111 protein-coding genes and 1 riboswitch (2 of these 112 cut by a window edge) are annotated in these 113,391 nt (G+C 74.8%); of the genes, 43 read left to right on the top strand and 68 right to left on the bottom strand.

Translation table 11 applies throughout. From position 1 onward, the window contains the following. The 4 genes in view from V5D56_RS14220 to V5D56_RS14205 are tightly spaced (at most 31 nt apart) and all read left to right on the top strand, a layout consistent with a single transcriptional unit that may run on beyond the window. Positions 1–93 carry the end of a lysine N(6)-hydroxylase/L-ornithine N(5)-oxygenase family protein gene (locus tag V5D56_RS14220; RefSeq protein ID WP_435735948.1) on the top strand. It extends 1,389 nt beyond the left edge of the window, so only the last 93 of its 1,482 coding nucleotides appear in the window; the start codon falls outside the window, past its left edge; it ends in the stop codon at positions 91–93. Continuing rightward, on the top strand, positions 90–2,588 hold the full coding sequence (locus V5D56_RS14215; RefSeq protein WP_435735947.1) for a GNAT family N-acetyltransferase: 2,499 nt from the start codon (positions 90–92) through the stop codon (positions 2,586–2,588). Before V5D56_RS14220 ends, V5D56_RS14215 begins: the two co-directional genes overlap by 4 nt. Before the next feature lie 31 nt (positions 2,589–2,619). Continuing rightward, positions 2,620–4,920 (top strand): penicillin acylase family protein, encoded by a 2,301-nt coding sequence (locus V5D56_RS14210; RefSeq protein WP_435735946.1) that lies wholly within the window; start codon positions 2,620–2,622, stop codon positions 4,918–4,920. After that, positions 4,917–5,513: a GNAT family N-acetyltransferase gene (locus V5D56_RS14205; protein ID WP_435735945.1), complete on the top strand. Its 597-nt coding sequence runs from the start codon at positions 4,917–4,919 to the stop codon at positions 5,511–5,513. Before V5D56_RS14210 ends, V5D56_RS14205 begins: the two co-directional genes overlap by 4 nt. Before the next feature lie 16 nt (positions 5,514–5,529). Here the strand turns inward: V5D56_RS14205 and V5D56_RS14200 are convergent, their stop codons facing one another. From V5D56_RS14200 to V5D56_RS14190, 3 genes are all read right to left on the bottom strand, one after another. Further along, a complete protein-coding gene (locus tag V5D56_RS14200; RefSeq protein WP_435735944.1) occupies positions 5,530–5,892 on the bottom strand; it encodes an ACT domain-containing protein in 363 nt (120 codons plus the stop codon). Between the two features lie 61 nt (positions 5,893–5,953). Beyond that, positions 5,954–6,208 carry a DUF6480 family protein gene (locus V5D56_RS14195; RefSeq protein ID WP_435735943.1) on the bottom strand — a complete coding sequence of 85 codons (255 nt, stop codon included), beginning with the start codon at positions 6,206–6,208 and terminating at the stop codon, positions 5,954–5,956. Positions 6,209–6,349: 141 nt separating this feature from the next. Then, positions 6,350–7,207 (bottom strand): SDR family oxidoreductase, encoded by an 858-nt coding sequence (locus V5D56_RS14190; RefSeq protein WP_435735942.1) that lies wholly within the window; start codon positions 7,205–7,207, stop codon positions 6,350–6,352. Between the two features lie 219 nt (positions 7,208–7,426). Between V5D56_RS14190 and V5D56_RS14185 the strand changes: the two genes are divergently transcribed. Then, positions 7,427–7,780, top strand: a complete 354-nt coding sequence (locus V5D56_RS14185) for a hypothetical protein (protein ID WP_435735941.1) — start codon at positions 7,427–7,429, stop codon at positions 7,778–7,780. Between the two features lie 88 nt (positions 7,781–7,868). Here V5D56_RS14185 and V5D56_RS14180 read toward each other — a convergent pair whose 3' ends face one another. From V5D56_RS14180 to V5D56_RS14170, 3 genes are read right to left on the bottom strand one after another with little or no spacing between them, the layout of a single operon-like run. Continuing rightward, positions 7,869–8,999: an NAD(P)/FAD-dependent oxidoreductase gene (locus V5D56_RS14180; protein ID WP_435735940.1), complete on the bottom strand. Its 1,131-nt coding sequence runs from the start codon at positions 8,997–8,999 to the stop codon at positions 7,869–7,871. Continuing rightward, on the bottom strand, positions 8,996–9,547 hold the full coding sequence (locus V5D56_RS14175) for an isoprenylcysteine carboxyl methyltransferase family protein (protein WP_435735939.1): 552 nt from the start codon (positions 9,545–9,547) through the stop codon (positions 8,996–8,998). The genes V5D56_RS14180 and V5D56_RS14175 overlap by 4 nt, the downstream gene beginning before the upstream one ends. Further along, the gene (locus V5D56_RS14170) at positions 9,544–10,710 is read right to left on the bottom strand and encodes a type III polyketide synthase (protein WP_435735938.1); all 1,167 of its coding nucleotides are present in this window, start codon (positions 10,708–10,710) and stop codon (positions 9,544–9,546) included. Before V5D56_RS14170 ends, V5D56_RS14175 begins: the two co-directional genes overlap by 4 nt. A 106-nt stretch (positions 10,711–10,816) precedes the next feature. Here V5D56_RS14170 and V5D56_RS14165 point away from each other — a divergent pair, with 106 nt between their 5' ends. From V5D56_RS14165 to V5D56_RS14155, 3 genes are all read left to right on the top strand, one after another. Next, entirely contained in the window at positions 10,817–11,704 is an 888-nt protein-coding gene (locus V5D56_RS14165; protein ID WP_435735937.1) for a UbiA family prenyltransferase, read from the top strand. Between the two features lie 362 nt (positions 11,705–12,066). Next, complete coding sequence (locus V5D56_RS14160) at positions 12,067–13,821, top strand: ABC transporter ATP-binding protein (RefSeq protein WP_435739045.1); 1,755 nt, start codon at positions 12,067–12,069, stop codon at positions 13,819–13,821. Then, positions 13,818–15,650, top strand: a complete 1,833-nt coding sequence (locus V5D56_RS14155; protein WP_435735936.1) for an ABC transporter ATP-binding protein — start codon at positions 13,818–13,820, stop codon at positions 15,648–15,650. Before V5D56_RS14160 ends, V5D56_RS14155 begins: the two co-directional genes overlap by 4 nt. An 85-nt stretch (positions 15,651–15,735) precedes the next feature. Here the strand turns inward: V5D56_RS14155 and V5D56_RS14150 are convergent, their stop codons facing one another. Next, positions 15,736–16,671, bottom strand: a complete 936-nt coding sequence (locus V5D56_RS14150) for a LysR family transcriptional regulator (protein ID WP_435735935.1) — start codon at positions 16,669–16,671, stop codon at positions 15,736–15,738. A gap of 163 nt (positions 16,672–16,834) precedes the next feature. Between V5D56_RS14150 and V5D56_RS14145 the strand changes: the two genes are divergently transcribed. Further along, the gene (locus V5D56_RS14145) at positions 16,835–17,860 is read left to right on the top strand and encodes a threonine ammonia-lyase (RefSeq protein WP_435735934.1); all 1,026 of its coding nucleotides are present in this window, start codon (positions 16,835–16,837) and stop codon (positions 17,858–17,860) included. A 10-nt stretch (positions 17,861–17,870) separates the two neighbouring features. Next, positions 17,871–18,491, top strand: coding sequence for an L-threonylcarbamoyladenylate synthase (locus tag V5D56_RS14140; RefSeq protein WP_435735933.1), 621 nt, complete (start codon positions 17,871–17,873; stop codon positions 18,489–18,491). 106 nt (positions 18,492–18,597) lie between these two features. On the opposite strand, the gene V5D56_RS14135 is transcribed toward V5D56_RS14140, so the two are convergent. Then, positions 18,598–20,133: a lipase maturation factor family protein gene (locus tag V5D56_RS14135; protein WP_435735932.1), complete on the bottom strand. Its 1,536-nt coding sequence runs from the start codon at positions 20,131–20,133 to the stop codon at positions 18,598–18,600. A gap of 79 nt (positions 20,134–20,212) precedes the next feature. On the opposite strand from V5D56_RS14135, the gene V5D56_RS14130 reads away from it, so the two are divergent. Continuing rightward, positions 20,213–21,649, top strand: coding sequence for a UTP--glucose-1-phosphate uridylyltransferase (locus V5D56_RS14130; RefSeq protein WP_435735931.1), 1,437 nt, complete (start codon positions 20,213–20,215; stop codon positions 21,647–21,649). 23 nt (positions 21,650–21,672) lie between these two features. Here V5D56_RS14130 and V5D56_RS14125 read toward each other — a convergent pair whose 3' ends face one another. The 10 genes from V5D56_RS14125 to V5D56_RS14080 all read right to left on the bottom strand — a co-directional run bounded on the left by V5D56_RS14125 (position 21,673) and on the right by V5D56_RS14080 (position 31,283). Further along, a complete protein-coding gene (locus V5D56_RS14125) occupies positions 21,673–22,335 on the bottom strand; it encodes an IMPACT family protein (RefSeq protein ID WP_435735930.1) in 663 nt (220 codons plus the stop codon). Positions 22,336–22,357: 22 nt separating this feature from the next. Continuing rightward, the gene (gene argG, locus V5D56_RS14120; RefSeq protein ID WP_435735929.1) at positions 22,358–23,803 is read right to left on the bottom strand and encodes an argininosuccinate synthase; all 1,446 of its coding nucleotides are present in this window, start codon (positions 23,801–23,803) and stop codon (positions 22,358–22,360) included. A gap of 742 nt (positions 23,804–24,545) precedes the next feature. Continuing rightward, positions 24,546–25,028 (bottom strand): VOC family protein, encoded by a 483-nt coding sequence (locus V5D56_RS14115; RefSeq protein ID WP_435735928.1) that lies wholly within the window; start codon positions 25,026–25,028, stop codon positions 24,546–24,548. Positions 25,029–25,190: 162 nt separating this feature from the next. After that, positions 25,191–25,769 carry a Dps family protein gene (locus V5D56_RS14110; protein ID WP_435735927.1) on the bottom strand — a complete coding sequence of 193 codons (579 nt, stop codon included), beginning with the start codon at positions 25,767–25,769 and terminating at the stop codon, positions 25,191–25,193. A gap of 104 nt (positions 25,770–25,873) precedes the next feature. After that, a complete protein-coding gene (locus V5D56_RS14105) occupies positions 25,874–26,425 on the bottom strand; it encodes a hypothetical protein (protein ID WP_435735926.1) in 552 nt (183 codons plus the stop codon). Next, positions 26,422–27,792, bottom strand: coding sequence for a DUF58 domain-containing protein (locus V5D56_RS14100; protein ID WP_435735925.1), 1,371 nt, complete (start codon positions 27,790–27,792; stop codon positions 26,422–26,424). Before V5D56_RS14100 ends, V5D56_RS14105 begins: the two co-directional genes overlap by 4 nt. Further along, the gene (locus V5D56_RS14095; RefSeq protein WP_435735924.1) at positions 27,789–28,811 is read right to left on the bottom strand and encodes an AAA family ATPase; all 1,023 of its coding nucleotides are present in this window, start codon (positions 28,809–28,811) and stop codon (positions 27,789–27,791) included. Before V5D56_RS14095 ends, V5D56_RS14100 begins: the two co-directional genes overlap by 4 nt. Further along, positions 28,808–29,326: a hypothetical protein gene (locus tag V5D56_RS14090; protein WP_435735923.1), complete on the bottom strand. Its 519-nt coding sequence runs from the start codon at positions 29,324–29,326 to the stop codon at positions 28,808–28,810. The genes V5D56_RS14095 and V5D56_RS14090 overlap by 4 nt, the downstream gene beginning before the upstream one ends. After that, positions 29,323–30,117: a DUF4129 domain-containing protein gene (locus V5D56_RS14085; RefSeq protein ID WP_435735922.1), complete on the bottom strand. Its 795-nt coding sequence runs from the start codon at positions 30,115–30,117 to the stop codon at positions 29,323–29,325. The genes V5D56_RS14090 and V5D56_RS14085 overlap by 4 nt, the downstream gene beginning before the upstream one ends. Then, entirely contained in the window at positions 30,114–31,283 is a 1,170-nt protein-coding gene (locus V5D56_RS14080) for a DUF3866 family protein (RefSeq protein ID WP_435735921.1), read from the bottom strand. The genes V5D56_RS14085 and V5D56_RS14080 overlap by 4 nt, the downstream gene beginning before the upstream one ends. Positions 31,284–31,318: 35 nt before the next feature. Between V5D56_RS14080 and V5D56_RS14075 the strand changes: the two genes are divergently transcribed. From V5D56_RS14075 to V5D56_RS14030, 10 genes are all read left to right on the top strand, one after another. Further along, positions 31,319–32,404, top strand: a complete 1,086-nt coding sequence (locus tag V5D56_RS14075; protein WP_435735920.1) for a helix-turn-helix transcriptional regulator — start codon at positions 31,319–31,321, stop codon at positions 32,402–32,404. After that, complete coding sequence (locus V5D56_RS14070; RefSeq protein WP_435735919.1) at positions 32,397–33,371, top strand: helix-turn-helix transcriptional regulator; 975 nt, start codon at positions 32,397–32,399, stop codon at positions 33,369–33,371. The genes V5D56_RS14075 and V5D56_RS14070 overlap by 8 nt, the downstream gene beginning before the upstream one ends. Before the next feature lie 10 nt (positions 33,372–33,381). Further along, positions 33,382–33,708, top strand: coding sequence for a hypothetical protein (locus V5D56_RS14065; protein WP_435735918.1), 327 nt, complete (start codon positions 33,382–33,384; stop codon positions 33,706–33,708). 150 nt (positions 33,709–33,858) lie between these two features. Then, positions 33,859–34,143, top strand: a complete 285-nt coding sequence (gene tatA / locus V5D56_RS14060) for a Sec-independent protein translocase subunit TatA (RefSeq protein ID WP_435735917.1) — start codon at positions 33,859–33,861, stop codon at positions 34,141–34,143. 36 nt (positions 34,144–34,179) lie between these two features. After that, complete coding sequence (gene tatC, locus V5D56_RS14055) at positions 34,180–34,923, top strand: twin-arginine translocase subunit TatC (protein WP_435739044.1); 744 nt, start codon at positions 34,180–34,182, stop codon at positions 34,921–34,923. 43 nt (positions 34,924–34,966) lie between these two features. After that, positions 34,967–36,100 (top strand): diacylglycerol/lipid kinase family protein, encoded by a 1,134-nt coding sequence (locus V5D56_RS14050; protein WP_435735916.1) that lies wholly within the window; start codon positions 34,967–34,969, stop codon positions 36,098–36,100. 48 nt (positions 36,101–36,148) lie between these two features. After that, on the top strand, positions 36,149–39,136 hold the full coding sequence (locus V5D56_RS14045; protein WP_435735915.1) for a DEAD/DEAH box helicase: 2,988 nt from the start codon (positions 36,149–36,151) through the stop codon (positions 39,134–39,136). 49 nt (positions 39,137–39,185) lie between these two features. Beyond that, complete coding sequence (locus V5D56_RS14040) at positions 39,186–40,826, top strand: amidohydrolase (protein ID WP_435735914.1); 1,641 nt, start codon at positions 39,186–39,188, stop codon at positions 40,824–40,826. A gap of 324 nt (positions 40,827–41,150) precedes the next feature. Continuing rightward, positions 41,151–42,920: an apolipoprotein N-acyltransferase gene (lnt, locus tag V5D56_RS14035; RefSeq protein ID WP_435735913.1), complete on the top strand. Its 1,770-nt coding sequence runs from the start codon at positions 41,151–41,153 to the stop codon at positions 42,918–42,920. Further along, positions 42,917–43,732, top strand: a complete 816-nt coding sequence (locus V5D56_RS14030; protein ID WP_435735912.1) for a polyprenol monophosphomannose synthase — start codon at positions 42,917–42,919, stop codon at positions 43,730–43,732. The genes lnt and V5D56_RS14030 overlap by 4 nt, the downstream gene beginning before the upstream one ends. Positions 43,733–43,809: 77 nt before the next feature. Here the strand turns inward: V5D56_RS14030 and V5D56_RS14025 are convergent, their stop codons facing one another. Further along, positions 43,810–44,154 carry an RNA polymerase-binding protein RbpA gene (locus tag V5D56_RS14025; protein WP_069387551.1) on the bottom strand — a complete coding sequence of 115 codons (345 nt, stop codon included), beginning with the start codon at positions 44,152–44,154 and terminating at the stop codon, positions 43,810–43,812. 357 nt (positions 44,155–44,511) lie between these two features. Here V5D56_RS14025 and V5D56_RS14020 point away from each other — a divergent pair, with 357 nt between their 5' ends. From V5D56_RS14020 to putP, 4 genes are all read left to right on the top strand, one after another. Beyond that, positions 44,512–45,729: an LLM class flavin-dependent oxidoreductase gene (locus tag V5D56_RS14020; RefSeq protein WP_435735911.1), complete on the top strand. Its 1,218-nt coding sequence runs from the start codon at positions 44,512–44,514 to the stop codon at positions 45,727–45,729. A gap of 150 nt (positions 45,730–45,879) precedes the next feature. Next, entirely contained in the window at positions 45,880–46,524 is a 645-nt protein-coding gene (locus V5D56_RS14015) for an FMN reductase (protein ID WP_435735910.1), read from the top strand. 126 nt (positions 46,525–46,650) lie between these two features. Further along, complete coding sequence (locus V5D56_RS14010) at positions 46,651–47,307, top strand: hypothetical protein (RefSeq protein WP_435735909.1); 657 nt, start codon at positions 46,651–46,653, stop codon at positions 47,305–47,307. Between the two features lie 124 nt (positions 47,308–47,431). Next, positions 47,432–48,931 carry a sodium/proline symporter PutP gene (gene putP, locus V5D56_RS14005; protein ID WP_435735908.1) on the top strand — a complete coding sequence of 500 codons (1,500 nt, stop codon included), beginning with the start codon at positions 47,432–47,434 and terminating at the stop codon, positions 48,929–48,931. Positions 48,932–48,958: 27 nt separating this feature from the next. Here the strand turns inward: putP and V5D56_RS14000 are convergent, their stop codons facing one another. After that, a complete protein-coding gene (locus V5D56_RS14000; RefSeq protein WP_435735907.1) occupies positions 48,959–49,381 on the bottom strand; it encodes a pyridoxamine 5'-phosphate oxidase family protein in 423 nt (140 codons plus the stop codon). Positions 49,382–49,438: 57 nt separating this feature from the next. Here V5D56_RS14000 and V5D56_RS13995 point away from each other — a divergent pair, with 57 nt between their 5' ends. The 6 genes from V5D56_RS13995 (at position 49,439) to V5D56_RS13970 (ending at position 54,560) form a co-directional block, all read left to right on the top strand. Then, positions 49,439–49,891, top strand: a complete 453-nt coding sequence (locus tag V5D56_RS13995; protein WP_435735906.1) for a helix-turn-helix transcriptional regulator — start codon at positions 49,439–49,441, stop codon at positions 49,889–49,891. Positions 49,892–49,896: 5 nt separating this feature from the next. Continuing rightward, the gene (locus tag V5D56_RS13990) at positions 49,897–50,307 is read left to right on the top strand and encodes a VOC family protein (RefSeq protein ID WP_435735905.1); all 411 of its coding nucleotides are present in this window, start codon (positions 49,897–49,899) and stop codon (positions 50,305–50,307) included. Positions 50,308–50,434: 127 nt separating this feature from the next. Continuing rightward, positions 50,435–50,587: a hypothetical protein gene (locus V5D56_RS13985; RefSeq protein WP_435735904.1), complete on the top strand. Its 153-nt coding sequence runs from the start codon at positions 50,435–50,437 to the stop codon at positions 50,585–50,587. Positions 50,588–50,646: 59 nt separating this feature from the next. Further along, a complete protein-coding gene (locus V5D56_RS13980) occupies positions 50,647–53,055 on the top strand; it encodes an ATP-binding cassette domain-containing protein (RefSeq protein ID WP_435735903.1) in 2,409 nt (802 codons plus the stop codon). A 69-nt stretch (positions 53,056–53,124) separates the two neighbouring features. Further along, positions 53,125–53,925 (top strand): alpha/beta fold hydrolase, encoded by an 801-nt coding sequence (locus V5D56_RS13975; RefSeq protein ID WP_435735902.1) that lies wholly within the window; start codon positions 53,125–53,127, stop codon positions 53,923–53,925. Between the two features lie 113 nt (positions 53,926–54,038). Continuing rightward, entirely contained in the window at positions 54,039–54,560 is a 522-nt protein-coding gene (locus V5D56_RS13970) for a putative immunity protein (RefSeq protein WP_435735901.1), read from the top strand. A 53-nt stretch (positions 54,561–54,613) separates the two neighbouring features. On the opposite strand, the gene V5D56_RS13965 is transcribed toward V5D56_RS13970, so the two are convergent. Together V5D56_RS13965 and V5D56_RS13960 are read right to left on the bottom strand one after the other, a co-directional pair. Then, complete coding sequence (locus V5D56_RS13965) at positions 54,614–55,606, bottom strand: phosphotransferase (RefSeq protein ID WP_435735900.1); 993 nt, start codon at positions 55,604–55,606, stop codon at positions 54,614–54,616. 43 nt (positions 55,607–55,649) lie between these two features. Beyond that, positions 55,650–56,207 (bottom strand): dihydrofolate reductase family protein, encoded by a 558-nt coding sequence (locus V5D56_RS13960; RefSeq protein ID WP_435735899.1) that lies wholly within the window; start codon positions 56,205–56,207, stop codon positions 55,650–55,652. 187 nt (positions 56,208–56,394) lie between these two features. Here V5D56_RS13960 and V5D56_RS13955 point away from each other — a divergent pair, with 187 nt between their 5' ends. The 8 genes from V5D56_RS13955 (at position 56,395) to V5D56_RS13920 (ending at position 63,320) form a co-directional block, all read left to right on the top strand. Continuing rightward, positions 56,395–56,910 (top strand): GNAT family N-acetyltransferase, encoded by a 516-nt coding sequence (locus V5D56_RS13955; RefSeq protein WP_435735898.1) that lies wholly within the window; start codon positions 56,395–56,397, stop codon positions 56,908–56,910. Positions 56,911–57,010: 100 nt separating this feature from the next. Next, a complete protein-coding gene (locus V5D56_RS13950) occupies positions 57,011–57,376 on the top strand; it encodes a nuclear transport factor 2 family protein (protein WP_435735897.1) in 366 nt (121 codons plus the stop codon). A gap of 106 nt (positions 57,377–57,482) precedes the next feature. Beyond that, positions 57,483–57,944, top strand: coding sequence for a hypothetical protein (locus tag V5D56_RS13945; protein ID WP_435735896.1), 462 nt, complete (start codon positions 57,483–57,485; stop codon positions 57,942–57,944). A gap of 296 nt (positions 57,945–58,240) precedes the next feature. Continuing rightward, positions 58,241–58,933 (top strand): histidine phosphatase family protein, encoded by a 693-nt coding sequence (locus tag V5D56_RS13940; protein WP_435735895.1) that lies wholly within the window; start codon positions 58,241–58,243, stop codon positions 58,931–58,933. A 71-nt stretch (positions 58,934–59,004) separates the two neighbouring features. Further along, entirely contained in the window at positions 59,005–60,087 is a 1,083-nt protein-coding gene (locus tag V5D56_RS13935) for a tyrosine-type recombinase/integrase (protein WP_435735894.1), read from the top strand. Positions 60,088–60,097: 10 nt separating this feature from the next. After that, positions 60,098–61,561, top strand: coding sequence for a PQQ-binding-like beta-propeller repeat protein (locus V5D56_RS13930; protein WP_435735893.1), 1,464 nt, complete (start codon positions 60,098–60,100; stop codon positions 61,559–61,561). A gap of 113 nt (positions 61,562–61,674) precedes the next feature. After that, positions 61,675–61,944, top strand: coding sequence for a DUF7218 family protein (locus V5D56_RS13925; protein WP_435735892.1), 270 nt, complete (start codon positions 61,675–61,677; stop codon positions 61,942–61,944). Positions 61,945–62,066: 122 nt separating this feature from the next. Further along, positions 62,067–63,320 carry a phospholipase D-like domain-containing protein gene (locus V5D56_RS13920; protein WP_435735891.1) on the top strand — a complete coding sequence of 418 codons (1,254 nt, stop codon included), beginning with the start codon at positions 62,067–62,069 and terminating at the stop codon, positions 63,318–63,320. A gap of 9 nt (positions 63,321–63,329) precedes the next feature. Here V5D56_RS13920 and V5D56_RS13915 read toward each other — a convergent pair whose 3' ends face one another. The 10 genes from V5D56_RS13915 to V5D56_RS13870 all read right to left on the bottom strand — a co-directional run bounded on the left by V5D56_RS13915 (position 63,330) and on the right by V5D56_RS13870 (position 73,865). Continuing rightward, positions 63,330–64,172 carry an MBL fold metallo-hydrolase gene (locus V5D56_RS13915; protein WP_435735890.1) on the bottom strand — a complete coding sequence of 281 codons (843 nt, stop codon included), beginning with the start codon at positions 64,170–64,172 and terminating at the stop codon, positions 63,330–63,332. 23 nt (positions 64,173–64,195) lie between these two features. Next, complete coding sequence (locus tag V5D56_RS13910; protein ID WP_435735889.1) at positions 64,196–67,594, bottom strand: pyruvate carboxylase; 3,399 nt, start codon at positions 67,592–67,594, stop codon at positions 64,196–64,198. A 147-nt stretch (positions 67,595–67,741) separates the two neighbouring features. Then, positions 67,742–68,332 carry a MerR family transcriptional regulator gene (locus tag V5D56_RS13905; protein WP_251150964.1) on the bottom strand — a complete coding sequence of 197 codons (591 nt, stop codon included), beginning with the start codon at positions 68,330–68,332 and terminating at the stop codon, positions 67,742–67,744. A gap of 187 nt (positions 68,333–68,519) precedes the next feature. After that, positions 68,520–68,993: a bifunctional nuclease family protein gene (locus tag V5D56_RS13900; protein ID WP_435739043.1), complete on the bottom strand. Its 474-nt coding sequence runs from the start codon at positions 68,991–68,993 to the stop codon at positions 68,520–68,522. Positions 68,994–69,071: 78 nt separating this feature from the next. Beyond that, positions 69,072–69,833 carry a transcriptional regulator FtsR gene (gene ftsR / locus V5D56_RS13895; protein WP_435735888.1) on the bottom strand — a complete coding sequence of 254 codons (762 nt, stop codon included), beginning with the start codon at positions 69,831–69,833 and terminating at the stop codon, positions 69,072–69,074. After that, the gene (locus V5D56_RS13890; protein WP_435735887.1) at positions 69,830–70,312 is read right to left on the bottom strand and encodes an FHA domain-containing protein; all 483 of its coding nucleotides are present in this window, start codon (positions 70,310–70,312) and stop codon (positions 69,830–69,832) included. The genes ftsR and V5D56_RS13890 overlap by 4 nt, the downstream gene beginning before the upstream one ends. Before the next feature lie 187 nt (positions 70,313–70,499). Further along, positions 70,500–71,975 (bottom strand): DUF881 domain-containing protein, encoded by a 1,476-nt coding sequence (locus tag V5D56_RS13885; protein ID WP_435735886.1) that lies wholly within the window; start codon positions 71,973–71,975, stop codon positions 70,500–70,502. Positions 71,976–71,977: 2 nt separating this feature from the next. Beyond that, positions 71,978–72,310 carry a small basic family protein gene (locus V5D56_RS13880; RefSeq protein ID WP_435735885.1) on the bottom strand — a complete coding sequence of 111 codons (333 nt, stop codon included), beginning with the start codon at positions 72,308–72,310 and terminating at the stop codon, positions 71,978–71,980. Further along, positions 72,307–73,260 (bottom strand): DUF881 domain-containing protein, encoded by a 954-nt coding sequence (locus V5D56_RS13875; RefSeq protein ID WP_435735884.1) that lies wholly within the window; start codon positions 73,258–73,260, stop codon positions 72,307–72,309. The genes V5D56_RS13880 and V5D56_RS13875 overlap by 4 nt, the downstream gene beginning before the upstream one ends. After that, positions 73,257–73,865 (bottom strand): CDP-alcohol phosphatidyltransferase family protein, encoded by a 609-nt coding sequence (locus tag V5D56_RS13870; RefSeq protein ID WP_435739042.1) that lies wholly within the window; start codon positions 73,863–73,865, stop codon positions 73,257–73,259. Before V5D56_RS13870 ends, V5D56_RS13875 begins: the two co-directional genes overlap by 4 nt. A 399-nt stretch (positions 73,866–74,264) precedes the next feature. Here V5D56_RS13870 and V5D56_RS13865 point away from each other — a divergent pair, with 399 nt between their 5' ends. Further along, complete coding sequence (locus V5D56_RS13865) at positions 74,265–76,190, top strand: DEAD/DEAH box helicase (RefSeq protein WP_435735883.1); 1,926 nt, start codon at positions 74,265–74,267, stop codon at positions 76,188–76,190. A gap of 155 nt (positions 76,191–76,345) precedes the next feature. On the opposite strand, the gene V5D56_RS13860 is transcribed toward V5D56_RS13865, so the two are convergent. The 8 genes from V5D56_RS13860 to rpe all read right to left on the bottom strand — a co-directional run bounded on the left by V5D56_RS13860 (position 76,346) and on the right by rpe (position 83,101). After that, positions 76,346–76,843, bottom strand: coding sequence for a PH domain-containing protein (locus V5D56_RS13860; protein WP_435735882.1), 498 nt, complete (start codon positions 76,841–76,843; stop codon positions 76,346–76,348). Between the two features lie 57 nt (positions 76,844–76,900). Then, positions 76,901–77,755 carry an ATP phosphoribosyltransferase gene (gene hisG, locus V5D56_RS13855; RefSeq protein WP_435735881.1) on the bottom strand — a complete coding sequence of 285 codons (855 nt, stop codon included), beginning with the start codon at positions 77,753–77,755 and terminating at the stop codon, positions 76,901–76,903. A gap of 103 nt (positions 77,756–77,858) precedes the next feature. Next, a complete protein-coding gene (locus tag V5D56_RS13850; protein WP_191613435.1) occupies positions 77,859–78,122 on the bottom strand; it encodes a phosphoribosyl-ATP diphosphatase in 264 nt (87 codons plus the stop codon). Between the two features lie 61 nt (positions 78,123–78,183). Beyond that, on the bottom strand, positions 78,184–78,651 hold the full coding sequence (gene ribH / locus V5D56_RS13845; RefSeq protein ID WP_435735880.1) for a 6,7-dimethyl-8-ribityllumazine synthase: 468 nt from the start codon (positions 78,649–78,651) through the stop codon (positions 78,184–78,186). Continuing rightward, entirely contained in the window at positions 78,648–80,030 is a 1,383-nt protein-coding gene (ribB, locus tag V5D56_RS13840; protein WP_435739041.1) for a 3,4-dihydroxy-2-butanone-4-phosphate synthase, read from the bottom strand. The genes ribH and ribB overlap by 4 nt, the downstream gene beginning before the upstream one ends. A 95-nt stretch (positions 80,031–80,125) precedes the next feature. Beyond that, entirely contained in the window at positions 80,126–80,737 is a 612-nt protein-coding gene (locus V5D56_RS13835; protein WP_435735879.1) for a riboflavin synthase, read from the bottom strand. Between the two features lie 17 nt (positions 80,738–80,754). After that, the gene (ribD, locus tag V5D56_RS13830) at positions 80,755–81,852 is read right to left on the bottom strand and encodes a bifunctional diaminohydroxyphosphoribosylaminopyrimidine deaminase/5-amino-6-(5-phosphoribosylamino)uracil reductase RibD (protein ID WP_435735878.1); all 1,098 of its coding nucleotides are present in this window, start codon (positions 81,850–81,852) and stop codon (positions 80,755–80,757) included. Between the two features lie 186 nt (positions 81,853–82,038). After that, positions 82,039–82,165, bottom strand: a riboswitch (FMN riboswitch). Between the two features lie 270 nt (positions 82,166–82,435). Continuing rightward, positions 82,436–83,101 (bottom strand): ribulose-phosphate 3-epimerase, encoded by a 666-nt coding sequence (rpe, locus tag V5D56_RS13825; RefSeq protein WP_435735877.1) that lies wholly within the window; start codon positions 83,099–83,101, stop codon positions 82,436–82,438. Between the two features lie 52 nt (positions 83,102–83,153). Between rpe and V5D56_RS13820 the strand changes: the two genes are divergently transcribed. After that, positions 83,154–83,717, top strand: a complete 564-nt coding sequence (locus V5D56_RS13820; protein ID WP_435735876.1) for an N-acetyltransferase family protein — start codon at positions 83,154–83,156, stop codon at positions 83,715–83,717. On the opposite strand, the gene V5D56_RS13815 is transcribed toward V5D56_RS13820, so the two are convergent. The 24 genes from V5D56_RS13815 to V5D56_RS13700 form a co-directional block, all read right to left on the bottom strand. Continuing rightward, positions 83,714–84,979 (bottom strand): type II toxin-antitoxin system HipA family toxin, encoded by a 1,266-nt coding sequence (locus V5D56_RS13815; protein WP_435735875.1) that lies wholly within the window; start codon positions 84,977–84,979, stop codon positions 83,714–83,716. The two genes, V5D56_RS13820 and V5D56_RS13815, sit on opposite strands and share 4 nt — an antisense overlap. After that, entirely contained in the window at positions 84,976–85,215 is a 240-nt protein-coding gene (locus tag V5D56_RS13810) for a helix-turn-helix domain-containing protein (RefSeq protein ID WP_435735874.1), read from the bottom strand. The genes V5D56_RS13815 and V5D56_RS13810 overlap by 4 nt, the downstream gene beginning before the upstream one ends. A gap of 175 nt (positions 85,216–85,390) precedes the next feature. Continuing rightward, positions 85,391–87,121, bottom strand: a complete 1,731-nt coding sequence (locus tag V5D56_RS13805; RefSeq protein ID WP_435735873.1) for an RsmB/NOP family class I SAM-dependent RNA methyltransferase — start codon at positions 87,119–87,121, stop codon at positions 85,391–85,393. Next, positions 87,118–88,074, bottom strand: a complete 957-nt coding sequence (fmt, locus tag V5D56_RS13800; protein ID WP_435735872.1) for a methionyl-tRNA formyltransferase — start codon at positions 88,072–88,074, stop codon at positions 87,118–87,120. Before fmt ends, V5D56_RS13805 begins: the two co-directional genes overlap by 4 nt. Positions 88,075–88,165: 91 nt before the next feature. After that, the gene (locus V5D56_RS13795; protein ID WP_435735871.1) at positions 88,166–88,822 is read right to left on the bottom strand and encodes an HAD family hydrolase; all 657 of its coding nucleotides are present in this window, start codon (positions 88,820–88,822) and stop codon (positions 88,166–88,168) included. Then, the gene (locus tag V5D56_RS13790) at positions 88,819–91,104 is read right to left on the bottom strand and encodes a primosomal protein N' (protein ID WP_435735870.1); all 2,286 of its coding nucleotides are present in this window, start codon (positions 91,102–91,104) and stop codon (positions 88,819–88,821) included. The genes V5D56_RS13795 and V5D56_RS13790 overlap by 4 nt, the downstream gene beginning before the upstream one ends. 72 nt (positions 91,105–91,176) lie before the next feature. Then, positions 91,177–92,376, bottom strand: coding sequence for a methionine adenosyltransferase (gene metK / locus V5D56_RS13785; RefSeq protein WP_435735869.1), 1,200 nt, complete (start codon positions 92,374–92,376; stop codon positions 91,177–91,179). Positions 92,377–92,436: 60 nt separating this feature from the next. Then, a complete protein-coding gene (coaBC, locus tag V5D56_RS13780; protein WP_435735868.1) occupies positions 92,437–93,729 on the bottom strand; it encodes a bifunctional phosphopantothenoylcysteine decarboxylase/phosphopantothenate--cysteine ligase CoaBC in 1,293 nt (430 codons plus the stop codon). Between the two features lie 58 nt (positions 93,730–93,787). Next, positions 93,788–94,069: a DNA-directed RNA polymerase subunit omega gene (rpoZ, locus tag V5D56_RS13775; RefSeq protein WP_251150943.1), complete on the bottom strand. Its 282-nt coding sequence runs from the start codon at positions 94,067–94,069 to the stop codon at positions 93,788–93,790. 191 nt (positions 94,070–94,260) lie between these two features. Next, positions 94,261–94,926, bottom strand: coding sequence for a guanylate kinase (gene gmk, locus V5D56_RS13770; RefSeq protein ID WP_435735867.1), 666 nt, complete (start codon positions 94,924–94,926; stop codon positions 94,261–94,263). Then, a complete protein-coding gene (gene mihF, locus V5D56_RS13765) occupies positions 94,919–95,230 on the bottom strand; it encodes an integration host factor, actinobacterial type (RefSeq protein WP_435735866.1) in 312 nt (103 codons plus the stop codon). Before mihF ends, gmk begins: the two co-directional genes overlap by 8 nt. Positions 95,231–95,395: 165 nt before the next feature. Continuing rightward, the gene (locus tag V5D56_RS13760; RefSeq protein ID WP_435735865.1) at positions 95,396–96,286 is read right to left on the bottom strand and encodes a tyrosine-protein phosphatase; all 891 of its coding nucleotides are present in this window, start codon (positions 96,284–96,286) and stop codon (positions 95,396–95,398) included. A 51-nt stretch (positions 96,287–96,337) separates the two neighbouring features. Continuing rightward, positions 96,338–97,207 (bottom strand): orotidine-5'-phosphate decarboxylase, encoded by an 870-nt coding sequence (pyrF, locus tag V5D56_RS13755; RefSeq protein ID WP_435735864.1) that lies wholly within the window; start codon positions 97,205–97,207, stop codon positions 96,338–96,340. Continuing rightward, on the bottom strand, positions 97,204–100,590 hold the full coding sequence (carB, locus tag V5D56_RS13750; protein ID WP_435735863.1) for a carbamoyl-phosphate synthase large subunit: 3,387 nt from the start codon (positions 100,588–100,590) through the stop codon (positions 97,204–97,206). The genes pyrF and carB overlap by 4 nt, the downstream gene beginning before the upstream one ends. A gap of 2 nt (positions 100,591–100,592) precedes the next feature. Then, complete coding sequence (gene carA, locus V5D56_RS13745) at positions 100,593–101,837, bottom strand: glutamine-hydrolyzing carbamoyl-phosphate synthase small subunit (RefSeq protein WP_435735862.1); 1,245 nt, start codon at positions 101,835–101,837, stop codon at positions 100,593–100,595. Beyond that, positions 101,834–102,460: a hypothetical protein gene (locus V5D56_RS13740; protein ID WP_435735861.1), complete on the bottom strand. Its 627-nt coding sequence runs from the start codon at positions 102,458–102,460 to the stop codon at positions 101,834–101,836. The genes carA and V5D56_RS13740 overlap by 4 nt, the downstream gene beginning before the upstream one ends. Then, positions 102,457–103,809: a dihydroorotase gene (locus V5D56_RS13735; protein WP_435735860.1), complete on the bottom strand. Its 1,353-nt coding sequence runs from the start codon at positions 103,807–103,809 to the stop codon at positions 102,457–102,459. Before V5D56_RS13735 ends, V5D56_RS13740 begins: the two co-directional genes overlap by 4 nt. Further along, the gene (locus V5D56_RS13730; RefSeq protein WP_435735859.1) at positions 103,806–104,906 is read right to left on the bottom strand and encodes an aspartate carbamoyltransferase catalytic subunit; all 1,101 of its coding nucleotides are present in this window, start codon (positions 104,904–104,906) and stop codon (positions 103,806–103,808) included. The genes V5D56_RS13735 and V5D56_RS13730 overlap by 4 nt, the downstream gene beginning before the upstream one ends. Further along, positions 104,903–105,544, bottom strand: coding sequence for a bifunctional pyr operon transcriptional regulator/uracil phosphoribosyltransferase PyrR (pyrR, locus tag V5D56_RS13725; RefSeq protein WP_435735858.1), 642 nt, complete (start codon positions 105,542–105,544; stop codon positions 104,903–104,905). Before pyrR ends, V5D56_RS13730 begins: the two co-directional genes overlap by 4 nt. A gap of 169 nt (positions 105,545–105,713) precedes the next feature. Continuing rightward, entirely contained in the window at positions 105,714–106,133 is a 420-nt protein-coding gene (gene nusB / locus V5D56_RS13720) for a transcription antitermination factor NusB (RefSeq protein ID WP_435735857.1), read from the bottom strand. 17 nt (positions 106,134–106,150) lie between these two features. Further along, positions 106,151–106,714, bottom strand: coding sequence for an elongation factor P (gene efp, locus V5D56_RS13715; protein ID WP_435735856.1), 564 nt, complete (start codon positions 106,712–106,714; stop codon positions 106,151–106,153). Positions 106,715–106,863: 149 nt separating this feature from the next. Further along, positions 106,864–107,322 carry a hypothetical protein gene (locus V5D56_RS13710; RefSeq protein ID WP_435735855.1) on the bottom strand — a complete coding sequence of 153 codons (459 nt, stop codon included), beginning with the start codon at positions 107,320–107,322 and terminating at the stop codon, positions 106,864–106,866. Further along, complete coding sequence (locus V5D56_RS13705) at positions 107,319–107,924, bottom strand: hypothetical protein (protein ID WP_435735854.1); 606 nt, start codon at positions 107,922–107,924, stop codon at positions 107,319–107,321. Before V5D56_RS13705 ends, V5D56_RS13710 begins: the two co-directional genes overlap by 4 nt. 60 nt (positions 107,925–107,984) lie before the next feature. After that, positions 107,985–108,446 (bottom strand): type II 3-dehydroquinate dehydratase, encoded by a 462-nt coding sequence (locus V5D56_RS13700; RefSeq protein ID WP_435735853.1) that lies wholly within the window; start codon positions 108,444–108,446, stop codon positions 107,985–107,987. Positions 108,447–108,606: 160 nt separating this feature from the next. Here V5D56_RS13700 and V5D56_RS13695 point away from each other — a divergent pair, with 160 nt between their 5' ends. Further along, positions 108,607–109,395, top strand: coding sequence for a glycerophosphodiester phosphodiesterase (locus tag V5D56_RS13695; RefSeq protein WP_435735852.1), 789 nt, complete (start codon positions 108,607–108,609; stop codon positions 109,393–109,395). Between the two features lie 43 nt (positions 109,396–109,438). On the opposite strand, the gene V5D56_RS13690 is transcribed toward V5D56_RS13695, so the two are convergent. The 4 genes from V5D56_RS13690 to aroC are packed head-to-tail and all read right to left on the bottom strand — an operon-like array spanning position 109,439 to position 113,025. After that, positions 109,439–110,038, bottom strand: a complete 600-nt coding sequence (locus tag V5D56_RS13690; RefSeq protein WP_435735851.1) for a hypothetical protein — start codon at positions 110,036–110,038, stop codon at positions 109,439–109,441. Positions 110,039–110,042: 4 nt separating this feature from the next. Further along, entirely contained in the window at positions 110,043–111,209 is a 1,167-nt protein-coding gene (aroB, locus tag V5D56_RS13685) for a 3-dehydroquinate synthase (protein WP_435735850.1), read from the bottom strand. Beyond that, positions 111,206–111,808 (bottom strand): shikimate kinase, encoded by a 603-nt coding sequence (locus V5D56_RS13680; protein ID WP_435735849.1) that lies wholly within the window; start codon positions 111,806–111,808, stop codon positions 111,206–111,208. Before V5D56_RS13680 ends, aroB begins: the two co-directional genes overlap by 4 nt. After that, positions 111,808–113,025, bottom strand: a complete 1,218-nt coding sequence (gene aroC / locus V5D56_RS13675) for a chorismate synthase (RefSeq protein WP_435739040.1) — start codon at positions 113,023–113,025, stop codon at positions 111,808–111,810. The genes V5D56_RS13680 and aroC overlap by 1 nt, the downstream gene beginning before the upstream one ends. Positions 113,026–113,149: 124 nt before the next feature. Here aroC and V5D56_RS13670 point away from each other — a divergent pair, with 124 nt between their 5' ends. Further along, on the top strand, positions 113,150–113,391 hold the 5' portion of the coding sequence (locus V5D56_RS13670) for a prepilin peptidase (protein WP_435735848.1). The gene runs 466 nt beyond the window's last position; the window shows 242 of its 708 coding nt (coding positions 1–242); the start codon lies at positions 113,150–113,152; its stop codon lies beyond the right edge, outside the window.

The raw sequence follows: 113,391 nt of genomic DNA, 5'->3' as shown, positions 1-113,391 counted from the left end.
GGCCTGCCCGACGACGAGCACACCCGCCCCGTCCCGACGCCACCGGGCGCGTCCGTCGACGGGACGGCCACCGCGAAGGAGGGGGCCCGATGACCACGACGGCCGAGACGACGACCGGGACCAGCACCGGGACGGCCATCGGGACGGCCACGGACCCGACGACGGGCGTGACGACGGGCGTGGCGCCCGTCGCCTCCTTCACCGTGCGGGTGCGCTGCGGCGAGGGTCGCGCGGACGTGCGCGTCGATCCCGTCGACCCCGCGCGCGACGCCGCGCTCGTGCAGGGCTGGCTCGCCGACCCGCGGTCCGCGTTCTGGCAGCTCGGCCACCTGGACGTCGACGGGGTGCGCGAGTACCTCGCCGGTGTCGCGGCGGACCCGCACGAGGACGCGTGGCTCGGCTACGTGGACGGCGCGCCCACGTTCCTCGTCGAGACGTACGACCCGACGCGCGTGACGCTCGCCGGCGTGCCGGAGGCCGTCGAGCTGCTCGAGCCGGGCGACGTCGGGATGCACCTGCTCGTCGCGCCGCCGGCCTCGGCGGCGGTGCGGCACGGGCTGACGTCCGCGGTCATGGCCGCCGTCGTGCGGTTCTGCCTGGCGCCGGACGGGCGGGGCGCGCGCCGCGTCGTCGTCGAGCCGGACGTGCGCAACGCCGCGATCGCGGCGAAGAACGCCGCCGCGGGCTTCCGCGTGCTGCGCGAGGTCGACCTGCCCGGCAAGCGCGCGCACCTCGCGGTGGCCACGCGCGCGGACCTCGACGCGAGCCCTCTCGGCGACGGCGTCGACCCCGCACCGCACCTGCGCCCCGACCTCGCCGACCGCGCGCACCGGCACCTCGTCGCGAAGACGATCGCCGAGCTGACGCACGAGCGGCTGCTCGCGCCGCGCACCCTCGTCGAGCCGGTCACGTCGAACGGGCCGGGGGAGTACGTCCTGGCCGTCGCGGGCGGCGCGGTCGAGTACCGCTTCACCGCCCGGCGCTACGCCCTCGAGCACTGGGTGATCGAGGAGCCGTCCCTGCGGCGCACGGTGCACGACGGCGCACGTGGTGCCACCCCGACCGACGCGCCGGTCGACGTGCTGGACCTCGTCGTCGAGCTCCAGCCGGACCTGCGCATCCCCGACGACCTGCTCGCGACGTACCTCGAGGAGGTGTCCTCGACGCTCGCGAGCGCGACCGCGAAGCTCGAGCGCGCGCGGTCCGCGGGCGGCCCGAGCGCTGCGGACCTGCTGGGTGCGTCCTTCCAGGAGATCGAGGCGGCGATGACCGAGGGGCACCCGGCGTTCGTCGCGAACAACGGGCGCATCGGCTTCGGGCTCGCCGAGTACCGCGCCTACGCGCCCGAGAACGCGGGCCGCGTGCGCCTCGTGTGGCTCGCCGCCCGCCGGGAGCACACGCACCTCGCGCTGGGCGCCGGGCTGGACGAGGGCGCGCACTACGGCGCGGAGCTGACGGCCGACGAGCGTGCGGCCTTCGCGGAGCGCCTCGCCGACCGGGGCCTCGACCCGGCCGACTACCTCTACCTGCCGGTGCACCCGTGGCAGTGGGAGCACCGCGTGCCCATCACGTTCGCGGCCGACGTCGCGCGCGGCGACCTCGTCCCCGTCGGCCTCGGCGTGGACGAGTACCAGCCGCAGCAGTCCATCCGCACGCTGTTCAACCTCACGCGGCCGGAGCGGCACTACGTCAAGGTCGCGCTCGCGATCCAGAACATGGGCTTCCTGCGCGGCCTGTCGCCCGCCTACATGCGCGCGACGCCCGCGATCAACGACTGGGTCGCGGACCTCGTCGCAGGCGACGCCGAGCTCCGCGGCAGCGGCTTCACGGTGCTGCGCGAGCTCGCCTCGATCGGGTACACGGGCGACGTCTACCACCGCACCGCGACCCCCTCGGCGCACCGCAAGATGCTCGCGGCGCTGTGGCGCGAGAGCCCCGTGCCGCGTCTCGCCCCCGGCGAGCGCCTCGTGACCATGGCGTCCCTGCTGCACCGTGACGCCCACGGCGCCGCGTACGCGACGGCCCTCGTCCGCGCGTCGGGCCTCGACCCGGCCGACTGGGTCCGGTCGTACCTGCGCGCCTACCTGCGCCCGCTCGCGCATGCGCTCCTCGCGCACGACCTCGCGTTCATGCCGCACGGGGAGAACCTCATCCTCGTCGTGCGCGACCATGTGGTGGTGCGCGCGGTCATGAAGGACATCGGCGAGGAGGTCGCCGTGCTCGGCGAGCGCGCGCTCCCGTCCGGTGTCGAGCGCGTGCGCGCCGTCGTCGACGACGCGGAGAAGGCGCTCGCGATCTTCACCGACGTGTTCGACGGCGTGCTGCGCCACCTCGCCGCGATCCTCGCCGGGGACGGGGCGCTGGCGGAGGACCGGTTCTGGTCGCTCGTCGGCGAGTGCTTGGACGACCACCGCGCCGCCCACCCGGACCTGGAGACCGGCGTCGACCTGCGCGCCCAGCGGTTCGCGCACTCGTGCCTCAACCGGCTCCAGCTGCGCAACACCCTGCAGATGGTGGACCTCGCCGACCAGTCCGCGTCGCTGCTCTACGCGGGCACGCTCGCCAACCCCGCCGCGCGGGGGCGCTGACGTGGCCTGCGACGCGACCAAGGGCTCGCCCGTGAGCGGCGACGCGACGGGTGGGTTCGAGCTCTTCCGCGACACGTGGGGCGTGCCGCACGTGCGCGCCGCCGACGAGCTCGCGCTGGCGCGGGGCCAGGGCTACGTGACCGCGCTCGACCGCGGGTGGCAGGTCGAGGTGGACCGGTGGCGCGCGGAGGGCCGCCTCGCCGAGCGCCTCGGCGAGCCGGGGCTCGTCTGGGACCGGTTCGCGCACCGCGTGCGCCTGGCCGACACCGCCCGGCGCGTGTACGCGGCGCTCGCGGACGACGACCGCGCGTGGGTCGACGCGTACACCGCCGGGGTGAACGCCGGGCTCGAGCGTGGGCGCGACCTGCCCGAGATGCACGCGCTCGCCGACCCGGGGTGGCCGGGCGGTGGCGAGGCGCCGCCCCACGAGCCGTGGCCCGCGTGGGCGCCGCTCGGCGTCTTCCTCGTCGCGCACGTGCTGTTCTCCGGCTTCCCGCACGTGCTGTGGCGCGACCACGTCGCCCGCACGCTCGGCCGGTCCGTCGCCGCGGCGGCTCCCGGGGACCCGGACGCCGTCGGCCGCGTGCTGGACCTGCTCGCCGTCGACGGCGGGCCCTCCTCCGGCTCGAACGCCTGGGCGCTCGCGGGGTCGCGCACGACGAGCGGCGCGCCCCTGCTCGCGGGCGACCCGCACCGGCTGCTCGAGCTGCCGGGCGTCTACCAGCAGGTCCGGCTCGCGTGCCCGGAGTACGACGTCGTCGGTCTCGCGTTCCCGGGCGTGCCCGGCGTGCTGCACTTCGGGCACGCCGGGGACGCGGCGTGGGGCATCACCAACGCGATGGCGCACCACGTCGACGTCTTCGCGGAGCGGCTGCGGCGCACGCCCGACGGCGCCGTGCACGCGTCGGGTCCGGACGGACCCGAGCCGGTGGACACGCTGACGGCGACCGTGCGGGTCCGCGCTGCCGGCGGCCCCGTGGAGCACGCTGTCGAGACGTGGGAGACCGCGCGCGGCGTCGTCGTGACGGGCGGGCCGGACGAGGGCGGGCCGGACGCGGGCGAGGCGGGACGCGCGTTCGCGGTCCGCCTCGCCGCGCGGGTGGACGCCGACCTCGGCGTGCGCTCGTGGCGACGGATGCTGCGGGCCCGTTCCGCGCGCGACGTCGCCGACGCGTTCGCCGGGTGGGTCGACCCCGTCAACCGGGTCCTCGCGGCCGACCGGGACACCGTGCTGAGCCTCACCGCCGGGCGCGTGCCGCACCGCGCGCCGCACGAGCGCGCGCTGCCCGTGCAGGCGTCGTCGGACGCCGCCCGGCCGCGGCCCTGGGTCGACCTGCCCGCCGCCGTGGTGGTCGAGGACGTCGCGGTCGACGCGAACGAACGACCCGACCGGCCCGGGATCGCCCTCGGGCGCACGTACGCACCGCCGCACCGCGCGCGACGGATCCGCGCGCTGCTGGAGTCAGCCGACGGGCCTCTCGGGCCGACAGACCTGGTGCGTGTGCACGGCGACACCCGGCTCGGCAGCGCCGACGCGCTCCTGGCCTTCCTCGACGGCTCGCCCGACGGCTCGCGCAGCGTGGCGGACGCACGGGACGTGGGTGACGCGCACGCCCGGGATCCCGAGGGAGCAGGGAGCCCGCCGACGCGTGCTGCGGCCAGTGCCGCAGCGGCGCGGCTGCTCGCGTGGGACCGGCACATGGACGCGGACAGCCCGGACGCGGCCCTCTACGCCGCGTGGAGGTCCGCCCTCGCGCGGCGCGTCGCCGCGCACCCGGCGCTCGCGCCCCTGCACGCACCGCACGGCCTCGACCCGGTCCTCGCGCCGTGGCTGTCGGTCACGTCGCGCGTCGCCGACGCCCTGCCGGCGCTGCTCGGCGCGTCGTGGCTCGGGATCGACGGCCGGGCCGAGGCGTGGTCGGCGCTCGCGGACGTCGCCGGCACGGGAGGCACGACGGCGCCTGGTCGGTCGTCCTCGCACCCGGTGACGACGTGGGGCGACACGCACCGGGTCCTCGGTCTCCACGCGCTGCTCGACGTCCCCGGTGCCGACGTGCCGCGGGTCGAGGGGGTGCCGCTGTCGGGGGACACCGACACGGTCCGCTGCACCGCGAGCGCGCCCGGCGTCACGGACATGTGCGTGCGGGGATCGGTCGCCCGGTGGGTCTGGGACCTCGCCGACCGCGACGCGAGCCGCTGGGGGGTGCCGTTCGGCGCGAGCGGCGACCCACGATCCCGGCACTTCGCGGACCAGCACCCCGCGTGGGCGGACGCCACCACCGTCCCGGTCGTCACCGACTGGACCTTGCTCGACCTCGAGGAGACCCGATGACCGCGACCGGACGCCTGGCGACGGGCGCGCCCGGCGAGCTGCTGCTGGCGCGGGACGTGCCGGGTGCGGGGCGCCTCACGGTGCGCGTGCTCGACCCGGACGCCGATCTCGACGTGTTGCACTCCTGGGTCACGCGACCTTGGGCCCGCTTCTGGGGACTCGGCGACCTCACCCCGGTCGAGCTGCGCGACCTGTACGCCTACGTGGGGTCGCTGCCCACCCACCACGCGTTCCTCGTGCGCTGGGACGAGAGGCCGGTCGCGCTCCTGCAGACGTACGAGCCCGAGCACGACCCGGTCGGCGAGTGCTACGACGTGCTGCCGGGCGACGTCGGCGTGCACTTCTTCCTCGGCGGTCGCGGCCCGCGGGGGACCGACCTGTGGGCCGCGCTGGGCACCGTGCTCGCCGAGTTCCTGTTCGCCGACCCGGGTGCGCGGCGCGTCGTCGTCGAGCCGGACGTCGCGAACGCCCGCGCGCACGCCCGCATGCGTGCTCTCGGGTTCGAGCTCGGCGACCCGGTGCGGGTGGGCGACAAGGAAGCCCTCCTGGCCTTCCTGCCGCGCGACCGCGCGACGGCGCTCGCGGCGCTGTGACGAGGGGCGCTCGGTGTCAGGGCACCGTGACGGCGTGCCCGGCCTCGCGCAGCGCGTCGACGGCTCCCTCGAGACGGTCCTGCGGCACCAGCACGAGGTCCGCGTGGAACGTCGAGGCGACGAACACCGGGACCGACGCGTCGGCGAGCGGGCCGACGACGGATGCCAGCACACCTGGCACGTCGAGCCCGTGCGGCTCGGCGTAGAACCCGGCCCAGCGCTCGCCGTCGCCGCCCCACGGGGACGCGTGCCGCAGCACCGTCAGTCCCTCGGGCGCGCGCACGAGCGCGACCCACTCGTCGTCCTCGGGGAACGTCGCCCCGGGGTCGTGGGCGAGGACGAACCGGTCGGGCAGGACGCGCAGTCGCAGGGTGTGCACGCCGGGACGATAGCGGCCGTCGCCCACGCGCACCGGGGACGGCCGCGGCGACGGAAGGCTGTCAGCCGAGCAGACCCGCGGCGTAGCCGACGAAGAACAGCGCGGTCAGCACCGCGACACCGCCGATCACGCCGATCCAGACCCACGGCACCGCGCGGTGCGGTCCGTGCTCCTCGTGGCCCTGCGGCGCGCTCACCTGGTCCTCGGCGGGCGGCGTCTCGCCGGGCTGCACGTCACCGCTCGCGGAGAAGTCCGCGGCGGGGGAGCGGCCGGTCGAGTCCGTGGGGTCGGGGTCGGCCGGGGTGCTGTGCGTCATGGGTGGTCTCCTCGGACGGGTCGGTGCATGTCGTGCGCAGCGGCCGGCGTGGCCGCGTCGGGTGGTGTGGAGGCCGGGCCGCGTCGGCGTGCGACGGCTCGGGGCGGGTCAGGGGCGGGTCAGGGGCGGGTCAGGGGCGGGTCACGGGCGGCGCCAGTCGTCGGAGGTCAGGTGCGAGCCGGCCATGGGGCCCATGGTCAGCATGCCGCCGTCGACGGCCCACGACGCGCCGGTGACGTACGAGGCCGACGGCCCGCACAGGAACGCGACGACGGCCGCGACCTCGCGCGCGTCTCCGGGCCGGCCGAGCGGCACGCCGGGCCGGTGCGTGGTGTGGGGATCCTCGTCCTCCTGCCCGGTCATCGGCGTCGCGATCTCTCCGGGCGCCACGGCGTTCACGGTGATGCCGTGCTCGGCGAGCTCGAGCGCGGCCACCTGCGTGAGGAGGCCGAGCCCGCCCTTGGCCGCGCAGTAGGGGCCGGCGCCGACGCGCGGCGCGTGCTCGTGGACGCTCGTGACGTTGACGACCCGGCCGCCTCGCCCGCCCGCGATCATGTGGCGCGCCGCTGCCTGCAGCAGGACGAACGGGCCGTCGAGGTCCGTCTCCAGGACGCGGCGCCACGTCGCGAGGTCCAGGTCGAGGAGCAGCGTCGAGGTGCCGGTGCCCGCGACGTTGACGAGCGCGTCGAGACGGCCGGTCTCGCCCACGATCTCGTCGAGCGCCGGGGCGATCCCGTCCAGGTCCGTGACGTCGAGCCGGCGCAGCACCGTCCGCGCGCCCGCGTCGCGCACCTCGCGCTCCGTGCGCTGCGGGTCGTGCTCCTCGGCGTACCAGGTGAGGACGAGGTCGAACCCCGCCTCGGCGAGCGCGACGGCGGTCGCGCGACCGATGCCGGACTCCGAGCCGGTCACCAGCGCGACGGGGCGGCCGGTGCCGGCGTCCGGCCCGGTCGAGGACCGCGGGTCCAGGTCGGGTGCGGCGGACGCGTCGTGGCTCATCGGGTCAGCCTGGCCGTGGCGCACCCTGCCCGCACGCGGAGCGGCACGGTGGCACGGGTCCGAGGCGAGCGGGGGTCCGGCGCGGCCGCGGTGCGAGCGGGGGTGCGAGACGGGGTGCGCGACGCGTGCACGACAGGGTCTCGGGCGGGGTGCGGGTGCGGGGGCCCGTGCCTACGGTCGCGAGGAGCGCCGCACGGCGCACGGACCGAGGGAGGACGCATGACCGACCAGCCCGCACCCGCCCACGACGACCTGCCGCTGCCCGACTACGACCACCTGTCGCTCGGCACCGTCACGCACCGCATCCGCAGCCTGGACCGCGCCGGGCTCGAGCAGGTGCTCGCCTACGAGCGCGCCCACGGCGACCGGCTGCCCGTGCGCACCGTCATCGAGGAGCGCCTCGAGGAGCTCGACGGCGGCGCCCAGCCGTCCGGCGGCGACCCGGCGGCCGCCGTGCCCCAGCGGGCGCCGGCGCCGGACGCCGGGAGCCCCGTCGATCCGGCGACGCAGGGCCCGGTGCAGAACCCGCCGTCCCAGGGCGTCCCGACCAACCCCGCCCAGCCGCGGCGCTGACCGCCGCTCGCGACCCGCTCGCGAGAGGCTGCTGATCGGCCGCTCACGACGCGTGCTCGACCGGCGGGACGACGGCGTCCGTCGCGCCTCAGCGCGCCAGGCGCTCCACGACGGCCGCGTACAGCCACGGGGCGGCGCTCGCGGCGGGGACGATCGCCCCGCGGACGGGGCTCGCGGCCCAGGCGAGCAGGCCCGTGGTCAGCACGCGGTAGTCCCGCGTGGCCCGCACCCACGCCCGCTCGTACGCCGCGGCGTCGTCCAGGTGACGGACCGCCGCCTGCGCCTGGGCGAGACCCACGCGCACGCCTTCGCCCGTCAGCGCGTCGACGTAGCCCGACGCGTCCCCGACGAGGCGCACCCGGCCGGCCGTGCGGCGTCGGGCCCGACGGCGCAGCGGCCCGGCCCCGAGGACGCGCCCCACGACCTCCGCGCCGTCCAGGCGCTCCGCGAGCTCGCCGAAGGGCGCGAGGCGCGGTGCGACCCCGGCGCGAGCGGCGTCCTGCGGACCGTCGTGGTCCGCGTCGCCACCGCGAGGTCCGAGGACGGCGACGCCGACGAGGTCCGGGCCGACCGGCGTGACGTAGGCCTCCTGGTGCGCGGCCCAGTGCACCTCCACGAGATCGGTCCAGGGCGCGACGCGGTAGTGCGTGCGCAAGCCGTATCGGGAGGCGGCGAGCCGGTAGGGCGCGCCCTCGAGGCCCGCGAGGCGGCGCACGGTCGAGTGCAGGCCGTCGCACCCGAGGACGTACCGGGCGCGGACCTGCTCGTGCTCGTCCGAGGGGCCCGGCCCGGGACCGGCGAGCAGGACGTCGACGCCGTCGTCGTCCTGGTGCAGGTCACGCACCGTCGCGTGCCGCACCTGCGAGTCGAGCGCGACGGCGCGCGCGTGCAGGGCGGCGTGCAGCGCCGTGCGGCGCACCCCGCGCCCGGGACCGGCGGCGAACGGGTGGTCGGCGTGCCGGACGCGCCCCCGGCGGTCCACGTCGCGGTAGCTGATCCCGGCGAGCGTATGGCCCGGCGGGTCCACGCCCAGGGCCCGCACGGCGGCGAGCGCGCCGGGGAGCAACCCTTCCCCGCACGCCTTGTCGAGCGCGCCGTCGACGACAGCGCCGCGACGGTCCACGACGAGGACGTCCAGGCCGGCGCGCCGCGCGTGCACGGCCGCGGCGAGGCCCACGGGCCCGCCGCCGACGACGAGCACGTCGACGCGTCCGGTCACGAGCGGGCCGGGCCCTGTCCGGCGGGCGCGTGCGGCAGCAGGGCGAGGGCGCGCTCCTCGGCGGGGATCCGGAACCGCGCGAGCAGCACGGCGTTGAGCACGGTGAACACGAGCGCCGTGACCCACGACGTGTGCACGAGCGGCAGCGCGAAGCCCTCGACGACGACGGCGACGTAGTTCGGGTGGCGCAGCCACCGGTAGGGCCCGCGGTTCACGAGCGGCAGTCCCGGGACGACGATCACGCGTGTGTTCCAGCGGGGACCGAGCGTCGCGATGCACCACCACCGCAGCCCCTGGCTCGCGAGGACGAGCGCGAGCATCGGCCACCCGAGCCACGGCAGGAACGGACGGTCCGCGAGCCACGCCTCGGCGACGCACGCGACCAGGAGCCCGGTGTGCAGCGCGACCATCGCGGGGAAGTGGCCCCGGCCCGTCTCGATCCCGCCGCGCGCGAACGACCAGCGCGCGTTGCGTGCCGAGACGACGAGCTCGGCGAGCCGTTCCAGGGCCGTGGCGCCGACGAGCGCGACGTACCAGGCGAGGCTCACGCGGAGGTCCGACCCGTCGCGGCGGCGCGCGCCCGCACCGGTCCCGACCGCGGCGGGCCGTCGAGGCGCAGGAGCACGAGCTCGGTGCTCACCCCGGGGCCGAACGCGACGAGGACGGCGGGGGACCCCGCGGGTGCGGTGGAGGCCGCGAGCGTCGCGTCGAGCACGTGCAGCACCGACGCGGACGACAGGTTGCCCGCCTCGCGCAGGCTCGCCCGGCTGTGGCGCAGGTCCTGCTCGTCGAGGCCGAGCGTGTCGCGCACCGCGTCGAGGATGCGGGGCCCGCCGGCGTGCACGACCCACGTCGGCACCTGCGAGGGCTCCAGGTCGTGCTCGACGAGCAGCGCCTTGACGTCCCCGAGGAGGTGGGCCCCGACGAGCTCGGGCAGGCGTGCGGACAGCACCACCTGGAACCCCGTGTCGCGCACGCGCCACCCGAGGTCGCCGGTCGTGCCCGCGTGCAGCGTCGAGCGGGAGTCGACGACGCGCGCGGTGCGGTGCGCGTCGGACTCCCGGCCCGCGTACCCGGCGGCGAACCGCGGACGCGCGAGCGGGTGCTCGTCGCCGACGAGCACGACCGCCGCAGCGCCGTCGCCGAACAGGCCGGAGGCCGCGAGGTTCGCCGTGGAGTCGTCGCCGTGCTGCAGCGTCAGCGAGCACAGCTCGACGGCGATCAGGAGGGCGACGTCGCGCGGGCGCCCGCGCAGCAGGTCGTCGGTGCGCGCGAGACCGGCCGCCCCGCCCGCGCAACCCCATCCGAACGACGGCGTGCGGCGCACGTCGCTGCGCAGCCCCAGGCGCTCGGCGACGAGCACGTCCACCGACGGCGCGCCGATGCCCGTGACCGACGTCATCACCACGTGGTCCACCTCGTGCGCCGTCAGCCCGGCCTCCTCGAGCGCACGGGCCGCGGCCTCGGCGGTAAGGTCCGTGGCGACCTCGAGGAACGCGTCGTTCGACGCCCCGAACGTGCGCAGCCCCGCGTACGCGTCCAGCGGCAGCGCGAGGTGCCGGGTGTCGACGCCCGCGTGGGCGTGCAGGCGTCGCGCCACCGCGGCACGGACGGGGTCGTCCGTCAGGAGCGGGGCGATGACGTCGGAGATCTCGGACTGGGTGTGGCGGCGGTCCGGCAGCGCGGTCCATACCGCGGCGACGCGCGACATGTCCGCATCGTCCCACCGGGGTCACGGGTTCGCGCGGTGAGCGCGGTCCGGGCGAGCACCGGGGCTCGGGGGGTCGGGTCGGACCGCCCGCTGCTAGCGTTCCCGCATGGCGCACCCGACCCGACCGGGCGGCGCCCGCACGGGCACGCCCGCGCGGGCGGTCACGCTGCGCGGCCTCGTCGTCGCCGCGCACGCCGCCCCCGCCGCGCTCGTCACCGCGCTCGCGTGCGCGCTGTCGCTCGGCATCGGCTCGGGCTCCGGGACGACGGCGCTCGTCACCGGCGCCGTGCTCTGCGGGCAGCTCTCCGTCGGCTGGTCGAACGACTGGATCGACGCGCCCCGCGACCTCGCCGTGGGCCGCGTCGACAAGCCCGTCGTCGCGGGACTCGTCACGCCGGCCGGGCTGCGCGGCGCGGCGCTCGTGGCGCTCGCGGCCTGCGTCGTGCTGTCCCTCGCGACCGGGCTCGTGCCCGGCCTCGTGCACCTCGTGGCGGTCGGCGGCGCATGGGCGTACAACGCGGGCCTCAAGGCGACGGCGTGGTCCTGGGCGCCGTACGCGGTCTCGTTCGCGCTCCTCGCCGTGTTCGTCGTGCTCGCGGCGCCCGGGGACGCCGTGCCCGCGCCGTGGGCGCTCGTGGCGGCGGCGCTGCTCGGCAGCGGCGCGCACGTCGCGAACACGCTGCCCGACCTCGAGGACGACGCCGCCACGGGGGTGCGCGGCCTGCCGCACCGGCTCGGCCGCCGCACGGCGAGCGTGCTCGCCCCCGTCCTGCTGGGCACGGCCGTCGTGGTCGTGGTCCTGGCTCCGTCGGGACCGCCGGAAGCGGCCGCGTGGGTGGGCGGCGCGCTCGCGCTCGGCGGGGCCGGCACCGCGGGGGTCGTCGGTGCCGTCCGACCGACCTCCCGGGCACCGTTCGCCCTGTCGATGGCGGTCGCAGCGCTGTGCGTCGTGCTGCTCGTCCTGGCCGCCCCGGAGGTCGCGGTCGCCGGTTGAGCGATCGCCGGTCGAGCGGGCCCGGCGCCGTGTATCGGCAGGCGAGACGGGCCAGTCGGGTCGTGAGGAGCGTCGGCGGCTGGTGGCAGGATGTCGGGCAACCCCTTCCCCGCGCTCCGAGAGGTCGCTGCCGACCCGTGCCCGCACAGCCCGCCCGCGCCGTCCCCCCTACCGCCCCCGCTGCTCCTGCCGCTCCTGCCGCACCGTCGGCGCGCGGGTCCGGGCCCGTCGTCGGCTCGGCCCCCGGAGCGGCCCCCGGGTCGGCCGCCGGCCCGGTGACCTCCCGGCCGACGTCGACCGTCGCGTCGCTGCGCCGCCTGTACCCGTTCGTCCGGCCCGCGCTGCCCCGGCTCGTGGGCGGGATGCTCGCCGCGCTCGGGGCGAGCCTCGCGGCGCTCGCCATCCCGCGCGTGCTGGAGCGCGTGGTCAACGGTCCGCTCGCCGCCGGGGCGCGCGAGCACGACACGGGCGCCCTCGCCGGCGCGGTCGCGCTCGTCGCCGGCCTGGGGCTGCTGGAGGCGGCGTTCATCCTCGCGCGGCGCAGCTTCGTCATGCTGCCGGGCACGCACGTCGAGGCGCGCATGCGGGTCGCCCTGTACCGGCACCTGCAGGACCTGCCGGTCGCGTTCCACGACCGCTGGGCGGGCGGACAGCTCCTGTCGCGGTCGATGAGCGACCTCGGGCTGCTGCGCCGGTGGCTCGTCTTCGGCATGCCGACCCTGGTCGTCTCGGCGACCACGATCGTCGTCGGGGTCACGATCCTCATCGTGACCGGCGGGGTGCTCGGGCTCGTGTACCTCGCGGGCGCCGTCCCCGTGACGATCCTCGCGTTCCGCTTCTCACGCCGGTACCGGGCGATCTCGCGCCTGTCGCAGGACCAGTCCGGCGACCTCGCCACGACCGTCGAGGAGTCCGTGCACGGCATCCGCGTCCTCAAGGCGTTCGGCCGCGGGCGGGACGCCCTGGACGCGTTCACCGAGCAGGCCGACCGCCTGCGGCGCACCGAGATGGCGAAGGCGTCGACGCAGTCGACCGTCACGGCGGCGCTCACCGCGATCCCGGAGCTCACGCTCGGCGTCGCGCTCGTCGTCGGGGTGCTCCAGGCCGCGGACGGGCAGATCAGCGTGGGCGCGCTCGTCGCGTTCTTCGCCACGGCCGCCGTCGTCAACACGCCCGTCGTCGACCTCGGCATGACGCTGTCGATGACGCTCAACGCCCGCACCGCCGTCGACCGGTACTTCGAGGTCCTCGACACGGAGAACGACCTCACCGACCCGGACGCGCCGGTCGACCTGCGCGAGCCGCGCGGTGACGTCGCCCTGCGCGGCGTGACGTTCCGGTACGACGACGCGGCCGAACCCGTCCTGCGCGACGTCGACCTCGAGCTGCCCGCCGGGACGACGACCGCCCTGGTCGGCCTCACCGGCTCCGGCAAGAGCACCCTCGCGATGCTCGTCCCGCGCCTGTACGACGTCACCGACGGCTCCGTGCGCCTCGACGACGTCGACGTGCGCCACCTGGCCCGCACGACGCTGCGCACCCACGTCGCCGTCGCGTTCGAGGACTCGACGCTGTTCTCCGCGTCCGTGCGCGACAACGTCCTGCTCGGCGCGCCGGGCGATCTCGACGACGCGGCGCGCGACGCGCTGCTCGCCGAGGCGCTCGACGTCGCGCAGGCCGGGTTCGTGCACGACCTGCCGGACGGCGTCGGCACGACGATCGGGGAAGAAGGGCTGAGCCTGTCCGGCGGGCAGCGCCAGCGCCTCGCGCTCGCGCGCGCCATCGCCGCCCGACCCCGCGTGCTCGTCCTCGACGACCCGCTCTCGGCGCTCGACGTCGCCACCGAGGAAGCCATCGAGACGCGGCTGCGCACCGTCCTCGCAGGCACCACGACGCTCGTCGTCGCCCACCGGCCCTCGACCGTCGCTCTCGCCGACCGGGTCGCCGTGCTCCAGGGCGGGCGCATCACCGCCGTCGGGACGCACGCCGACCTGCTCGCCCACGACGCGCACTACCGGCACGTCATCTCCAGCCTCGAGTCCGACGCCGCCGCGCACGGCATCGGCCAGCACGACGACGAGCACGAACCCGGCACCGGACGGACGGAGGACGCATGAGCACGCGCCGTGAGACCGAGCCGACACCGCGCGGCGTCGCGGGGGAGGAGGACTCCCACCTCGACCGCGCGCGCAGCCGCGCCGTCAGCGCACGCTCGCGCGCCCTCCTCGCGGACCTGCTCCGAGCGCGCCGCGGCGCGCTCGCCGGCGCCGCCGTCCTCGTCGTCGTCGCCACCGCAGGCCAGGTCGCCGGGCCGGCGCTCATCGCCGTCGGGATCGACCGCGCGCTGCCCGCGCTGCGCGACGGCGACCCCGCACCCCTCGCCGTCGTCGGCGCGGTGTACGTCCTGGCCGCCCTCGCGGCCGGCTTCGCGATCGGCGCGTACGTGCGGGCTGCCGCGCGCATCGCGCAGGCCGTCCTGCTCGACCTGCGCCGCCGCGTGTTCCGCCAGACGCAGCGCCTCTCGCTCGAGTTCCACGAGTCGTACACGTCCGGGCGGATCATCTCCCGCCAGACGTCCGACCTCGAGGCACTGCGCGAGCTCCTCGACGGCGGCCTCACGGGCGTCGTGTCGAGCGTGCTGTTCATGGTGTTCACCGGGATCGGCCTCTTCCTGCTCGACCCCGTCAGCGGCCTCGTCCTCGCCGTCGCCGTCGTGCCCGCCGCGCTGCTCACGCGCTGGTTCCAGAAGCGCTCACAGCGGTTCTACCGCGCCTCGCGCGTCGCGTCGGCACGCCTCATCGTGCACTTCGTGGAGACCATGACCGGGATCCGCGCCGTCCAGGCCTTCCGCCGCGAGGCCGCCGACGCGCGCACCTATGCGGAGCTCGCCGAGGACTACCGCGCCGCCAACGCCCGGTCCTTCGGGCTCAACGGCCGCTACGACCCCGGCCTCGTCGTCATCGGCAACGCGACCGTCGTCGTGGCGCTCGCGGTCGGCGGGTGGCGCGTGCTCGACGGCGCGATGGACGTCGGCGTGCTGGCCGCGGTCCTGCTGTACACGAAGCGGTTCTTCGGGCCGATCCAGCAGCTCGGGATGTTCTACAACTCGTTCCAGTCGGCCTCGGCGGCGCTGGAGAAGATCTCGGGGCTGCTCGAGGAGGAGCCGACCGTCGCCGAGCCGCGCCACCCGGTGCCGCTCCCGGCGGCGCGCGGCGAGCTGCGCCTCGAGCACGTGCGGTTCGGCTACGGCGCCGGGCGGACCGTGCTGCCCGACCTGGACCTCACGATCCCGGCCGGCCAGACGGTCGCGCTCGTCGGGACCACGGGGGCGGGCAAGTCGACCCTCGCGAAGCTCGTGACGCGGTTCTACGACGCCACCGACGGCACCGTGCGGCTCGACGGCGTCGACGTGCGCGACCTGGCCTCGCGCGACCTGCGGCGCGCCGTCGTCATGGTCACGCAGGAGGCGTACCTGTTCAGCGGGTCGGTGCGCGAGAACATCGCCCTCGGGCGCCCGGACGCGACCCAGGCCGAGATCGAGGCCGCCGCGCGCGCGGTGGGCGCGCACGAGTTCGTGCTGAGCCTGCCCGACGGCTACGACACCGACGTCAACAAGCGCGGCGGACGCGTGTCCGCCGGGCAGCGCCAGCTCCTGTCGTTCGCGCGCGCGTTCCTCGCCGACCCGGCGGTCCTCGTCCTCGACGAGGCGACGAGCTCGCTCGACCTGCCGGGGGAGCGGCTCGTCCAGGAGGGGCTGCGGACCCTGCTCGCCGACCGGACGGCGATCATCATCGCCCACCGGTTGTCGACGGTCGCGATCGCCGACCGCGTCCTCGTCATGGCCGACGGCCGCGTCGTCGAGGACGGGACGCCCGCCGAGCTCGTCGCGACGCAGGGCGGGCGCTTCGCCGCGCTCGACGCCGCGTGGCGGGCCTCGCTGGTCTGAGCCGCCACACCCTCCGACCGCCGAGCACGGGATCGTCCACCGGATTCCCCAGGATCCGGTGGACGATCCCGTGCTCGACGGTGGATCACCCCGTGGTCGTCGGGGCCGCCGACGCGGCCACGAGCCCGTCGACGACGGCGCGCGCACCCGGAGGCGGACGGTCCCCGTACGTGACCGCCAGCACGCGCCGCGCGGCGCCGGGCAGCGCACGGGTCACGACGCGCGGGTTTCGGTGCGCGCGCAGCGCCAGCGCGGGGAGCACCGAGACCCCCACGCCCGCCGCGACGAGCGACTGGACCGCGACGTAGTCGTCCGTCTCGAACGCGATCCGCGGCGTGAAGCCCGCACGTTCGCACCGGCCCACGAGGTCGGCCCGGCACCGCTCGCACCCCGCGATCCACGGCGCGTCGGCGAACCGCGCCAGGTCGGACGCTGCCGCCACCGTGGGTCGCGCGGGGTCCACGGGAGCGTCGCCGCCAGCAGCTCCGGGCACCGTCCGGGACGTCACGACCGACAGCTCCTCCTCGAGCACCGGCACCGGCACGAGCCCGTCGAGGTCCGCGGGCGAGCGGTCGTGCTCGAACACCAGCGCCACGTCCACCGTGCCGCGGCGCAAGGCTGCCAGCGCCTCGGGGGGCTCCGCCTCCACCAGACCCACCACCAGGCCGGGGTGGTCCACCGCGAGGCGCGCGACGACGTCGGGCACGAGCGTCGCGAGCGCCGACGGGAAGGCCGCCAGCCGGACCCGGCCGGCCGCGAGCCCCGCGAGAGCCTCCACCTCCTCACGCGCCGCACCGACGCGGCCCAGGATCTCCTCCGCGCGCGCCGCCAACAGACGGCCCGCGTCCGTCAGACGGATGCCTCGCCCGACCCGCTCCACGAGCGGCACCCCCACCTCCGCCTCGAGACGCGCCAGGTGGTGGCTCACCGACGGCTGCGCGTAGTGCAGCGCGCGCGCAGCGCCCGTGACCGACCCCTCGCGCGCCACAGCGGCCAGCACGCGCAGCCTCGTCAGGTCCATCGTCGCTCCCTCCGCCCCAGCACGAGCCCCGGTCCCAGCCCGTGGCCGCACGACGCCTGTGGGACGACTCGGCGACCACCCTGGGCCAAACCATAGAACGTATCGATCGATAGCGAGAGAACAGGCATTGGACCTATGCGTCGTCCGGGGTCACCGTGGACCCATGACCGACACCGACCCCGCGCCGTCGACCGCAGCGCTCCGCACGGCTGCGCCGTCGGACCTCGTCCCGCCCACCCTGCGCGACGTCCTCGACGCGCGACGCACCCTCGCCGCCCACCTCGAGCCCACGCCCGTGCGCTCCTACGAGCCCCTCGACACCGCCACCGGCGCACACGTCGTCGTCAAGCACGAGAACCTCCAGCCCACCGGTGCGTTCAAGGTCCGCGGAGCCCTCAACCTCCTCCTGCGCACCACCCCCGACGAGCGCGCCCGCGGCGTCGTCGCGTTCTCCACGGGCAACCACGCCCAGGCCGTCGCCCACGCCGCCCGGGCCACCGGCACGTCCTGCACGATCGTCATGCCCACGGACCCGAACCCCACCAAGGCGCACGCCGTACGCACCCTCGGCGCGCGCCTCGTGCTGCACGGAGCGACGTTCGACGACGCCCGGGAGCGCGCCGCGGCGCTCGCGGCGGAGACCGGCGCGCGCCTGGTCAGCGCCGCGAACGAGCCGCTGCTCGTGGCCGGCGTCGCGACGGCGTACCTCGAGCTCCTGGAGCAGGCGCCGGACCTCGACGTGCTCGTCGTCCCGGTCGGCGGGGGCAGCGGCGCCGCGGCCGCGTGCCTCGTGGCCCGCGCGCTCGCGCCCGACATCGAGGTCGTCGCGGTGCAGTCGTCCGCGTCGCCCGCCGCCCACGACTCGTGGCGCTCGGGCACGCTGCGGACGGCGGTCAACGCCAGTCGTGCGGAGGGCCTCGCGACGGGCTGCGGGTTCGCCCTCACCCAGGAGATCCTGCGCGCCCAGCTCGACGACTTCGTCCTCGTGGACGACGACGCGCTCGACCGCGCGGCCGGCCTCTTCCTCACGGGGGCGCGCACGGTCGCCGAGACCGCCGGGGCGGCGGGGCTCGCCGCGGTCCTCGCCGACCCGGACCGGTTCGCCGGCCGCCGCGTGGGCGTCGTGTGCACGGGCGGGAACTCGAGCCCGGCCGAGCTGCGCCGGGTGCTCGCCGCGGTCCCGGCCTAGGCTCGGGCGCATGGCCCGCTACCTCGACGTGCACCCCGACAACCCGCAGCCGCGCGTGATCGCGCAGGTCGTCGCGCTGCTCGGCGACGGCGGTCTCGTCGCCTACCCGACCGACTCCGGCTACGCGCTCGGGTGCCGCATGGACGACCGCGAGGGCACGGAGCGCATCCGGCGCATCCGCCACCTCGACGACAAGCACCACTTCACGCTCGTGTGCGCGGACTTCGCGCAGCTCGGGCACTTCGTCATGGTCGACAACTCCGCGTTCCGCGCGATCAAGGCCGCCACCCCGGGCCCGTACACGTTCATCATGCGGGCGACGTCGGAGGTGCCGCGCCGCCTCGCGCACCCGAAGAAGCGGACCGTGGGCGTCCGGATCCCGGACGACACAGTCGCCCAGGCGATCGTCGCGGCGCTGGGCGAGCCCATCCTGTCGAGCTCGCTCATCCTCCCGGGCTCGGACGAGGCGCTCACCGACGGATGGGCGATCAAGGAGGAGCTCGACCACGTGATCGACGCCGTCGTCGACGGGGGCGAGCGCGGCAGCGCACCCACCACGGTCGTCGACGTGTCCGACGGCGTGCCCGAGGTCGTGCGCGTCGGCGCGGGCGACCCGTCGCGCTTCGAGTGAGCGGCAGGCGGCGACCTCGTCGCCGCGAGACCGGCAGATCGGCGCGAGATCCGTTCTCCGGAGTGCCGATCTGACGCCGGAGTGCCGATCTCGGCTCGTGCCGGAGCTAGGCGTCCGGGCCGAGGAGGCGTCGCATCCGGGCGAGGTCGACGGGGTCGACGAGGACCGCGAGCTCGTGCCGCACCCACCACGCGCCGGTGCGCCGGCGTTCCTCGCGCGTCGAGAACCGGTACCGGAAGAGTCGCGCGCGGACCCAGCGCGGCGCGGGCCCCGCGGGATCCGCGCCGAACGGGTCGGCGCGCAGCAGGCGCAGCGTCGCGGGATCGGCCTCGAGGAGCCGCAGGAGCAGCACCTCGAACCACCGCACGCCCGGTGAGCCCAGCGCGAGGAACCACATCTGCCAGTCGAGCCGCAGGTGGTACGGCGCGACCTGCGGCGGACGACGGCGCACGTCGCCCGGTTTGCCGCGGAACGCGTACTCGACCCAGTCGTCCGGCCCGGGGGAGCGCGCCGTCGTCCCCTCCAGCACGACCTCGTCGCGCCGCCGCGTCACCGACCCGAAAGCGCCGTACGCGTTGACCAGCCGCAACGGGTCGAAGCTCGCGTTCATGAGCTGGCGCCGCGCCACGAGGTTGCGCGCCGGGCGGTAGCTGAGCACGAGCAGCAGCGCGCTCACCACGACGACCACCACGACCTGGGCGACGGGCCCGCCGAGGCCGCCCGCGCCGTCGGGCACGGCGGTCCCCGAGGGCGACGCGCCGAGCCAGCCGCCCACGGCCGCCCACGACCCGTCGCTCACGAGCGACAGCCCCAGCACGACCGTCAGCCAGTTCAGCCACGCGAAGTTCCCCGTCACCACGAGCCACAGCTGCGTGAGCACGACCACGGCGCCCGCCCAGGACGCCACCGGCTGCGGCGCGAAGAACAGGAACGGGACCACGAGCTGCGTCACGTGGTTCCCCGCCACCTCCACCCGGTGCCACCACCGCGGCGCGTGGTGCGCGTGCCACGAGAACGGCCCGGGCAGCGGCTGCGTCTCGTGGTGATAGTCCAGCGCCGTGAGATCGCGCCATGCCCGGTCGCCACGGATCTTGATCAGGCCCGCACCGAGCTCGACGCGGAACAGGCACCACCGCGCCAGCAGGATCACCAGCAGGGGAGGCGCCACGTGCTCGCCCGACGAGCCCAGCCACGCGACGAGGAACGTCACCTCGCACAGCAGCGACTCCCACCCGAACCCGTAGAACCGCCCCCCGGCGTTCACCACCGACAGGTAGACCACCCACAGGAGGAGGAACGCGAGCGTCGTGACCCACCACGGCCCGAGCTGCGGGACGCCCGCCACGAGCAGCGCGCCCACCGCGACGCCGCCCCAGCCCAGGCCCACCACGAACCCGTCCGTGCACCGCCACCGCAGCACGCTCGGAGCGTCCCGCCACCGCGTGCGGTCGAGCACCCGCACCGCCGGCGTCAGCCCGCGCGCGCCCAGCAGAGGCCGCCACTGCCGCACGACCGCCCAGAACGCGACGACCAGGATCGCCGCCGTGCCGCGCTGCAGCACCTCGCGTGCGACGTCGTAGTCCCCGGCCCAGAACCACGAGCCCAGCCAGTCGGCCGATCCGGCCACCGACGCGTCGTCCATCACCCCACGGTAGGCATGTGACCCGCGTCTCACCCGCCCGCCCGAGCCGGGAAGCAGCACCCGCCCCTAGCATCGGGACATGAGCAGCCCGACGGACGCCCCCGGTCTCGAGCAGTCACAGCAGCGCATGCGCGACGCCGGGGTCGCCACCGCCGCCGTCGACGTCTTCACGCGGTTCTACCGCCTCCTCGAGTCCGGCGAGACCGGGATGATCCCCGAGGCCGACGTCGAACCCCTCACCGACGTCGCGCACCGCGACGCGATCGACGTCCCCGCCGACGACGCCCGCACCGCCCTTGAACGCACCGCGATCATCAAGCTCAACGGCGGCCTCGGCACCTCCATGGGCATGGACCGTGCCAAGTCTCTCCTCACAGTCCGCGACGCCGACCCGCACCAGGGCACGGAGGCCGGACCCCTGACCTTCCTCGACGTCATCGTCGCCCAGGTCCGCGCCGCCCGGCGCGCCACCGGTGCCACCCTGCCGCTGCTCCTCATGAACAGCTTCCGCACCCGGGCCGACACCCTCGCCGCCCTCGCCCCCCACGACGACCTCCCTGTCGAGGGCCTGCCGCTCGACTTCCTCCAGAACCGCGAGCCCAAGCTCCTCGCCACCGACCTCACGCCCGTCGACTGGCCCGCCGACCCCGAGCTCGAGTGGTGCCCGCCCGGCCACGGCGACCTCTACACCGCCCTCCACGCCTCCGGAGCGCTCCGCGCCCTCCTCGACGCCGGCTACCGCTACGCGAGCGTCTCCAACTCCGACAACCTCGGCGCCGCGCCCGACGCCGCCATGGCCGGCTGGTTCGCCGCGTCCGGCGCCCCCTTCGCCGCCGAGGTCGCCCGCCGCACGCCCGCCGACCGCAAGGGCGGCCACCTCGTGGTCCGCCGCTCCGACGGCCGCATCGTCCTGCGCGAGACCGCCCAGACGCCCGACGCCGACGCGGACGCCGCCGCCGACATCTCCCGCCACCGGTACTTCAACACGAACAACCTCTGGTTCGACCTCGAGGCGCTCGCGGGCGAGCTCGAGCGGACCGGCGGGGTGCTCGAGCTGCCGCTCATCCGGAACACGAAGACGGTCGACCCGACCGACCCGTCGTCGCCCGAGGTGATCCAGATCGAGTCGGCGATGGGCGCGGCCGTCGAGGTGTTCGACGGCGCGGTGGCGATCGAGGTCGGCCGCGACCGGTTCCTGCCCGTGAAGACGACGAACGACCTCCTCGTCCTGCGGTCGGACGTCTACGACCTCGACGACGCGTACCGCTTCGTCGCGCGGACCGACGCGCCGCTCGTCGACCTCGACACCGCGCACTACAAGACCATCGCGGGGTTCGACGCGCGCTTCGACGACGGCACGCCGTCACTGCGGGGCGCCCGGTCGCTCACCGTCCGGGGGGACTGGTCGTTCGGCGGGGGAGTGACCGTGGTCGACGACGCCCGGCTCGACGACGCGGGCGGGGCGTCGCGCGTGCCCGACGGCGCCGTCGTGGGCCCGGACGGCGTGAGCGACTGACGGATCGTGTCCCCTGACAGGTCTCAGCGGTCCAGGTCGACCACGCGTCGCTCGCCACGAGCGGCGGCCAGTGTGCCTGCCGACGCGGCGGCCAGGTCGGCGTCGAACCGGTCGAGGTCTGCGGGCGCGACGAGCAGCGTGAAGCGCGCGACCTGCTCGTACGCCACCCCCGCGAGGACCGCGTCGTGCGCGCCCGCCCAGTCCTGCAGCACGCCGTGCAGGCGACCGGCCGCGGCGTGCGGGACGTCCACGGTGACGACCGTGCGCACGGCGCGGCGCACGACGCGCGCGACGTCCAGGGCCTCGCTCACCGCCGACGAGTAGGCACGGACCAGCCCGCCCGCCCCGAGCAGCACCCCGCCGAAGTACCGCGTGACGACCGCGACGACGTCGGTGAGCCCGCGGTGCCGCAGCACCTCGAGCATGGGGACGCCCGCGGTGCCGGAGGGTTCTCCGTCGTCCGTCGAGCGCTGCTGGTCCGCGTGCGGCCCGACGACGAGCGCGACGCAGTGGTGACGTGCGTCCCAGTGCTCCTTGCGCACGCGCGCTACCACGGCGTCGGCCGCCTCGACGCTCGCCACGGGCGCGAGGTGAGCGAGGAACCGTGACCTCTTGACGACGAGCTCGTGGTCGACGGGCCGGGCGATCGTGCCCGGCAGGTCACCGGCGCTCGTGCTCGTCACCACGTGCCGACCCTACCGACGACGGTCAGTCGGTGCCGCTCTCCATCGCGGCGCGGTCGAGCAGCTCGTCGTCGGCGTCGACCGTGCCGCGCGACGCGATGACCTCGGCGCCGCCCTCGGCCATCGCGCCGATGAGCGCCGTCTGCCCCTGGTCGGCGCCGACGAGCGTCGCGTGCGCGCTCCCGACGATGCCCAGCTGGGCGTACTGCTCGAGCTTCGCGCGCGAGTCGGCGATGTCGAGGTTGCGCATGGTGAGCTGGCCGATGCGGTCCATGGGACCGAACGCCGAGTCCTCGGTGCGCTCCATGGAGAGCTTGTCCGGGTGGTAGCTGAACGCGGGTCCTGAGGTGTCCATCACCGAGTAGTCCTCGCCACGACGCAGCCGCAGCGTGACCTGGCCGGTGACCGCCGTGCTCACCCAGCGCTGCAGGGACTCGCGGATCATGAGCGCCTGCGGGTCGAGCCAGCGGCCCTCGTACATGAGGCGCCCGAGGCGCCGGCCCTCGTTGTGGTACTGCGCGAGGGTGTCCTCGTTGTGGATCGCGTTGACGAGGCGCTCGTACGCGGCGTGCAGGAGCGCCATGCCCGGCGCCTCGTAGATCCCGCGGCTCTTGGCCTCGATGATCCGGTTCTCGATCTGGTCGGACATGCCGAGACCGTGGCGCCCGCCGATGGCGTTCGCCGCCATCACCAGGTCGACGGGGGTGTCGAACTCCTGGCCGTCGATCGTCACGGGGCGGCCCTCGTGGAAGCCGATCGTCACGTCCTCCGTGGCGATCTCGACCTCGGGGTCCCAGAAGCGCACGCCCATGATCGGCTCGACGGTCTCGACGCCGGTGTCGAGGTGCTCGAGCGTCTTCGCCTCGTGCGTCGCGCCCCAGATGTTCGCGTCGGTCGAGTACGCCTTCTCGGTGCTGTCGCGGTAGGGGAGCCCGTGCGCCAGCAGCCACTGCGACATCTCGGTGCGCCCGCCGAGCTCGGTGACGAAGTCCGCGTCGAGCCACGGCTTGTAGATGCGCAGGTGGGGGTTCGCCAGGAGCCCGTAGCGGTAGAAGCGCTCGATGTCGTTGCCCTTGAACGTCGAGCCGTCGCCCCAGATCTGCACGTCGTCCTCGCGCATGGCGCGGACGAGGAGCGTTCCCGTGACCGCGCGGCCCAGGGGAGTGGTGTTGAAGTACGAGCGCCCGCCCGAGCGGATGTGGAACGCGCCGGTGGCGAGCGCGGCGAGACCCTCCTCGACCAGTGCGGCGCGGCAGTCGACGAGCCGCGCCACCTCGGCGCCGTAGGCCGTCGCGCGGCTCGGCACCGAGGCGATGTCCGGCTCGTCGTACTGGCCGATGTCGGCGGTGTAGGTGCAGGGCACGGCGCCCTTGTCGCGCATCCAGGCGACAGCGACGGACGTGTCGAGACCACCGGAGAACGCGATGCCGACGCGCTCGCCGACGGGCAGGGAGGTGAGGACCTTGGACATGGAGAAGAGTATGCGCCATCTCGCATAGGTATGCAAAGAGCGGTCAGCGGGAGGGCGCACCGGGCGCTCGACGCGCCGTCGCGACGGGGTGAGCCGGCGTGTTCTCGCCTAAAAAGTGTGCCAAGCGCCTACCCTCGCGACCATGGACCATCCCGCACCGGGCACCGAGCCCGGAACCCCGCCCGTCGGCACGACGGCGGCCCGGTACCCCCGCCCGACCGTCTCCCTCGCGGAGGCGGAGTGGGTGTGGCGCCTCCTGGCGACGGAGGCGATGGTCGAGGCGGCGAAGCCCGAGACCGTGCGCCTCGCCGTCATCACCGGCCTGACGCGGGCGACCGGCGCGCGCTACTCCGACCTGCTGCGCTGCACCGCCGACGCGATCGACCTGGGTCCTGTCGGGGCGCGCACGGGGGAGGGGCGCGTCGTGCTCACGCACGGCAAGCACCGCACCGTGCGCGAGCACGTGCTCAGCGCGAGCGTCGTCGTCGTGCTGCGGCTGTGGATGGCGGTGCGCGACGAGCTCGCCGCGGAGCTCGAGGGCTCGGTGCCGCGCGCGCTGCTGCTCACCGTGCACCACACGCACGACAACGGGGTGACGATCTCGAGCGGCCTGCCCATCACGAAGCAGGGCCTCGTGCTCTCGTGGCGTCGCTTCGTGCACCGGACCAACGCCCGGTACGGCGGCGTGCGCGCTCCGCTGCCCACGCGGTTCGAGCAGGTGCGGCGCGCCTGGGTCGAGGCGTCAGGACCTGTCGGGCCGGACGGCTCCCTCGTCGGCCCGGGTCTCGGTGCGGACGCCGGGCGGGACGCCCTCCTCGCTGCCGAGCTCCTGGAAGAGCGTCACGTGGAGCCCGGCGGGGGCGTCGAGCCGTGAGTTGAGCGAGTTCCACGGCGTGCGGGTCGGGGGAGCGACGAGCTCTGCGCCGGCGTCGACGAGGCGCGAGGTGACGGCCGCGGTGTCGTCCACCTCGAACGCCACGCGGAGGTGGCCGGCGACCTGTCGCCCCACCTCGAGATCGTCGATCGCGCGCTTGTGCGCGGGGTTCGCGATCTCGAGCGTCGCGTGCCCGACGTCGAGGATCGCGACCCGTTCGTCGTCACCCTCGGCGTAGGCGACGCGCTGGGGGAGGCCCAGGACGTCGCGGTAGAAGGCGAGCGCGGCGTCGTAGTCCTCCGCCTCGACGACGAGGCGCAGCTGGCGGACGGGTCGTGCGGTCGGCGGCATGAGACCACCGTAGTCGACTCTCGATATAAATAGTGTGCCAAGCGCAACGACAGCCCGCACCACCACCCGAAACACCTCACCGCCCAGCACGGACGAACCGACGCACGAGAAGGGCGCGCCTCCCGCTGGGGGGAGGCGCGCCCTTCGTCCGTACGGTGCCGGTCAGGGCTGGCCGACGGCACCTTCCTCGGCCTTCGAGGCCGCTCCGGACTCGGTGCGCGCACCCGCGGTGGAGAGGTCGCCGCCGGTCGACTCGAGGTGCGCCCGGACGAACCAGTGGAAGAGCTCGAGCTCGTGGAGGTGACCGATGAGCAGGTCGTTGGTCACGTCGTCGAGGCCCTCGGTCGCCGTCGCGGCCTCGCGGTGCGCGGTGATGACGCCGACGTACACCTCGTCGAGCGCGCCGAGGTGGGCGATCGTCGAGGCACGTCCGAGGGAGTAGTCCTCCCACGTGCGCCCGGCGACGAGCGCCCCGGGCGTGCCCTGGGGCGAGACACCGAGCGTCGCGATGCGCTCGGCGATCGCGTCGACCATCGCCCGGACGGCGTCGACCTGCGGGTCGATCATCTCGTGGACCGCGATGAAGTGCGGTCCGACGACGTTCCAGTGGATGTGCTTGAGCGTGAGCTGGAGGTCGTTGAGAGCGTGCAGGCGCTCCTGGAGGATCGCCGCAGCCTTCCCACCCTCCTCCGGTGTGAGAGACGGGACGGTGTACTTCGGCAGGTCCTTCTGAGCGGCCATGGGGCGCCTCCTCGGGTCGGTGCGCACGCCGCCGACGCGGCGGACGGGTGGACGTTCGGTCCTGCCCATCCTGGTGCGGTACCGGGCGGCACGCAGGTCGAGCGTCAGTCCCGCGGCAGGACGAGCACCGTCAGCCCGAGGAGGGCCAGCCCGCCGAGCGCGACACCGACCGGCACGGCGGACGCCCCGGCCACGAGCAGGAGCACGAGGCCGACGAGCTGGAGCGCCACCTGGATCACGACGAGGCGCCGCGCGTCCGGCAGGAGCGCGCGCAGCTCGACGGCGGCGGACGGCGCGACGTGCGCGCACCACCAGGAGAGGCGGAGCACGAGGTGCGCGAGCGGCAGGAGCGCGAGGACGACGGGGTCGAAAGGGCCGGGCCCGCCCGCGAGCGCCAGCCCGCCGAGGACGACGAGGACGTGCGGGACGGGCGGCCGGCAGAGCCCTGCGACGACCGCTCCGAGAAGGACGGCGACGCTCCACCGGAGGGCGGGGTCGCCGACGACGGGCAGGAGCGCGATCCCCGTGTACGCGGCGGCGACGAGCAGGAGCGCGAGGCGCAGCACGAGCCCGCCGACGGTCGCGCCGGTCTCGACGTCGACGCGGGGCGGCGCCATCGACTCCGAGGCGTCGTGCGAGGTGCGGCTCCCGGTCATCGCGCACCCCCCTGGCCGGCTCGCGGGGCACGTGCCAGCCGACGTTCGTGGCGACGAGCAGCCATCTCGAGCGCGCCACGGGGGTCGGGCTCCGTCCGGCCGGCGTCCGTCCGGAGGTCGGGCAGCCACCGCACGACGTCGACCCCGGACGCGCGCAGGACGTCGACGCGGTCCTCGCGCTCCCGGCGGGTGATCTGCCAGGCGAGCACGACCCTGCGGTCCGCGTCGGCGACCGCGACGGGCGGCAGGGTGTCGACGACCACGACGACGTGCCCGGCGTCGTGCCACTGTCGCGCGAGGCGCGGCGCCTCGTCGTCGAGCAGGGTGGAGAAGAGGTAGACGGCGGCACCGGCGGGGACCTGTGGCGGGCGCAGCCTCGTGGACGGATCACCGACCGGGCGCGCCAGCGCGAGCCCGTGCAGGACGCGCCGCAGGTGACGACGCCCGCCGCCGGGGCGCACCGGTCGTCGGAGCTGGCCGAGGTCGTCGAGCGCGACCCGGTCGCCGGCGTCGAGGACGACCTGCGCGACGGACGCCGCGGCGTGGCGCGCGAGGTCGAGCGACGTGGCCTCGTCGGGACGCCGGAACCCGACGCCGCCCCAGGTGGTGAGGTCGGGACCGACCTCGTCGCGCGAGTCGAGCACGAGCACCACGGTGGCCTCCGCGGTGCCGAACGTGCGACGCACGTACAGCGTCTCGAGCGTCGGGGACCGTCTGGCGGTCGCGCGCCAGTCGACGCGTCGTGCGGTGTCCCCGGGCCGGAACGCGTCGACGTCGCGCAGCTCCGAGCCCTCGCCGGGCCGTCGTGACGTGTGCGGACCGGCGAGCCCGCGCAGGCGGGAGGCGAGCGGCACCCGGCCGAGCGCCACGGGGCGCGGCAGGACCAGCAGCGGCGGGCCGACCGTGGTCGACGGCACCTGCTCCTCGACGCCCTCGGGGCCGTAGGCGGCGTGGTCCACGCGGTACGACGGCTGCGGCCCGGTGCGGACGGAGCGCGTGCTCACGGCGACCTCGCGCTCCGGCGTGCCCGTGACGGCGAGCGTGCGCTCGGCGGTGAGGTTCGCCGGGCCCACGACCCGGACGCTGACCGTCTCCACGCCGGGCGGGGAGGTGATCCGCAGCCGGGCGCCGAGGGTCCCGGCGGGGGCTTCGGGGTCCGGGACGACGGCGACCGTCACGAGCCCGGCCGGTCGGCGCGTCTGTCCCCACGTCGCGCTGAGCAGCGCCGGCAGCCCCAGGAGCGCGACGTCCGCGCGGCGTGTCACGAGCCCGACGGCGAGCAGGACGACTCCGACGGTCGTCCCGGCCGCGAGCGCCGTCGTGGTGCGCCACACGGGTGGCGTGCCGGGTCGTGGGGGCGTGCTCACCCCCGTCCGCCGGCGACGGTGGTGGGGCCGGGGACGGTGGTGAGGAGGGAGCGCACGAGGGCTTCGGGGTGGCGGTCGGCGGCCCAGGCGGCGGGGGTGAGGGTGAGGCGGTGGGCGAGGACGGGGACGGCGACGCGCTTGACGTCCTCGGGCAGGACGTAGTCGCGGCCGTCGAGGACGGCGACGGCGCGGGCGAGGAGGGCGAGGTTCTGGGAGCCGCGGGGGGAGGCGCCGACCTCGAGGGCGTCGTGGGTGCGGGTGGCGGCGGCGAGGTCGACGCAGTAGCCGAGGACGTCGGGGTCGATGTCGACGGTCTCGACGCCGGCCTGCATGGCGCGGACGGTGGTGTGGTCGACGACCTGGGTGACGGTGGGGTCGTCGTGGCGGCGGGCGACGCGGCGGGCGAGGACCTCGCGCTCTTCGTCGCGGGCGGGGTAGCCGACGGCGAGGCGGACCATGAAGCGGTCGAGCTGGGCTTCGGGGAGGGGGTAGGTGCCTTCGTACTCGACGGGGTTGGACGTGGCGACGACGTGGAAGGGGCGGGGCAGGGGGTGGGTGGTGCCGTCGACGGTGACCTGGCGCTCGGCCATGGCCTCGAGGAGCGCGGACTGGGTCTTGGGGGCGGTCCGGTTGATCTCGTCGGCGAGGAAGAGACCGGTGAAGACGGGGCCGGGGCGGAAGTCGAAGGTGCGGGTCGCGGGGTCGTAGACGGCGGACCCGGTGATGTCGGAGGGCAGGAGGTCGGGCGTGCACTGGAGCCGGGCGAAGTCGAGGCCGAGGGCGCGGGCGAGGCTGCGTGCGGCGAGGGTCTTGCCGAGGCCGGGGACGTCCTCGAAGAGCACGTGCCCGCCGGCGAGGACGGTGGCGAGGGCGAGGGTGAGGGTCTCGCGCATGCCGACGACGGCGGTGGCGACCTCGTCGAGGATGCGTCGGGAGTGCTCGGCGACCTCGGTGACGGTCAGGGGTGAGACGTCGGCGGTGGCGCTCCGGTCGTCGGGCCGGGCGGTCCAGGAGGTCAACGGGGTGTCCCTTCGTCGGGGGGTGGTGTGGTGGCGAGTCGTTCGACGGCGTCGAGCCAGGTCTGGAGCTGCCGGGGGGTGGGCAGCGTGCCGTGGGTGGCGTGGTCGTGGAGGCCGTGCGCGGTCGGGGTGCCGAGGAGCGGCTCGGCGAGGGCGGCGAGGTGGGGGTCGGCGAGGTCGCCGCGGAGGCCGTGCCGGGTGAGCTGGTGGTCGGCGAGGGTGCGGACGCGCCGGGCGGCGCGGTCGGTGACGCGTCCGTCCTTGCCGAGGATGGCCCAGCCGAGGTCGGAGACGTCGCGTCGGGCGCCGTCGCGGTGCGTGGGTGGTAGCGGGGGCCAGGTCCCGTCGCCGGTGTACTCGGCGCTGTGCCACAGCAGGAGGGCGCTGAGGGCGGCGGCGGCGAGCATGAGGGCGTGCGCGGCGGACGAGCCGAGGACGACGAGGACGATCGCGGTGAGGACGACGAGCGTCGCGGGCACCGCGGCGCGGCGCAGGATCGCGGGGAGGTGGTTCATGCGTCGGTCGCCCGGTGCGGGGTGTCGGTCGGGGGCGTGGTCGTCTCGTCGATCGCGAGGTCGTCGGCGAGGCGGTGCAGGGCCTCGCGGGCGGTCTGGACGTCGCTGGTGTCGATGTCCGCGTCGCGGAACCGGGCGCGGTGGTAGAGGGCCCGCAGGGTGGCGACGGCGTCGGGGTCCGCGGGAGTGCGGTCGAGCACGGCGACGGTGAACTCGGTGGGGGTCTGGGCGGGGTCGCGGTGCGCGCCCGCGAGCGCCGCGGCGTCCTCGAGTGCGACCCAGGCGGCGACGACGGCGTCGCGCGGGGGGACGGTGGCGGTGAGGTGCTGCTCGGCGGTGCTCAGCCCGTGGCGCAGGTGGGGGACGACGTCGTCCTCGGGGGTGCCGAGGAGGATGTGCCCGGGGGGCGCGGTGACGAGCGGGGCCGGTGCGCCGCCGCGGCGGATCCGTGCGAGGACGTTGCGCAGGACGAGGAGGGCGACGACGAGCAGGACGATCCCGGCGACGGCGAGGAGGTAGTCGCCGAGGCCGAACCCGCCCTCGTCCAGCGGCACCGGCGGCGGTTCGACGGGTGGGGTGGTCGCCGTGGGCACCGGTTCGGGGGGCGGTTCCTGGGCTCCGGAGAGGGTGGAGAGCCAGGCGGGGACGTTCCAGCTCCAGGGCGTGCCGGTCGCGGCGGCGGCGAGCACGACGGTGGCGAGCGTGGCGACGAGCGCGAGGTGTCGCGGGCCCGGCCGGTGCGCTGGTGCGGGCGGTGTCGGGGTGGGGCGCGCTCGCGCGGGTGCGGTCATGCCCGGGCGAGGTTCTCGGCGTGGACGCCGGCGACGGCGGCGGTGAGGAACGCGGCGGGGTCCTGGTCGAGGCCGCGGCCCATGGTGGACAGGCGCACAGGGGCGTCGCGCAGCGCGTCGAGCAGCGGGGTGTCGACGGTGACGTCGACGCGGCGGTGGCGCCCGGTGGGCTCGGTGAGGGTGGTGGCCTGCTCGGTGAGGCGCGCGGTGAGGGACTGTCCCCACCCGGGGAGGGCCTCGACGTCGGGCTCGGGGACGGGGACGACGACGTCGCACGCGGTGAGCGCGACGCGCCCGTAGGCGGTGAGGGAGTGGTGGGAGACGCCGAGGTGGCGATCGCGGGGGTCGGCGCCCGAGACGCGCAGGGACGCGACCGCGTGCCCGCCGAGCGCGGTGGTGGCGTTGAGGGCCTCCCCGGCGGCGACGCCGGAGTAGCCCCAGCGGGTGCCGGTGCCGAGGTTGCCGGGGCCCTGGGCGACGACGACGAGGTCGGCGCCGACGACGTGGCGGGCCGCGAGGAGGCCGGTGTGGACGGTCACGGCCTCGAGGTCGCCGCCGAACGCCTGCCCGACGGTGACGCAGGCCTCGAGCCAGCCGGTCTCGCGCAGGGTCGCGACGGTGCGGGAGAACGCGGCGGGCAGCGCACCGCCGTCGGTCATGACGTACGCGACGCGGGGCGCCGGGCGGCCCGCGAGCGCCGCGGCGTGGCGGGCGCCGGCGACGACGGCGGGCAGGGCGGAGTGCAGGTCGGCGACGACGACGGGGGTCGCGTCGAGGTCGTCGGCGTCCCGCAGGGTGTCGTGGTGGGGGGACTCCTGCTCGTCGACGCCGAGGACGAGGGCCTGCAGGGGCGTGTAGCGGGCCTTGACGAGGTGGCCGGGGCCGGGGGCGGGGTCGGGCGGCACGGGCGTCCCGCGGGCGGCGGGTCCGACGACGAGGGCGTACCCGCCGGTGCCGAGCCCTCGGGCGAGCGCGGAGACGTTGAGGAGGAGGCCGTCGCCGTCGCGGGGGGTGCCGACGAGGTCGGTGTAGGCGAGGGCGCGGACGGTCGTGCGGGGTGTGTCGTCGGCCCCGGGGAGGGGGTCGTGGAGCTCGACGGTGAGCTCCTGCGCGCCGGGCCAGGCCCGTCCGCGCGACACCACGGTCCCGGTTCGCCACGTGATCACGTCGCTCACCCTATCGACCGATAGCGTGGTGCCCGATGCCCGAGCCCACCACACCCTGGTCCTCGCCCGACGCGGCGCCCGCGCCGGCCGCGCCGTCGAACCCTGCCGCCCGTCTGCTGAACCTCGTCATCGCGCTGGTGAACACGAACGCGTCGATGACGAAGCAGCAGATCCGCACGAGCGTCGCGGGGTACGGGGACGCGCCGTCGCCGGACGCGTTCGAGCGCATGTTCGAGCGGGACAAGGACACGCTGCGGGACCTGGGCATCCCGATCGTCACGGTCGACGCGGGCGGCCACGCCGACGAGGTGGGGTACCGCATCGACCAGGACGCGTACGCGCTGCCCGCGGTGGACCTGACGCCGGCGGAGCTGGGGGTCCTGGCGCTGGCGGCGCAGTTCTGGCAGGACAAGTCGCTGCGCACCGACATCTCGCGCGCGCTGACGAAGCTGCGGGCCGCGGGCGCGGGGGAGACGGCGATGGACGCCGTCGCGGGCCTCGTCCCGCGCGTGCGGGCCGTGGGCGACGCGTACACGACCCTGCTGGACGCGATCTCCCAGCGTCGGGCGGTGTCGTTCACCTACCGGGCGGCGAGCACGGGCGAGGTGCGGCCCCGGCGCGTGCAGCCGTGGCGGATCGCGGCACGGCGCGGCGGCTGGTACCTCGTCGGGTTCGACGTCGACCGGGACGCGCCGCGGTCGTACCGGCTGAGCCGGGTCGAGGGCCGGGTCCGGGCGACCGGGCCGCGCGACGCGTTCGAGGTCCCCGAGCACGTGGACGTGGACGCCTTCCTCGGCGGGCGCGGCGCGGGCGGGGTCGCGCGGCTCGCCGTCGTGCCGGAGCGCGCGGCCGCGCTGCGTGCGCGCGGCAAGGTCGTCGGGTCGCTCCCCGGCGCCGGCGCGCCCGGGCCGGGGCGCGACGTCCTGGAGGTGCCGTTCGACGTGCGCACCGCCCTGGCCGACGAGGTCGTGGGCTACGGCGACGCGGTGCTGGTGCTGGAACCGCCGGAGCTGCGCGACGTCGTCGTGCGCCGGCTGCAGGAGGCAGCCGGGCTCGGTGGGGCGACCGGCGGCCCGAACGGCGGGACGGGCGACGACGCGGGGGAGGGGCACCGTGGCTGAGCGCGCGGACGACCGGCTGGTGCGCCTGCTGGGCATCGTCGCCTACCTCGACGGTGCGGGCCCGGTGCCCGTGGGCGAGCTCGCCCGCCACTTCGGCGTCAGCGAGCGCCAGGTGCTGGAGGACGTCGACGCCCTGTGGGTCTCGGGCACGCCCGGCTACTGGCCCGACGACCTCATCGACTTCGACGCCGACTCGATCGAGCGCGGCGTCGTGCGCCTCACCGAGGCGCGCGGCATGACCCGGCCGCTGCGGCTGGGCACGCGCGAGGCCGTCGCGCTGGTCGCGGCGCTGCGGGCCATGCGTGAGACGGGCGCCGTGCAGGCCGACCCGCAGCGAGCGGGCGTCGTCGAGTCCGTCCTGAGGAAGCTCACCGACGCCACGGGCGAGGCGGCCGCGGCGCTCGACGTGCGGCTCGCGCCCGAGGGCGACCCGCAGGTCGTGTCGACCATCGCGAGCGCCCTCGCCGCCGGGCACCGGCTGCGCATCCGCTACGTCACCGCCGCCGACGAGGCGTCGGACCGCGAGATCGACCCCGTGAGCCTGCACACCCAGGACGAGCACGCCTACCTGCTCGCGTGGTGCCACCGCGCGCAGGGGCGCCGCACGTTCCGCGTCGACCGGATCCTCGGCGCCGTCGAGCTCGACACCCCCGTGGAGGCGCACGACGTCGACCCGGACGTCGACTTCACCCCGTCGGGCGACGCGCCGCTGGCGACGCTCGTGCTGGCGAGCCAGGCACGGACCGTGGCCGAGCAGGTGCCGGTCGAGTCGGTGCGCGACCTGCCCGACGGCGCGTTCGAGGTGCGCCTGCGCGTCACCAACCCGGTGTGGCTGCGCCAGCTCCTCCTCGCGCGCGCCCGGCACGTGCGCTCCGTCGAGCCGGCGTCCGTCGCCGACGACGTGCGCGAGACCGCGCGCGCCGCCCTCGCCGCGTATGCGCGCCTCGACGACGCTCCCGCTGGTTAGGGTGAGCGGCATGTGGTTCTGGGTGTGGACGCTGCTCGTCGTGGGCACGCTCGTCGGCGCGTTCTTCCTCGCCCGGCGCCTGTGGCGCTCGGTGAAGGGGCTGGGTCGCGAGCTCTCGCGCGCGTCGCAGGTCGCGAGCGAGATGGGTGCGCGGGCCGACGAGCTCGCCCGTCGTCTCGAGGCGGAGCAGCCGTCCACGGCGCCGACGCTGGACGACGACCCCGTCGTGCTGCGCGAGCGTGTCGACGCGCTGCGGGCGGAGAGGGCCGAGCGGCGGGTCCTGCGTCGCCAGCGCGACGAACGGGTGTGGGCCCGGTGGCGGCGGTTCAACGCCTGAGCCGGACGGCCAGGAGCGTGCACCGCGGCGGAGCACCGCGGCGGGGGCGTGACCTATGATGGCGGGACGAGCAGGTCTCGTCGTTCGTCCGTCGTTCGCCAGCCGTCACTGTCCGTCGTCACTGTCGCCAACGAGTAGTAGGTTCCCCCCGTGAACATCCTCCGTCACCCCGCGACGATCGTCGTGCTGATCCTCCTCGTCGTCCTGCTCTTCGGGTCACGACGACTGCCGGACCTGGCGCGCAGCGTCGGGCAGTCGCTGAAGATCTTCAAGAAGGAGGTCAAGGACCTCCGTGAGGACGACGACGCGCAGCCCGAGTCGAGCCCTCCGACCGTTGACACCACGACCACCAGCACCACGGTCCCCCGCGGCACCACGAACGTGACGGGGAGCACGGCGTCGTCCACGCAGGACGGCACCAGCCCGAAGGTCTAGTCGGTGCCACGCAACTCCCGTGATCCCGACGGGCGCATGCCCCTGCGCGAGCACCTCGTCGAGATCCGCAAGCGCCTCGTCCTGTCCGCCCTCGGCATCCTGGTCGGCGCGGTCGTGGGCTGGATGGTCTACGACACGGTCTTCCAGCTGCTCCAGGAACCCCTGCTCGCGGCGGCCGAGCGCCGTGACGCGCTGATCGGCCTCAACTTCGACGGCGTCGCCACGGCCATCGACATGAAGGTCAAGGTCTCCGTCTTCCTCGGCGTCCTGCTGTCGAGCCCGTGGTGGCTCTACCAGCTCTTCGCGTTCATCACGCCGGGCCTGACGAGCGTGGAGAAGCGGTACTCGTTCGCGTTCATCGCGGTCGCCGTCCCGCTGTTCCTCGCCGGCATCGCGCTCGCCTGGTACATGCTGCCCCGCGCGGTCGCGCTGCTCAACGAGTTCGTCCCGCCGGACACGTCGAACCTCATCGGCGCGCAGATGTACCTCGGGTTCGTCATGCGCCTCATGCTCGCGTTCGGCATCGCGTTCCTCGTGCCCGTCGTCATGGTGGCGCTGAACATGATGGGCGTCGTGCGGGCCTCGACGTGGCTCGCGGGCTGGCGCTGGGCCGTGCTCGTGTCGTTCCTGTTCGCCGCGATCATGACGCCCACCCCGGACGTCCTGACGATGTTCTCCGTCGCCCTGCCGATCTGCGCGCTCTACTTCGTCGCCTACGGCGTCTCGGTCCTGCACGACCGTCGCGTCGACAAGCGCGACGCCGCCCGGCTCGCCCTGTGAACCCAGCGCACGGACCGCGCCGCGTGCGGCGCGCAGAGCACCCGTGAGCACGGTCGGGCTCGTCGTCAACCCCACCGCCGGTCGCGGCCGGGGCCGCACCGGCGGGGAGCGCACCGCCGCGGCGCTGCGCTCCGCCGGTCACGACGTCGTCGACCTCAGCGCCCCCAGCCTCGCGCTCGCGCAGGAGTCCGCCGACGCCGCGGTGCGCGGCCACCAGGGCCGCCACGGGGTGGACGCGCTCGTCGTCGTCGGCGGCGACGGCATGGTGCACCTCGGCGTCAACGCCGTCGCCGGGACCCGGACCCCGCTCGGCATCGTCGCCGTCGGGACCGGCAACGACTTCGCGCACGCCCTCGCGATCCCGACCGGGCGCGTCCAGGAGTGCGTCGACGCCCTGCTCCGGTCCCTCACCGACGGGACCGTGCGCGCGGTCGACGCCGCGCGCGTCACCGCCCCGCACGCCGACCCCGTCGCCACGTCCACGCTCTCCGCGCCGCCGCACACCGCGACGCCAGGCACCGCCGCCCCTCCCGGCGAAGGACCCCGCGCCGTCGTGCACCCGATGCCGACGCGCTGGTACGCGGGCGTCCTGTCCGCCGGGGTCGACGCCGCCGTCAACGCGCACGCCAACGCCGCCACGTGGCCCCGCGGCCGCGCCCGCTACGCGCGCTCCGCCCTGCGCGAGATCGCCCGCTACCGCCCCTACGGGTACCGGGTCACGCTCACCGGCGTCCCCGCGGCACCGGGCCACGACCAGTGGCCCGAGGTCCTCGCCGGTGCCCCCCTGCTCCCCGGGGACGGACCCGACGGCCCCACCCTCGTCTGGGAGTCCCCGGGCGCGCTCGTCTCCGTCGCCAACGGGCCCCGCGTCGGCGGCGGGATCCGCATCGCGCCCGACGCGGTCGTCGACGACGGGCTCCTCGACGTCCTGCTCGCCGGACCCTTCACCCGCCGCGGCGCGGCCGCGATCTTCCCCGGCATGTACGCCGGCCGGCACCTGGCGAACCCGGGCGTCGGTGCGGTCCGCGCCCGCGTCGTGACGATCGAGCCCACCGCCGCCGGCGCAGCACCCCCGCACGCGTTCGCCGACGGCGAGCACGTGGGCCCGCTGCCCCTGCGCGTCGAGATCGTCCCCGGGGCGCTGCGCGTCCTCACGTCCACGCCTCCCGCGGCCTGACCGATCGGGTCGGGCGGCGAGGTGCGCGCCGGACCGTAGGCTGAGGCCATGACGGCAGCTGACACGTCCGCCGACTCACCCGCCGCCCGGTACGCCGCCGCTCGCGCCCGCCAGTCCGCGTCCCGCACGCGGCTCGCCGAGTTCCGCCGCGTCCTCGACTTCCCGCTCGACGACTTCCAGGAGCGCGCGTGCGAGGCCCTGGAGGAGGGTCGCGGCGTCCTCGTCGCCGCCCCCACCGGCGCAGGCAAGACCGTGGTCGGCGAGTTCGCCGTCCACCTCGCGCTCGCCACGGGCCGCAAGGCGTTCTACACCACGCCCATCAAGGCGCTGTCGAACCAGAAGTACGCCGACCTCGCGCGCCGCCACGGCGCCGACAACGTGGGCCTGCTCACCGGGGACACCACCCTCAACGGGGACGCCCCCGTCGTCGTCATGACGACCGAGGTGCTGCGCAACATGCTCTACGCCGGGTCCACCGCGCTCGACGGCCTCGGCTACGTCGTCATGGACGAGGTCCACTACCTCGCCGACCGGTTCCGCGGCCCCGTCTGGGAAGAGGTGATCATCCACCTGTCCGACGACGTCCAGCTCGTCTCGCTGTCCGCGACCGTGTCCAACGCGGAGGAGTTCGGCGACTGGCTCGAGATGGTGCGCGGCGACACGACCGTCGTCGTCAGCGAGCGCCGCCCCGTGCCGCTGTGGCAGCACGTGCTCGTCGCCTCGGCCAACCCCACGGGCGCGGACCGTCACGCCGCCCGCCCCGGGTTCGGGGCCGACCTGCTCGACCTGTACGCGGGGCACGTCGACCCGACCGACCCCGGGGTGAACCCGCCCATCAACCCCGACCTGCTCGCGGCGTTCCGGGCGGCGCCGCGCTCGGGGCCCGACGGTCGCCGGGGCGCGGGCGACCGCGGGTACCGCGGTCGTGGCGGGCGCCGGCCGGGCCCGGACCGGTCCGGGTTCACCCGTCGCACCCCCTCGCGCTTCTCGGTCGTGGACGCGCTCGACGAGGACGCGCTGCTGCCCGCGATCTACTTCATCTTCTCCCGCGCCGGGTGCGAGGGCGCGGTCACGCAGTGCCTGACCGCCGGGCTGCGCCTCACCTCGGCCGAGGAGGAGGCGGAGATCCGGCGGGTCGCGGAGGAGCGCACCGCGACGATCCCGACCGAGGACCTCGACGTGCTGGGGTACTGGACGTGGAGCGAGTCCCTCGCGCGCGGGGTCGCCGCCCACCACGCGGGGATGCTGCCGGTGTTCAAGGAGACGGTCGAGGAGCTGTTCAGCCGCGGCCTCATCAAGGTCGTGTTCGCCACGGAGACCCTCGCGCTCGGCATCAACATGCCCGCCCGCTCCGTCGTGCTCGAGCGGCTCGTGAAGTGGGACGGGTCCGCGCACGTGGACGTCACGCCGGGGGAGTACACGCAGCTCACCGGGCGCGCGGGTCGGCGCGGGATCGACGTCGAGGGTCACGCCGTCGTCGTGGACCACGCCGGGCTGGACCCCGTGCAGCTCGCGGGCCTGGCGTCCAAGCGCCTGTACCCGCTGCGCTCGAGCTTTCGGCCCACGTACAACATGGCGGTCAACCTCGTCGCGCAGGTGGGCCGGGACCGTGCCCGCGACGTCCTGGAGACGTCGTTCGCGCAGTTCCAGGCCGACCGCGGCGTCGTGGGGCTCGCCAAGCAGGCGCAGGCGCACGCCGAAGCGCTCGACGGGTACGCGCAGGCGATGACGTGCGACCGGGGCGACTTCGCGCAGTACGCGGCGCTGCGGCGGCGCATCACCCAGCGCGAGAGCGACCTGTCGCGCGCGGCGAGCCGGTCGCGGCGCGCCGAGGTGGTCGCGGCGTTCGAGCGGCTGCGCCCCGGCGACGTGGTCGAGGTGCCGTCCGGGCGCCGGGCCGGGTACGTCGTCGTGCTCGACCCCGGGGACGGCGCCGGGTTCGACGGGCCGCGCCCGACGGTGCTCACGCAGGACCGGGCCGTGAAGAAGCTCACGGTCGCGGACGCGCCCGGCGGGGTCCGCGTCGTCACGAGGGTCAAGGTCCCCAAGGCGTTCAACCCCCGCGTCCCGGCACAGCGCCGCGACCTCGCGTCGAGCCTGCGCAACGCGCTCGGCGCGCTCGACGAGCCCGGCAGCCGCCCGGGCCGGGCGGCGCGCGGGCGGTCGGGCGCCGCGGACGACGCCGAGCTCGCACGCCTGCGCGCGCAGCTGCGCGCCCACCCGTGCCACGGGTGCCCCGACCGGGAGGACCACGCCCGGTGGGCCGAGCGGTGGGCCCGGCTGAAGAAGGAGCACGACCAGCTCGTGCGCCGCGTGGAGGGCCGCACCGGGTCGATCGCGAAGCTGTTCGACCGCACGTGCGACGTCCTGCTCGAGCTCGGGTACCTCGAACGCGCCGACGCGCGGGGCACCGCAGGCCCTGCGAGCCTCGCGATCGCCGTCGACGGCGACGGCGACACGGCCGACGAGGCACCCGACACCGGTGGCGACGCGACCGACGGCCTGGTGCACGCGGGCGGGCTGCGCGTCACGGCCGACGGCCGGTGGCTGCGACGCCTGTACGCCGAGAACGACCTGCTGCTCGCCGAGTGCCTGCGGCGCGGCGTCTGGGAGGACCTCGACGCTCCCGCCCTGGCAGCGGTGGTCTCCACGTGCGTCTACTCCGGTCGGCGGGACGAGCCCACCGACCCGAACGTGCCGGGCGGCCCGCACGGCCCGCTCGCGCGCGCCCTCGACGCGACGGTGCGCGTGTGGTCGGAGGTGGAGGACCTGGAGAGCGCGCACCGCCTGGAGGCGACCGGCCAGCTTGACGACGGACTCGTCGTCGCGGTGCACCGGTGGGCCGTGGGGCGCAGCCTCGACGCGGTGCTGCGCGGGTCGGAGATCGCGGCGGGCGACTTCGTACGCTGGTGCAAGCAGGTCATCGACGTCCTCGACCAGCTCGCGGGCGCCGCCCCGACACCGGCGCTGCGGCGCACCGCGGTGCAGGCGATCGACCGGCTGCGCCGCGGCGTGGTCGCGTACTCGAGCGTGTGACGAGGCCACCGGCACGAACACCGCGAATGTGGCGGTATGGTGAAGGATTGTGGCCTCAACCTTGTACCGCGGTGGCGTGATCCACTCCTCGGCCGACCCGTTCGCCGAGGCCCTGCTGGTCGACGACGGCGTGATCGCCTGGATCGGTGCCGACGACACCGCCGACGGGCTCGCCGCCCGGGCCGACCGGGTGGTCGAGCTCGACGGCGCGCTCGTCGCCCCCGGCTTCGTCGACGCGCACGTGCACCTGTTCGAGATCGGCCTCGCCCTCGCCGGGGTGGACCTGTCCGCGAGCGCCGGCGTGACGTCGCTGGGAGCCGCGCTGGACGCGGTGGCGAAGGCGGCGGCCCTCGTGGCGGACGGCGAGGTCGTGCTGGCCTTCGGGTGGGACGAGCGGTCGTGGCCGGAGGGGCGTCCCCCGACGGCCGCGGAGCTGGACGCCGCGGCGGGCGGCCGGGCGGTGTACGCGGCACGCGTGGACGTGCACTCCGCGGTGGTCTCGACGGCGCTGGCGCGGCAGGCGGGCCTGGAGGCGCGCCCCGGGTGGGACGCGTCGGGCTGGGTGACGGGCGAGGCGCACCACGTGGCGCGTGACGTGGCGCGCGAGGTGTCTCCGGCGCGCCGCACGGACCTGTACCGGGCGGCGCTGCGGGCCGCGGCGGAGCAGGGCATCGTGTCGGTGCACGAGATGAGCGCCCCGCACATCGACACCCGCGCCGGGCTGCGCGAGGTGCTGGACCTGACGCGCGACCCGGCGGGCGGCCTGGCGCACGTGGTGGGGTACCGGGGCGAGCTGTGCGCGACGGCCGACGACGCGCGCGCGGTCCTGGCGGACGTCCCTGGTCTGGCGGGGGTCGCGGGCGACCTCAACGTCGACGGGTCGATCGGGTCGCGCACGGCGGCGATGCGGCAGCCGTACCGGGACGCGCCGGTGCCGGGGGAGCGGGGCACGTTGTACCTGTCGGCGGAGCAGATCGCGAACCACCTGTCCGCGACCGCGGCGGCGGGCACGCAGGGCGGGTTCCACGTCATCGGCGACCGCGCGATGGACGAGCTCGTGCTGGGGCTCAAGGCGGCGGCGGACGTGCACGGCGCGGGATCGGTGCGCGCGGCGCGGCACCGCGTCGAGCACGCGCTGTTCGTCGACGCGACGGCGCTGGCGACGCTCCTGCTGTTCGGGGTGTCCCTGAGCGTCCAGCCGGCGTTCGACGCCGCGTGGGGCGGCCCGGACGGCATGTACGCCGCGCGGGTGGGCGCGACGCGCGCGGAGGGCCTGAGCCCGTTCGCCGACCTCGCGGGAGCCGGCGTGCCCGTCGCGTTCGGGTCGGACGCCCCGGTGACGCGCCTCGACCCGTGGGCCGGGGTCCTGGCTGCGATGTCGCACGTCGACCTGGACCAGCGGGTCTCGGCGCGTGCGGCGTTCCAGGCGCACACGCGCGGCGGCTGGCGCATCGCGGGCCTGGACCACACGGGCGCGGGGCAGCTGCGCGTCGGCGCCCCCGCGCACCTCGCGGTGTGGCGTGCGGAGCACCTCGTGGTGCAGGGCACCCTGGGCCGCCCCGCCTCGTCGTGGAGCACGGACGCCCGCTCGGGCACGCCGCTGCTGCCCGAGCTCGGCGGGGACGCGCCGCGGCCCACGTGCCTGCAGACCGTGCGGGACGGCGTCGTGCTGTTCGACACGTTCGGGTGATACGTCCCCGCCGCGGGGAGCAGGTTCCGGTTGACAGCCTCCGGAGCGGGAGTAGTTTCGACAGGGTGTTCCGGCCCCCGCGGCCGCCAGGGGATCAGCCACCGACGACGATCCCCGGGCATGCCGTGACGGGTGTCTGGCCGGGCCCGCGCGCTCAGTAGAAAACGTGCACCGCCGGTGGCGGCGGGGCACGGGCCGAAGGGCGTGCGGGCTCGCCGCACCCGCGCGGGCGGGCGAGCCCGCGCCGTCGGTGCGCGTCGTGCGCTCGTCACCCGGGCCGCCGTCCACCGTGGGCGTGCAGGCGCGTGGCGTATCCTGCACCCCGTGCCAGCCCCTGCGTCCGCGTCCGACCCGAGCCTCGGTCGGTCCGTCCCGAGCCCACGACGCGCCGCGGGCGGACCGGTCTCACGACCGCTGGCCCTGCTCCTCGCGCTCGCCGGCGGCCTGCTCACGGACGCCGCGTTCCCCGACCGGGGCTGGTGGCCCGCCGCGTTCGTCGGCGTGGGCCTGCTGTTCTGGGCGCTGCGTCGCGACGACGCCCGGTGGGGCGCCCTGGTCGGCCTCGTGTGGGGGCTGTCGTTCTTCCTGCCGCACCTGTGGTGGGCGAACGAGGCGACGGAGACGCTGCCGTGGATCGCGCTGTCCGTCATGGAGGCCTGCTTCGTCGCGGTCCTGGGCGCCGCGTGGGTGTGGGCGCGGCGCTGGTCCTGGCTGCGGGACCGGCCCGGCCGGCAGGCGGTCGCGTTCGCGGTCCTGTTCGTCGGCGTCGAGCAGGCCCGCACCGAGGTCCCGTTCGGCGGCTTCCCCTGGGGGCGGCTCGCGTTCTCCCAGGTCGACTCCCCGCTCGGGCGTGCGGCATGGCTCGGCGGCGAGGTGCTCGTGTCCCTGCTCGTCGCCCTCGTCGGCTCTCTGCTCGCCGCCGCCGTCCTCGTCCTGGTGCGCCACCGCGCCGTCCAGGCGCCCGGAGAGGACCGGCAGGGCGGGCAGGACCGTGCGCGGGAGGCGCTCCTGGTCGGCGTGCCGCTGCTCGCCGCCGCGGCGCTGGTCGCCGCTCCGCTGCTCGTGCCGCTCGACGCGCGAGCGCAGGCGGGACATCTCGAGGTCGGGGCCGTGCAGGGCAACGTGGGCGAGCCGGGCCTCGGGTCGTTCGCGAACCGCGCGGAGGTGCTGAACAACCACCTCGACGGCACCGTCGCGCTGCTGGACCAGGTCGATCCGGGCGACCTCGACGTCGTGCTGTGGCCGGAGAACGGCTCCGACCTCGACCCGCAGGAGGCTCCCGAGGTCGCCGCGGCGATCGACGACGCCGCGCGCGAGGTCGACGCGCCGATCCTCGTCGGCGCCCAGGAGTACCCGGAGACGGGCGGGCGGTACAACGTGTCGCTGCTCGTCGAGCCGGGCGTCGGCGTCGTCGACCGGTACGCCAAGCAGCACCCCGCACCGTTCGGCGAGTACATGCCGCTGCGGCCGCTGCTGCGGGTGTTCTCCGACCAGGTCGACCGCGTCACCATCGACATGATCCCCGGCGGCGAGACCGGGGTGGTCGACCTCGCGTCGGAGCGTCTGGGCCGCACCGTGCCCCTCGGGGTCGTCATCTGCTTCGAGGTCGCCTACGACGTACTCGTGCGCGACGCTGTGCTCGCGGGTGCCGAGGTGCTCGTCGTCCCGACGAACAACGCGTCGTTCGGCTACACGGCCGAGTCGACCCAGCAGCTCGCGATGTCACGGCTGCGCGCGGTCTCGACCGGGCGCGCGACCGTCCAGGTGTCGACGGTCGGTGTCAGCGGCGTGATCGCGCCCGACGGCACGCTGCTGCAGAGCACGGAGCTGTTCACCGCCGACCAGCTCGTCGCCTCCTTGCCGCTGCGCACCGACCTGACGCCGGCCGTGCGCGCCGGCGGCCTGCCCGGGCTGGCCGTGGGCCTGCTCGCGGCCGGGCTCGTCGTCGCCGGGGTCGTCGGGTCGGTCCGCGAGCGCCGGCGTGGACGGCTCGCCGGCGGCACCGGGGAACCCACCGGCACGCCCGACGCCGACGGGGTCCCCGGGTCCGGCACCTCGGTGGCGGCGTCGGACGGCCTGGAGAGCGCCCGGTGACCGACGCACCCGGGCGCGTGCTCGTCGTCGTGCCCACGTACGACGAGGCGCTGACCCTGCCGGGCACGCTCGCGCGCCTGCGCGCCGCGGTCCCGGGTGCGCACGTCCTCGTGGTCGACGACGCGTCGCCCGACGGGACGGGCGACCTCGCGGACGCGGTCGCGGCGCACGACGCGGCGGTGCACGTGCTGCACCGCGCGGGCAAGGACGGGCTGGGGGCCGCGTACGTCGCGGGCTTCGGGTGGGCGCTGGAGCGCGGGTACGACGTCGTGGTGGAGATGGACGCCGACGGGTCGCACCGGCCGGAGGAGCTGCCGCGGCTCCTCGACGCCCTGGCCGCGGTCCCGACCGGCGCCCGGGGTGCGACCGAGGGCGCGCACCGGCCCGGGCCTGTGGACCTGGTCATCGGGTCGCGCTGGGTGCCGGGCGGCGAGGTCGAGAACTGGCCGTGGCACCGCGAGGCGCTGTCGCGGGGCGGCAACGCGTACGTGCGGCTGGCGCTCGGGCTGCGGCTGAGGGACGCGACGGCCGGGTTCCGCGCGTACCGGGCGGACGCGCTGCGGGCGATGGACCTCGCGGCCGTGGAGTCGCACGGGTACTGCTTCCAGGTCGACATGGCCTGGCGCGTCGCCCGGGCCGGGGGACGCGTCGTGGAGGTCCCGATCACGTTCGTCGAGCGCACCGCGGGGCGGTCGAAGATGAGCCGCGCCATCGTCGCCGAGGCGCTGTGGAAGGTCACCCTCTGGGGTGCGCGACGGCGCGCGGAGCAGCTCGGGTCGCTGGTGCGGCGGGGACGCTCCCCGAGGACGTAGCCGGCTCCGGACGCAGGAAAGGCCCGGTCCGAGGGACCGGGCCTTCGTGCAGGGAGCGGCCGTGCCTCCCGCGGGTGTCAGGCGGAGCGGCGGAGCTTGCCGGCGCGCAGCAGGTCGAGACGCTCGTCGAGGAGCTCCTCGAGCTCGGAGATCGTGCGGCGCTCGAGCAGCATGTCCCAGTGGGTGCGCGCGGGCTTGCCGGCCTTGGGCTCGGGGCGCTCGGCGTCACGCAGGAGCGCCTCGGCGCCGCAGCGGCACTCCCACACGGGCGGGACCTCGGCGTCGGTCGAGAACGGCAGGATGATGGTGTGGCCGTTGGGGCAGTCGTAGTGCGCCTGGAAACGGGGCGCGAAGTCGACGCCCTCGTCCGACTCCATGCTCTTCGCACCGATGCTCATGCCACGCAGCGAACGGTCGGCCATGGTGTCCTCCAGAGGATCGTCGGGGGTGTACGGGCGGGCCCGTGGGTGCGAGCGTGCCCGGTCTACGAGTACGCAACGCCGTGTCGTGGTGGGGTGTTCCGACGCGGGGTGAAGGTCCGGTGAACGTCGCGGTCGCGGCCCGCCAGGCGGGCCGCGCGACGTCGGGGCCGGGTCCGCCACGGCGCGTCGCCGTCCCAGGCTCCCGGGTTTCGATGCCCCGCGCAACTCGCGGGGCGTGAGATCCGCCGCTCCGCCCCGGCCGCGGTCTCGGGAACAAACGCGGGGGACGCCCGGTTGAGCGCCATGTACATGCAAACGCATGGACCATCGATCGTCAGAGGACCCTGGGAGCGCACCATGCAGTTCGGCATCTTCACCGTCGGCGACGTGACGACGGACCCCACGACGGGCCGGACCCCGGACGACACCGAGCGGGTGCGCGCGATGCTCACCATCGCGAAGCACGCCGACGAGGCCGGGCTGGACGTCTTCGCGACGGGCGAGCACCACAACCCGCCGTTCGTGCCGTCGTCGCCCACGACCATGCTCGGCTACCTCGCGGGCGTGACGAAGGACATCGTCCTGTCGACGTCGACGACGCTCATCACCACCAACGACCCGGTGCGCCTCGCCGAGGAGTACGCGATGCTCCAGGTCATCACCGACGGGCGCATGGACCTCATGATGGGCCGCGGCAACACCGGGCCCGTCTACCCCTGGTTCGGGCAGGACATCCGCAACGGCATCCCGCTCGCGATCGAGAACTACGCGCTGCTGCGCCGGCTCTGGACCGAGGACGTCGTCGACTGGGAGGGGAAGTTCCGCACGCCGCTGCAGGGCTTCACCTCGACGCCGCGCCCGCTCGACGGCGTGCCGCCGTTCGTGTGGCACGGGTCGATCCGCAGCCCCGAGATCGCGGAGCAGGCCGCCTACTACGGCGACGGGTTCTTCCACAACAACATCTTCTGGCCCATGAGCCACACCCGGCAGATGGTGCAGTTCTACCGTCAGCGCTGGGAGCACCACGGTCACGGGCCCGCGGACACCGCGATCGTCGGCCTCGGCGGGCAGGTGTTCCTGCGCAAGGACTCGCAGAAGGCGTGGGACGAGTTCCGCCCCTACTTCGACAACGCTCCCGTGTACGGGCACGGGCCGTCGATGGAGGACTTCACGCGCGAGACCCCGCTCACCGTGGGCTCACCGCAGCAGGTGATCGACCGCTACGGGGCGATGCGCGAGGACGTGGGGGACTACCAGCGCCAGCTGTTCCTCATGGACCACGCCGGGTTGCCCCTCAAGACGGTCCTCGAGCAGATCGACCTGCTCGCGGGCGAGGTCGTGCCGGTCCTGCGCCGCGAGGCGGAGGCCGCGCGCCCCGCGCACGTCCCGTCCGGCCCGCCGACGCACGTCGAGCGCGTCGCCGCCGCCCGCGCCGCGGGCGAGACCCACGCCGCGCACGTCGGCGCCACCGAGGACCGCTGGACCGGGCGCACCGCCGAGGACGACGACGCGGACGACGCCGCAGGCGTCTCCACGCAGCAGCCCGCCCGCGCGGGCACCGCCTTCGGCCTCTGAGCCTCGCCGCGGGCCACCGCCCGACGGCGTACGGTCACCAGGTGCGGTCATCGCACCAGGGGACCGGCGCCGTCGGGCAGCCCGGGTCACCGGCCCGCACCAGCAGCACACGCACGCATCACGCACGCACAGCAGCACCAGGAGCACCGCATGACCCAGCAGACCACCCCCGGCGGCACCGACCGGCGCCTCGTCGTCGTCTCCGCCGGCCTGTCCAAGCCCTCCTCGACCCGGCTGCTCGCCGACCGTCTCGGTGAGGCCGCCGTCCGCGAGCTCGGCGCGCTCGGGGTCACCGCCGAGGTCGAGACCGTCGAGCTGCGCGACCACGCGCACGCCGTCGTGGACACCCTGCTCACCGGCTTCCCCACCGGGGACCTCGCCGGCGTCCTCGACCGGCTCTACGCCGCCGACGGGATCGTGGTGACCACGCCGCTGTTCACCACGACGTACTCCGGGCTCCTCAAGTCGTTCGTCGACGTCCTCGACAAGGACGCCCTGACCGGCACGCCCGTCCTGCTCGGCGCGACGGGCGGCACCGCCCGGCACTCCCTGGCGCTCGAGTACTCGCTGCGCCCCTTGTTCACGTACCTGCGCGCCGACGTCGCCACCACCTCGGTGTTCGCGGCGACCGACGACTGGGCGGCGGGCGAGTCCGACTCCGGCGGGGGGCTTCCGCGGCGCATCGCGCGCGCCGGGCGCGAGCTCGCGGAGAAGGTCGCGCTGCGCACGAGCAGCGGCCCCGCGGACCCGTTCGCCGGCACGCCCGACTTCACCGCGCTCCTCGGTGGCCTCTGACCGGGCCTGTGACCCGCCCCGACCTGCGCGAGCGCGTCCCGGCGACGTGACGAGCGCCTTGCGTCCGCGCGTCCCGTCGGGGACGATCGGCACGACGGGGGCACCGGCACGACGGGGAGCGGATCCATGACGGCAGCGCACGACGAGCCCAGCACCGACGCCCCCGCCCGCCCGGCGCGCCGCAGCGTCGGCGTCAGCGCCCGCCGGTCCGGCCCCGGCCGCGCCACGACCCCGCGCTTCGTCCCGGACACGCGCTACCCCGCGATGTTCCACGTCGCCGGCGGGCGCCTCGTGTGGGACGGCGCCCGCCTCCACCTGCTCGGCCCCGACGGCACCCGCGCGCGCACCGACCTGCCGTCGGGCCGCGTCACCGTCACGATCGCCGAGAGCGTCGTCGTCCACCTCCACGCGGCGCGCACCGCGCACGGCGGACCAGCCGCGAGCGCCCCCGGCACCACACGGGCCGTCGTGCTCGACCGGTCCGCGGAACGCTTCGTCCGGTTCGCCCACGCCCTGCGCGACGCCCACCCCGGCGCGGTCACGATCGACGACCGCACCACGCCGTCCCCGCGCACCCCCCGCCTGCGCACGGGGGCACGGGGCTCCGCGGACCGTCCCGGCGTCTTCGCGCGCACCGTGTGGCACGTGCGGGCCCCGAGGGCCTCGGGCGCCGACGGGGGAGCGGAGCTCGTGGAGCGGCTCGAGCGGCTCGCCGCCCTGCACCGCGCCGGCGACCTGACCGACGTCGAGTACTCGCGCGCGAAGGAGCGCCTGCTCGGCTGAGCACCGCCCACGACGCCTCGTCCCGCGTCGGGGCGCGCCGACGCCCCCGCACGCCGTGGCGCCCGGCGCGGCGTAGCGTGCGAGGAACGCACACTGCCGTCGACGACGCCTGCAGGAGGCCGCCATGTCGGACCGGGACTACCAGCTCGCCGCGATCGTGCTCTACCTGCTCGTCATGCTGGGCATCGGGTACTACGCGTACCGCCGCACCCAGAACCTCGACGGGTACATGCTCGCGAACCGCGGGCTCAGACCGTCGGTCGCCGCGCTGTCCGCCAACGCCTCCGACATGTCGGGCTGGCTCCTGCTCGGCCTGCCCGGCGCGATCTACGCCGCCGGGCTCGTCGAGGCGTGGATCGCGATCGGCCTCATCATCGGCGCGTGGCTCAACTGGCGGTTCGTCGCACCCCGGCTGCGCGCCTACTCCGAGATCTCCGACAACGCGATCACCATCCCGAGCTTCTTCTCCAAGCGCCTCAAGGGCGACAGCCGCCCCCTGCGCATCGCCGCCGCCCTCGTGATCCTCGTGTTCTTCACGTTCTACGTCTCCAGCGGCATGGTCGCCGCCGGCAAGTTCTTCGAGTCGTCCTTCGGCTGGCCGTACCTCACCGGGCTCGTCGTCGTCGCCGTCGTCACGCTCGGCTACACGCTCTTCGGCGGGTTCCTCGGCGCCACGCTCACCGACGTCGCCCAGGGTCTGCTCATGCTCGCCGCCCTCATCGCCGTCCCCGTCGTCGCCGTGACCCAGATGGGCGGCATCACCGCGGTCGTCGACGAGGCCCGGGCCGTCAACCCCGACGCGTTCAACCTGTTCTCCGGGCTCAGCAACGAGGGCGCGTTCCTCGGGATCGTCGCCATCGTCTCCACCGCCGCCTGGGGCCTGGGCTACTTCGGCCAGCCCCACATCATCGTGCGCTTCATGGCCCTGCGGTCCGTCAAGGAGGCGACCGTCGCCCGCCGCGTCAGCCTCACGTGGATGCTCCTCACCACCGGTGGCGCCGTCGCCACCGCCCTCATCGGCATCGCGTACTTCGCCGACGACCCCGCGCTGCCGCTCGACGACCCCGAGACCGTGTTCCTCGTCCTCAGCCAGATCCTGTTCCACCCGTTCGTCGCCGGGCTCGTGCTCGCCGCCGTCCTCGCCGCGATCATGTCCACCATGTCGAGCCAGCTCGTCGTGTGCTCCTCCGCGCTCGTCGAGGACCTCTACAACCTCGCCGGCCGACGCTCCTCGGAGAAGACCGAGCTCCTCCTCGGCCGCGGCGCCGTCCTCGCCGTCGCGGTGGTCGCCGCCGTCCTGGCGCTCGACGACGACTCCGCCATCCTCGACCTCGTCGCGTTCGCCTGGGCCGGGTTCGGCGCCGCCTTCGGCCCGATCGTGCTGCTCAGCCTGTACTGGCGCAAGCTCACCCCCGCGGGGGCGCTCGCCGGGCTCGTCACCGGCGCGGTCGTCGTGCTCGTGTGGGGCAACGTCGACGCCCTGAGCGACACGATGTACGAGATCGTGCCCGGGTTCCTGCTCAACCTGCTCGTCGCCGTCCTCGTCAGCCGGGCGACCGCGCGTCCCGACGCGGCGGTCGACGCCGAGTTCGACGCGATGGAGGCCGAGGTCGCCCGGAGCTGACGCCGCGCCGACCGGTGGTGTCCCGCGTCAGCGGGGCAGCGCGACGTCGGTCATCACGGCCGCTGCGCCCCGGAAGTCCCCGTGCCGCGCCCAGGTGAGGGTCACGCGGGCCACGACAATGCCGTCGTCCGCGAGCGAGGCCGCGAACTGCGGGAACGCGGCGGCGTACGCGGCCGCGCACCGGTCCCGCTCCGCGCCGCCGGGAAGGTCCGCCACGCCCTCGGCCTGCAGCGTCGTGCCGTCCGCGCCGCCGACGACGACCGCCACCCGGGGGTCGCGCCGCACGTTCGCCACCTTGCGCGACGTCGCGCGCGCGTCGAGCACGAGCTCGCCACGGTCCGTCGCCGTCAGCGCGAGGTACGCGGCCTGCGGTGCCCCGTCCGGACCGAGCGTCGACACCACACCGTCCCCGTGGGCGCGCACGTACGCCACCAGCTGCTGGACATCCACGGGCGCATCGTACGGGCACGGTGTCCGCGCGGGGGAGGGCGAACTACGATCGGGACCGTGACCAGCACCGGCGACGACGACGCGCACCTGCGCACGCTGGCCCTGCTGCGCCGCGTCCGCGACCGGATCGACCGCGAGTACGCCCAGCCGCTCGACGTCGAGGCCCTCGCGCGCGGCGTGCACGTGTCCGCCGGGCACCTCAGCCGCCAGTTCAAGGCCGCCTACGGCGAGTCGCCGTACTCCTACCTCATGACGCGCCGGGTCGAGCGCGCGATGACGCTCCTGCGCCGCGGGGACCTCAGCGTCACGGAGGTCTGCTTCGCCGTCGGCAGCTCGTCCCTCGGCACGTTCAGCACCCGCTTCACCGAGCTCGTGGGCATGGCACCGAGCGAGTACGCGCGCCGGGCCCTCACCGCGGGCGTGGGCGAGCTGCCGTCGTGCGTGACCAAGCAGGCCACCCGACCGGTCAGGAATCGAGAAGCGCCCGCCGTGGACGTGCATCTAGCGTGAGAGCCATGGACATCACCCTGCACACCACGTTCCTCCCGCACACCGACCCCGAGGCCTCCCTGGCCTTCTACCGCGACCTCCTCGGCTTCGAGCTCACCATGGACGTCGGCGAGGGCGCCATGCGCTGGCTCACGTTCGTCGCACCGTCCCAGCCCGACGTCCGCCTCGTCCTCACCCCGCCCGCCGCCGACCCCGGCGTCACCGACGCCGAGCGCCGCACCATCGTCGAGCTCATGGCCAAGGGCGCCTACCAGTCGATCATCCTCGCCACGAAGGACCTCGACGAGACCTTCGAGCGGCTCCAGGCCGCCGACGCCGAGGTCGTGTCCGAGCCGACCGAGCAGCCGTGGGGCGTGCGCGACTGCGCGTTCCGCGACCCCGCCGGCAACATGGTCCGCATCGACGAGGTCCGGTGACGACCGTGGCGGCGCTCGCGGCCGCCGCCCTGGCCGCACCGACCGGCCGACACTGAGGGCGGCCGTCGTGTGCGTCCCCGGGCTGCCGCACCACATCGACCACATCGACCGCGGCGACGGTGCGACGATGAGTTCCGGCGCCGCGGTCGGTCTTCCCCGGAGCGTCGAGAGCACCGTGGTCCGGACCGCCCGGCACGAAGCCGATGTCGAGGTCGCCGGGCCGCCGTCCTCGACGTCGTCGCAGCGGTCCGACGGGCTCCTCGTCGGGCTGCACGCCTGACCCGACACCGCCCCGAGCACCGCCCCGCCCCCCGCACCACCAGCCGAAGGAGCCCCAGCGTGACCGCCACGCAGACCTCGACCCCCGCCACGACGTCGCCGGCGACCGCGCCGCACGCCGCCGACACGCACGACGTGATCCGCGTGCAGGGCGCGCGCGAGAACAACCTCAAGGACGTCAGCCTGGAGATCCCCAAGCGGCGGCTCACCGTGTTCACCGGGGTGTCGGGGTCGGGCAAGAGCTCGCTCGTTTTCGCGACGATCGCCGCCGAGTCGCGGCGCCTCATCGACGAGACCTACTCGACGTTCGTGCAGGGCTTCATGCCGTCGCTGCCGCGCCCGGACGTCGACGTGCTCGAGGGCATCACCACCGCGATCCTCGTCGACCAGGAACGCATGGGCGCCAACGTCCGGTCGACCGTCGGCACCGTGACCGACGCCAACGCGATGCTGCGCAACCTCTTCAGCCGCATCGGCGACCCGTACGTCGGGCCACCGACCGCGTTCTCGTTCAACGTCCCGACCTCGACGGCGAGCGGCGTGTTCAGCACCGGCAAGGCGGACGGCACGACCGAGAAGAAGGTCGTGCGCAACCAGGTGTACCTGGGCGGCATGTGCCCGCAGTGCGAGGGACGCGGCACGGTCTCCGACCTGGACCTGTCCGTCATCGTCGACGAGTCCCGGTCCCTCAACGACGGCGCGATCCTCGTCCCCGGCTACAAGGCGGACGGCTGGATGGTCAAGGGCTTCGCCGAGTCCGGGTTCGTCGACGGCGACAAGCCGGTCCGCGACTACACCGAGACCGAGCGGCACGACTTCCTCTACCGCGAGAAGGGCAAGGTCAAGGCGCTCGGGATGAACATGACCTACCAGGGCCTCATCCCCAAGCTGCGGGAGTCGGTGTTCAGCAAGGCCCCCGAGTCGCTCCAGCCGCACATCCGGGCGTTCGTCGAACGGGCCGCCGTCTTCGTCCCCTGCCCGGCCTGCGACGGGACGCGGCTCAACGAGTCCGCCCGGTCGGCGAAGGTCAACGGCGCCGGCATCGCGGACGTGTGCCGCATGCAGATCTCCGACGCCGCCGACTGGGCGCGCGGCATCGACAACCCCGGCGTCGCCCCCCTCGTCACGAGCCTGCTGCACCTGTTCGACAAGTTCGTCGAGATCGGCCTCGGCTACCTCTCGCTCGACCGGCCCGCGGGCACGCTGTCCGGGGGAGAGGCGCAGCGCACCAAGATGATCCGCCACCTCGGCTCCGCGCTGACCGACGTCACCTACGTCTTCGACGAACCCACCATCGGGCTGCACCCCCACGACATCCAGCGCATGAACTCCCTGCTGCTCGACCTGCGCGACAAGGGCAACACCGTGCTCGTCGTCGAGCACAAGCCGGAGGCCATCGCCATCGCCGACCACGTGGTCGACCTCGGCCCGGGCGCCGGCACCGACGGCGGCACGATCTGCTTCCAGGGAACCGTCGACCAGCTGCGGGCCAGCGACACCCTCACCGGCCGCCACCTCGACGACCGCGCCACCGTCAAGGAGTCCGTGCGCACGCCCACCGGCGCGCTGGAGATCCGGGGAGCGGACCAGAACAACCTCCAGGGCGTGGACGTCGACGTGCCCACCGGCGTCCTCACCGTCGTCACCGGTGTCGCAGGCTCGGGCAAGAGCTCCTTGATCCACGGCAACCTCGCCGGGCGCGAGGGCGTCGTCGTCGTCGACCAGGGCGCGATCAAGGGCTCCCGCCGCTCCAACCCCGCCACCTACACCGGCCTGCTCGAACCGATCCGCAAGGCGTTCGCCAAGGCCAACGGCGTCAAGCCCGCCCTGTTCAGCGCCAACTCCGAGGGCGCCTGCCCGACGTGCAAGGGCAACGGACGCATCTACACCGAGCTCGGCTTCATGGAGACCGTCGAGACACCGTGCGAGGACTGCGGCGGCAAGCGCTTCATGGCGTCCGTGCTCGAGTACACGCTGGGCGGCCTCAACATCGCCGAGGTGCTCGACCTGTCCGTGGCTCACGCCCACGCGTTCTTCCGCGAGGGCGACGCCAAGATCCCGGCCGCGCACAAGATCCTCGCGCACCTCGAGGACGTCGGCCTCGGCTACATCAAGCTCGGCCAGCCGCTCAACACGCTCTCCGGCGGCGAGCGCCAGCGGCTCAAGCTCGCGATGCACCTCGGGGACTCCGGCGGGGTGATCGTCCTCGACGAACCCACCACCGGGCTGCACCTCGCAGACGTCGAGAACCTGCTGCGCCTGCTCGACCACATCGTCGACTCCGGCAAGTCCGTCATCGTCATCGAGCACCACCAGGCCGTCATGGCCCACGCCGACCGGATCATCGACCTCGGACCCGGGGCCGGGCACGACGGCGGCCGCATCGTCTTCGAGGGCACGCCCGCCGACCTCGTGGCGCAGCGGACGACGCTCACGGGGGAGCACCTCGCGGCCTACGTGGGCGCCTGAGGCGCCCTGCGCGACCCCGCGCCCGCCCCGGCCGTTGCTCCGACGGCCCGACAGGTCGAGGATCGAGGCATGCGCGTCGAGGTCGGCGGGCTGAGCATCGCCTACGAACGCGCCGGGGCCGGGCCCGCGGTGCTGCTCGCCCACGGCTTCGTCGGCGACGGCCCCGCCACCTGGGGCGCACAGGTCGAGGCTCTCTCCGACGAGTTCACCGTGATCGCCTGGGACGCACCCGGCGCCGGCCGGTCGGACGACCCGCCCGACGGGTTCGGCATGGACGACTACGCCGACGCCCTCGCTGCCGTCCTCGCGGCGCAGGGGATCGGACGGGCCCACCTCGTCGGGCTCTCCTTCGGGGCGGCCCTGGCGCTCGCCGTCACTCATCGCCACCACCGAGCCGTCCGGTCACTCGCCCTCGTGAGCGGGTACGCGGGATGGGTCGGCTCCCTCGGCCCGGAGGAGGCCGACCGGAGGCTCGCGCGCTCGCTGCAGGCATCGACCCTGGCACCTGACGACCTCGTCGCCGCGCTGGCGCCGTCCCTCTTCTCACCCTCCGCCGGCGGGGAACGCGTCGACGCGTTCCTCGTCAGCGTCCGCGAGACCCGCCCCTCGGGCTTCCGGGCAATGGCCCGCGCGAGCCACCCGGACCAGAACCATGTCCTGCCGCGCATCGACGTACCCACCCTGCTGCTGTACGCCGACCACGACGTCCGCGCACCCGTCGCGGTCGGCGAAGCCCTGCACCACGCGATACCGGGATCCGAGCTCGTCGTCCTCACCGGACCCGGCCACGCCAGCCCTGTCGAGACACCCGACGACGTCACGCGCGAGCTCCGCCGCTTCCTGCGCACCGCCGAGCACCGCTCACGGTGACCGGAGGCACGCCCCGACGCGCCGACACCACGACCGGTGGAGCCAGGCTCACCCGCCCTCCACGGACCTCAGGCACCGTTGCCCGTGCCTCGAGCCCTCGGCAGAATCGCCGCATGCCGATCCTCCCCACCGACCGCGACCCCCGACTGATCACCGTGCGCCGCGGCGGGACGCTGAGCGACGAGCACCACCGCCTGCTCGCCGAGTGGGCGGTCCTCTGCGCCGACCACGTCCTGCCGCTCTTCGAGCAGACCCAGCCGGACGACACCCGCCCCCGCGACGCCCTCGAGACCGCACGTGGCTGGATACGCGGCGACGTGCCCATGCGCGACGCCCACCGCGCCGCCTTCCCCGCGAACGCCGCCGGGCGCGACCAGCCGGCACCTGCGAAGTACGCGGCGCTCGCGGCCGGGCAGGCGGTCGCCGTGGCGCACGTCGCGGCGCACGACCTCGGAGCCGCGGCGTACGCGATCAGGGCTGCGGCGGCGCACGCCGCGGCGAGAGGGGAGCCCGAGGTGGCGCGCCAGGCCGAGCGTGACTGGCAGCGCGCGCGGATCCCGGCCGCGGTGCGCGACCTCGTGCTCGACGACCAACGGCTGAGGAGCCCGATCTGCTGGAACGTCTTCGACGACTGAGCCGAGCCGGTCGCCGTCCCACGGCGTGACGCCGACGGCCGCACGGCCGCGTCTCACCGCGTGCGAGCGAGGTCCTCCAGGTGCTCGTGCGCAGCACGACCCCATCCGGTGGGGTCGTCGCCGGGCGGCACGAGCGCCCAGGCGTGCCAGAGGACCAGGGCGTCCCACCAGCCGGACTCGGCCGGTGTCAGGGGTCGAACCGACTCGTAGCCCGCCAGGAGCGTCGCACGGACCTCGGACGAGACGGGACCCCACTGCCGGAAGCGCGTCCCGAGCATGACGGCCGAGCGAGCCAGCTCGACGACGCAGTGGTCGAGCCTGGCGTCCTCGAGGTCGATCACGGCGGCGACCTCGGGTCCGGCGCACAGGACGTTCGACGAGCGGTAGTCACCGTGCACCAGCTGTGTCGGCAGCCGGTCGTGCGGTGCGCCGTCGACCAGCTGCCGGAGGGCGGCCCGAGCCGTCGCCGGGACCTGGTCGGGGGCGCCGTCCAGCCAGTCCGCCACGCGGGACGCCACAGGAGCCGGGGGACCGGCCGGGGCGACGACCCGAGCGGCGTCGGGGTAGGTCGCGAGCGCGAGATGCAACCGAGCCAGGACTGCGCCGGCGTCCCGGACCTGGTCGGCATCGCCGACGTCGAGCAGGTCGCCGCGGACGACGCGCTGCAGGCACATCGAGACGTCGCCGATCTCGACCTGGAGGCCGCCGTGCCGCGACGGCAACGGCGCGGACACCGGCAGCCCGGCGCGCTCGAGCCAGTGCGTGAGCCGCGCGACCTGCGCGAGACGTGCGTGCCGCTCGGGTGCCACCGACCACTTGGCGAGCAGGCGGCCGGACGGCGTCGTGACCCAGGACAACGCGTTGTGGTCGCTGATCACGATCCGCTCGCACCGGTCGACCTGCACACCCCAGCTCTCGTCCAGCGCCGTGGTGACCCACCGCGCTGCGGACTCGGCGTCCTCGAGCCCGAACCTCTCCTGGATCACGACGTGGGGGTCGTGCGACTCCCACAGCATCTCCAGCAGGGGCGGGGGCGCGTCGGACATGGGTCCATCTCAGCACGCCGCGGAACCGGGGGAGCGGTCCGTCTCAGCGGGTCCGGTACCTGGCGTAGACCAGCCCGCTGTCGAACGCACGCTGGTCGACGAGCTCGAGGTCGAGCCGCACGCCGTCGGGGAAGAACCGCTTGCCGCCGCCGACCACGCTGGTGGTGACGAACAGGTGGTACTCGTCCACGAGACCCGCCGCGATCGCCTGGCCCGCGAGGTTCGGACCGTCGACGGAGAGGTCGTGGTCGGTCTCGGCCTTCAGCCGGCGCACCGCGTCGGGGTCGAAGGTGCGCTCGACCCTGGTCCGCTCGCTGGACACCGACTCCAGCGTCGTCGAGTACACGATCTTGTCCGCGGCCTGCCAGTCGCGCGCGTACTGCACGATGTGCGGGGGAGCGTCGGGGTCCTCGTGAGCGGTCTCCCAGAACACCATCGTCTCGTACATCCGCCGGCCGTAGAGGAACGTGCGGACGGGCCGGAAGAGGTCCCCGATGAACGTGTGCACCTCCTCCACCTCGGCGCCGGTGCCGAGGTCGCCCTCCGCCGCCTCGGCATAACCGTCGAGCGAGGTGATCATCGAGTAGATGAGCTTGCCCATGTCGTCTCCTTCGGGGTGACCCCGTCGATCTGCCGGCGTCGTGGAGGCTGTGACCCGTGCACGACCTCGGACTCATCGGGCGGCCGCCCGGATCACCCGACGAGAGGCAGGGTGCACGGTGCTCAGGCGGCGGTCGGCGCCCTGTCTCATCAGCGTCCGATCGAGCGGACCGGGTTAGCATCTCGCCGTGTCAGCCCTCACCGTCGTTCGTCGCGAGGTCGCTCTCGATCTCGTGGTCGACGCCCTCCGCAGCGTTCACCTTCACGACGGGTACCCGACGGTCTGGCCCCAGGACCCGGTGGCCTGGCTCGAGCCGGAGGGCACTCTTGACGCCTGGCTCGCGATCGACGACGACGACCTCCTGGGGCACGCGCTGCTCGTCCGTGGCGAGCAGGTCGAACATGCTGCCGAGATCGAACGTGCGGCAGGTGTGCCGATCACCGCGATCGGCGGGCTGAGCCGTCTCTTCGTCGTCCCAACAGCGCGTGGAACCGGCGTCGCGGCTTCACTCCTCGACCAGGTCGAGGCAGCCGCAGCCGAGCGGGGGATCCGACTCGCGCTCGACGTCGTCGACGATGGCGGTCCGGCCGTCCGCCTCTACGAGCGGCGTGGCTGGACCCGTGTCGCGGCCGGACCGGCCTCGTGGGTTCGCCCTGACGGTGTTCGGCCCCGGTCAGCGGCCTATCTTCTGCCTGTGGACTGATCTGCGCGATACACATCGGAGGGTGGGGCAGTGGCGGGTTGGGCGCAGGCGCACTGACAAGTGCCCGCCCGAGACAGGTCTCCGTGCGTAGACTCCGGCGATGAGTCTTCTTGCTGCGGAGAACGCGCTCCAAGCCGCCCAGCGTGCCGGCGACGTCAACGCGCTGGAGGCACTGCTGCATCCGCGGTGCGTCGGCGCCGGCCCGGACGGGTCCGTCTTCTCCAAGGAGGACGACCTCGAGAGCTACCGCTCGGGTTCGCTGCAGATCACGCGCCTGGAGCAGGAGTCGCTCGACGTCCAGGAGGACGCGACGAGCGGAGTCACCAGGCTGGTCGCCGCCGTGGAGGCGATCCAGGGCGGCAGCGCGGTGTCCGCGCGGTTGGTCTACACGCGCCTCTGGGTGCGCGCAGACGAGGGTTGGCAGGTACTGGCTGCGACGCTCGCACCAGCCGCCGACCCTGCCTAGGCTCGCGAACGTCGATGTCGGCGCGAGGTCCTGGAAAGATCGTGCATCAGATGCAACCCGCACTGGTCACAACTGGTAGGGGTGGCTAACGGAGCTCTTACGTCCGATGCACTCGCACTACTTCGACGCCGATAATGTACATTATGTCAGTTCGTTGTCGAGAGAGGCGCCGCCGTGCATCAGCGGACGTTCCCCCAACCTCCCCTCGATCATGACGACGTCGACGGCACCGGGCACGGCCGGACCGGCCCGCGACGTCGTCGTGCACGCGATACCCGACGCCGAGCCGCGACGATCTGGCGAGCTTCCTGCGCGTCGTGACCAGTGGCCCGGCGCGCGGTCCAGCGAACCGCTGAGCGCCTCACAGCTCCTGGGCGCACTGGTCGCCGTCCTGGTCGTCGTGGCCTCGTTCCTCGCGTTCCTGCTCGCGGCCGTCGCCGTCGGCGTCGCGACGGCCTGCGTCTGGACCTGGCGCACGCTGTCCCCTGCGCCCACCGCTCCACCGGGCATGATCACCGCGCGCACACCAGACCGGCGCGACGGTCTCCACGGGCACTCACCGTCCTGATCTGCCGAATGACCCCTTGTGAGCCCGACCGTCGTCGCACTCTGGCCCGTGCTGGATCCGTCGGCTACGATGCATAATCGGACATAGCAGTTAAACCAGTGTGTTTAGGTCAACACCATGCTGTCGACACCTGACCCGCCGCTGGACGTCACCACCCTCCGCTCACCGTCGGAGCGCCCCTGGCCGCCGCAGGCACCGGCCGACCCGCGTCTCTGCGGCGATCTCGACGTACCCGGCGTCGGTGGCGCGACGACCGTCGCGCCACCGGGCACGTCCCTCGTGTCAGGGTGGGTGCCATGAGCCTGCCTAGCCCCGCGACAGCTCCCCCGCCACCCGTACCCGGCGAGGTCCCGCCCCGCCCGCGGACCGTGCACCTCGTCACCCACCCGGAGGCCACCCACCACGTGGAGCGACTCGTCGGGGGTCAGCACGACTCCGACCTGACCCCGGCGGGTGCGCTCGCAGCCGACCGGCTCGGCTCCGCACTGCGCGACCGGAGTGCCGGGGCCGCCGGCACGAGCATCGTGGCCTCGGACCTGCGGCGCACCCGGCAGACCGCGGACGCGATCGGCCGTGCGCTCGCCGTCGTGCCGACCTTCGACCCGCGCTTGCGCGAGAAGTCGTACGGGGTCGCCGAGGGCCGCCCTCAGGAGTGGCTGGACGCCCGCTTCGTGCCGCCGCCGCGGGTCGGTGACCGGCTCCGGCACGACGAGGGCGTCGACGGCGCCGAGACGCGCCTCGACCTCGCGGTCCGCGTCTACGAGGCGACGACGCACGCCTTGGCCGCTCATGAGGGCGATCACCTGGTCGTCGTCACGCACGGTTTCGCGGCGACCTTCGTCGTGGCGGCGTGGATCGGCATGCCGATCGAGTCCGCGGGCCACGTGACCTTCCCGGTGCCGTCCGGCAGCATCACCACGCTGCGGGAGGACACGTTCTTCGGCAACCGCGCGGTGGTGTCGGTGGGCGAGGTGCCGTACCGCCTCTGACCTGCTGTGTCGGTGCCTGGGCCTAGGCTCGCCGCGTCCGGTCAGCCCAGGTCGAAGGGAGCCCCTGAGGGATGGTCGCACCACCGCGCCTCGAGCTCGTCACCGTCCAGGAGGCCGCCGACCGCTACCTCGCGAGCGTCGCGTCACAGACCGTGCGGGGCGTGCTCTCAGCCACGACGCAGCGCAGCTACGTCCGCGACGTGCGCGAGTTCACGCGACTCGCGGGGCCAGGGCGGGTGCTCGACGACGTCACCGGTGACGACGTCGACGACGTGCTCCTGCGCTACCAGACGACGCCGGACCTCCGCTTCCAGGACGCGAGCCGCAAGCCCGGCGGGACAGGCCGCTCGCCGGCGACCGTCAACCGGTTCCGCCAGTCCCTGACGCGCTTCTTCGCGCACGCGTCGCGGGAGGGCTGGGTACAGGCCGACCCGATGCAGTGGGCCGCTCCCCCGGCCCGTCTGCGCGACGGCCTGCGGGTCGCCCGCACGGCCCTGTCAGCCGGTTCCGCGGCCGCCCTTCTCACGGTGACCACGGACGACGCGCCGGTCGGCCCGGCGCGCCACGACCACGACCTGCGCCTGCGGGACCGCCTCGTCGTCGCGCTGCTGCTCGTCCTCGGGCCGCGCGTCTCGGAGCTCGTGCGCGCCGACGTCGACGACTTCTCGCGCGAGCCAAGCAGGACGCGATGGCGCATCCAGGGGAAGGGCGGGAACGTGCGGACGGTGGAGCTGTCCCCGCCCCTGTCCGACGCGCTCGAGGAGTACCTCGCGCGCCTGCGACCGGTGCTGCTCGCCCGGCGGCCGGACGACGCCGACGCCCAGCGCGCGCTGCTGCTCTCGTGGCGAGGGCGCAGGATCGACGCCCAGGCCGTCCGCGCCCTGCTGCGTCGGTGCATCGACCGCATGCCCGACCAGTACCGACGCGAGGCCACCCCCCACGCGCTGCGGCACACGACCGCGACCCTGCTCGCGGCCGACGGCTGGGACGTGAAGGTCGTGGCGGAGCTCCTCGGGCACGCGTCCATCGCCACGACCGGGGTCTACCTGGACCGCATCGAGGGTGAGCTCGCCGCGGCGATCCGGTCCCATCCCCTCAGCGGGGCGCTCGCCGGCGTCCAGGAGGCGGGCCTGCGCCCCCACGGCGCGGAGTAGTGTGCGCTGCATGGTCGCGAACCGGCGCGAGGACGCGCTCCGGCGGCTCGAGCTCGTCGAGGCGGACGAGCTCGCACTGGACGACGCCGTCCGGCCCGATCCCTCCGTCGGACGGGAGGCGACCCCGGACGAGCGGTCTCTCCCGGTCCGGTCCCCCACCGGCACGGCCGCGTCGGCACGACGACGCGTCGCGACGGCGGTCCTGGCCGTCGCCGCTGTCGCCGCGCTCTTCGTCGCGAGCAGCCTCTGGCAGTCGAGGGCCGGTCGCCTCGCCCTGCTCGACGCGCACGGCGGGGTCTCGTCGCTCGCGACCCCGCCGGTCGCGCGGTGGACGACCGCCACGACCGGCGTCGACGCGTGGGCTCTCGGCGACGCGCTCGTCGTCGTGCAGGCGCACGAAGCCACCGGGCTCGACCCGTCCGACGGGGAGGAGCGCTGGTCGGTGGAGCTCGAAGGGCCGCCGCGCTGCGGACCTCCGCCCGGCGACCTCTCGAGCGCGCCGCTGGACGAGCTCGTGTGCCTCACCGGACCGGAGGACGACCCACGGGCCTGGGTCCTGGGCGCCGACGGGACCGTCAGCTCTCGCACCGACCTCGGCGACGGGCTCGGGCGGGCGCTCGCTGTCCCGGACGGCCACGTCGTGCGGTGGCAGCGCACCGGCGGGGTTCTGGAGGTCGCCGTGCAGGACGCCGCAGACGCGTCGGTGCGCTGGCGGTCCACCGTCACCCCGGACGATCTCGCGCGCACGGACCTGTGCCGCCCGCAGGTGTCGGCCTACGCGACGGCCCGCGTCGAGCACGGCCTGATCGTGCTGCGGGGATGCCGCCTCAGCGCCGCGTTCACCCTCGAGGGAGTGCGCGTCGACGACCGCGGCGATCCCGTGACGTCGCAGGTGCTCGGGTCCCGCGCGGGCACCTTCCTGCGCACCACGAGCGGCTCCGCGACGGGCGAGGTGGAGATCACCGAGCTCGTCCGGACGGACGGGACGGTCGAGCGCATCGTGCCGGGCCGCCCCCTCGTCCCCCTCGCGTCGGACGGCACGGCCGACCCGACGCGGCTCCTGCTCGTGCCGAGCGGCGTGCAGGCGGTCGACCTCAGCGGCAACGAGCGCTGGACGCTCAGCGGCACCGTGTCCCAGGTCGTCGCGGTCGCCGACGGCATCGCGGCGCTCGACCTCGGGTACGTCGTCCTCGGCGTGGACCTCGCCTCCGGTCGCGAGCTCTGGGCGTGGGAGCGTGAGAGCCTCGGTACCACCGACGCGATCGTGGGCGCCTTCACGGACGGCGACGTCGCAGCGCTCGTCATCACCTCCCTCGACGGCTCCGGCGGGACCCGGGTCGTGGCGCTCGACCTCGAGCGGGGCGGCGTGGTCTGGGACGAGGAGTACCCCCTGAGCCCGAACGGCTTCCGTGCGGTCGGCGGGCGGCTGGTGCACCTGGACTCGACGCTCGGCCAGGTCGTCGTGCACGAGTGACGAACGGGGCGCGACGCCTGACCCGACGTGCGAGGACGGCACCCGGCGGCGAGTCTGGGTGGAACGGGCGGCCTGCACGCCACGTCGCCCTGTCCGTCGACGAGGAGGCGATCATGCCGAAGCGTGACCCCGGTCCGAGCGTCAAGGACCCGGAGCTGTACGAGAAGCTGCGTGACGAGGGCGACTCGAAGGAGAAGGCGGCGCGCATCGCGAACGCCGCCGCCGGATCATCCCGGAAGTCGGTCGGCAGCAGAGGCGGCACGAGCGGCGACTACGACGACTGGACCGTCGACAAGCTCCGCAAGCGTGCGGCGGAGATCGGCATCGAGGGCCGCAGCTCGATGCGCAAGTCCGAGCTGATCAAGGCGCTGCGCTCGCACTGAGGTCGCAGCGGGACGACACCGCCCTGCCGACGTGCCGGCTGCGCTCCGGCCCGGCGCAAGATCACCCCGTGCGTCGTCGCCGCTGCGCTCGCGGTCCGGTCCGCGGCGACTACGGTGAGCACGTGCGCATCCTTCCCGACACCTCGTGGCACCTGGCTCGGCGCGTCCTGGCACGCGCGCTCGTCATGACGGTCGCCGTCCCGGTGACGGTCGCGGGTGCGCTCGTCGTCGCGGACGCCGTCCGCAAGCGGCGCAACACGACCGAGGCGTCGTTCCCCCGCTCGGCGCCGGCCGAGGCCGAGGTGGCCGGGACGACCGCCACCGTCTACACGTTCGGCGACGACCTCTACCAGGAGATGCTCGCCGCGATCCGCGGGGCCGAGCGCTGCATCCTGCTGGAGACGTACATCTGGAAGGCCGACGCGGTCGGCGCGGAGTTCAAGCAGGCGCTGGTCGAGGCGAGCGAGCGAGGAGTCCAGGTCTTCGTCATCTACGACGGCTTCGCGAACCTCGTCGTCCCCCGCGACTTCTACGACCTCCCCGAGTCGATCCACGTCATCCGGTACCCGGTCTTCCGGCCGGGCGTCCTGCTGCTCAACGTCCGCAAGTCGGGTCGTGACCACCGCAAGATCCTCGTCGTCGACGACGAGATCGGGTTCGTCGGGGGCTACAACATCGGGGCCCTGTACGCGACGCAGTGGCGCGACACGCACGTCCGGCTCGAAGGGCCGAGCACCTGGGAGCTGCGCAACGCGTTCGTCGACTTCTGGAACGCGAACCGTGCGGAGGGCCAGCCGATGCTCGCCGACCCGGGGTCGGCGCACTGGGAGCCGCGCCTGCGCGCCGCGCGCAACGCGCCCGCGCACCTCGTCTTCCCCATCCGCGGCATCTACCTGGACGCGATCGACCGGGCGAGCTCGCACGTCTACATCACGCAGGCCTACTTCATCCCCGACCGCGAGATCCTCGCGACGCTTCTCACCGCGGCAGCGCGCGGGGTCGACGTGCGGGTGCTGGTCCCGGAACGCTCGAACCACGTCGTCGCGGACTGGCTGTCGCGCGGCCTGTACACGACCTTGCTCAAGGGCGGCGTGCGCATCCACCTGTACCAGGACGCGATGGTGCACGCGAAGACCGCGACGATCGACGGCCGGTGGACCACCATCGGGACCGCCAACATCGACCGCCTCTCCCTCACGGGCAACTACGAGGTGAACCTCGAGATCACGGACGAGGGCGTGGCGGAGCAGATGGAGAAGATCTTCGCGGTCGACCTGTCGAACACGCGCGAGCTGACGCTCGCCGAGTGGGAGACCCGGTCGCTCGTCGCCAAGCTCGGCGAGGTCGTGCTCACCCCGCTGCGTCCGCTGCTGTAGCGGGCAGGCTCAGGTCCGCTCGCGCGCGGCGTCGGCCGCCTCTTCCTCCGGTCGGGGCGGGACCGTCTCGTCGTCCTCGAGCAGCGCCACCTCGGCGTACTCGGGGTGCTCGTGCAGCACCGCGTCCGCCACGGTGCGCGCGTCGACGCCCACGGCGTGCGACTCCCCCACGCGCAGCCGCCGGTACTCGTACGTCCCGCCCGTGCGCCCTCGCCCGAGGAGACGGTCGACGAGCGTGTGACCGGCGTCGGAGAGCAGGGCGTCGTGGACCGGGACGACGACGCGCGGGTCGAGCGCCCGCACGAGGTCGATCGTCTCCCCCAGCTTCAGCCACGGCCCGGACACCGGCGCGAGCAGCACGTCGAGCCGCGCGTCCCGCAGGACGTCGGCCCGGTCGTTCCCGGGCCGCGTCCCCGGGAGGTCGACGGAGTCCCCGGGGTGGAAGACGGCGACGCCGCCGCCACGGACGAGGTACGTGACGTTGGAGATCCGCGGGGCGTCGCGGTGGACCTGCGCGTGCAGCCCGCCGCCGACCACGACCTCGAGACCGCCCAGCTCGATCCCGTCGCCCGGCGAGACGGCGTGCACGCGGCGCGCCGCGTCGTCGGGCAGGGCGGCGCGCAGGCTCGCCACGACCGCCTCGGGCGCCCAGACCCCGAGGTCCTGGCGCGCCCCGAGGGCGGTGCCGAGCACCTCCGCGTCGACGTGGTCCGCGTGCTCGTGCGTGACCAGGACGACGTCCGCGCCTCGCAGGGCGCCGGCTGCGTCCGAGAAGGACCCCGGGTCGATGACGACGGTGGTCCCGCCATGACCCAGGGCGACGCACGCGTGCCCGTGGAACGTGATCTGCATGAGCTCCTCCGTCCTGTCCGACCTCAGACGACGACCAGGACCAGGTCGCCGCCCTCGAGCTGCTGCACCGCGCCGATCGCGACGCGCTGCACCGTGCCCGCGACCGGCGACGTGATCGCCGCCTCCATCTTCATCGCCTCGACCGTCGCGACCGTCTGCCCGGCCTCGACGACGTCGCCCGCCACCACGACCGGCGTCACCGCGCCCGCGAACGGCGCCGCGACCTGGCCCGGCTGCGTCGGGTCGGCCTTCTCCGCGGCCCGCACGTCGGCGTCCACCGCGCGGTCCCGGACCTGGATCGGTCGCAGCTGACCGTTGAGCGTGAACATCACGGTCCGCATGCCGCGCTCGTCCGGCGACCCGATCGCCTCGAGCCCGACGAGGAGCCGGACGCCCCGCTCGAGACCCACCGCAGCCTCCTGACCGGCCTCCAGCCCGTACAGGTACGTCGGGGTGTCCAGCACCGACACGTCGCCGAACGTCGAGCGCACCAGCTCGAACTCCTTCGTGGGCCCCGCGAACAGCAGGTGGTTCAGCCGACGACGGCGCACCGCGCCGGGCTGCGCGAGCTCCGCCTCGTCCTCGTCGCTCAGCGGGGTCACGCCGGCCCGCGCCGCGCGCCCCTCCAGGGCGCGCGAGCGGAACGGCTCGGGCCACCCGCCCGGCGGGTCGCCCAGCTCCCCGCCGAGGAACCCCACGACCGAGTCCGGGATGTCGAACGCCTGCGGGTTCGCGGCGAACTCCGCCGGGTCTGCCCCGACGCCGACGAGGTGCAGCGCGAGGTCGCCGACGACCTTCGACGACGGCGTGACCTTGACGAGCCGCCCCAGGATGCGGTCGGCGGCCGCGTACATCGCCTCGATCTGCTCGAACTTCTCCCCCAGCCCCAGCGCGATCGCCTGCTGCCGCAGGTTCGACAGCTGCCCGCCCGGGATCTCGTGCTCGTACACGCGCCCCGTCGGGCCCGGCAGCCCGGACTCGAACGGCGCGTACGCGCGCCGCACGCCCTCCCAGTACGGCTCCAGGTCCGCGACCGCGCGCAGCGACAGTCCCGTGTCGCGCTCCGTGTGCTCCAGCGCCGCGACGAGCGCCGACAGCGACGGCTGGCTCGTGGTCCCGGCCATCGCGGCGCTCGCGGCGTCGACGGCGTCGACACCGGCGGCCGCGGCGGCGAGGAGCGTGGCGGTCTGACCGCCGGCGGTGTCGTGGGTGTGCAAGTGCACGGGCAGGTCGAAGCGTTCGCGCAGCGCGCCGACGAGGCGGGCCGCGGCGGCGGGCCGCAGGAGCCCGGCCATGTCCTTGATGGCGAGGACGTGCGCGCCCGCGTCGACGATGCGCTCGGCGAGGCGCAGGTAGTAGTCGAGCGTGTACAGGTCCTCGGCCGGGTCCAGGAGGTTGCCGGTGTAGCACAGGGCGACCTCGGCGACGGTGGTCCCCGTGCCGCGGACGGCGTCGATCGCGGGCCGCATCTGGTCGACGTCGTTGAGGGCGTCGAAGATGCGGAAGACGTCGATCCCGGTCTGCGCCGCCTCCGCGACGAACGCCTCGGTGACGCGGGTGGGGTACGGCGTGTAGCCGACCGTGTTGCGCCCGCGCAGGAGCATCTGGATCGCGAGGTTCGGCATCGCCTCGCGGAGTGTCGCGAGCCGCTCCCACGGGTCCTCGCCGAGGAAGCGCAGCGCGACGTCGTACGTCGCCCCGCCCCACGCCTCGACGGACCACAGCCCGGGCGTGGCGCGCGCGACGTGCGGCGCGACCGCGGCGAGGTCGTGGGTGCGTACCCGCGTCGCGAGGAGGGACTGGTGCGCGTCGCGGAAGGTCGTGTCGGTGACGCGCAGACGCTGCTCGGCCCGCAGCGCGCGGGCGAAGGCCTCCGGGCCGAGCTCGAGGAGCTCCTGGCGTGTCCCGGGCGGCGGGGCGATCCCGAGGTCGAGGGACGGCAGCTTGAGCGCCGGGTCCGCGACGGCGCGCGGCGGACCGTTCGGGCGGTTGACGGTGACGTCGCCGACGTAGGCGAGGAGCCGGGTGCCGCGGTCTGCGCTCTCGCGGGCGGAGAGCAGCTCGGGCCGCTCGTCGATGAACGACGTCGCGACGTTCCCGGCGACGAACTCGGGGTCAGCGAGCACCGCCTGGAGGAACGGGATGTTGGTCCGGATGCCGCGGATGCGGAACTCGGCGAGCGCGCGCCGGGCGCGGCGGACGGCCGTCGGGAAGTCGCGTCCCCGGCACGTGAGCTTGACGAGCATGGAGTCGAAGTGGCCGGACACGACGGAGCCGGCGGTCGCGGTCGCGCCGTCGAGCCGCACGCCGGCGCCGCCCGGCGAGCGGTAGGCGATGATGCGGCCCGTGTCGGGGCGGAACCCGTTCGCGGGGTCCTCGGTGGTGATGCGGGTCTGCAGGGCGGCGCCGTTGACGCGCACCTCGTCCTGGCGGATCCCGAGGTCCTCGAGCGTCTCCCCCGCGGCGATGCGCATCTGCGCGGACACCAGGTCGACGTCGGTGACCTCCTCGGTCACGGTGTGCTCGACCTGGATGCGGGGGTTCATCTCGATGAAGACGTGCTGACCGGCGCGCTCACCGACGGTGTCGACGAGGAACTCGACGGTCCCGGCGTTCTGGTAGCCGATGTGGCGCGCGAACCGCACGGCGTCCGCACACAGCGCGTCACGGATCGCGGGGTCGAGGTTCGGGGCCGGTGCGATCTCGACGACCTTCTGGTGGCGGCGCTGGAGCGAGCAGTCGCGCTCGTAGAGGTGCACGACGTTCCCGGCGCCGTCGGCGAGGATCTGCACCTCGATGTGGCGCGGCCGCAGGACGGCCCGCTCGAGGAACACGGTCGGGTCGCCGAACGCGCCGTCGGCCTCGCGCATCGCGGCGGCGAGGGCCTCGGGCAGCTCCTCGCGCGTGTCGACGCGCCGCATGCCGCGCCCGCCGCCGCCCGCGACGGCCTTGACGAAGACCGGGAAGCCCACGGTGTCGGCAGCGGCGACGAGCTCGTCGACGTCGGCGGACGGCTCCGACGACGCGAGGACGGGCAGTCCCGCCTCGCGCGCGGCCTTGAGCGCACGCACCTTGTTGCCCGCGAGCTCGAGGACCTCGGCAGGCGGGCCGACGAAGGTCAGCCCCGCGTCGGCGCACGCCCGCGCCAGGTCGGGGTTCTCGGAGAGGAAGCCGTAGCCGGGGTAGACGGCGTCGGCACCCGACTCGCGGGCGACGCGCACGATCTCGTCGATGTCGAGGTAGGCCCGCACCGGGTGGCCGGGCTCACCGATGGCGTAGGCCTCGTCCGCCTTGAGGCGGTGCTCGGAGTTGCGGTCCTCCTGCGGGAAGACGGCCACCGTCCGGGCGCCGAGCTCGTACGCGGCGCGGAACGCGCGGACGGCGATCTCGGCGCGGTTGGCGACAAGGACCTTCGAGAACACGGCACTCCATCCGACGGACCGTCCGGCACGGGGCGGCGCTGGCGACCCCGACCGGCTTCCGGCCGATCCTCCCACGCACCCTGGGACAGGAGCCTCGGAGAGGGTGTGACGTGCTCCACAGGCAGGCCGGCGGCCCACCTCGCCCAGTCAGCCGGCGGAGCGTGCCCGACGGCGCGCGGCGAGCTCGTCCTGCTCGCTCACCTCGGGCTCGGCCACGTCCTCGAGCGACTCGGTCGGCAGCTCCGCGAGCGTTCCCTCGACCTCGCGCCACACGCGTCCGACCGCGATGCCGAAGACGCCCTGGCCGCCCTGGACGAGATCGACGACCTCGTCGGGCGACGTGCACTCGTACACGCTCGCGCCGTCGCTCATGAGCGTGATCTGCGCGAGGTCGTCGACGCCGCGCTCGCGCAGGTGCTCGACGGCGGTGCGGATCTGCTGGAGCGAGACGCCCGTGTCGAGCAGGCGCTTGACGACCTTGAGGACGAGGATGTCGCGGAAGCTGTAGAGCCGGTGCGAGCCCGACCCGGCGGCGGGCCGCACGGTGGGCTCGACGAGCCCGGTGCGGGCCCAGTAGTCGAGCTGTCGGTACGTGATGCCGGCGGCCCGGCACGCGGTGGGGCCGCGGTAGCCGGTGGTGGTGTCCTGCTCGGTGATGTCCTCCCCGAAGAGGAGACCCTGTGCACCGTGCGGAACCGTCGCGCCGGACCCGACGCTCGCCTCACCGCTGCTCTTCACTGTCGCCTCCTGGGGTGTCCTCGTCCACGCTATGGGCGCCGCAGGGGGCCGTCAACGACCGACGAGCCGACGCGTCGGGCGTGTCGCCCACCTCACCCCCTGCGCGGTGGTCCTTCACCCTCGACCTGAGGTCGAAGGTCCTTTCTGTCCGGTTGATCCGTGTGCTGCGGTGGCCATGAGGGGACGCTCACTCCTCGGAGGTGAAGTCCTCCGGGGTGACGTGCTCGAGGAAGTCGCGGAACCGCTCGACCTCTTCCTGCTGGGTGACGTCGACCACCTCGACCCCGGCGGCCGCGACCACCTCGGCCGAGCAGAGCACAGGGCTGCCGGTGCGCACCGCGACGGCGATGGCGTCGGACGCCCGGGAGTCGAGCCGTGCACCGTTGCTCAGGACGAGCTCCGCGAAGAAGATCCCGCCGTCGAGCGCGACGATCTCGGCGCGCTCGAGCCGGACGTCGACGGCCTCGAGGAGGTCCCGCAGCAGGTCGTGGGTCATCGGTCGTGGCGTGGGCAGGCCGGCCTGCGCCATCGCGATGGCGCTCGCCTCGCGCGGTCCGATGACGATGGGCACGACGAGGTCGGAGGCGCTGTCGAGCAGCAGCACCACGATCTCCTGGTCCCGCTGCTGCTGACGGACGCCGAGGACCTCCACGGGGACCATCGGCACGTCATCGCTCACCCGTCCACGGTACGACGGTCGCGGGTATCCGGCAGGTCTGGACGACCCCTGTCGCGGCGGTCAGCGCGTCAGGTCGTCGATGCCCTGGCGCAGGAACACCGTGTGCAGCCGCGCGCACATCTCGCCGACCTCGCCCGCGACGGTGCCCGCGTGCGCACGGGCCGACGCCGTCTGCTGGCTGCGCCACGGGGCGACGACCTGGTGCACCAGGCTCACGTGCCGGTCCGCGGCCGTGCGCAGCGACCTCAGGTGCCGGGGCTCGATGCCGTACTCCGCGAGGCCGGCCGCGAGCACGACGACGTCGAGGGCGTGCGCGTCGAGCTGCCCTCCGGGCGCCTGGGTCAGCACGCCCACCTCGATGAGCCCCTCGACGAGCGCCCGGTCGACCCCGGCGGCGGACACGAGCGCGTCCACCGTGTACCGCTGGCGGACCGCGGCGGAGCCCGGGTCGCCGTCGGCCGTGGCGAGGCGCGGCACGATGCCCTCCGCCGACGTGCCGGCGTCGAGAGCCGCGAGGTTCTCCTTGATGACCTTCAGCGGCAGGTACCGGTCGCGCTGCTCCACGAGGACGTACCGCAGGCGCTCGACGTCGGCCGGGCTGTACTGGCGGTAGCCCGACGCCGTGCGGACCGGGTCGATGAGGCCCTGCTCCTCGAGGAACCGCAGCTTGGAGTGGCTCACGTTCGGGAACTCGGTGCGCAGCGCGCGCAGCACGTCGGAGATCCGCATCGTCGCGCGCCGGGAGATCCCGTGCGGCCACGGCTCCGGACGGGAGTCCTCCCCCGGCTCCGGGACGCGCACGGCGCTCGTCGACGCGCTCACGACTGCGGGGCCGACCCGTCGGCAGGGGCGCCCGCGTGCGGGCTGGCGTGGAACGTGAGCCGGTACTTGCCGATCTGCACCTCGTCGCCCGTGCCGAGGGCGGCCGCGTCGATGCGGCTCCGGTTGACGTACGTGCCGTTGAGCGAGCCGACGTCGCGCACCACGAACCGGTCGTCCTCGCGGACGAACTCCGCGTGCTTGCGGGACACCGTCACGTCGTCGAGGAAGATGTCGGCGTGCTCGGAGCGACCGGCGACCGTGCGCTCGGCGTCGAGCAGGAAGCGCGATCCCTGCCCGGGGCCGCGCTGCATGATGAGGAGCGCGGAGTGCCGGGGCAGCGCGGCGACGGCGGCGACCTCCTCGGGGCTCAGCCCACCGGGCTGGACACCTTCCTCGACTGGTGCCTCGATCCGGCCGAAGCTGATCGTCGTGTCGCTCCCCGCCCGGTTCGGCACACCAGCACCACCTGGGACAGTCATCTCGCCTCCTCGGGACTCACGGCGCCCTCCGCGCGACCTGGTTCGTCACGCATCGGAGCTTCGCTCCTTCTGCGGGAAAACTACTACACCCGCAGGTCATGCGGCGCATCCGACGCGGTCCCCCCAACCTACCCGGCGCGGGTCGGCTCCGGAAGCGTCCCGCGGGACCGGCTGCGCCGTCGCTGCGTCAGTCGTCGGCAGGGACGGGGGTCGCGTACTGCGGTTCGGCGGGTTCGCGTGTCGACGTCACGTCCACCGTCTCCTGCTGGCGGATGGTGGTGCGGGCCCCGTCGGCCCTGAGGGTCGCCATCGCACCGCCCGGGATCTCGAGCGCCGTCTCGAGCGTCGACGGGTCCCCGATGACCGTCCACCGGTACGGCGAGGAGATCGGCTGGCCGTCGACCACGACCCCGTCGGCGGTGTCCTCGAAGTAGCTGCTCGCCACGAGCCGCACGCCGTTGACCTCCATGGCCTCGGCGCCGGCGTTGCGCAGCTCCTCGAGGACGTTGAAGAGGGAGAAGGCATCGAGGGGGGCGTCGCCCTCGACGACCTCGATCTCGACGCCCGGCCCCTGCGCGGGAAGACGCCCCGAGAGGATGCCCTGGGTCTGCTCCTGCTGCTGGGCGACCTCCAGGGCTGCGCGAGCGCGGCCGGAGCCCGACTGCAGCTCGTCGCGCGTCGCCTCGAGCGACGAGACCTGGTCCTCGAGCTCGCCCGACCGCTGCGTCACGTCGTCGAGCAGGCGGACGAGGTCGCTCTGCCGCAGCGACGACAGCTGGTCCTCCTGGGTCTGGCTCACCTGCGCGACGAGCGCGAACCCGACCAGCGCGCACAGCAGGCCGACGATGATCTGGGACCGGCTGGCCCGGGGCCGCAGGACCCTCCCGAGACCGCGCAGCCCTTGCGGCTCGGGGAGCGCGCCCGCGCCGTGCCGACCGACCGCGGCCGGCCGGTGCGCTGTCGTCGCGGACTCGTCGGTGGTCGCGGACTCGTCGGTGGTCGCGGACTCGTCGGGAGTCGCCGGCTCGGCGGGTCCGTCGGGCTCGTCCGCGGGGACGGCACCGGCGTCGGCGCGGTCGGCGCCGTCGTCCGCGGTGGGGGTGTCGGGCTGATCCGGGTCCTCGTCGGCCCGCGGTTCGGGGTCGGCGTCCGGTTCGGGTCGTGGTTCGACGTCGCGGGGGGACTCCGTCTCGGCGCCAACCTGCGCGTCATGCCCGACGTCGGGCGACGCCGCGCCGTCACGGTCTGACGCCGGTGCGTCGCGCTCCAGGTCGTCGCCGGGCGGCGTCCCGCCCGCGTCGTCCCCGTCGTCCCCGCCGCCCGCGTCGTCCCCGCCGCCCGCGTCGTCCCCGCCGCCCGCGTCGTCCCCGCCGCCCGCGTCGTCCCCGCCGCCCGCGTCGTCCCCGCCGCCCGCGTCGTCCCCGCCGCCCGCGTCGTCCGCGTCGTCCGTGGCGGGCTTGGGCTCGGCGAGAGCCTCTGCGGTGACCGGGGCGGCTGGAGCGCCGGGCGCGGCGCTCGCGGCGTCCTCGTCCTGCGTCTGGTCGTCCTGCGCTTGGTCGTCCTGCGTCTGGTCGTCCTCGATGGGGACGACGTCCTGCGATTCGTCGGGCGTGGGGTTGTCGTCCTGCTCGGGGTGCGAAGGTCCGGTGGGCGTGGCGACCATCGTCAGGCCTTGAAGACGTGGCGGCGGATCGCGGCCGCGTTGGAGAAGATGCGGATGCCGAGGACCACGACGACCGCGGTGGAGAGCTGGCTGCCGACCCCGAGCTGGTCGCCGAGGAAGACGATGAGCGCCGCGACGACGACGTTGGACAGGAACGAGACGAGGAAGACCTTGTCGTCGAACATGCCGTCGAGCATCGCCCGGAGGCCGCCGAACAGCGCGTCGAGGGCGGCGACCACGGCGATGGGCAGGTACGGCTGGAGGTAGACGGGAACGGTGGGCTGCAGGACGAGCCCAGCGACGACGCCTACCACCAGTCCGACGACTGCGATCATTCGACGCTCTCCTGCCGTTCCTCGGTGGTGCCGGCCACGTCCCCGAGCGGGGGTGCCTCGGGCGACGACCCGTCGCCGGCGGGGTCCGGGTCGGATTCTACGGGCGCGCCCGGGACGCGCGCGAAGTACAGGGTCGGGTTCGGCCGGCCGGGTATCTCGAGCGTGCTCTGCGCGGTGACGCCCGACTGGATGCCGTACTGGGTGCTGAGCAGCCGCAGGTAGTCCGACGCGCCGGTGCGCACGAGCGCCGTGCGCATCGCGTCGGCGTCGCCGACGGCCTCGACGTGGTAGGGCGGCACGAGGGGTTGCAGGTCGACGAGGATCGCGTCGCCCGCGCTGCGGATCGCGGACAGCCCCGTCAGGCGCTGGCCGTTGATCGCGACAGCCTCGGCCCCGCCGGACCACAGGGCGTTCACCACGCGCTGCAGGTCGGAGTCCTGGACGAGGTTGGCCGAGGTCGTGTCGTCGCCACCGAGCCCCCCGCTGGCGTCGTCGAGGGTGACGACGACGCCGGGACCCTCCACGGCCTGCGACCCGGTGGTCGCGCCCTCGCGCTGGAGGCCGGCCAGCACGTCGTCGCTGAGCCCGCCGAGCGCCTCGTCCTGCAGCGCCCCGATCTCGGCGGACAGCTCGTTGGAGCGGGTCGCGAGCGCGTCCGCGTCCGCCTGCCGATCGGTGATCTCCTGCTCGAGCGTCGCGCGGGCCTCGATCACCGCGGGCTGCGGCGCGCGCAGGTCGAGCGTGGCGGCGGTCGTCACGACCCCGAGCGCGACCGCCAGGGCGACGAGGAGGACGGTGCGTCCCCGCCCGCGGGGCGCGTCGCCCTCGGCGGCCCGGCGCGCGGCGGCGGCCGCGTACCCCGGGTCGAGCGGGCGGTGCATCACCTCGTTGAGCAGCGTCATGGACGCGTCGACGGGGCCGCGCCGCTGCGGCTGCGGGTCGGGGCTCACGGCGTCTCCTCCCGCGGTGCCGGGTCCGCGTCTCGCCCGGCCGCCGCGAGAGAGCGCGTCTGGGCGACGTACTGGAGACCGGCGACCCAGTACAGGCCGATCCCCCACCAGGTGAACGCCCACCCGAGGACCGCGGCCGCGTCGCCGAGCCAACCGGGCATCTCGGCGAGCAGCAGCAGCGGGAACGCGTACAGCAGCGCGAACGTCCCGGCCTTGCCCGCGAAGCTCACGGGCAGCGGCCCGTAGCCGTGGCGCGCCAGCCACGGCAGGAGGCTGACGAGCAGCAGGTCGCGCCCGACGATGACGACGACGAGCCAGACGGGGACGACGTCGCGCCACGCGAGACCGAGGAGCGTGACGAGGATGAAGAGACGGTCCGCGGCGGGGTCGAGCATCTGCCCGAGCCGGCTCACCTGGTCCAGCCGGCGGGCCAGGACGCCGTCGAGCCAGTCGGACGCTCCCGAGACGGCGAGGACGACGAGCGCCCAGAGGTCGTAGCCCTCGACGATGAGGACCGCGAACACCGGGACGAGCAACAGGCGCACGAGACTGATGACGTTCGGGACGGTCACGACACGGGAGCTCACCTGCTGCCCTGCTGCCACGCTCACCGCCCGTGCTCGTCCTGCCTCGCCTGAGGATCGCGGCTCGCACCGCAGCGACCATCCTACGTAGGCGAGCCCGGCCGGGGGTGCGCATTTTCGGCCGCGGTGGGCGCGTCGTGCGAAATCACCCGTCGCGCCTCCACGGCCCAGCCCTGGTGAGCGACGTCACCGCCCTCTCCACGACGGTGGCGCGCCCGCTCCGGTAGGATGGTGCTCACCTGTGGAGTTCGTCGCTCGTCCCGCGTGTTCTGTGAGAGTGGCCGGATCCCCCGCCCGCACGGCCGTCATCGGCCGCGGTCGGCGCCCGGCCAGGTGTGTTCGGGAGTGCGACCTGCGAGAGCCGACCTGGCGACCGCACGCCACTCCGCCACCCCGACACGAAACGGTCCTCACCGCCCCATGACTGCTGACGTCGTCGCGCCCTCGCGCGCCCTCGACCACTCCTCCACCGACTCCACCCCCGCCGCTCCCCCGGCCGACGACGCGTCGTTCGCGTCCCTCGGCCTCCCGGCGTCGCTCGCGCGCGCCGTGTCCGACCTCGGCTTCGTCACGCCGTCCGCGATCCAGGCGCAGGCCATCCCCGCGCTGCTCGCCGGTCGCGACATCACCGGCGTCGCGCAGACCGGCACCGGCAAGACGGCCGCGTTCGGTCTCCCGCTGCTGGCCGCGGTCGACCCCGCGCTGCGGCGCGTGCAGGCGGTCGTGCTGACCCCGACGCGCGAGCTCGCGATGCAGGTCGCCGACGCGATCGAGACGTTCGCCGCGCAGCTGCCCAAGGTCGACGTCCTCGCGGTCTACGGCGGCTCGCCGTACCAGCCGCAGCAGCGGGCGCTCGCGGCCGGTGCGCAGGTCGTCGTCGGCACCCCGGGTCGCGTCATCGACCACATCGAGCGCGGCACCCTCGTGCTCGACGACGTGCGCTTCCTCGTGCTCGACGAGGCGGACGAGATGCTCCGCATGGGCTTCGCGGAGGACGTCGACACGATCTTCTCCCGCGCGCCGCGCGAGCGTCAGGTCGCCCTCTTCTCCGCGACCATGCCGGCCCCGATCCGCCGGGTCGCGGCCGAGCACCTCACCGACCCGGTCGAGATCGCGGTCTCGCGTCAGTCCTCCACGGTGACGAGCGTCCGCCAGACGTACGCGGTCGTGCCGTTCCGCCACAAGACCGGGTCGCTCGCCCGCGTCCTCGCGACGTCGGACGCCGACGCCGCGATCGTCTTCACCCGCACGCGCGGCGCGGCCGAGGAGGTCGGCTCCGCGCTCGTCGAGCGCGGCATCTCTGCCGCGACGATCTCGGGCGACGTCGCGCAGAAGGACCGCGAGAAGATCGTCGAGCGCCTGCGCTCGGGCGCCCTGGACGTGCTCGTCGCGACCGACGTCGCAGCCCGCGGCCTCGACGTCGACCGCATCGGCCTCGTCGTGAACTTCGACCTGCCGGGCGAGCCCGAGGCGTACGTGCACCGCATCGGCCGTACCGGTCGCGCGGGCCGCACGGGCGAGGCGCTGAGCTTCGTCACCCCGCACGAGCGCGGGCGCCTGCGCGCGATCGAGCGCACCACGCGCACGCCGCTCGAGGAGGTCGAGATCCCCTCGCCCGCGGACGTGTCCGCGCACAAGGCGCGCCGCCTGCTCGGGCAGGTCCCCGAGCGTCGTGAGGCCGGGCGTCTCGCGATGTACGCCGACATGGTGCGCGCGGTCGTCGCCGAGCAGGACGTCGACCCCGTCGACCTCGCCGCGGCGCTCGTGGCGCTCGCCGTCGGGGACGACGGCCCGCAGGCCCGCGAGGAGCAGGAGCGCTTCGAGGCGGAGCGTGCCCAGGCGCGCGACCAGGCGCGCTCGGCCCGCACCGAGCGCTCGGGCGACCGTGGCGGCTCGCGCGGCGACCGCGCGTCGGGCCGTCGCGACGGTGACGGGACGCGCGGCATCCGTCGCGACGCCGTCGGCACCCGGTACCGCCTGTCGGTGGGCCACACGCACGGCGCCCAGCCCGGCGGCATCGTCGGTGCGCTGACGAACGAGGCGGGCCTCAACGGGTCGGACGTCGGCAAGATCGACATCTTCCCGTCGTTCTCCCTCGTCGACATCGCCGCGCCGCTCGACGACGCGACGCTCGACCGCATCTCGCGGGCCCGGGTCGCGGGCAAGTTCCTGCGCATCCGCCTCGACGAGGGCGCGCCGCCCGCACGCGGCCGCGCCCCGCGTCCGACGGGCGACCGCCCCCGCGGCGCCCACGGCCCGTCGGGCCGCAGCGACGAGCGTCGCGAGCGCACGGACCGTCACGACGACCGGGGCGACCGCAAGCCGCGCCACCGCACGGCGTACTGACCAGCGCACCGGACGGTGCCGTCGTCCCCCTGTCGGGTGGGTGACGGCACCGCCCCTGCACGGACGAAGGGCCCGGTCTCGGGAACGAGACCGGGCCCTTCGTCGTGTCCGCCGTCGTGCGCGCCGGGTGCGGGCCGACCAGCACCCACCGCCCGTCAGCTCCGGACGTCGCGCTCCGCCGCCTCGCCGTGCGCCTGGACCAGCGCCGCGAGGCGACGGGCCTCCAGGTCTCCGCGGCCGCCGTCGGCCCGCTGGATCCCCATGACGGCGAGCGTGGACCCGTCGGCGAGGTCGAGCCGCACCCACGGGTCGCCGCTGCCGAACCGCACCGACACGACCTGCGCCCACTCCAGCTCGCGCGTGTAGATGACGTTGCGCACCCGCAGGCCCGCGCGGCTCGGCACCGCGTGCACCCCGCCCAGACGCCACAGCAGCCACGCCGCGAACAGCGCGAACGCCGCGAGCGAGAGCCTGTTCACCCACGACGTCCCGAGGGGACCGGTCGCGAGCACCCCCACGACGACGCACGCCCCCACCACGACGACACCCGTGGCCCACGCCGACACCAGGCCGAAGCGCGGCCGGAACACCCGGTACGGGTCCTCCCGGCGATCACCCGGCAGGCCCGCCTCCGGGAACGACGCACCGCTCATGCCGTCACCGTCTCACACGCCGACCGCACACGACCGCCCAGCGCACGCCGCACCCTGTCAGAGGCGGGACGCGTGGATCCTCGTCACCAGGATCGCGCGCGCACCGACGTCGTACAGCGCATCCATCACCTGGTTCGTCCGGTCACGCCGCACCATCGCGCGCACCGCCGCCCACTCCCGGTCGTGCAGCGGCGACACCGTCGGGGACTCCAGGCCCGGCGTGATCGCCACCGCCTGCTCCACGAGCGACACCGGCACGTCGTAGTCCATGAGGACGTACTCCCGGGCCGTGAGCACGCCCCGCAGACGACGGCCCAGCACCTCCACGCCCGCCGGCACGTCCGCCTCCGCGACCGCGCGCGGACGGATCAGCACCGCCTCCGACTCGAGGATCGGGTCACCGAACACCTCGAGCCCCGCACCGCGCAGCGTCGTGCCCGTCGAGACCACGTCCGCGACGACGTCCGCCACCCCGAGCTGCACCGCCGACTCCACGGCACCGTCCAGGTGCACCACCGTCGCGTCGACACCGTGCGAGCGCAGGTGACCCTCGACCAGCACCTCGTACGACGTCGCGACCCGCAGGCCCTGCACCTGCTCCAACGACGTGACCGCCCCCGCGGGGGCCGCGTACCGGAACGTCGACCCGCCGAACCCGAGCTGCATGTGCTCCACCGCGTCCGCCCCCGAGTCCAGGAGCAGGTCCCGACCCGTGATCCCGACGTCGACCGTCCCCGACCCCACGTACACCGCGATGTCGCGCGGGCGCAGGAAGAAGAACTCGACGTCGTTGTCCGGGTCCGCGAGCACCAGCTCGCGCGCGTCACGCCGCTGGCGGTACCCCGCCTCGCGCAGCATCTCGACGGCGGGCTCGGACAGGGACCCCTTGTTGGGGACGGCGATACGCAGCATGGTGGGACCTTCGTTCAGGAGCAGGGTCAACGGGGAGCGAGGACGGGCGGCGACGTGCGGCGCTCGCGGCCGGCGGCAGGATCACACCACCGGCCGGGGCCGCTCACAGATGCTCGTACACGTCCTGCAGGCTCAGGCCCTTCGCGACCATGAGCACCTGCAGGTGGTACAGCAGCTGGGAGATCTCCTCCGCCGTCTTCACGTCGCCCTCGTACTCGGCGGCCATCCACACCTCGGCCGCCTCCTCGACGACCTTCTTCCCGATCGCATGCACCCCGGCGTCCAGCTCGGCGACCGTGCCGGAACCGGCAGGTCGTGTCGTGGCCTTCTCCGAGAGCTCGGCGAACAGGGACTCGAACGTCTTCACACGTCCCAGGGTATCCGCCGCCCCCGGGCCGCCCGACCCGGGTCCGCCCACCGGGCACCCCTCACAGCGACCGCAGGGCCACGACCGTCGCCACCGCCGCCTGCGCCGCCTCCGCACCCTTGTCCTCCCGCGAGCCCGGCAGCCCGGCACGGTCCAGCGCCTGCTGCTCGTCGTCGCACGTCAGCACCCCGAACCCCACCGGCACCCCCGACCGCACGCTCACGTCCGTCAGCCCCGCCGTCGCCGCCTGGCACACGTACTCGAAGTGCGGTGTCCCCCCACGGATCACCACACCCAGCGCCACCACCGCGTCCGCACCGTGCTCCACCGCCCGCGCCGCCGCCACCGGGAGCTCGAACGACCCCGGCACCCGCACCACCGACACGTGCGACACGTGCGCCGCCTCCAACGCACGCCGCGCACCCGCCACCAGACCGTCCATCACCTCCGTGTGCCAGCTCGCCGCGACCACCGTCACCCGCAGCCCCGACCCGTCCACCTCGATCGACGGCGCACCCGCACCACTCATCGCTCCTCCTCCGTCTCGTCCCGCACCACGACCCCCGGACCACCCGGGGCCTCGATCGTCTCCAGCAGGTGACCCATCGCCACCTTCTTCGTCACCAGGTACGCCCGGTTGTGCTCCCCGTGACCCACCTCGATCCGCTCCGTCGCCGCCACGTCGATCCCGTGCGCCACCAGACCCGTCACCTTTGCCGGGTTGTTCGTCAGCAACGTCACCCGCGACAGCCCCAGGTCCGCCAGGATCGCCGCCGCCGCCCCGTACTCCCGACGGTCCGCCGGCCACCCCAGCTCCAGGTTCGCCTGCACCGTGTCCAACCCCGCGTCCTGCAGCTCGTACGCCCCCAGCTTCGCCAGCAGGCCGATCCCCCGACCCTCGTGCCCCCGCAGGTACACCACCGCACCACCCTCCGCCGCGACACGACCCATCGCCGCCCGCAGCTGCGGACCGCAGTCGCACCGCGACGACCCGAACGCGTCCCCCGTCAAGCACTCCGAGTGCACCCGCACCACCGGCGCCACCGCCCCGGCGGCGCTCGCGGACGGTCGCGCCGGTACCGAGCTCCCCCGTACCGAGCCCTCCGGTCCGGGAACCGGCGGGACCAGCGCCACGTGCTCCGCCCCCGTCCGCAGGTCCCGGTACCCCAGCACGCGGAACATGCCGTGCTCCGTCGGCAGCGCCGCCTCCGCCGTCCGGTGCACCCGGCGCACCGAGAGCTCCCGCTCCGTCCCCGCAGCACCGCTCGGCTCCGTCGCCGCAGGATCGTGCACCCGCCGCCACGCCACCAGGTCCGCGATCGTCAGCAGCACCAGACCGTCACGCTCCGCCAGCCCCGCCGCGTCCTCCAGACGCATCATCGACCCGTCGTCGTGCACCAGCTCCGCGATACCCCCCACCTCACCCGCGCCCGCCAACCGCACCAGGTCCACCGCCGCCTCCGTGTGCCCCGCACGGTGCAGCACCCCGCCCGGCACCGCCCGCAACGGCAGCACGTGCCCCGGCCGGATCAGGTCCCCCGCCCCCGACCCCGGGTCCGCCAGCACCCGCAACGTCCGCGCCCGGTCCTGCGCCGAGATCCCCGTCGTCACACCCGACGCCGCGTCCACCGTCACCGTGTACGCCGTCCGCCGCGGGTCCTCGCTCCGCGGAACCATCAACGGCAGCTCCAGCGCGTCCGCCCGCGCCGCCGGCATCGGCGCGCACAGGTACCCCGACGAGTGCCGGATCGTCCACGCCACCCACTCCGCCGACACGTCCCGCGCCGCGAACACCACGTCCGCCTCGTTCTCCCGGTCCGGGGAGTCCGCCACCAGCACCGGGCGCCCCGCACGGATCGCCTCCAGCGCCTCCTCGACCGAACCCAGCCGCACCCCGCGGGACCCCACGACCGCGGCGCTCGCGGCCTCGCCCGGGTCCGTCACGGCGTCGCCTCTCCTCGCGTCGCCCCGGACCGCCTCGCCCGGCACGACGTCGTCCGCGCTCACGACGCCGCCCCGGTGGCGAGCAGCCGCTCGACGTACTTCGCCAGGACGTCGACCTCGAGGTTCACGCGGTCTCCGGGCGCCAGCGCGCCGAGGACGGTCGCCTCGAGGGTCGTCGGGATGAGGGAGACGCCGAACGTCGCGCCGTCGACGCAGGTGACCGTGAGCGAGACGCCGCTCACGGCGATCGAGCCCTTCTCCGCGACGTAGCGCAACAGCTCGGCCGGCGCGGAGAAGACCAGGTCGTCCCAGCGGTCGCCCGGGTCACGGCTCGCGAGCGTCGCCACGCCGTCGACGTGCCCCTGCACCACGTGACCGCCGAGCCGGGCGTCCACGCGCACCGCCCGCTCGAGGTTGACCCGCGACCCCGGACGCAGGTCACCGAGCGTCGTGCGGCGCAGCGACTCCGGCATGACGTCGGCGCCGAACGTCCCGTCTCCCCCGAGCGACGAGACGGTGAGACACACGCCGTCGACGGCGATCGAGTCGCCCAGCGCCGCGTCCGACGTCGCGAGCGGCCCTTCGACCGTCAGCACCGCGTCCGCGCCCGCCCCGCCCGGGAACGCGATCTCGCGCACCGTGCCGATCTCCTCGACGATCCCCGTGAACATGCGATCTCTCCTGCCTCTCAGCCGATCCGTCTCGACACCGTCAGCGCGTCGTCGCCGACGCGCCGTACCTCGACCGTGCGGAACCGCCGCGCGGCCCCGATCGTGGTCACGCCCAGGTCGCCCACGACGCGCTTCCCGGCACCGAGCAGCACGGGGGCGACGTAGGCGTGCAGCTCGTCGACGGCGTCCGCCGCGAGGAACGCCGTCGCGAGCGTCGGGCCGCCCTCGAGGAGCACGTGGCGAACGTCGCGCGCCCCGAGCTCGGCGAGGACCTCACGGACGTCGTGCGTGCGCACGTGCACGAGGGCCCCGCCCTCGCCGCGCAGCCGAGCCTGCGGCGGGATCCCGGATCGCCCCACGACGACGCGCAGCGGCTGGTGGTCGGCGAGCCGCTCGACGCCGTCGGGGCCCGTCGCGCGCGCGGTGAGCGCCGGGTCGTCGGCCCGGACGGTGCCAGACCCGACGGCGATCGCGTCGACGGTCGCCCGGACACGGTGGGCGTGCGCGCGCGCCTCCGGGCCCGTGATCCACCGGCTCGTGCCGTCCTGCGCCGCGACGAACCCGTCGAGCGACGTCGCGGTCTTCAGCGTGACGTACGGGGTGCCTCGTGCGGCCGCGGTGAGCCACACGTGCAGCAGGGCCGTCCCCTCGGCCGCGCGTACGCCGCGCACGACGCGGACGCCCGCGGCGCGCAGTCGCGCGGCACCGCCCGCCGCGGCCGGGTTCGGGTCGTCGACGGCGTGGACCACCTCGGCCACGCCGGCCGCGAGGAGCGCGTCGGCGCAGGGCGGGGTACGTCCGGTGTGGGCGCACGGCTCGAGGGTCACGACCGCCGTCGCACCACGGACGTCGATCCCGCGCTCCCGGGCGTCAGCCAACGCCGCGGCCTCCGCGTGCGGCGTGCCGGCGCCCCGGTGGTACCCCTCGGCGAGCACCCTGCGCGCCCGGGCGTCGACGGCCTCGGGGGTCGCGCGGTCGCGCAGGAGGTCCGTACCCGTGGGCGGGGCGAGCAGGACGCAGCCGACCCGCGGGTTGGGGCCGTACGCCGGGCCGCGCGCGGCGAGCTCGAGCGCGCGAGACATCGCGCCGTCGATCGTCAGGTGCTGCGAGCCCATCGGTCCTCGTCCTGCCGGGCACGGTCACTCCGGGGCGAGGGCGGGCGGAGAAGTCGCGGGCTCCCGACAGGGCTCGCCGCGTGCCGCTCACCACGGCGGGTCGGCTCACCGAGGTCGTCGGTCACGAGGGCCCGGACCACCGCCCGGCACCCGCGTGGCCGGCTCCCGCGTGGGGTCGACCGCGCCGCACGTGCTTCCTCCCATCCGGACTGTCACCGTCGGTCCTGGAGTTCCACCAGGTCAACCGCGCGTAGGGCGCGGGTCGCGGACTGTCACCGCCGGCTCGGAATTGCACCGACCCCGGAGCACGTTCGTGCGTACTGCTGCCGTCCAGGATGCCACACCGCCGCACCGCCTCCCCCACGGTCCGTGGACCGGACGAACGTGACGCGGACGTGAACGCAGCCGCGGGTGCATGCGGGCCTGAGCTCGACCGCGCATCGACCACGGTCGGTCGGGTCGTCGGGGCGTGTGGTGGGGTCGCAGGACTGGTGATGTGGGGTGATGACCGCTTGGCACACTATTTATTCGAACGCAGAGCGACACTGATCGAGCGGAGATCTCTGCGCTCTGCCCGGCCCGGTCAGTGCGTGTGCGCGGCTCCGGCAAGATCCCGCAGAGCCTGGATCTCCCCCGGGATGCTCTCGGCGCCGTAGACGGCCGAACCCGCCACGAAGACGTTCGCGCCGGCGTCGGCCGCCCGCTCGATCGTGTCGCGGGACACTCCCCCGTCGACCTGGATCCACACGTCCAGGCCCGCCTCGCTCACGGCCTGCCGTGCGCGCCGGATCTTGGGCAGCGTGCCGTCGATGAACGACTGCCCGCCGAAGCCCGGCTCGACCGTCATGACGAGGATCATGTCCACCTCGGACAGCAGGTCGAGGTACGGCTCGACGGGCGTCGCGGGGCGCAGCGCGACGCCCGCCCTCGCCCCGAGCCGGCGCAGCTCGCGCGCGAGCCGCACGGGCGCCGTCGCCGCCTCGGCGTGGAACGTGACCGACGCCGCGCCCGCCTCCGCGTACGCGGGCGCCCAGCGGTCCGGGTCCTCGATCATGAGGTGCGCGTCGATCGGCACGGGTGACACCTGCGCCAGGCGCTCGAACACCGGCAGCCCCAGCGTGAGGTTCGGCACGAAGTGGTTGTCCATGACGTCGACGTGGGCGTAGTCCGCCGTCTCGATCGCGCGGAGGTCGCGCTCGAGGTTCGCGAAGTCGGCGGACAGGATGCTCGGGGCGATGAGGGCTGCCATGGGGACCAGCCTAGGGGTGCCGCCCACGACGGCCGCGCCCTAGGCTCACGCCGTGGACTCCTTCCCTCCCCCGTCGCGCGCCACCGTCCGCCCCCTCGTCGCGGGCGACCTGCCCCGCGTCGCGGAGATCTTCGCCCCCTTCGTCCGCGACACGCAGGTGACGTTCGAGGAGGAGCCCTGGGACGCCTCCCGCTGGGACGCCAAGCGGCGCGACCTCGCGGCCGCGGGGCTGCCGTTCCTCGTGGCCGACGTCGACGGCGTCGTCGCCGGCTTCGCGTACGCGGGACCGTGGAGGCCGAAGGCGGCGTACCGGCACACGGTCGAGGACACGATCTACCTCGACCCCCGGTACACCGGACAGGGCCTCGGCACGGCGCTCCTCGGCGCCCTGCTCGACGTGCTGCGAGCCTCGGGCGTGCGCCAGGTCGTGTCCGTCGTCGCCGACGTCCCCGACGCCGCGGGCTCCCTCCCGCTGCACCGCCGGTTCGGGTTCGCTGAGGCGGGACGGCTGACCGCCGTCGGCTTCAAGCACGGCCGCTGGGTCGACACGATCCTCCTGCAGCGCGCCCTGGAGGCGCCTACGGACCACGAGACGGTCAGCACCACCCTCGTCTAGAGCTCTGCCGCCTCGCGGCGCAGGGTGGCCGTCCGCTGTTCCACGGTCCGCCACGCCTGCCGTCCGACGCCGGGATGGAGGTCGCGGTCGACGTCCGCGAGCGCCGTGGTGAGGTCGTCGAGGGTCTGGGTGACGGCGCGTCGGGCGCGGCGGGGCGGCAGTCCCCAGGAGATGCCCTCGGCGACGAGGTGGGCGCTGGTGAGGGCGTCCATGTCGCGGGTGCCGGCGACGTCCATGGCGAAGGTGCGTGAGGCGTGGTGGTGGTGCAGGTGCATGGAGACGTCGTAGGCGGGGGCGAGGCGGACGGTGCCGTCGTCGTGGCGCAGGAGCGAGATGTTCTTGGCGTGGGCGTCGGTGTTGCCGAGGGCGAGGTTGAAGGTGGTGAGGGCGAGGAGGGGGTCGGGCCGGGTGCCGTCGTCGCGCAGGACGCGGGCGATGCGGGCGAGGGAGGGCAGGGTGCGGCCGTGCTGGAACTTGCGTTCGGGGTCGCGGGTGTTGATGCCGAGGGCCTGGGCGGTGTCTTCCTGGTGGAGGCGTCGGGTGCCGGTGGGGTCGGGGACGCGGTCGTAGCGGGTGACGACGAGGCAGCGTTCGCCGTCGAGCTCGGTGACGTGGGCGTCGACGGTGGTGAGGCCGGTGCGGCGGGCGAGGTCGAGGGCGGCGGCCTCGGTGTTGACGAGGTCGGCGGTGGGTGAGTCGGAGGGTCGGGCGACCTTGAGGATGTGGGTGGTGGGTGTGGCGCCGTGGGGGCGGGCCCAGCCGTGGTGGTCGTGGAGGAGGGTGATCTTGGGTTCCATGCCGGGCAGGGAGCTGGTGAGGTGCTCGCTGCGGCCGATGCCGCCGGCGCGGGCGACGCTCTCGCGCAGGAGGCGGGCGACGTCGGCGTCGTGGAGGCGTTCGGGCGGCCCGGGTGTTCGGCGGGGTGCGTCGGGGGGTCGGAGCTCGACGGCGCCGATGGTGTCGCCGCCGTAGGCGGTGAAGAAGGAGAGGTGGTCCTCGGGGTCGACGCCGGCTTCCATGGCCATCTGGTCGCGGGTGCGGCCTTCAGGCATGAGCCCGTCGAGCCAGGCTGTGGCGCGGGCGGGGTGGGGTGGGGTGTCGGGGTCCATGGGCAGGAGGTGGGAGAGGGTGCGGGCGCCGTGTCCCCAGCGGGTGAGCGCGTCGTCGGTCCAGGTGAGGTCGACGCGGCCGTCGCGGCGTCGGGTGAGGTGCCCGGTGGGGGTGTCGTAGAGCCAGAGCTCGAGGGCGTCGGGTCGGGTCATGGTCGGTCCTGGAGCTGCATGGTGGCGCCGAGCTCGTCGAGGACCTCGAAGAGGCGGGTGACGTAGAGGTTCTCGACGCCGTTCTCGAGCTCGGAGAGGTATTGGCGGCTGATGCCGAGCTCGTCGGCGAGCTGGGCCTGGGTGAGTCCGCGGGCGCGGCGGGTGCGGCGGACGAACGCGCCGAGGTCGCGGGCGCTGCGGGCGGTGCTGGTTTGTGCGGTCTGTCGTGCGGTCATGGTCCGTTTCCTCTCGTCGTCCGCGCGCGCACCGCGTGTCGGACTATCCCGACAGCGACGATAGCGGGATATCCTGACATCCGCCAGGGCGGGATATCCCGACGTCCCCGTCGGCGAGCGCGAGAGCCGCTCCTGAGCGCCGGCCAGATCGTCGCAGGACCGCCTGCGGGCAGGCTCAGCGGGCCGGCAGGCGCCGCAGGAGCGTCAGGTGCATCGCGTCGGTGCCGTGGACGTGCGGCCAGAGCTGGACGTCCTGCCGGTCCCCCAGCTCGATCGCCTCGCGCGCGTCGGGACGGACGACGCCGCGCACCACCGCCGGCGCGTCGAGGAGCTCGACGTCGTCGCGCCGACGCACCACGTCGGCGACGACGACCTGCGTCTCGGCGAGGTGCGGCGAGCACGTCACGTAGGCGACCACTCCCCCGGGCCGCACCGCGTCGAGCGCGGACGCGAGCAGCGCGCGCTGGAGACCGGTGAGGACCGCCAGGTCTCCGGGTGTGCGGCGCCACCGCGACTCCGGGCGGCGGCGCAGCGCACCGAGGCCGGTGCACGGCGCGTCGAGCAGCACGCGGTCGTAGGAGCCGGGCTCGTCCTGCCCGACGTCGCGCCCGTCCCCGGTCCGCACGGCCTCCACGGCGTCGGCCGGCACGGCCGCGAGCGCCTTCTCGACGAGGCGGGCGCGGTGCGGCTGGACCTCGTTGGCGACGAGGCGTGCCCCGCGCTCGGCGGCGAGGGCGCCGAGCAGCGCGGCCTTGCCGCCCGGTCCGGCGCACAGGTCGAGCCAGCGGGCGTCCGGGCCGGCGGGCGCGTCGTCCGTGGCGCCGTCCGGGCCGGCGAGCGGCGCGGCGGCGAGGGCGAGGGCGACGAGCTGGCTGCCCTCGTCCTGCACGCCGGCGCGTCCGTCGCGCACGGCGCCGTAGGCGGCGGGGTCGCCGCCCTCGAGGACCAGTGCCGTCGGGGCCCACCGGCCGGGTGCGGTGCGGGCGTCGGCGAGCTCGTCGGGGTCGGCGAGGCCGGGTCGGGCGACGAGCGTGACGCGGGGCGCGTCGTTGTCGGCGGCGAGGAGGTCGGCGAGCTCGCCGGGGTCGCGGCCGGTGCCGGTGAGCGCGTCGCGCAGCGCTCGGGCGACCCATACGGGGTGGGAGCCGGTGGCCGCGAGCGCCGTGAGCTCGTCCGGGGCGTCGGCGGCGATCTGGGTCAGCCAGTCGTCGAGCGGGGTGCGCGCGACGCGGCGCAGGACGGCGTTGACGAGCTGGGCGCTGCCCGCGCCGGTGCACGCGCGGGCGAGGCCGACCGTCTCCGACACGGCGGCGTGCTGCGGGACCCGCATCCCGAGGAGCTGGTGGGCGCCGAGGCGCAGGATGTCGAGGACGGGCGGGTCGAGGCGGTCGAGGGGCCGGTCGAGGCACCGTGCGAGGACGGCGTCGTAGCGTCCGCGCAGGCGCAGGGTGCCGTAGGCGAGCTCGGTGGCGAACCCGGCGTCGCGGCCGCGGATCTCGCGCTGGCGCAGCAGCGGGGGCAGCACGAGGTTGGCGTAGGCGTCGGAGCCGTCGACCTCGCGCAGGACGTCGAAAGCTGCGGTGCGCGCGGGGTCGGTGCCCTTGCGGCGCTGCGAGGGGGCGACGGACGAGCGGCTCGCCTCGCCGCGGGAGCGGGCGGCGCCGCGCTGGCGTCCGCGGGCGTCGCGGCGGGCGTCGTCCGCAGCGGCGCCACCGCGTTCGCCCCGGTCGCCGCTCGAGGAGGGTGTCGAACGGGCGTTCGATGCCGCAGCCGCACCCCGAGGGGATCGGTTCGAACGCGCGTTCGATGCGCTCGGCCCGGCGGAGGCTCCGCCGGGACCGTCGCTCGAACGTGCGTTCGATCCGTCGTCGCGGCGACGGTCGTCGGACCCGCGTCCAGCACTCATGCCGCCACCTCCGCCGCGCCGAGCACGAGGCCCTCCGGAAGCCGTGCGCCGCGCGCCCAGTCGGCGGCGGGCATGTGCTTCTTGCCCACCGGTGCGACGTCGCCGAGCGCCACGGCGTGCGTGGCCGTGCCGACGAGCACCTCGCGCTTGCCCGCCCTCACCGCACCGGGTGCGAGGTCCGTGACGTCGGGGCGTGGCGTCACCGGGCCGAGGCCCAGGCGCGTCGGAGCTCCCGACGCGTCCGGGACGGTCGTCCACGCGCCCGGCGCGGGCGTGCAGCCACGCACGAGGCGGTCGACCGCGAGCGCCGGCACGTCCCAGCGCACGCGCGCGTCGGAGGTCGTGAGCTTCGCGGCGTGGGACACGCCGTCGGCGGGCTGGGGCTCAGGACGCAGGGTGCCGTCCTCGAGCGCGTCGAGCGTCGCCACGAGCAGGCCCGCGCCCGAGACGGCGAGGCGGCCGAGGAGGTCGCCGGAGGTGTCGCGGGGACGGATCGTCTCGGTCGTGGTCCCGAGGACGGGTCCGGTGTCGAGGCCCTCCTCGAGGACGAACGTCGTCGCGCCCGTCACCTCGTCGCCGGCGATGATCGCGCGCTGTACCGGCGCCGCGCCGCGCCAGGCGGGCAGCACGGAGAAGTGCAAGTTCACCCACCCGTGCCGGGGCACGGCCAGCACGTCGGGGCGCAGGATCTCGCCGTACGCGACGACGGGTGCCGCGTCGATCTCCAGGTCGCGCAGCGTGGCGAGGAACTCCTCGCCGCGCGGGCGAGCGGTCAGCACCGGGACGCCCGCCTGCTCTGCCCGCACCCGCACCGGGCTCGGCGTCAGGCGTCGCCCACGTCCCGCGGGGGCGTCGGCGCGCGTGAGCACGGCGACCACCTCGTGCCGGGAGTCGAGGAGGGCGTCGAGGGAAGGAACCGCGGTGTCCGGGGTTCCGGCGAACAGCAGGCGCATGGGCCCGAGTCTAGGTGGCCTCGTCGCCACCACCGGCGTGCCGACTGCGGGATGCGGGACCGCGTGCGGCTCGACGGTGCGGGCCCGGTCGTCACGCGTCGTCGCCGGACCCGACGTCGACGCCGAGCTCACGGAGGGCCCCACGGAGTCCGGCCGTGCCCCGGAACAGGTGGGTGCGCAGACCGAGCGCGGCTGCGGCGTCGACGTTGGCGGGGCTGTCGTCGGTGAACAGGGTGCGTCGCGGGTCGAGGCCGAAGCGCTCGATCGCGCGCTCGAAGATCGCCGGGTCCGGCTTCGCGAGGCCCTCCCGGCCGGACACGAGGACGTCGTCCAGGCGCGTGGTCGCGGGCGCGGCCGTCGCGGCGTGGTGGAAGAGCTCGGCGGACCAGTTCGTCAGCCCGTACAGGCGCAGGCCCAGTGCGCGCAGCTCGTCCACGAGCTCGGCCGACCCCTCCACCGGTCCGGAGAGCGTGGCCGTGAAGTGGGTGAGGTACCGGTCGAGCAGGTCGACGTGGTGCGGGTGGCTGCGGGCCACCTCCGCGCGGGCCTCGGCCCACGTCGCCCCCGCGTCCCGTCCGTGGTTGAGGGCGGGAAAGTCGACGTCCGTGAAGAACGTCTCGACGACCTCGGCGTCGTGCCCGTCGTACGCGCGGTACGGGTCCCAGCCGACCAGGACGTTGCCGAAGTCGTACAGCACGGCGTCGACGAGGCGCGCAGCGCCATCCGTCGCGCGGTGGCGGTCGGTCACAGGATCTCCTTCGGGTCGAGCTGCACGCGCACGGAACCGTTCTCGCGCCGCGCCGAACGGACGGCGAGCGAGGCGCCGAGCTGGCGGGCCAGCTCGCGCCCCTGCCCGTGCGGGACGCGCACGACGGCGCGCACGGGACGAGCGGCGCCGCCGGCGAGGTCGGGGGTGTCGTCGGCCCGCGCGGGGGCGACCTCGACCGGTCCGAGCACCGTCTCCGGGCTCGCGAGGTCGACACGGTCGAGGACCGCCGCCACCGCGGCGCGGTCGCCCGTGACGGCGGCGACGCGCACGGCCGGGGGCAGCGCGAGCTCGGCACGCTCGTCGAGCTCACGGTCCGCGAGACCGGCCGGGTCCCACCGGACGAGCGCGTTGGTCGGCGCGGGCGCGGCGTCGCCGACGAGGAGCACCTGGCCGCCGTCGCCCGCCGGCCGCACGAGCGAGGCCGCGGCGAGCCAGCGCGCGAGCGCGTCCTGCGCGACGTCGAGCCCGACGTGCGCCGTGCTCACCGCGGCGTCCAGCAGCAGGGCAGCCGTGTACCCGCCGTCCGCGACCGGCTCCGCACCGGGCGTCGAGACGACCAGCGCCGGCTCGCCGCCCACCGCGGCCAGCACCCCGCCGGCCGCTCCCGCACCGGACATCCGTACCGGCACGCCCGGGAACGCGCGGCCCAGCTCCTCCGCCGTGCGCTGCGACCCCACCCGGACCGAGCGCAGGCCCGTCCAGTGGCACTCCGGGCAGGACCAGCCGCCCGCGAGCGCCCCGCACCACGCGCACTGCGGGGCCGCGCCCGGCCCGGGCAGGGCGAGCGGGCCGTGGCACACCGTGCACCGTGCGGGCGTGCGGCAGCGCGCGCACGCGACGACGGGCAGGTACCCCGACCGCGGCACCTGCACGAGGACCGGCCCGTGCTCGAGCGCGGACCGGGCGGCGCGCCACGCCGCGGCCGGGACGCGGGCCGCCGCTCCCGGACCCTCCGCGGCGAGCTCGACCGACGTCAGGGCGCGCACACGGGGCGCCCGGGAGCGCACGACGTCACGGGAGGCGGCGAGCTCGTGCGCCCAGCCGCGCGCGAGCAGGGCATGCCCTGCGACCGTGCGCCCGTGGCCGCCGAGCAGGTACGCCGCGCCCTCCTGCTCGCTGCGCAGCGCGAGGACCTCCCGCGCGTGGGGGTACGGGGCGCGCGGCTCCGCCAGGGTGTCCTCGCCGTCGTTCCAGCACACGACGAGCCCCAGGTCGACGACGGGGGCGAACGCCGCCGCTCGCGTGCCGACGACGACGCGGGCGAGCCCACGGCGGACCGCGAGGAAGCCCCGGTAGCGCGGGGCGGGCCCCTCGTCGGCCGTCAGCCGCACGACGTCCCCACCGCTCGCCGCGTCCCAGGCCCTCAGCCCGGCGGCCGCGAGCGCGGCGCACACCTGGTCGACGTCGCGGGCGTCCGGCACGACGACGAGGGCGCCCCGGCCGACGTCCCGGACCACGCGCACCGCCTCCGCGACGGCAGCGGCCCAGTGCGTCACGGGCAGGGCGGTGTCCGGGGTGCGGCGCCGCTTGCCTGCCGACCCTGCCCCGGGGGCCGGTTCGCCGTCGGTACCGGCGCCGTCCGGTGCGGGGGCGAGACCCGGCAGGGCGGTCCACACCGCGCGCGGCGCCCCGCCGCGTGCGAGGTGGGTGAGGAACGCGGGACCGGTCCGGTAGGCCCCCCACACCGAGGGCGCCCCCCGTCCGGCGGGTGGCGCCGCCGCGCCGGGCGTCGGGCCGGGCGTCGTGGTCGTCGTCACCGTCGCCGCGTCCAACCCTTGCTCGGCACGCGCGTGGCGGGGCGGGACCGCGAGGCGCAGCACGTCCGGCAACGTGCCCGCGTACAGGTCGGCGACGGACCGTGCGAGCCGCAGCACCTGCGGCGTCAGCACCGGCTCGGGCGACACGACGCGCCGCAGCGGCTGGAGGCGGCCGACGTGGTCCGAACGCTCGAGGCGTGCCACGACGTACCCGTCGACGTCCCGCCCGGCGAACCGCACCTTGACCCGCGCGCCGGGCTGCGCGGCGTCGGCCATCGCCGCCGGCACGAGGTAGTCGTACGGGCGGTCCAGGTGCGCGGGCGCGAGGTCGAGCACCAGCTGGGCGACGGGAAGCTCCGCGGCGACCTCGAGAGGCCCCACCGACGCCGCGCGGCGCGGCGCGGCGGCGGGCACCTCGGTCCCCGGGAGGGCGTCCTGGACCGTGGACGCGGCACCCGCTCCCTGACCGCTCCTGTCCCGACCGGTACCGTCCGTGCTGCTCACGGACTCATCCCATCACGGCCCACCCTCGCGACCGACCACGGAGCGGCTCGGAGGCGAGGGACGGGGCCGTGCTCAGACGACGGACTGCAGGGCCGCGACGCGGTCCGTGCGCTCCCACGTGAAGTCCGGCACCTCGCGGCCGAAGTGGCCGTAGGCCGCGGTCGCGGCGTAGACCGGGCGCAGCAGGTCCAGGTCGCGGATGATCGCCGCCGGGCGCAGGTCGAACACCTCGCGGATCGCGGCCACGATGCGCTCGACCGGCACCGTCTCCGTCCCGAACGTCTCGACGTACATGCCCACGGGGTGCGCCTTGCCGATCGCGTACGCGACCTGCACCTCGCAGCGGCGCGCCAGGCCGGCCGCGACCACGTTCTTCGCGACCCAGCGCGTCGCGTACGCGGCCGAGCGGTCCACCTTCGACGGGTCCTTGCCGGAGAACGCGCCGCCGCCGTGACGGGCCATGCCGCCGTACGTGTCGACGATGATCTTGCGGCCCGTGAGCCCGGCGTCACCGCGCGGGCCGCCGATGACGAACGTCCCCGTCGGGTTGACGAACAACCGCGTCTCGCGCGTGTCCAGGTCGACCCCCGCGGCCTCGAGCACCGGCGCGACGACATCCTCGGCGATCAGCCGGTGCAGCTTCTCCTGCACGACGTCCGGGTCGTGCTGGGTGGACAGCACCACGGTGTCGAGCGACACGGCCCGGTCGCCGTCGTAGCCGATGGTCACCTGGGTCTTGCCGTCGGGACGCAGACCGGGGACCGTGCCGTCGCGACGCACCTCGGCGAGGCGCTCCGCGAGCCGGTGGGCGAGCCAGACCGGCAGGGGCATGAGGCTCGGCGTGTCGTCGCTCGCGTACCCGAACATCAGGCCCTGGTCGCCCGCGCCCTGGGCGTCGAGCGGGTCGTGACCGGAGGCCGCGTCGTCGCGCTCCTCGAGGCTCTTGTCCACGCCCTGGGCGATGTCCGGCGACTGCTGGCCGATCGACACCGACACGCCGCACGAGTCCGCGTCGAACCCGATCGCGGACGACGTGTACCCGATCCGGCGCACGACGTCGCGCACCACCTGCGGGATCTCGACGTACGCGTCGGTCGTGACCTCCCCCGCGACGTGCACGAGCCCGGTCGTGACCATGGACTCGACCGCGACGCGCGACGTCGGGTCCTGCGCGAGCATCGCGTCGAGGATCGCGTCCGAGATCTGGTCGCAGACCTTGTCCGGGTGACCCTCGGTGACGGACTCGGACGTGAAGAGACGGAGATCAGCCATGGCGCACAGCGTACCGTCCCGCAGGATGGGCGCAACCATCCGAAAGGTGAGACTTTGCGGTCAGCGCGACCCGGCCCCGGTCCGCGTCACGACGGCGTCCCACACCGCGTCCGCGACGTCGCGCTTGGTCCCGGACGCCGTCGCCACGACGTCCCCCGCGCCGTCGACGACCGTCACGTCGTTCACGTCGACGCCGAAGCCCCGCCCGTCGCCCACCGCGTTGACGACGAGGAGGTCGGCGCCCTTGCGCCGCGCCTTCTCCCGCCCGTGGTCGAGCACCGAGCCGTGCCCGTCCCCCGTCTCGGCCGCGAACCCCACGACGACCTGGTCCGCGCGCAGCCGCTCGTGCGCGAGCTCCGCGAGCACGTCCGGGTTCTCCACGAGCACGATCGGCGCGGGCCCCTGGCCCGGGACCTTCTTGATCTTCGCGTCCGGTGCGCTCGCCGGACGGAAGTCGGCCACCGCCGCGGCCATGACGACGACGTCCGCCGTCGCCGCCGCGGCGCGCACGGCCTCGCGCAGCTGCGCGGTCGTCTCGACCGGCACGACCTCCATCCCGGGAGCCGGCACCGTGCCGGCGTGCGCCGTCGGCGCGCCGTCCTCCAGCACCTGCGCGTCGAGGTTCGCGGCCACGAGCGTCACGTGCGCCCCGCGGGCGCGCGCCGCCCGCGCGAGCGCCACGCCCTGGCGGCCGCTGGACCGGTTGCCGATGAACCGCACCGGGTCGATCGGCTCACGCGTGCCGCCGGCGGACACCACGACGCGCAGCCCGGCGAGGTCCTGCGCCGACGCCGGGCCCCCGCCCGGAGGCGGGTCCGCGACGTCGGCGCCGGTCGCGATCCCGAGAGCCACGCGGGCGATGTCCTCGGGCTCGGGCAGCCTGCCCGGACCGGTGTCGGCGCCGGTCAGCCGCCCCGACGCCGGCTCGATGACATGGACGCCCCGGGCCCGCAGCGTCGCGACGTTCGCCACCGTGGCGGGGTGCTCCCACATCTCCGTGTGCATCGCGGGAGCCATCACCACCGGGCAGCGCGCCGTGAGCAGCGTGGACGTGAGCAGGTCGTCCGCACGCCCCGTCGCCGCGCGCGAGAGCAGGTCGGCGGTCGCCGGTGCCACGACCACGAGGTCCGCGCCCTGGCCGAGCGCGACGTGCGGCACGTGCTCCACGTCCTCGAACACCTGGTCCGTGGCGGGCTCGCCCGACAACGCCTCCCACGTGGGCGCACCCACGAACCGCAGGGCCGACGCCGTCGGCACCACCCGGACCCGGTGCCCCTCCTCGCGCAGCAGGCGCAGCAGCAGCACGGCCTTGTACGCCGCGACACCGCCGCTGACGCCGAGCACGATCCTCATGGGGCTCCTCGCACGAGAGCGCCCCGCCCGGCAGCAGCCGGGCGGGGCGGTCGGTGACTCAGTCCTCGGAGCCCTCGGCGGGCTCGGAGCTCTCGATCGTCAGCAGGCCGGCACTGATCTCGCGCATCGCGATCGACAGCGGCTTCTCCTGGTTGCGGGTCTCGAGGAGCGGGCCGACGTTCTCCAGCAGGCCCTCGCTCAGCTGCGAGTAGTACGCGTTGATCTGACGCGCGCGCTGCGCCGAGTAGATGACGAGCGCGTACTTCGAGTCGACGTGCTCGAGCAGGTCGTCGATGGGCGGGTCGGTGATGCCCTCGGGGGCGGCGACGGTTCCGGACACAGTTCGCTCCGTGGGGTTCTCGGGTCCTGCAGCCGGTCGCTGCAGCGGTTTCGTGCGGTGGTGCGGCGTGCAGGCGACGATGTCACGGCCGACGATGACGTCCGTGACGCCAGCGACGCCCGTGACGGATCGTGGACGGTCGTCGCGGGAAGCCGGCGGCGGCGGCTCGCCGCACGCACCGACCTCCCAGTCTACTCCGTGCGCGCCGCCGCTCGCGGCACACCGGTCCCGGGTGCCGTCCCGGCGGCAGGTCCCGCGCCGACGGGACGCGGCTCCAGCCCCATCACCCGCACGAGCTCGTCGGTCGCGCGGTGCACGTCGTCGTTGACGATGACGTGGTCGAACTCCGACTCCGCCGCGAGCTCCACCTTGGCGGTCGTCAGGCGCCGCTCCCGCTCCTCCGCGTCCTCGGTGCCGCGCCCCACGAGACGACGCACCAGCTCGTCCCAGCTCGGCGGCGCCAGGAACACGAACCGGGCCTCGGGCATCGACGCCCGCACCTGCCGCGCCCCCTGCAGGTCGATCTCCAGGAGCGCGGGCACCCCCGCGGCGAGCCGGTCCTCGACCGCCCGCCGCGGGGTGCCGTAGCTGTTGCGTCCGTGGACCACGGCCCACTCGAGCAGCTCGTGCTCCGAGACCATGCGGGCGAACTCGTCCGTGCCGACGAACAGGTAGTGCACGCCGTCCACCTCGCCCGGGCGAGGGTCGCGCGTCGTCGCCGACACGGACAACCACACCTCCGGGTAGCGGGCGCGGATGTCCGCGGACACCGTGCCCTTCCCGACGGCGGTCGGGCCCGCCAGGACGGTCAGACGGGCAGGACGGGGCGCGGGCGGTTGTGCGGAAATGTCAGCCAAACCTCTCGATGAGGGCCGCGGACTGGTGGGGGCCGAGGCCGCGGACACGTCGTGTCTCGGCGATCCCGATCTCTTCCATGATCGCCCGAGCCTTCACCTTACCCACGCCTGGCAGCGACTCCAGCAACTTGACGACCTTGAGCTTGCCGATCATGTCGTCCGTCTGCCCGCGCTCGATGACCTCCTTCAACGAGCCCTGGGAGTACTTCAGGCGGTTCTTCACCTCGGCGCGGACCCGCCGGGCCTCCGCGGCCTTCTCGAGCGCAGCCGCGCGCTGTTCTGGGGTCAAGGGTGGAAGTGCCACTCAAGTCACCTACTCGTCGTCAGGCGGATGGGCCCACTCTGCCGGATCCACGCAGGTACCGCACGCCGGGTCGTCCCGGCCCACCTGCGCGGACGTCGGTCCTTCGAACGTAGCGACCCCGCGCGCGGCAGGCAACGACCCGGCACCCGCGCGTCGTGCGGACCGTCATCCGACGAGCCGCGCCACGAGCGCACGGCGCACGTCGTCCGTGACGCCGCAGGCCGCGAGATACCCGTCGATGTCGCCGTGCTCACGCTCGGCGAGGTCCCACGCGCTGTCCAGGTAGTCGGGCTCGACCGTCAGCAGCGGGCCGAGCGCGGCGGCGTCGAGCCCCGGGATCGGCGGGACGACCGCCGCGAGCCCGTCGGCAGCCGCGGCGCTCGCGAGGTACTCCGCCATGCGGTCGGCCTCTCCGACGCCCGCGAGGTGCTGGGCGAGGGCGACCACCCACCCGGTGCGGTCCTTCCCGGCCGAGCAGTGCACCACCACGGCTCCTGGCGCGGCCGCGATATCGGCGAGCACCTGGCCGACCGTCGCGCGGATCCCCGCGTCGCGGACGAACGTCTCGTAGACGCCCAGCATCATCCGACGGGCGACGGCGGCGGGGTCGGGCGCGGTGACGAGGCCCGCCACGAGAGCGGCCGGGTCGGCGGACCGGGCACCGCCCTCGGCGCCCGACGCCGCCCCGAGGCCGCGTGCCGGGTCCATGCCGCGACGCAGCACCGTGACCCCGCCCGGGACGACGTCCGCCCCGTCGCGCGCGAGCTCGTCGTCGCCGCGCAGGTCCAGCACCGTCGTGACCCCGAGGTCGGCGAGAGCCGCCTGGCCGTTCGCGGTGAGGCGCGACAGGCTCGCCGTGCGCAGGAGGACCCCCGTGCGCAGCGGGTCGGATCCCTGCACGGGCACCGCACGACCACCGACGTCGCGCGCGTTCCAGGTGCCCTCGATCTCCAGCGCCCCGGGCACGACGGGGCCCCGCGAGGCGGTCGGTGCGCCGAGGGGCGGGATCGCGGGGGACGGGGCGGTGGCGCGCGTCGAGGCGTCGTCGGTGCTCATCCGCGCATTCTCGCAGGCAGCGGCGCCGGCGACCATGTCACGGGCGCAGCCTCAGCCGCGCAGCGCCGCGGTCGCGTCGTCCGACGCCGCACGCGCCGCCGCGCGCAGCGCCGCGACGTCGGGTCCGGCGCGCAGCACGCCGCGCGAGCTCGACGCGAGCACCTGGCCGCGCGCCGCACCGAACACGCCGGCGAGCTCGGCCGGCCCGGCGCCCTGCGCGCCCACGCCCGGTGCGAGCAGCGGCCCGCGCACCGCGGTGAGGTCGGTCCCGGTCCGGGCGGCGGCGTCGCCGACCGTCGCCCCGACGACGAGACCGATCGACCCGAGCGCGTCACCCGCGTCCACGGCCGGCGCGTTGAGCAGCGCCGCCTCCCGCGCGACCTGCGCCGCCACGGTCTCGACGTCCGCCCCCGCACCGCGGCGCGCGTGCTGGACCTCCTGACCCTCCTTGTTGGAGGTCAGGCACAGCACGAACAGGCCGCGTCCCGAGCCGAGCGCGAGGTCGACCGCGGGCTGCAGCGACCCGAACCCGAGGTACGGCGAGACCGTCAGCGCGTCCGCCGCGAGCGGCGAGCTGTCCCGCAGGTAGGCGTCGGCGTAGGCGGACATCGTCGAGCCGATGTCCCCCCGCTTGGCGTCCATGACGACGAGCGTGCCCGCCGCCCGGGCCGCCGCGAGGACGTCCTCCAGCGCCGCGACGCCGCGCGACCCGTGCCGCTCGAAGAACGCCGACTGCGGCTTCACGGCCGCGACGCGACCGCCCACGGCGTCGACGACCCGCAGGCCGAAGTCGCGCAGCCCGGACGCGTCGTCGGGCAGGCCCCAGTCCGCGAGCAGCCCGGGGTGCGGGTCGATCCCCACGCAGAGGGGGCCGTGGTCGTCCATCGCCGCCGCGAGGCGGGACCCGAACGCCGCGCTCACGCGCCGACCTGCAGCCCGAGGGTCGCGGCCGGCGCCTGCGTGCGTGCCGTCGCCGCCGCGAGCCCTGTCCCGTTCATGTGCTCCTGCAGGCTCGCGACCTCGAACGGTCCCGCGAGCACCGCCTCGATGCCCTGCACCGCGGCGGCGAGCTGGTCGACCGTCGTCGCGATGGGCTTGTCCGCCGCGGTCGTGGCCGCCCGGATCTCGTACCCGTCGGCGCGCGCACCCTGGCCGGACGGGGTGTTGATGACCATGTCCACCTCGCCCGCGGTGATGAGGTCGACGATCGTCGGCTCACCGTCCGGGCCGCGACCCGACGAGAACTTGCGCACCACCGTCGAGGCGATGCCGTTGCGGCGCAGCACGCTGGCCGTGCCAGTCGTCGCGAGGATCTCGAAGCCGAGCTCCGCGAGGCGCTTGACCGGGAAGACCATCGAGCGCTTGTCGCGGTCGGCGACCGAGACGAACACCCGCCCCGACGTCGGCAGGCCGCCGAACGCCGCCGCCTGCGACTTCGCGAACGCGAGCGGGAAGTTCCGGTCGAAGCCCATGACCTCGCCCGTCGAGCGCATCTCCGGGCCGAGGACCGTGTCGACGACGGTGCCGTCCGCCGTGCGGAACCGCTTGAACGGCAGCACGGCCTCCTTCACGGCGATCGGCGCGTCGAGCGGCAGGTCGCCGCCGTCGCCCTGCGCCGGGAGGACACCCGCCGCGCGCAGGTCCGCGATGGAGTCGCCGACCATGACGCGCGCCGCGGCCTTCGCGAGCGAGGTGCCCGTCGCCTTCGACACGAAGGGCACGGTCCGCGACGCGCGCGGGTTCGCCTCGAGCACGTAGAGCACGTCGGACACGAGCGCGTACTGCACGTTGAGCAGGCCGCGGACCCCGACGCCCCGCGCGATCGCCTCCGTCGAGCGACGGATGCGCTCGATCTCCTGCTCGGACAGCGACACGGGCGGCAGGACGCACGCCGAGTCGCCCGAGTGGATGCCGGCCTCCTCGATGTGCTCCATGACGCCGCCGAGGAACAGCTCGGTGCCGTCGTACAGCGCGTCGACGTCGATCTCCATCGCGTCGTCGAGGAACCGGTCGATGAGCAGCGGTGCGGGCAGCAGGCCGCCGGCGGTCCGCTCGTCGGCCGCAGCGGCCGCGAGGGCGCGCTCGACGTACTCGGTGAGCTGGTCGACCGAGTAGACGATCTCCATGCCGCGCCCGCCGAGCACGTAGGACGGGCGCACGAGCACCGGGTAGCCGATGCCGTCGGCGACCTCCTTCGCCGCCTCGAGCGTGCGGGCCGTGCCGAACGCCGGCGCGGGCAGCCCCGCCTCTCCGAGGACGCGCCCGAACTCGCCGCGGTCCTCCGCGGCGTCGATCGCCTCGGGGCTCGTGCCGAGGATCGGCAGGCCGGCGTCGGCGAGTCGCTGCGCGAGCGCGAGCGGCGTCTGGCCGCCGAGCTGGACGATGACGCCCTTGACCGGACCGGCCGCGAGCTCGGCCTCGTAGACCTCGAGGACGTCCTCGAACGTCAGCGGCTCGAAGTACAGGCGGTCGGAGGTGTCGTAGTCCGTCGAGACGGTCTCCGGGTTGCAGTTGACCATGACGGTCTCGTACCGCTCGCGCAGCGTGAGCGCCGCGTGCACGCACGAGTAGTCGAACTCGATGCCCTGACCGATGCGGTTCGGCCCCGAGCCGAGGATGATGACCGCCTCGCGCTCGCGCGGCGCGACCTCCGTCTCGAGGTCGTAGGACGAGTAGTGGTACGGCGTGCGGGCCGCGAACTCCGCCGCGCACGTGTCCACCGTCTTGTAGACGGGACGCACGCCCAGCGCGCGGCGCACCTCGCGGACCGTCGCCTCCCCCGTCGGCCCCATGCCGCGCAGCCGCGCGACCTGGACGTCGGACAGGCCGTGCTTCTTTGCCTCGCGCAGCACGTCCTGCGTGAGCGCCGGCGCGTCCGCCACCGCGGCGGCGACCTCGTTGACGAGCTGGATCTGGTCCAGGTACCACGGGTCGATCTTCGTGGCGTCGAACACCTGCTCCACGCTCGCGCCGGCGCGCAGCGCCTGCTGGACACCGATGATCCGGTTCTCCGTCGGGCGCGCGATCTGCGTCAGGAGCGCGTCGAGCTCGGCGCCCGCCACGGGCTCGCCGTCCCAGTGGAACACCGACCCGCCCTTGTCGATCGAGCGCAGCGCCTTGCCCAGCGCCTCGGTGAAGTTGCGTCCGAGCGCCATCGCCTCGCCCACCGACTTCATGGTCGTGGACAGCGTGTCGTCCGCGGCGGGGAACTTCTCGAACGCGAACCGCGGCACCTTGACCACGACGTAGTCGAGGGTCGGCTCGAACGACGCCGGGGTGACCCGCGTGATGTCGTTCGGGATCTCGTCGAGCGTGTACCCGACGGCGAGCTTCGCCGCGATCTTCGCGATGGGGAAGCCCGTCGCCTTCGACGCCAGCGCGGACGAGCGCGACACGCGCGGGTTCATCTCGATGACGATGACGCGACCCGTCTCGGGGTGCACCGCGTACTGGATGTTGCAGCCGCCGGTGTCGACGCCGACCTCGCGGATCACCGCGATGCCGATGTCGCGCAGGCGCTGGTACTCGCGGTCCGTGAGCGTGAGCGCCGGCGCGACGGTGATCGAGTCGCCGGTGTGCACGCCGACCGGGTCGACGTTCTCGATCGAGCACACGACGACGACGTTGTCGTTCTTGTCGCGCATGAGCTCGAGCTCGTACTCCTTCCAGCCGAGGATGGACTCCTCGAGAAGCACCTCGGTGGTCGGCGAGTAGTGCAGGCCCTGGCCGACGATGCGGCGCAGGTCCGTCTCGTCGTACGCGATGCCCGAGCCCAGGCCACCCATCGTGAAGGACGGGCGCACGACCATCGGGTAGCCGAGGTCGTCGGCCGCGGCCAGCGCCTCCTCGACGGTGTGGATGATCGCCGAGCGCGCGGACTCCCCGCCGCACTTCTCGACGACGTCCTTGAACTGCTGGCGGTCCTCACCCTTCTCGATCGCGGCGATGTTCGCCCCGATGAGCTCGACGCCGTACTTCTCCAGCACGCCGGCCTCGTCGAGCGCGATCGCGGCGTTGAGGGCGGTCTGGCCGCCGAGCGTCGGCAGCAGGGCGTCGGGGCGCTCCTTGGCGATGATCGACGTGAGGACCTCGGTCGTGATGGGCTCGACGTACGTCGCGTCGGCGAACTCGGGGTCCGTCATGATCGTCGCGGGGTTCGAGTTCACGAGGACGACCCGCAGGCCCTCCTCCTTGAGCACGCGGCACGCCTGGGTGCCGGAGTAGTCGAACTCGCAGGCCTGGCCGATGACGATCGGGCCGGACCCGATGACCAGGACGCTGGAGATGTCGGTTCTGCGAGGCACGGTCAGCTCTCCTTGGTGGTCTGCAGGTCGGCGGCGGCTTCGGAGCTCTGCGCACCGCCGGGGCGGGAGGCCATGAGCTCGACGAAGCGGTCGAAGAGGTACGCGGCGTCGTGGGGGCCGGCCGCGGCCTCGGGGTGGTACTGGACGGAGAAGGCGGGCAGGTCGAGGCACTCGAGCCCCTCGACCACCTGGTCGTTGAGCCCGACGTGGGACACCACGACGCGCCCGTAACGACCGCCGTCGTGCGGCGCCACGGACTCGGCCTCGACGGGCGCGTCGACCGCGAACCCGTGGTTGTGCGCGGTGACCTCGACCTTGCCCGTGCGGCGGTCCATGACCGGCTGGTTGATGCCCCGGTGACCGTACGCGAGCTTGTACGTGCCGTAGCCCAGCGCGCGCCCGAGGATCTGGTTGCCGAAGCAGATGCCGAAGAACGGCGTGCCGCGGTCGAGGACGCCGCGCAGGAGCTCGACCTCGTGCGTCGCGGCGCCCGGGTCGCCGGGGCCGTTGGAGAAGAAGACGCCGTCGGGCGCGAGCTCGTCGATCTCGTCGTTCGTCGTCGCGGCGGGCACGACGTGCACGCGCACCCCGCGCTCCGCGAGCCGCTGCGGCGTCATCGTCTTGATCCCGAGGTCGACCGCGACGACCGTCGCGACGGGCGCCCCGTCCGGGGTCGACCCCGCCACGGGCTCCACGACGTACGCCTCCGTGGTGCTGACCTCGCGCGCGAGGTCGGCGCCGGCCATCGCCGGGGCGGCCTTCACCTCCGCGACGAGGTCCTCCGTCGTGCGGGGGTACCCGTCGCGCACGAGCGCGTCGCCGGAGAAGATCCCGGCGCGCATGACGCCCAGCTCGCGCAGGTGGCGCGTGAGCGCGCGCGTGTCGACGTCGCTGATGCCGACGACGCCCTGCTCCGCGAGCTCGTCGTCGAGCGTGCGTACGGAACGCCAGCTCGACGGGCGACGCGCGGCGTCGCGCACGACGTACCCGGCGACCCAGATCTGCCGCGACTCCGGGTCCTCGTCGTTGACTCCCGTGTTCCCGATGTGGGGGGCCGTCATGACGACGATCTGGCGGTGGTAGGAGGGATCGGTGAGCGTCTCCTGGTACCCGGTCATGCCGGTGTTGAAGACGATCTCGCCGACGGTGGTGCCGCGCGCGCCGTAGGCGCGCCCGGCCTGGACGGTGCCGTCCTCGAGGACGAGCAGGGCCCGGTCCGAGGTCGCGGTGGTCGCTGAGCTGGTCACTGTGCTTCCTTGTCGTTCTGGTCGGCAACGTTCGAGTCGGCGACGTTCGAGTCGGCAGGGACGAGTGCGCGCACCGCGTCGAGCAGGCGCGGCACGTCGTCGTCGTGGCGGGGCATGAGGCCGGTGTCGAGGAGCACCGGGGCGGGCACCGACGGGGGGTCCGCCGGTGCCAGGGCGTCGCCGTCCGTGGCGGGGACGGGCTCGGCGGGGACGGCCCAGGACACGACGACGATCGCGTCCTTGCCGACGAACTTGCCGGCCATCCCCGGGGTGAGCGCGGCACCGGAGACCGCGTCCGCGGGGACCCACAGGTCGGGCGCGCCCGACCGGGCGGCGTGGAGACCGCCGTCGTGCACGGTGACCACCGCGCGCGACCGGTCCCCGAGTCCGTGGGCGCCCACGCGGGCGAGCCAGTCCCCCGCGAGAGTGCTGGACACGTAGAGCGCGTCGAGCGGGCCGAGCGTGACGGCACCGCGGTCGCCCGGGGCGGGCGCGGCGGGAGGCGTCGGGACGACGCCGGCGGACCGGCCTGCGACGCGGCGGCGCCCGACGAGCACGAGCGCGAGCAGGACGACGCCGAGGACGACCCAGATGCCGACGGCGACGGGCTGGGGCAGGTTCACGCGCGCACCTCCTCGACCGGGGCGCCGTCGAGCACGGTCGCGCGACCGCGCAGGAAGGTCGCGACGACGCGGCCCGGCAGCTCGCGACCCTGGAACGGCGTGTTGACGCTCGCCGTGGCCTGGGTCGAGCCGTCGACGACGCGGCGAGCGGCGGGGTCCACCAGCGTGACGTTCGCCGGCTCGCCGACCTCGAGCGGACGCCCCTGGGCCGTGGGGCCGGAGTCGATGCGGCCGATCCGGGCCGGGTTCGCGGACAGCACGCGCGCGACGTCGGCCCACGTGAGGCGGCCCGTGTCGACCATGGTCTCCTGGACGACGGCGAGCGCGGTCTCGAGACCGGTCATGCCGAACGCCGCCGCGGCCCACTCGCAGTCCTTGTCCTCGACGGGGTGCGGCGCGTGGTCCGTCGCGACGATGTCGATCGTCCCGTCGGCCAGCCCGGCCCGCACCGCCTCGACGTCCGCGGCGGTGCGCAGCGGCGGGTTGACCTTGAACGTCGGGTCGTACCCGCGCGCGAGGTCGTCGGTGAGGATCAGGTGGTGCGGCGTGACCTCCGCGGTGACGTCGATGCCCCGGCCCTTGGCCCAGCGCACGATCTCGACCGAGCCCGCCGTGGACAGGTGGCACACGTGCAGGCGCGAGCCCACGTGCTCGGCGAGCAGGACGTCGCGCGCGATGATCGCCTCCTCGGCGACCGCGGGCCAGCCGGCGAGGCCCAGCTCCGCGGACACGACGCCCTCGTTCATCTGGGCACCCTCGGTGAGGCGCGGCTCCTGCGCGTGCTGGGCCACGACGCCGTCGAACGCCTTGACGTACTCCAGCGCGCGACGCATGAGGATCGGGTCCGACACGCACTTGCCGTCGTCGGAGAACACGCGCACGCGCGCTGCCGAGTCGGCCATCGCGCCGAGCTCGGCGAGCTGCTCGCCCGCGAGGCCGACCGAGACCGCGCCCACGGGGTGGACGTCCACCCAGCCGGCGTCACGCCCGATGCGCCACACCTGCTCGACGACGCCCGCCGTGTCCGCGACCGGCGTCGTGTTGGCCATCGCGTGGACCGCGGTGAACCCGCCCGCCGCGGCGGCCCGCGTGCCGGACTCGATGGTCTCGGCGTCCTCGCGACCCGGCTCGCGCAGGTGCGTGTGCAGGTCGACCAGGCCGGGGAGGGCTACGAGGTCGGTGGCGTCCACCACGACCACGTCGTCCCCACCGCGGGTGCCTGCGGCCGACTCGCCGACGGGCGCGATCTCGGCGATCGTCCCGTCCGCGAGGACGAGGTCGACCGGCTCGCCGCCGAGGGGACGTGCCCCGCGCAGGACGTACGTGGTGCTGGTTGCGGCGCTGCTCACGGGGTGGCGACCCTTTCGGTGGAGGTGACGGGCGGGGCGGTGACCGGGGAGCCCACGGCGGCGGCGTCCCCGACCGACCCGGGCGTGTCCGTCCCCGCGAGGAGGAGGTAGAGCACGGCCATGCGGACTGCGACGCCGTTCGCGACCTGCTCGACGATGACGGCGCGCGACGAGTCAGCCGCCTGCGCGGAGATCTCCAGGCCGCGGTTCATGGGGCCCGGGTGCATGACGACCGCGTGCTCCGGCAGGAGGGCCAGACGCCGGGCGTCGAGGCCGTACTTGCGCGAGTACTCGAGCGGGTTGGGGAAGAACGCCCCGCCCCCGGCACCCGAGCCGCTCATGCGCTCGCGCTGCACGCGCAGCATCATCACGGCGTCGGCCGCCCCGTTCGGACCGTCGCCCGCGAGCGTCCCGTCGAGGCCGTACGACACGTCGCACGGCCACGTCTCGACGCCCACCGGCAGCAGCGTGGGCGGGGCCACGAGCGTCACGCGCGCCCCGAGCGTGTGCAGCAGGTGCACGTTGGAGCGCGCGACGCGCGAGTGCAGCACGTCGCCGACGATCGCGACGTGCCGGCCCGCGAGGTCGGCACCGCGCGCCGCGGCGTCGTCCGGCCCCGACGCGCCGGGGGCCTCGAGCGCGCTGCCCGACAGGTGCCGGCGCAGCGTGTAGGCGTCGAGCAGGGCCTGCGTCGGGTGCTGGTGCGTGCCGTCGCCGGCGTTGACCACCGCGGCGTCGAGCCAGCCCGCGTGCGCGAGCAGGTGCGGCGCGCCCGACGCCTGGTGCCGCACGACGACCGCGTCGGCACCCATCGCCTGGAGCGTCAGCGCCGTGTCCTTGAGCGACTCGCCCTTCGACACGCTCGACCCCTTGGCCGAGAAGTTGATGACGTCCGCCGACAGCCGCTTCGCGGCCGTCTCGAACGAGATGCGCGTGCGTGTGGAGTCCTCGTAGAAGAGGTTGACGACCGTGCGCCCGCGCAGGGTCGGCAGCTTCTTGATCTCGCGCGACTGCGTCGCGGCCATCTGCGCGGCGGTGTCGAGGATGCGGATGGCGTCCTCGCGCGCGAGCTCCTGGGTCGACAGCAGGTGCCTCATGCGCCGGCCTCCCCGCTCGCGTCGGGCTGCGGGGCGGAGCGGATGACGACCGCGTCCTGCGTCCCCGCGCCGTCCACCTCGTGCAGGCGCACGCCGACGCGCTCGCTCGTCGAGGTCGGCAGGTTCTTGCCGACGAAGTCCGGGCGGATCGGCAGCTCGCGGTGCCCGCGGTCGACGAGCGCAGCGAGCTGCACGGCGCGGGGGCGTCCGAGGTCGCTGATCGCGTCGAGCGCGGCGCGGATCGTGCGCCCGGAGTACAGGACGTCGTCGACCAGGACGACGACCTTGCCGTCGATGCCTGACGCGGGCAGACGGGTCGCGCCGATCGGGCGCGTGGGGTGCCGGTGCAGGTCGTCGCGGTACATCGTCACGTCGAGCTCGCCGACCAGCCCGTGCGCGTCCGCCGCCGCAGAGGACTCGCCGTCGATCGCGGCGAGGCGCTCGGCGAGCCGGTCCGCGAGGGGGACGCCGCGCGTCGGGATGCCGAGCAGGACCAGGTCCCGCGTCCCCTTGTTGCGCTCCACGATCTCGTGGGCGATGCGCGTCAGCGCGCGGGAGATGTCCGCGGCCGTCATGACGACGGTCCCGTCGGACGGGGGTATCGAGGAAGATGTGGGCACAGCAGCGCCAGAGCTCATGTCCGGCGACCTCCTTCCCCGCCTCACAGGACGGGCCTTAAAGGATGTCTGACGGTCCCCACCCTACCCGGCGGCAGGGGCGGACCAGGTGCGAGTCCGCCCGGTGGGACGCGGCGTCGGTCACACCGGACCGACGCCGCGCCGCCGTCCCGGCGGGCCGTGGTGGGGCTCAGGCCGTGATCGTCGGCTTCATCTCGACGATGCGGGCCAGGAGCCCGTTGACGAACGACGGCGAGTCGTCCGTGGAGAGGGACCGGGCGAGGTCGACGGCCTCGTCGATCGCGACGACGTCCGGGACGTCGTCGTTGAAGAGGATCTCCCAGCCGCCGATGCGCAGCAGCGCACGGTCGACCGCGGGCATGCGCTCGAGCGTCCACCCGTGGGAGTAGGTCTCGAGCAGCTCGTCGATGCGGTCGCGGTGCGCGAGCACGCCCTCGACGATGTCGACCGTGTACTGGGGCACCGCGGACTGCGCGGCGCCCGGGTCGACCAGACGGTCCGCGAGCAGCGTCGCGGGGTCGACCGTGCGCTGCTCCGCCTCGAAGAGGACGTCGAGCGCGCGCTTGCGCGCCTTGGTGCGTGCTCCCATGTGAGTGTGCCGGCCCGTCAGTCGTTCACGCGGCCGAGGTACGACCCGTCACGCGTGTCGACCTTGACCTTCGTGCCCTGCTCGAGGAAGAGCGGGACCTGGATCTGCGCGCCGGTCTCGAGCGTCGCGGGCTTGGTGCCACCGGTCGAGCGGTCGCCCTGCAGGCCCGGCTCGGTGTAGGTGATCTCGAGCACGACGGACGGAGGGAGCTCGACGTACAGCGGCTGGCCCTCGTTCGACGCGATGAGCACGTTCTGGCTCTCGAGGAGGTAGTCCTTCGCGTCGCCGACGGTCGCCGCCGGGACCGTGATCTGGTCGTACGTCGACGTGTCCATGAACACGTAGTCCGCACCGTCCATGTACAGGTACTGGAAGTCGCGGCGGTCCACGTTGGCCGTCTCGATCTTCAGGCCGGCGTTGAACGTCTTGTCGACGGTCTTGCCCGTGAGGACGTTCTTGATCTTCGTCCGGACGAACGCGCCACCCTTGCCGGGCTTGACGTGCTGGAACTCGATGACGCTCCACAGCTGGCCGTCGATCCGGAGCACGGTGCCGTTCTTGATGTCGTTGGTCGTCGCCACGTTCGTCTTCCTGTCGCAGGGTCTTCTGGGGGCTGCACGTGGCCGTCCCACCGGGCTCGGCACGAGGCGCCGGGCACGCGATGATCGCGCGGCTCTGGCGGACGGTCACGTCCGGTCGAGGGCGGAGCGGCAGATGGGCCTCGTCGATCCTACCGGAGCGCACCGAGCACGGCGTCGGCGACGACACCGACGACCGCCGCCCAGGACATCGAGGCGAGCGTGCCGACGACGAACCGCTCCGACGCCACGGGGTGCTCGCGCAGCTCGGGGTAGCGCCCGAGGCCCTTGATCGCGACGACGAACGCGATGCCCGAGGGGTACCCGGCGAGCAGGCAGCCGGTGATCGCGAAGCGTTCGAGGAAGCCGATCCACGTGCCGCCCCGCAGGGCCTTCACCGCCTCCGTCCCGATGGTGCCCGTCGTGGGGGGCGGAGGCACGGGCACCGTCGCCGGGTCGACCCCGGACTGGCGACGCAGCCGTCCCAGCCTCCCCGGGCGGGCCGCCGCACGGAGCACGCCCTGCGTCACCGGCGCGCCGCCGAGCACGCTCGCCGCGAGCGCCACCACCCAGACGACGACGGTCCACACGATCGTCACCGGATCCGTCATGCGTCGGTCTCCCCCAGCAGCCTCACGACGACGGGCCGGGCCGCCGCCTCCTCGGGCCAGAGGGCGGAACGCAGCCTCTGGCTCACCGCCTGCTCGCTGATCGCGAGCCTGCGGGCAACATCCTTCTGGGTGCCACCGACATCGGCGAGCGTGTCGACGGCCTCCCACCCGTGCGTGGTGCGTCGCGCCGCGACGGCCGCGAGGAGCCGGACGAGCGCCTCGACCTCCTCGGCCCGCCCCGGCCGTCCCCCGCGCACGGCGACGGGCGCCGTTGCGGTGCGGGACTTCGCCTGGTCGACGGCCTCCCTCGCCCGGACGAACGCCTCGCCCGACGCCTCGCGGGACACGGCAGGGAGCGGCTCGTCGACGGGCCCGACGCCCAGGCCGACGCTCCAGCCGCCGTCGCGCAGGAGGTCGAGGACGACGTCGAGGACGGTCTCGGGGTCGTCGAGCACGCCCTGCACCTCGTCCCCCACGGTGCGGTCGAACCCCACCACGACGCCCGGGCGGCCGTCGAGGAGCTCGTGCAGGTGGCGCAGGAGCGCCGGCACGCGGTCGGCGTGCCCGGTGCTGCCCCGCTGGTCCACCGTCAGGACGAACATGGCCTCCAGGCTAGACCCTTGATCCGTCGAGATCAATACCCCGGCCTTGATCGGGCCCCATCAAGGGCGCGCCTCGTCGCTCTTCAGGCGTGCGCCCACGGCCTCCAGGGCGAGCCGGTACGAGTCGAACCCGAAGCCTGCGACGGTCCCCGTCGCGACCGCACCGACGACCGAGTGGCTGCGGAACGCCTCGCGTGCGGCGGGGTTGCTGAGGTGGACCTCCACGAGGAGCAGGCCCGAGGTGGTGACCTGCGCCGCGGCGTCGCGCACCGCGTAGGAGTAGTGCGTGAAGGCGGCCGGGTTGAGCACCACGTGGGCGCGGGCGTCGACGGCTTCGTGGAGCCAGGCGAGCAGCTGCGCCTCATCGTCCGTCTGGCGCGCCTCGACGTCGAGGCCCAGCGCCGCACCCCACCGCACCACGGCCTCGCGGAGGTCGGCGAGCGTCGCCGAGCCGTAGATCTCGGGCTCCCGCACACCGAGCCGGCCGAGGTTGGGTCCGTTGAGGACGAGCACGCGATCCATGCCCCCGACCCTAGCGCCGGGCGCACCCGGACCGGCGCACCGTCCACGCCCACCGCCCCGGCTGTCCACACCCGCCGCCCGCACGCGCGATCCACCCCCGCCCCGCGCGCTGTCGTCGGCCCGGCGGGCGAGGGGACGCGCCGTCGGGCACGCTGACAGGGTGACGACCGACGCCCTCAGGAGCACCCCGTACCTGCACCCGGGCTTCGTCGCGCTCGCCCACCGGGGGTTCGCGCCGACCGGCCTGGAGAACTCGCTCGCAGCGTTCGAGGCCGCGCGCGACCTCGGCTACCGCTACGTCGAGACGGACGCGCACGCCACGAGCGACGGCGTCGCCGTGGCGCTGCACGACGCGTCCCTCGACCGGACGACCGACGGGCACGGTCTCGTCGCGCGCCAGCCGTGGCGCACCGTGCGGCGGGCGCGCATCGGCGGGCGCGAGCCGGTCCCTGCCCTGGAGGACCTGCTCGGCGCCTGGCCGGACCTGCGCGTCAACGTGGACGTCAAGTCGTCGGCCGCCGTCGCGCCGGTCGCCGAGGTCATCGAGCGCACGCGCGCGCACGACCGGGTGTGCGTGGCGTCGTTCTCCGCCGCGCGGCGCCGCGCCACGGTCGCGCGCCTGTCCCGGCCCGTCGCCACGTCCGCCGCACAGCCGGAGGTCGCCTCGGTGGTGCTCGCCGCCCGGACCGGGGTGCCGCTGCGCCGTCGCCGGGTCGGGGTGGACTGCCTGCAGGTGCCCGAGCGCGTCGGCCGCGTGCGGCTCGTCGACCGCCGGTTCGTGCGCACCGCCCACGCCGCGGGCCTCGCGGTGCACGTGTGGACCGTCAACGCCGTCGCGGACATGGAGCGACTGATCGACCTCGGCGTGGACGGGATCGTCACCGACCGCGCCGACGTGCTCCGCGACGTCCTGGCGCGCCGCGGGCGGTGGCGCCCACTCCCTTCCTGACCGCAGGGCGTGGCCGACGTCGCACCCGTGCACGCGAGCGGCGTCAGGACCGCGAGAGGTCCGGGGTGTGGCGTCGTGGCTCGCGACGGCGCGGCCGGGGCTCGTCGCTGAGCTCGAGCGTCGTGGCCCACGCGACCCGGCCCGCGCACCCCACCCGCACCGGACCGCCGGACCGTCCGCCCGGCGCGAGACGGAAGACCTCGAGCGTCACCGGCCCCCGCAGCGCGCGCGGGCGGTAGAGCTCGAGATGCGCGTACCGCGCCGAGGGGACGGGCACGAGCTCGCGTGACAGCTCCACCACCGTGACGCGCGACGACGTCTCCGGGCTCCCGCGACCCGTCCCCGTCCACCGGGCGACGGGCACCGCACCGGCTGCCGGCGCCCAGCGGCGGTGCGCGCGGCCGAGCGCGACGAGAGACCCCGCAGCAGCGAGCAGGAAGAGCACCGCGAAGAAGCCCGCCGCCCAGCGCGCGGTACCGGACGTGAGGAGGGTGACCGCCGTCGCGACCCCGCAGAGGGCGCCGAGGCCCACGGCGAGCGCCCGCGGCATCCTCTCCTCGCGCCGACGGATCGCCGCGAGGTCGGGGTCGTCGGGCGGCAGGTCCTCGACCGGCCCACGCGACCCGTCGTCCGGTCGCGCCATCGGGTCAGAGGGCGACGGGACCGCGACCGACGGGCGCGTCGGCGCTGATCTCGGCGTACGCGGCGGCGAGCAGGGTCGGGTCGGGGCCCTCGAGGCGGGTCGGGCGCGCGACGTCGTCGAGCACGACGAACCGCAGCAGGTCACCGCGCGACTTCTTGTCGCGGCGCATCGCCGAGAGCAGCTGCTCCCACCGGTCGCCGCGGTACGTGAGCGGCAGGCCGAGCGTGCCGAGGATCGTCCGGTGCCGCTCGACGACGTCGTCGTCCAGCTTTCCCGCGAGCCGCGCGAGCTCGGCCGCGAACACCATCCCGACCGACACCGCCGCGCCGTGGCGCCACTGGTAGCGCTCGGTGAGCTCGACCGCGTGGCCGAGCGTGTGCCCGTAGTTGAGGATCTCGCGCAGGCCCGACTCCTTGAGGTCCTCCCCCACGACGCGTGCCTTGACCGCGACGGACCGCTCGACGAGCTCGGCGACGACGGCCCACGTCTGCGGCGTCGTCTCCCGCACGCCCCACTCGCGCAGCGCCTCGGCGTGCTCCTCGACGAGCTCGAGGATGCGCTCGTCCGCGATGAACCCCGTCTTGACGACCTCGGCGAGGCCCGCGACGAAGTCCCAGCGGCCGAGCGACTCGAGCGACGCGAGGTCGCACAGGACGCCCGCCGGCGGGTGGAACGAGCCGACGAGGTTCTTGCCCTCGGCGGTGTTGATGCCTGTCTTGCCGCCCACCGCCGCGTCGACCATCGCGAGCAGCGTCGTCGGGACGTGCACCACGCGGATGCCGCGCAGCCACGTCGCGGCGACGAAGCCCCCGAGGTCGGTGGTCGCGCCGCCGCCGACCGTGACGATCGCGTCGGAGCGCGTGAAGTCGGCCTGCCCGAGCACGCCCCAGAGGAAGGCGGCGACCTGGGCGGTCTTCGCCTCCTCGGCGTCGGGCACCTCGGCGACGAACGCCTCGTACCCCGAGGCCTTGAGGTCCTCGTGGACGACGTCGGCCGTCGCGGCGAGGGCCGCGGGGTGCACGACGAGGACGCGGCGCACGCCGTCGCCCAGCAGCGCGGGCAGCTCACCGAGCAGGTGGCGCCCGATGACGACGTCGTAGGGCTGGTCGCCGGGCACCCGCACCCGGGCGGGTGCCGGTGCGGGGGTGGCGGCCGGGGTGCTGTCGGTCACGCGGGGTCCTCCGTGGTCGTGCGTCCTGCGGTGGGCGCGAGGTGGTCGGGGCCGGTCGCCTGTTCCCGGAGGTGCGCCCGGACCTCGTCGGCGACCTGGGCGGGCGTGCGCGCGTCGGTGAGGACGCGCACCGTGGCCAGGCGCTCGTAGACGGGGCGGCGGGCCTCCATGAGGGCGGCCCAGCGGGCCCGCGGGTTCCCGAGGAGCAGCGGCCGGGCCTGGTTGAAGCCGACGCGCGGGGCGGCGTGCGCGAGGCTCACGTCGAGGAACACCACGACGCCGCCCTGCGCCGCGTACGCCTCGAGCGCTGCCTGGGCGTGATCGTCGAGGACGGCACCGCCACCCAGGGCGAGCACGCCGTCGTGGGTCGCGAGAGCGGTCGTGACGGCCTCGCGCTCGAGCTCGCGGAACCGTGGCTCGCCGTGCTCGACGAAGATGTCGGCCACGGACATGCCGGCGACCGTCTCGACGTCCGTGTCGGTGTCGCGCTGCGCGAGGCCCAGCTGCTCGGCGAGGTGGCGCGCGACGGTGGACTTGCCGCTGCCGGGCGGTCCGAGGAGGACGACGACGGGGCGGGTGCCGGGGGCGACGGGAGTCATCAGCGCTGGAGTTCCGGGATCGCGGCGAGGTAGGACTCGGCGTTGCGGCGCACCTCGGCGACCGAGTCGCCGCCGAACTTCTCGAGCACCTGCTCGGCGAGCACGAGCGCGACCATGGCCTCCGCGACGACGGCCGCCGGCGGCACGGCGCACACGTCGGAGCGCTGGTGCTGCGCGGTCGCCGTCTCCCCCGTGGCGACGTCCACCGTCGCGAGCGCGCGCGGCACCGTGGAGATCGGCTTCATCGCGGCGCGCACGCGCACGACCTCGCCGTTGCTCATGCCGCCCTCGACGCCGCCCGCGCGGTTGCTCAGGCGACGGATGCGGCCGTCGTCGCCGCGCTCGATCTCGTCGTGCGCGGCGGAGCCGCGGCGGCGCGCGGTGCGGAACCCGTCACCGACCTCGACGCCCTTGATCGCCTGGATGCCCATGAGGACGGCGGCGAGGCGCGCGTCGAGGCGGCGGTCGCTCTGCGCGTACGTCCCGATCCCCGACGGCACGCCGTAGGCGAGCACCTCGACGACGCCGCCCAGCGTGTCGCCGGCCTTCTGGCAGTCGTCGATCTCCGCGACCATCGCTGCGGACGTCGCCGCGTCGAAGCAGCGCACCGGGTCGGCGTCGAGCGCGGCGACGTCGTCCGGACCCGGGACGGGTGCGTCGTCGGGCACCTCGACGGGACCGATGCCCACGACGTGCGAGACGAGACGCACGCCGAGCGCCTGCTCCAGGAACCTCGCCGCCGCGGCCCCGAGCGCGACGCGCGTCGCGGTCTCGCGCGCCGACGCGCGCTCGAGGACGGGTCGCGCGTCCTCGAAGCCGTACTTGCGCATGCCGACCAGGTCGGCGTGCCCCGGTCGCGGGCGCGTGAGCGGACGGTTGCGCGCGATCTCCCGCACGTCGCCCGTCCCGGCGTCGACGAGCAGGGCCTCCGGCGGCACGGGGTCCGACGACATGACGTCGACCCACTTCGGCCACTCGGAGTTCGCGATCTCCAGGGCGAGCGGCCCGCCCTGCGTGCGCCCGTGGCGCAGCCCGCCGAGGATCCGCAGCTCGTCCTGCTCGAACTTCTGGCGCGACCCGCGCCCGTAGCCGAGGCGACGGCGCGCCAGGGCGGCCTGCACGTCGGCCGTCGTGAGCTCGACGCCCGCGGGGAGCCCGTCCAGGATCCCGACCAGCGCCTGACCGTGCGACTCACCCGATGTCAACCAACGCAGCATGATCGCCATCCTCCCACGCGTCCGGCAGGCGTCCGGCGGGCGCCCGCACTGCGGACCACGGGCGGCGCACGGACCTGTGGACGACGTCGGCGCCCGGTCCCACGGGCGCGCTACGGTGCCGCGCATGACGAATCAGGGGGCGGCGGGGAAGGTCCGGGTCGCGAGAGCCGGACGCCGGGAGCCGGAGCGGCAGGAGGCGCCGGCGCGCGACGCAGGGTCGCGCAGGGCCGCCGGGACAGGCTCGGCCTGGCCCCGGCGTGCCCGGGCGGAGCTCGCCCACGCAGGCCGCGGCGCCCGGCTGGCGGCGCTGGGTGCCGCCGGCCTCGTGGCGTGGTGGTCGGGCCTCACCGCCGGGACGCCCGCCCT

It is taken from the genome of Cellulosimicrobium sp. PMB13, from assembly GCF_051294865.1.
In the GTDB taxonomy this organism is placed as follows: domain Bacteria; phylum Actinomycetota; class Actinomycetes; order Actinomycetales; family Cellulomonadaceae; genus Cellulosimicrobium.
Note: the sequence above shows the minus strand (reverse complement) of the source record. Positions and strands in the feature narration are given on the sequence as shown.

Excerpts from the sequence above, each read along its gene's own strand:
- V5D56_RS14215 (WP_435735947.1), top strand. The coding sequence starts at position 90 with ATGACCACGACGGCCGAGACGACGACCGGGACCAGCACCGGGACGGCC.
- V5D56_RS14205 (WP_435735945.1), top strand. The coding sequence starts at position 4,917 with ATGACCGCGACCGGACGCCTGGCGACGGGCGCGCCCGGCGAGCTGCTG.
- V5D56_RS14195 (WP_435735943.1), bottom strand. The coding sequence starts at position 6,208 with ATGACGCACAGCACCCCGGCCGACCCCGACCCCACGGACTCGACCGGC.
- V5D56_RS14190 (WP_435735942.1), bottom strand. The coding sequence starts at position 7,207 with ATGAGCCACGACGCGTCCGCCGCACCCGACCTGGACCCGCGGTCCTCG.
- V5D56_RS14185 (WP_435735941.1), top strand. The coding sequence starts at position 7,427 with ATGACCGACCAGCCCGCACCCGCCCACGACGACCTGCCGCTGCCCGAC.
- V5D56_RS14170 (WP_435735938.1), bottom strand. The coding sequence starts at position 10,710 with ATGTCGCGCGTCGCCGCGGTATGGACCGCGCTGCCGGACCGCCGCCAC.
- V5D56_RS14165 (WP_435735937.1), top strand. The coding sequence starts at position 10,817 with ATGGCGCACCCGACCCGACCGGGCGGCGCCCGCACGGGCACGCCCGCG.
- V5D56_RS14160 (WP_435739045.1), top strand. The coding sequence starts at position 12,067 with ATGCTCGCCGCGCTCGGGGCGAGCCTCGCGGCGCTCGCCATCCCGCGC.
- V5D56_RS14155 (WP_435735936.1), top strand. The coding sequence starts at position 13,818 with ATGAGCACGCGCCGTGAGACCGAGCCGACACCGCGCGGCGTCGCGGGG.
- V5D56_RS14150 (WP_435735935.1), bottom strand. The coding sequence starts at position 16,671 with ATGGACCTGACGAGGCTGCGCGTGCTGGCCGCTGTGGCGCGCGAGGGG.
- V5D56_RS14145 (WP_435735934.1), top strand. The coding sequence starts at position 16,835 with ATGACCGACACCGACCCCGCGCCGTCGACCGCAGCGCTCCGCACGGCT.
- V5D56_RS14140 (WP_435735933.1), top strand. The coding sequence starts at position 17,871 with ATGGCCCGCTACCTCGACGTGCACCCCGACAACCCGCAGCCGCGCGTG.
- V5D56_RS14135 (WP_435735932.1), bottom strand. The coding sequence starts at position 20,133 with ATGGACGACGCGTCGGTGGCCGGATCGGCCGACTGGCTGGGCTCGTGG.
- V5D56_RS14130 (WP_435735931.1), top strand. The coding sequence starts at position 20,213 with ATGAGCAGCCCGACGGACGCCCCCGGTCTCGAGCAGTCACAGCAGCGC.
- argG (WP_435735929.1), bottom strand. The coding sequence starts at position 23,803 with ATGTCCAAGGTCCTCACCTCCCTGCCCGTCGGCGAGCGCGTCGGCATC.
- V5D56_RS14115 (WP_435735928.1), bottom strand. The coding sequence starts at position 25,028 with ATGCCGCCGACCGCACGACCCGTCCGCCAGCTGCGCCTCGTCGTCGAG.
- V5D56_RS14110 (WP_435735927.1), bottom strand. The coding sequence starts at position 25,769 with ATGGCCGCTCAGAAGGACCTGCCGAAGTACACCGTCCCGTCTCTCACA.
- V5D56_RS14105 (WP_435735926.1), bottom strand. The coding sequence starts at position 26,425 with ATGACCGGGAGCCGCACCTCGCACGACGCCTCGGAGTCGATGGCGCCG.
- V5D56_RS14090 (WP_435735923.1), bottom strand. The coding sequence starts at position 29,326 with ATGAACCACCTCCCCGCGATCCTGCGCCGCGCCGCGGTGCCCGCGACG.
- V5D56_RS14085 (WP_435735922.1), bottom strand. The coding sequence starts at position 30,117 with ATGACCGCACCCGCGCGAGCGCGCCCCACCCCGACACCGCCCGCACCA.
- V5D56_RS14075 (WP_435735920.1), top strand. The coding sequence starts at position 31,319 with ATGCCCGAGCCCACCACACCCTGGTCCTCGCCCGACGCGGCGCCCGCG.
- V5D56_RS14065 (WP_435735918.1), top strand. The coding sequence starts at position 33,382 with ATGTGGTTCTGGGTGTGGACGCTGCTCGTCGTGGGCACGCTCGTCGGC.
- tatC (WP_435739044.1), top strand. The coding sequence starts at position 34,180 with ATGCCCCTGCGCGAGCACCTCGTCGAGATCCGCAAGCGCCTCGTCCTG.
- V5D56_RS14045 (WP_435735915.1), top strand. The coding sequence starts at position 36,149 with ATGACGGCAGCTGACACGTCCGCCGACTCACCCGCCGCCCGGTACGCC.
- V5D56_RS14025 (WP_069387551.1), bottom strand. The coding sequence starts at position 44,154 with ATGGCCGACCGTTCGCTGCGTGGCATGAGCATCGGTGCGAAGAGCATG.
- V5D56_RS14020 (WP_435735911.1), top strand. The coding sequence starts at position 44,512 with ATGCAGTTCGGCATCTTCACCGTCGGCGACGTGACGACGGACCCCACG.
- V5D56_RS14015 (WP_435735910.1), top strand. The coding sequence starts at position 45,880 with ATGACCCAGCAGACCACCCCCGGCGGCACCGACCGGCGCCTCGTCGTC.
- V5D56_RS14010 (WP_435735909.1), top strand. The coding sequence starts at position 46,651 with ATGACGGCAGCGCACGACGAGCCCAGCACCGACGCCCCCGCCCGCCCG.
- putP (WP_435735908.1), top strand. The coding sequence starts at position 47,432 with ATGTCGGACCGGGACTACCAGCTCGCCGCGATCGTGCTCTACCTGCTC.
- V5D56_RS13990 (WP_435735905.1), top strand. The coding sequence starts at position 49,897 with ATGGACATCACCCTGCACACCACGTTCCTCCCGCACACCGACCCCGAG.
- V5D56_RS13985 (WP_435735904.1), top strand. The coding sequence starts at position 50,435 with ATGAGTTCCGGCGCCGCGGTCGGTCTTCCCCGGAGCGTCGAGAGCACC.
- V5D56_RS13975 (WP_435735902.1), top strand. The coding sequence starts at position 53,125 with ATGCGCGTCGAGGTCGGCGGGCTGAGCATCGCCTACGAACGCGCCGGG.
- V5D56_RS13970 (WP_435735901.1), top strand. The coding sequence starts at position 54,039 with ATGCCGATCCTCCCCACCGACCGCGACCCCCGACTGATCACCGTGCGC.
- V5D56_RS13965 (WP_435735900.1), bottom strand. The coding sequence starts at position 55,606 with ATGTCCGACGCGCCCCCGCCCCTGCTGGAGATGCTGTGGGAGTCGCAC.
- V5D56_RS13960 (WP_435735899.1), bottom strand. The coding sequence starts at position 56,207 with ATGGGCAAGCTCATCTACTCGATGATCACCTCGCTCGACGGTTATGCC.
- V5D56_RS13950 (WP_435735897.1), top strand. The coding sequence starts at position 57,011 with ATGAGTCTTCTTGCTGCGGAGAACGCGCTCCAAGCCGCCCAGCGTGCC.
- V5D56_RS13945 (WP_435735896.1), top strand. The coding sequence starts at position 57,483 with ATGCACTCGCACTACTTCGACGCCGATAATGTACATTATGTCAGTTCG.
- V5D56_RS13940 (WP_435735895.1), top strand. The coding sequence starts at position 58,241 with ATGAGCCTGCCTAGCCCCGCGACAGCTCCCCCGCCACCCGTACCCGGC.
- V5D56_RS13935 (WP_435735894.1), top strand. The coding sequence starts at position 59,005 with ATGGTCGCACCACCGCGCCTCGAGCTCGTCACCGTCCAGGAGGCCGCC.
- V5D56_RS13930 (WP_435735893.1), top strand. The coding sequence starts at position 60,098 with ATGGTCGCGAACCGGCGCGAGGACGCGCTCCGGCGGCTCGAGCTCGTC.
- V5D56_RS13925 (WP_435735892.1), top strand. The coding sequence starts at position 61,675 with ATGCCGAAGCGTGACCCCGGTCCGAGCGTCAAGGACCCGGAGCTGTAC.
- V5D56_RS13915 (WP_435735890.1), bottom strand. The coding sequence starts at position 64,172 with ATGCAGATCACGTTCCACGGGCACGCGTGCGTCGCCCTGGGTCATGGC.
- V5D56_RS13900 (WP_435739043.1), bottom strand. The coding sequence starts at position 68,993 with ATGGTCCCCGTGGAGGTCCTCGGCGTCCGTCAGCAGCAGCGGGACCAG.
- V5D56_RS13890 (WP_435735887.1), bottom strand. The coding sequence starts at position 70,312 with ATGACTGTCCCAGGTGGTGCTGGTGTGCCGAACCGGGCGGGGAGCGAC.
- V5D56_RS13885 (WP_435735886.1), bottom strand. The coding sequence starts at position 71,975 with ATGGTCGCCACGCCCACCGGACCTTCGCACCCCGAGCAGGACGACAAC.
- V5D56_RS13880 (WP_435735885.1), bottom strand. The coding sequence starts at position 72,310 with ATGATCGCAGTCGTCGGACTGGTGGTAGGCGTCGTCGCTGGGCTCGTC.
- V5D56_RS13865 (WP_435735883.1), top strand. The coding sequence starts at position 74,265 with ATGACTGCTGACGTCGTCGCGCCCTCGCGCGCCCTCGACCACTCCTCC.
- V5D56_RS13860 (WP_435735882.1), bottom strand. The coding sequence starts at position 76,843 with ATGAGCGGTGCGTCGTTCCCGGAGGCGGGCCTGCCGGGTGATCGCCGG.
- hisG (WP_435735881.1), bottom strand. The coding sequence starts at position 77,755 with ATGCTGCGTATCGCCGTCCCCAACAAGGGGTCCCTGTCCGAGCCCGCC.
- ribH (WP_435735880.1), bottom strand. The coding sequence starts at position 78,651 with ATGAGTGGTGCGGGTGCGCCGTCGATCGAGGTGGACGGGTCGGGGCTG.
- V5D56_RS13835 (WP_435735879.1), bottom strand. The coding sequence starts at position 80,737 with ATGTTCACGGGGATCGTCGAGGAGATCGGCACGGTGCGCGAGATCGCG.
- ribD (WP_435735878.1), bottom strand. The coding sequence starts at position 81,852 with ATGGGCTCGCAGCACCTGACGATCGACGGCGCGATGTCTCGCGCGCTC.
- rpe (WP_435735877.1), bottom strand. The coding sequence starts at position 83,101 with ATGGCAGCCCTCATCGCCCCGAGCATCCTGTCCGCCGACTTCGCGAAC.
- V5D56_RS13815 (WP_435735875.1), bottom strand. The coding sequence starts at position 84,979 with ATGACCCGACCCGACGCCCTCGAGCTCTGGCTCTACGACACCCCCACC.
- V5D56_RS13810 (WP_435735874.1), bottom strand. The coding sequence starts at position 85,215 with ATGACCGCACGACAGACCGCACAAACCAGCACCGCCCGCAGCGCCCGC.
- V5D56_RS13805 (WP_435735873.1), bottom strand. The coding sequence starts at position 87,121 with ATGAGTGCTGGACGCGGGTCCGACGACCGTCGCCGCGACGACGGATCG.
- fmt (WP_435735872.1), bottom strand. The coding sequence starts at position 88,074 with ATGCGCCTGCTGTTCGCCGGAACCCCGGACACCGCGGTTCCTTCCCTC.
- metK (WP_435735869.1), bottom strand. The coding sequence starts at position 92,376 with ATGGCTGATCTCCGTCTCTTCACGTCCGAGTCCGTCACCGAGGGTCAC.
- coaBC (WP_435735868.1), bottom strand. The coding sequence starts at position 93,729 with ATGAGGATCGTGCTCGGCGTCAGCGGCGGTGTCGCGGCGTACAAGGCC.
- V5D56_RS13760 (WP_435735865.1), bottom strand. The coding sequence starts at position 96,286 with ATGAGCACCGACGACGCCTCGACGCGCGCCACCGCCCCGTCCCCCGCG.
- V5D56_RS13730 (WP_435735859.1), bottom strand. The coding sequence starts at position 104,906 with ATGAGGCACCTGCTGTCGACCCAGGAGCTCGCGCGCGAGGACGCCATC.
- pyrR (WP_435735858.1), bottom strand. The coding sequence starts at position 105,544 with ATGAGCTCTGGCGCTGCTGTGCCCACATCTTCCTCGATACCCCCGTCC.
- nusB (WP_435735857.1), bottom strand. The coding sequence starts at position 106,133 with ATGGGAGCACGCACCAAGGCGCGCAAGCGCGCGCTCGACGTCCTCTTC.
- V5D56_RS13710 (WP_435735855.1), bottom strand. The coding sequence starts at position 107,322 with ATGACGGATCCGGTGACGATCGTGTGGACCGTCGTCGTCTGGGTGGTG.
- V5D56_RS13705 (WP_435735854.1), bottom strand. The coding sequence starts at position 107,924 with ATGTTCGTCCTGACGGTGGACCAGCGGGGCAGCACCGGGCACGCCGAC.
- V5D56_RS13700 (WP_435735853.1), bottom strand. The coding sequence starts at position 108,446 with ATGGATCGCGTGCTCGTCCTCAACGGACCCAACCTCGGCCGGCTCGGT.
- V5D56_RS13690 (WP_435735851.1), bottom strand. The coding sequence starts at position 110,038 with ATGGCGCGACCGGACGACGGGTCGCGTGGGCCGGTCGAGGACCTGCCG.
- V5D56_RS13680 (WP_435735849.1), bottom strand. The coding sequence starts at position 111,808 with ATGACTCCCGTCGCCCCCGGCACCCGCCCCGTCGTCGTCCTCCTCGGA.
- aroC (WP_435739040.1), bottom strand. The coding sequence starts at position 113,025 with ATGCTGCGTTGGTTGACATCGGGTGAGTCGCACGGTCAGGCGCTGGTC.